Annotated in this window: 85 protein-coding genes and 5 pseudogenes (1 of these 90 running past the window's edge); 40 read left to right on the top strand and 50 right to left on the bottom strand. The window is 71.5% G+C overall.

What is annotated here, in order from left to right:
* Positions 1–92: 92 nt before the first annotated feature.
* A pseudogene (locus AB0J87_RS53050) lies at positions 93–482 on the top strand (transposase); the annotation flags it as partial.
* Between the two features lie 269 nt (positions 483–751).
* Here AB0J87_RS53050 and AB0J87_RS53045 read toward each other — a convergent pair.
* Together AB0J87_RS53045 and AB0J87_RS53040 are read right to left on the bottom strand one after the other, a co-directional pair.
* Positions 752–1771 (bottom strand): MBL fold metallo-hydrolase, encoded by a 1020-nt coding sequence (locus tag AB0J87_RS53045; RefSeq protein WP_363981070.1) that lies wholly within the window; start codon positions 1769–1771, stop codon positions 752–754.
* 87 nt (positions 1772–1858) lie between these two features.
* Positions 1859–2422: an MFS transporter gene (locus AB0J87_RS53040; protein ID WP_363981067.1), complete on the bottom strand. Its 564-nt coding sequence runs from the start codon at positions 2420–2422 to the stop codon at positions 1859–1861.
* Positions 2423–2561: 139 nt separating this feature from the next.
* Here AB0J87_RS53040 and AB0J87_RS53035 point away from each other — a divergent pair, with 139 nt between their 5' ends.
* Positions 2562–4799: an Orn/Lys/Arg decarboxylase N-terminal domain-containing protein gene (locus AB0J87_RS53035; protein ID WP_363981064.1), complete on the top strand. Its 2238-nt coding sequence runs from the start codon at positions 2562–2564 to the stop codon at positions 4797–4799.
* Positions 4800–5001: 202 nt separating this feature from the next.
* Here AB0J87_RS53035 and AB0J87_RS53030 read toward each other — a convergent pair whose 3' ends face one another.
* A complete protein-coding gene (locus AB0J87_RS53030) occupies positions 5002–5466 on the bottom strand; it encodes a cupin domain-containing protein (protein ID WP_363981061.1) in 465 nt (154 codons plus the stop codon).
* 81 nt (positions 5467–5547) lie between these two features.
* On the opposite strand from AB0J87_RS53030, the gene AB0J87_RS53025 reads away from it, so the two are divergent.
* Both AB0J87_RS53025 and AB0J87_RS53020 read left to right on the top strand, forming a co-directional pair.
* Complete coding sequence (locus tag AB0J87_RS53025) at positions 5548–6111, top strand: helix-turn-helix domain-containing protein (RefSeq protein WP_363981058.1); 564 nt, start codon at positions 5548–5550, stop codon at positions 6109–6111.
* Between the two features lie 51 nt (positions 6112–6162).
* A complete protein-coding gene (locus AB0J87_RS53020; protein ID WP_363981055.1) occupies positions 6163–6597 on the top strand; it encodes a hypothetical protein in 435 nt (144 codons plus the stop codon).
* Positions 6598–6601: 4 nt separating this feature from the next.
* Here AB0J87_RS53020 and AB0J87_RS53015 read toward each other — a convergent pair whose 3' ends face one another.
* The 3 genes and pseudogenes from AB0J87_RS53015 to AB0J87_RS53005 form a co-directional block, all read right to left on the bottom strand.
* On the bottom strand, positions 6602–7639 hold the full coding sequence (locus AB0J87_RS53015; protein ID WP_363981081.1) for a hypothetical protein: 1038 nt from the start codon (positions 7637–7639) through the stop codon (positions 6602–6604).
* A gap of 183 nt (positions 7640–7822) precedes the next feature.
* Positions 7823–8002: pseudogene (locus AB0J87_RS53010) on the bottom strand (three-helix bundle dimerization domain-containing protein); the annotation flags it as partial.
* Positions 8003–8212: 210 nt separating this feature from the next.
* Complete coding sequence (locus tag AB0J87_RS53005) at positions 8213–9682, bottom strand: amidohydrolase family protein (protein WP_363981052.1); 1470 nt, start codon at positions 9680–9682, stop codon at positions 8213–8215.
* A gap of 251 nt (positions 9683–9933) precedes the next feature.
* Between AB0J87_RS53005 and AB0J87_RS53000 the strand changes: the two genes are divergently transcribed.
* Entirely contained in the window at positions 9934–11334 is a 1401-nt protein-coding gene (locus tag AB0J87_RS53000; RefSeq protein WP_363981049.1) for a hypothetical protein, read from the top strand.
* A gap of 35 nt (positions 11335–11369) precedes the next feature.
* Here the strand turns inward: AB0J87_RS53000 and AB0J87_RS52995 are convergent, their stop codons facing one another.
* From AB0J87_RS52995 to AB0J87_RS52970, 6 genes are all read right to left on the bottom strand, one after another.
* Positions 11370–12527, bottom strand: a complete 1158-nt coding sequence (locus tag AB0J87_RS52995) for a CU044_5270 family protein (protein ID WP_363981046.1) — start codon at positions 12525–12527, stop codon at positions 11370–11372.
* A 22-nt stretch (positions 12528–12549) separates the two neighbouring features.
* Entirely contained in the window at positions 12550–13074 is a 525-nt protein-coding gene (locus tag AB0J87_RS52990; RefSeq protein WP_350731760.1) for a sigma-70 family RNA polymerase sigma factor, read from the bottom strand.
* Positions 13075–13134: 60 nt separating this feature from the next.
* Positions 13135–13920 carry a helix-turn-helix domain-containing protein gene (locus AB0J87_RS52985; RefSeq protein ID WP_363981042.1) on the bottom strand — a complete coding sequence of 262 codons (786 nt, stop codon included), beginning with the start codon at positions 13918–13920 and terminating at the stop codon, positions 13135–13137.
* A 115-nt stretch (positions 13921–14035) separates the two neighbouring features.
* Positions 14036–14764, bottom strand: a complete 729-nt coding sequence (locus AB0J87_RS52980) for a hypothetical protein (RefSeq protein WP_363981039.1) — start codon at positions 14762–14764, stop codon at positions 14036–14038.
* A 2-nt stretch (positions 14765–14766) separates the two neighbouring features.
* Positions 14767–15780, bottom strand: a complete 1014-nt coding sequence (locus tag AB0J87_RS52975; RefSeq protein WP_363981037.1) for a hypothetical protein — start codon at positions 15778–15780, stop codon at positions 14767–14769.
* Positions 15781–15927: 147 nt separating this feature from the next.
* A complete protein-coding gene (locus AB0J87_RS52970; RefSeq protein WP_363981034.1) occupies positions 15928–16074 on the bottom strand; it encodes a helix-turn-helix domain-containing protein in 147 nt (48 codons plus the stop codon).
* Positions 16075–16103: 29 nt separating this feature from the next.
* Between AB0J87_RS52970 and AB0J87_RS52965 the strand changes: the two genes are divergently transcribed.
* Positions 16104–16448, top strand: coding sequence for a hypothetical protein (locus tag AB0J87_RS52965; protein ID WP_363981031.1), 345 nt, complete (start codon positions 16104–16106; stop codon positions 16446–16448).
* Between the two features lie 9 nt (positions 16449–16457).
* On the top strand, positions 16458–17207 hold the full coding sequence (locus AB0J87_RS52960) for a tyrosine-protein phosphatase (RefSeq protein ID WP_363981028.1): 750 nt from the start codon (positions 16458–16460) through the stop codon (positions 17205–17207).
* Here the strand turns inward: AB0J87_RS52960 and AB0J87_RS52955 are convergent.
* From AB0J87_RS52955 to AB0J87_RS52940, 4 genes are read right to left on the bottom strand one after another with little or no spacing between them, the layout of a single operon-like run.
* The gene (locus tag AB0J87_RS52955) at positions 17186–18739 is read right to left on the bottom strand and encodes a hypothetical protein (protein WP_363981025.1); all 1554 of its coding nucleotides are present in this window, start codon (positions 18737–18739) and stop codon (positions 17186–17188) included. The two genes, AB0J87_RS52960 and AB0J87_RS52955, sit on opposite strands and share 22 nt — an antisense overlap.
* Positions 18736–20088 (bottom strand): hypothetical protein, encoded by a 1353-nt coding sequence (locus AB0J87_RS52950; protein ID WP_363981022.1) that lies wholly within the window; start codon positions 20086–20088, stop codon positions 18736–18738. The genes AB0J87_RS52955 and AB0J87_RS52950 overlap by 4 nt, the downstream gene beginning before the upstream one ends.
* A gap of 11 nt (positions 20089–20099) precedes the next feature.
* Positions 20100–21119: an aminotransferase class V-fold PLP-dependent enzyme gene (locus tag AB0J87_RS52945; RefSeq protein ID WP_363981019.1), complete on the bottom strand. Its 1020-nt coding sequence runs from the start codon at positions 21117–21119 to the stop codon at positions 20100–20102.
* Positions 21120–21161: 42 nt separating this feature from the next.
* Positions 21162–21875 (bottom strand): PAS domain-containing protein, encoded by a 714-nt coding sequence (locus tag AB0J87_RS52940; RefSeq protein WP_363981016.1) that lies wholly within the window; start codon positions 21873–21875, stop codon positions 21162–21164.
* Between the two features lie 204 nt (positions 21876–22079).
* Between AB0J87_RS52940 and AB0J87_RS52935 the strand changes: the two genes are divergently transcribed.
* On the top strand, positions 22080–23186 hold the full coding sequence (locus AB0J87_RS52935; RefSeq protein WP_363981013.1) for a hypothetical protein: 1107 nt from the start codon (positions 22080–22082) through the stop codon (positions 23184–23186).
* Here the strand turns inward: AB0J87_RS52935 and AB0J87_RS52930 are convergent.
* The gene (locus AB0J87_RS52930; protein ID WP_363981010.1) at positions 23183–23875 is read right to left on the bottom strand and encodes a DUF1579 family protein; all 693 of its coding nucleotides are present in this window, start codon (positions 23873–23875) and stop codon (positions 23183–23185) included. The genes AB0J87_RS52935 and AB0J87_RS52930 overlap by 4 nt on opposite strands.
* Before the next feature lie 151 nt (positions 23876–24026).
* Here AB0J87_RS52930 and AB0J87_RS52925 point away from each other — a divergent pair, with 151 nt between their 5' ends.
* Genes AB0J87_RS52925 through AB0J87_RS52915 form a run of 3 tightly spaced genes read left to right on the top strand, consistent with a single transcriptional unit; the run spans position 24027 to position 28169 of the window.
* The gene (locus AB0J87_RS52925) at positions 24027–25964 is read left to right on the top strand and encodes a histidine kinase (protein ID WP_363981007.1); all 1938 of its coding nucleotides are present in this window, start codon (positions 24027–24029) and stop codon (positions 25962–25964) included.
* 60 nt (positions 25965–26024) lie between these two features.
* Entirely contained in the window at positions 26025–27503 is a 1479-nt protein-coding gene (locus tag AB0J87_RS52920) for a pyridoxal-dependent decarboxylase (RefSeq protein WP_363981005.1), read from the top strand.
* 60 nt (positions 27504–27563) lie between these two features.
* Positions 27564–28169 (top strand): response regulator transcription factor, encoded by a 606-nt coding sequence (locus AB0J87_RS52915; protein ID WP_363981078.1) that lies wholly within the window; start codon positions 27564–27566, stop codon positions 28167–28169.
* Positions 28170–28193: 24 nt separating this feature from the next.
* Here the strand turns inward: AB0J87_RS52915 and AB0J87_RS52910 are convergent, their stop codons facing one another.
* Positions 28194–28976 carry an alpha/beta hydrolase gene (locus AB0J87_RS52910; RefSeq protein WP_363981002.1) on the bottom strand — a complete coding sequence of 261 codons (783 nt, stop codon included), beginning with the start codon at positions 28974–28976 and terminating at the stop codon, positions 28194–28196.
* A 57-nt stretch (positions 28977–29033) separates the two neighbouring features.
* Between AB0J87_RS52910 and AB0J87_RS52905 the strand changes: the two genes are divergently transcribed.
* Positions 29034–29492 (top strand): MarR family transcriptional regulator, encoded by a 459-nt coding sequence (locus AB0J87_RS52905; protein ID WP_363980999.1) that lies wholly within the window; start codon positions 29034–29036, stop codon positions 29490–29492.
* A 9-nt stretch (positions 29493–29501) separates the two neighbouring features.
* Here the strand turns inward: AB0J87_RS52905 and AB0J87_RS52900 are convergent, their stop codons facing one another.
* Positions 29502–30608, bottom strand: coding sequence for an FAD-dependent monooxygenase (locus AB0J87_RS52900; RefSeq protein ID WP_363980996.1), 1107 nt, complete (start codon positions 30606–30608; stop codon positions 29502–29504).
* A gap of 98 nt (positions 30609–30706) precedes the next feature.
* Between AB0J87_RS52900 and AB0J87_RS52895 the strand changes: the two genes are divergently transcribed.
* Positions 30707–31282: a helix-turn-helix domain-containing protein gene (locus tag AB0J87_RS52895; RefSeq protein ID WP_350731735.1), complete on the top strand. Its 576-nt coding sequence runs from the start codon at positions 30707–30709 to the stop codon at positions 31280–31282.
* Between the two features lie 63 nt (positions 31283–31345).
* On the top strand, positions 31346–32449 hold the full coding sequence (locus tag AB0J87_RS52890) for a hypothetical protein (protein ID WP_363980992.1): 1104 nt from the start codon (positions 31346–31348) through the stop codon (positions 32447–32449).
* Here AB0J87_RS52890 and AB0J87_RS52885 read toward each other — a convergent pair.
* On the bottom strand, positions 32446–37173 hold the full coding sequence (locus AB0J87_RS52885) for a GH92 family glycosyl hydrolase (RefSeq protein ID WP_363980989.1): 4728 nt from the start codon (positions 37171–37173) through the stop codon (positions 32446–32448). The two genes, AB0J87_RS52890 and AB0J87_RS52885, sit on opposite strands and share 4 nt — an antisense overlap.
* 152 nt (positions 37174–37325) lie before the next feature.
* The gene (locus AB0J87_RS52880) at positions 37326–37823 is read right to left on the bottom strand and encodes a hypothetical protein (protein WP_350731730.1); all 498 of its coding nucleotides are present in this window, start codon (positions 37821–37823) and stop codon (positions 37326–37328) included.
* Between the two features lie 158 nt (positions 37824–37981).
* Here AB0J87_RS52880 and AB0J87_RS52875 point away from each other — a divergent pair, with 158 nt between their 5' ends.
* Positions 37982–38542, top strand: coding sequence for a GNAT family protein (locus tag AB0J87_RS52875; protein WP_363980984.1), 561 nt, complete (start codon positions 37982–37984; stop codon positions 38540–38542).
* Positions 38543–38597: 55 nt separating this feature from the next.
* On the opposite strand, the gene AB0J87_RS52870 is transcribed toward AB0J87_RS52875, so the two are convergent.
* Positions 38598–39962 (bottom strand): FAD-binding oxidoreductase, encoded by a 1365-nt coding sequence (locus tag AB0J87_RS52870; RefSeq protein ID WP_355200107.1) that lies wholly within the window; start codon positions 39960–39962, stop codon positions 38598–38600.
* A gap of 75 nt (positions 39963–40037) precedes the next feature.
* Between AB0J87_RS52870 and AB0J87_RS52865 the strand changes: the two genes are divergently transcribed.
* Positions 40038–43127 carry a BTAD domain-containing putative transcriptional regulator gene (locus tag AB0J87_RS52865; RefSeq protein ID WP_363980980.1) on the top strand — a complete coding sequence of 1030 codons (3090 nt, stop codon included), beginning with the start codon at positions 40038–40040 and terminating at the stop codon, positions 43125–43127.
* A gap of 94 nt (positions 43128–43221) precedes the next feature.
* Here the strand turns inward: AB0J87_RS52865 and AB0J87_RS52860 are convergent, their stop codons facing one another.
* The 5 genes from AB0J87_RS52860 to AB0J87_RS52840 all read right to left on the bottom strand — a co-directional run bounded on the left by AB0J87_RS52860 (position 43222) and on the right by AB0J87_RS52840 (position 50025).
* Positions 43222–44667 carry an OmpA family protein gene (locus AB0J87_RS52860; RefSeq protein WP_363980978.1) on the bottom strand — a complete coding sequence of 482 codons (1446 nt, stop codon included), beginning with the start codon at positions 44665–44667 and terminating at the stop codon, positions 43222–43224.
* 85 nt (positions 44668–44752) lie between these two features.
* Complete coding sequence (locus tag AB0J87_RS52855) at positions 44753–45919, bottom strand: acyl-CoA dehydrogenase family protein (RefSeq protein WP_363980975.1); 1167 nt, start codon at positions 45917–45919, stop codon at positions 44753–44755.
* An 86-nt stretch (positions 45920–46005) separates the two neighbouring features.
* Positions 46006–46632 carry a substrate-binding domain-containing protein gene (locus AB0J87_RS52850; protein ID WP_363980972.1) on the bottom strand — a complete coding sequence of 209 codons (627 nt, stop codon included), beginning with the start codon at positions 46630–46632 and terminating at the stop codon, positions 46006–46008.
* Between the two features lie 51 nt (positions 46633–46683).
* Positions 46684–48477, bottom strand: a complete 1794-nt coding sequence (locus AB0J87_RS52845; protein ID WP_363980969.1) for a trypsin-like peptidase domain-containing protein — start codon at positions 48475–48477, stop codon at positions 46684–46686.
* Positions 48478–48657: 180 nt separating this feature from the next.
* On the bottom strand, positions 48658–50025 hold the full coding sequence (locus AB0J87_RS52840; protein ID WP_363980966.1) for a HAMP domain-containing sensor histidine kinase: 1368 nt from the start codon (positions 50023–50025) through the stop codon (positions 48658–48660).
* A gap of 139 nt (positions 50026–50164) precedes the next feature.
* Between AB0J87_RS52840 and AB0J87_RS52835 the strand changes: the two genes are divergently transcribed.
* Complete coding sequence (locus tag AB0J87_RS52835) at positions 50165–51034, top strand: hypothetical protein (RefSeq protein ID WP_363980963.1); 870 nt, start codon at positions 50165–50167, stop codon at positions 51032–51034.
* A 28-nt stretch (positions 51035–51062) separates the two neighbouring features.
* Positions 51063–51467: pseudogene (locus tag AB0J87_RS52830) on the top strand (DinB family protein); the annotation flags it as partial.
* 141 nt (positions 51468–51608) lie between these two features.
* On the opposite strand, the gene AB0J87_RS52825 reads toward AB0J87_RS52830, so the two are convergent.
* Positions 51609–52529: a LysR family transcriptional regulator gene (locus AB0J87_RS52825; RefSeq protein WP_363980960.1), complete on the bottom strand. Its 921-nt coding sequence runs from the start codon at positions 52527–52529 to the stop codon at positions 51609–51611.
* Positions 52530–52716: 187 nt separating this feature from the next.
* Here AB0J87_RS52825 and AB0J87_RS52820 point away from each other — a divergent pair, with 187 nt between their 5' ends.
* Together AB0J87_RS52820 and AB0J87_RS52815 are read left to right on the top strand one after the other, a co-directional pair.
* Entirely contained in the window at positions 52717–53424 is a 708-nt protein-coding gene (locus AB0J87_RS52820; RefSeq protein ID WP_363980957.1) for an SDR family oxidoreductase, read from the top strand.
* Positions 53425–53476: 52 nt separating this feature from the next.
* A complete protein-coding gene (locus AB0J87_RS52815) occupies positions 53477–54715 on the top strand; it encodes a YbfB/YjiJ family MFS transporter (RefSeq protein WP_363980954.1) in 1239 nt (412 codons plus the stop codon).
* A gap of 18 nt (positions 54716–54733) precedes the next feature.
* On the opposite strand, the pseudogene AB0J87_RS52810 reads toward AB0J87_RS52815, so the two are convergent.
* Positions 54734–55588, bottom strand: a pseudogene (locus AB0J87_RS52810) (RNA polymerase sigma-70 factor); the annotation flags it as partial.
* A gap of 237 nt (positions 55589–55825) precedes the next feature.
* Here AB0J87_RS52810 and AB0J87_RS52805 point away from each other — a divergent pair.
* From AB0J87_RS52805 to AB0J87_RS52790, 4 genes are all read left to right on the top strand, one after another.
* On the top strand, positions 55826–59791 hold the full coding sequence (locus AB0J87_RS52805; RefSeq protein ID WP_363980951.1) for a metallophosphoesterase: 3966 nt from the start codon (positions 55826–55828) through the stop codon (positions 59789–59791).
* A 53-nt stretch (positions 59792–59844) separates the two neighbouring features.
* Entirely contained in the window at positions 59845–60993 is a 1149-nt protein-coding gene (locus AB0J87_RS52800; RefSeq protein WP_363980948.1) for a HupE/UreJ family protein, read from the top strand.
* Positions 60994–61097: 104 nt separating this feature from the next.
* Positions 61098–61445: a DUF1330 domain-containing protein gene (locus tag AB0J87_RS52795; protein ID WP_363980945.1), complete on the top strand. Its 348-nt coding sequence runs from the start codon at positions 61098–61100 to the stop codon at positions 61443–61445.
* Positions 61446–61520: 75 nt separating this feature from the next.
* Positions 61521–62714: an esterase-like activity of phytase family protein gene (locus tag AB0J87_RS52790; RefSeq protein WP_363980942.1), complete on the top strand. Its 1194-nt coding sequence runs from the start codon at positions 61521–61523 to the stop codon at positions 62712–62714.
* A 38-nt stretch (positions 62715–62752) separates the two neighbouring features.
* Here the strand turns inward: AB0J87_RS52790 and AB0J87_RS52785 are convergent, their stop codons facing one another.
* From AB0J87_RS52785 to AB0J87_RS52755, 7 genes are all read right to left on the bottom strand, one after another.
* Positions 62753–63997 (bottom strand): ROK family transcriptional regulator, encoded by a 1245-nt coding sequence (locus AB0J87_RS52785; RefSeq protein ID WP_363980939.1) that lies wholly within the window; start codon positions 63995–63997, stop codon positions 62753–62755.
* Complete coding sequence (locus AB0J87_RS52780) at positions 63994–64839, bottom strand: PmoA family protein (RefSeq protein ID WP_363980936.1); 846 nt, start codon at positions 64837–64839, stop codon at positions 63994–63996. The genes AB0J87_RS52785 and AB0J87_RS52780 overlap by 4 nt, the downstream gene beginning before the upstream one ends.
* 179 nt (positions 64840–65018) lie before the next feature.
* A complete protein-coding gene (locus AB0J87_RS52775) occupies positions 65019–66428 on the bottom strand; it encodes a Gfo/Idh/MocA family oxidoreductase (RefSeq protein WP_363980933.1) in 1410 nt (469 codons plus the stop codon).
* A 13-nt stretch (positions 66429–66441) separates the two neighbouring features.
* On the bottom strand, positions 66442–67212 hold the full coding sequence (locus tag AB0J87_RS52770; RefSeq protein ID WP_350731893.1) for a carbohydrate ABC transporter permease: 771 nt from the start codon (positions 67210–67212) through the stop codon (positions 66442–66444).
* Positions 67213–67294: 82 nt separating this feature from the next.
* Complete coding sequence (locus AB0J87_RS52765) at positions 67295–68251, bottom strand: sugar ABC transporter permease (protein ID WP_363980930.1); 957 nt, start codon at positions 68249–68251, stop codon at positions 67295–67297.
* Positions 68248–69528 carry an ABC transporter substrate-binding protein gene (locus AB0J87_RS52760; protein WP_363980927.1) on the bottom strand — a complete coding sequence of 427 codons (1281 nt, stop codon included), beginning with the start codon at positions 69526–69528 and terminating at the stop codon, positions 68248–68250. Before AB0J87_RS52760 ends, AB0J87_RS52765 begins: the two co-directional genes overlap by 4 nt.
* 246 nt (positions 69529–69774) lie before the next feature.
* A complete protein-coding gene (locus tag AB0J87_RS52755) occupies positions 69775–71736 on the bottom strand; it encodes a S8 family serine peptidase (protein ID WP_363980924.1) in 1962 nt (653 codons plus the stop codon).
* Positions 71737–72086: 350 nt separating this feature from the next.
* On the opposite strand from AB0J87_RS52755, the gene AB0J87_RS52750 reads away from it, so the two are divergent.
* The 3 genes from AB0J87_RS52750 to AB0J87_RS52740 all read left to right on the top strand — a co-directional run bounded on the left by AB0J87_RS52750 (position 72087) and on the right by AB0J87_RS52740 (position 74436).
* Positions 72087–72968, top strand: coding sequence for an LLM class F420-dependent oxidoreductase (locus tag AB0J87_RS52750; RefSeq protein ID WP_363980921.1), 882 nt, complete (start codon positions 72087–72089; stop codon positions 72966–72968).
* A 71-nt stretch (positions 72969–73039) separates the two neighbouring features.
* On the top strand, positions 73040–73513 hold the full coding sequence (locus tag AB0J87_RS52745; RefSeq protein WP_363980919.1) for a hypothetical protein: 474 nt from the start codon (positions 73040–73042) through the stop codon (positions 73511–73513).
* A 119-nt stretch (positions 73514–73632) separates the two neighbouring features.
* Positions 73633–74436, top strand: a complete 804-nt coding sequence (locus tag AB0J87_RS52740) for an SAM-dependent methyltransferase (protein ID WP_363980917.1) — start codon at positions 73633–73635, stop codon at positions 74434–74436.
* Positions 74437–74442: 6 nt separating this feature from the next.
* Here AB0J87_RS52740 and AB0J87_RS52735 read toward each other — a convergent pair whose 3' ends face one another.
* From AB0J87_RS52735 to AB0J87_RS52725, 3 genes are read right to left on the bottom strand one after another with little or no spacing between them, the layout of a single operon-like run.
* Positions 74443–75567 carry an acyltransferase gene (locus AB0J87_RS52735; protein WP_363980914.1) on the bottom strand — a complete coding sequence of 375 codons (1125 nt, stop codon included), beginning with the start codon at positions 75565–75567 and terminating at the stop codon, positions 74443–74445.
* 43 nt (positions 75568–75610) lie between these two features.
* On the bottom strand, positions 75611–76240 hold the full coding sequence (locus AB0J87_RS52730) for a response regulator transcription factor (protein ID WP_363980911.1): 630 nt from the start codon (positions 76238–76240) through the stop codon (positions 75611–75613).
* On the bottom strand, positions 76237–77340 hold the full coding sequence (locus AB0J87_RS52725) for a sensor histidine kinase (protein ID WP_363980908.1): 1104 nt from the start codon (positions 77338–77340) through the stop codon (positions 76237–76239). The genes AB0J87_RS52730 and AB0J87_RS52725 overlap by 4 nt, the downstream gene beginning before the upstream one ends.
* Positions 77341–77427: 87 nt before the next feature.
* Here AB0J87_RS52725 and AB0J87_RS52720 point away from each other — a divergent pair.
* From AB0J87_RS52720 to AB0J87_RS52710, 3 genes and pseudogenes are all read left to right on the top strand, one after another.
* Positions 77428–78054 (top strand): annotated as a pseudogene (locus tag AB0J87_RS52720) (ATP-binding cassette domain-containing protein); the annotation flags it as partial.
* 74 nt (positions 78055–78128) lie between these two features.
* Complete coding sequence (locus AB0J87_RS52715; protein WP_363980905.1) at positions 78129–78860, top strand: ABC transporter permease; 732 nt, start codon at positions 78129–78131, stop codon at positions 78858–78860.
* Between the two features lie 56 nt (positions 78861–78916).
* A complete protein-coding gene (locus AB0J87_RS52710; RefSeq protein WP_363980902.1) occupies positions 78917–79153 on the top strand; it encodes an antitoxin in 237 nt (78 codons plus the stop codon).
* 8 nt (positions 79154–79161) lie between these two features.
* Here AB0J87_RS52710 and AB0J87_RS52705 read toward each other — a convergent pair whose 3' ends face one another.
* Complete coding sequence (locus tag AB0J87_RS52705; protein ID WP_363980899.1) at positions 79162–79971, bottom strand: MBL fold metallo-hydrolase; 810 nt, start codon at positions 79969–79971, stop codon at positions 79162–79164.
* A gap of 35 nt (positions 79972–80006) precedes the next feature.
* Here AB0J87_RS52705 and AB0J87_RS52700 point away from each other — a divergent pair, with 35 nt between their 5' ends.
* On the top strand, positions 80007–81497 hold the full coding sequence (locus AB0J87_RS52700; RefSeq protein WP_363980896.1) for a cobyric acid synthase: 1491 nt from the start codon (positions 80007–80009) through the stop codon (positions 81495–81497).
* A gap of 22 nt (positions 81498–81519) precedes the next feature.
* On the opposite strand, the gene AB0J87_RS52695 is transcribed toward AB0J87_RS52700, so the two are convergent.
* Together AB0J87_RS52695 and AB0J87_RS52690 are read right to left on the bottom strand one after the other, a co-directional pair.
* A complete protein-coding gene (locus tag AB0J87_RS52695) occupies positions 81520–82542 on the bottom strand; it encodes a 1-acyl-sn-glycerol-3-phosphate acyltransferase (protein WP_363980893.1) in 1023 nt (340 codons plus the stop codon).
* A 28-nt stretch (positions 82543–82570) separates the two neighbouring features.
* Entirely contained in the window at positions 82571–83383 is an 813-nt protein-coding gene (locus AB0J87_RS52690) for a patatin-like phospholipase family protein (protein ID WP_363980890.1), read from the bottom strand.
* Positions 83384–83483: 100 nt separating this feature from the next.
* On the opposite strand from AB0J87_RS52690, the gene AB0J87_RS52685 reads away from it, so the two are divergent.
* The 3 genes from AB0J87_RS52685 to AB0J87_RS52675 are packed head-to-tail and all read left to right on the top strand — an operon-like array spanning position 83484 to position 86207.
* Positions 83484–84383, top strand: coding sequence for an ABC transporter ATP-binding protein (locus AB0J87_RS52685; RefSeq protein ID WP_363980887.1), 900 nt, complete (start codon positions 83484–83486; stop codon positions 84381–84383).
* Positions 84373–85164: an ABC transporter permease subunit gene (locus AB0J87_RS52680; protein ID WP_363980884.1), complete on the top strand. Its 792-nt coding sequence runs from the start codon at positions 84373–84375 to the stop codon at positions 85162–85164. The genes AB0J87_RS52685 and AB0J87_RS52680 overlap by 11 nt, the downstream gene beginning before the upstream one ends.
* Positions 85164–86207, top strand: coding sequence for a helix-turn-helix domain-containing protein (locus AB0J87_RS52675; protein ID WP_363980881.1), 1044 nt, complete (start codon positions 85164–85166; stop codon positions 86205–86207). The genes AB0J87_RS52680 and AB0J87_RS52675 overlap by 1 nt, the downstream gene beginning before the upstream one ends.
* Here AB0J87_RS52675 and AB0J87_RS52670 read toward each other — a convergent pair.
* Positions 86197–86811, bottom strand: a complete 615-nt coding sequence (locus AB0J87_RS52670) for a LysE family translocator (RefSeq protein WP_355373738.1) — start codon at positions 86809–86811, stop codon at positions 86197–86199. The two genes, AB0J87_RS52675 and AB0J87_RS52670, sit on opposite strands and share 11 nt — an antisense overlap.
* Before the next feature lie 4 nt (positions 86812–86815).
* A complete protein-coding gene (locus AB0J87_RS52665; protein WP_363980877.1) occupies positions 86816–87763 on the bottom strand; it encodes a quinone oxidoreductase in 948 nt (315 codons plus the stop codon).
* 121 nt (positions 87764–87884) lie between these two features.
* Between AB0J87_RS52665 and AB0J87_RS52660 the strand changes: the two genes are divergently transcribed.
* Positions 87885–89510, top strand: coding sequence for a serine/threonine-protein kinase (locus AB0J87_RS52660; RefSeq protein WP_363980875.1), 1626 nt, complete (start codon positions 87885–87887; stop codon positions 89508–89510).
* A 145-nt stretch (positions 89511–89655) separates the two neighbouring features.
* On the opposite strand, the gene AB0J87_RS52655 is transcribed toward AB0J87_RS52660, so the two are convergent.
* Positions 89656–90243 (bottom strand): TetR/AcrR family transcriptional regulator, encoded by a 588-nt coding sequence (locus tag AB0J87_RS52655; protein WP_363980872.1) that lies wholly within the window; start codon positions 90241–90243, stop codon positions 89656–89658.
* 136 nt (positions 90244–90379) lie between these two features.
* Here AB0J87_RS52655 and AB0J87_RS52650 point away from each other — a divergent pair, with 136 nt between their 5' ends.
* Together AB0J87_RS52650 and AB0J87_RS52645 are read left to right on the top strand one after the other, a co-directional pair.
* Positions 90380–92392, top strand: a complete 2013-nt coding sequence (locus AB0J87_RS52650) for an ATP-binding cassette domain-containing protein (protein ID WP_363980869.1) — start codon at positions 90380–90382, stop codon at positions 92390–92392.
* A gap of 32 nt (positions 92393–92424) precedes the next feature.
* Positions 92425–93306, top strand: coding sequence for a virginiamycin B lyase (locus AB0J87_RS52645; protein ID WP_363980866.1), 882 nt, complete (start codon positions 92425–92427; stop codon positions 93304–93306).
* 462 nt (positions 93307–93768) lie between these two features.
* On the opposite strand, the gene AB0J87_RS52640 is transcribed toward AB0J87_RS52645, so the two are convergent.
* From AB0J87_RS52640 to AB0J87_RS52620, 5 genes are read right to left on the bottom strand one after another with little or no spacing between them, the layout of a single operon-like run.
* The gene (locus AB0J87_RS52640) at positions 93769–94476 is read right to left on the bottom strand and encodes an HAD family phosphatase (protein WP_363980863.1); all 708 of its coding nucleotides are present in this window, start codon (positions 94474–94476) and stop codon (positions 93769–93771) included.
* A complete protein-coding gene (locus tag AB0J87_RS52635; protein ID WP_350731653.1) occupies positions 94466–95539 on the bottom strand; it encodes an ABC transporter ATP-binding protein in 1074 nt (357 codons plus the stop codon). The genes AB0J87_RS52640 and AB0J87_RS52635 overlap by 11 nt, the downstream gene beginning before the upstream one ends.
* Entirely contained in the window at positions 95536–96378 is an 843-nt protein-coding gene (locus AB0J87_RS52630; RefSeq protein WP_363980860.1) for an ABC transporter permease subunit, read from the bottom strand. Before AB0J87_RS52630 ends, AB0J87_RS52635 begins: the two co-directional genes overlap by 4 nt.
* The gene (locus tag AB0J87_RS52625; RefSeq protein WP_350731649.1) at positions 96366–97190 is read right to left on the bottom strand and encodes an ABC transporter permease subunit; all 825 of its coding nucleotides are present in this window, start codon (positions 97188–97190) and stop codon (positions 96366–96368) included. The genes AB0J87_RS52630 and AB0J87_RS52625 overlap by 13 nt, the downstream gene beginning before the upstream one ends.
* Positions 97187–98341, bottom strand: a complete 1155-nt coding sequence (locus tag AB0J87_RS52620) for an ABC transporter substrate-binding protein (protein WP_363980857.1) — start codon at positions 98339–98341, stop codon at positions 97187–97189. Before AB0J87_RS52620 ends, AB0J87_RS52625 begins: the two co-directional genes overlap by 4 nt.
* 110 nt (positions 98342–98451) lie before the next feature.
* Between AB0J87_RS52620 and AB0J87_RS52615 the strand changes: the two genes are divergently transcribed.
* From AB0J87_RS52615 to dnaE, 3 genes are all read left to right on the top strand, one after another.
* On the top strand, positions 98452–99198 hold the full coding sequence (locus AB0J87_RS52615; RefSeq protein WP_363980855.1) for a GntR family transcriptional regulator: 747 nt from the start codon (positions 98452–98454) through the stop codon (positions 99196–99198).
* Positions 99199–99277: 79 nt separating this feature from the next.
* A complete protein-coding gene (locus AB0J87_RS52610) occupies positions 99278–99544 on the top strand; it encodes a DUF6504 family protein (protein ID WP_185067348.1) in 267 nt (88 codons plus the stop codon).
* On the top strand, positions 99544–99622 hold the start of the coding sequence (gene dnaE / locus AB0J87_RS52605; RefSeq protein WP_363980852.1) for a DNA polymerase III subunit alpha. It continues 3581 nt past the right edge of the window; only the first 79 of its 3660 coding nucleotides appear in the window; its start codon is at positions 99544–99546; its stop codon lies off the right edge, out of view. The genes AB0J87_RS52610 and dnaE overlap by 1 nt, the downstream gene beginning before the upstream one ends.

The raw sequence follows: 99622 nt of genomic DNA, 5'->3' as shown, positions 1-99622 counted from the left end.
ACGTCGCCCGCGAGGTCTACGCCTTGATCAAAGCAGCGACAGCCGACCACGCTCCCGCCCCAGCCTGACGACTTGACGAACATAGGGGCATCCAAGCGATCTACGTGGAGGACCTGGCCGTGAAGGGGCTGGCGCGCACGAGGCTGGCCAAGAGCGTCCATGACGCGGGCTGGTCGGCGTTCGTGAGCATGCTGGAGTACAAGGCGAAGCTGTATGGCAGGCAGTTCGCAAAGGTCGGCCGGTTCTTCCCGTCGTCCAAGCTGTGTTCGGCCTGCGGGGCACTGGCCGAGACGATGCCGTTGAACGTGCGGAAATGGTCCTGCCCGTGTGGCGCCGTCCATGATCGGGACGTGAACGCCGCAATCAACATTCTCGCCGCCGGACGGGCGGAGAGACAAAACGCCTGTGGAGGGCCGATAAGACCACCGCTCGCGGCGGCACGGGCCGGCGAAGCAGGAAGCCGAGGAAGTGCCGCCGCATGAACGGCGTGGCACAGGCCAGAATCTCCGGCCCTTCAGGCCGGAGAGCGCGTCAATTCAGAGCCGTGAGGCCGAGCGAGCGAGACGAGCCGGGCAGAGGTGGATGACGCCTCGTGCATCGAACGGTCCCGGCGCGACCTCGAGGTGTTTGCCGAGGTCTTCCGCCGGCACGCCGCGGACGCCACCCGCTACGTTACGCGCCGGCTGGGCGAGGACGCCGCCGACGACGTGGTGGCCGAGACGTTCCTGACCGCGTTCCGGCGGCGCGACGGCTACGACCTGTCCCGCCCGAGCGCGCGGCTGGCGGCGCTCGCCTCCCGGTCGGAGGCGATCCGGCCGCGCAGCATGGTTTCCATGACCTTCATGAAGCGCTGCGCCCGGGGAGCGCCGATGACGAACGGGTTCGCGGCCCCGGACGACCCGCCACGCAGCTCCTCCATGCGCGCCAGGCCGTTGTCGCAGAGCCCGTGGTTGTTCAGCTCGACGTCCACGCCCGCCTGCCGCATCCGGGCGGCGAAGGCGAGCACGGAGGCGAGGTAGGTCCGCTTGTCCTTGGTGGCGGTGGGCGGGTTGGTGCCACCCCACAACATCGCGGTGTGCCGCTGTCCCTTCCACCGCACCGGGAAGATCGACGAGACGGTGCCCGGCGTGTGCCCGGGCGTGTGGTGGAAGGTGATCGTGGTGTCGCCGAGGGTCAGCCGCTGACCGTCGGCGATGTCCAGGTCCCGTTTCGGAGCGTTGGCGGGACGGTCGGCGGCGACGAGCTTCCAGTCGGCAGGGGCCATCATGACGCGGGCCCCGTACCGGTCGGCGAGGTACTGGGCGCCGCCGAAGTGGTCGCTGTGACCGTGGGCGGCCACCACGTACTTGATCGTCGAGGGGTCCACCCCCAGCGAACGCAGCTCCGGAACGATGATCTTCTTGGCGTCGTCCGGCGACCCCAGCGCGTCGATGAGGATGACGCCCCCGGACGTGAGGAGCGCCGTGGCCGAGACCAGGCCGGTGCTCACCACGGCGACGTTGTCGAAGATCCGCAGCGGTTTGGGGGCCTTCACGTCCGGGATCACGGCGCCGGGGGAGAGCGCCTTGGCGAGTTGCCGCAGGACCGGGTCGTCGCCGGCCAGCCCGGCCGCGCGGTCGTAGTAGTCCTTCGCGCGCCCGGCCGACACGGCGGCCGACGCCTCGGCCGCGCCTCCTGCCAGCGGCAGGACGGCCGAGGCGATCAGCAGGGTACGGCGGGACAGACTGGTCTGCTCGAACGACATGCGCCCCAGCAGACCAGAGTCGATCATGCGGTGTCCAATATTGGCAACGCCCCCGCTGCGATAGGAAAGTCGATATCGAAGCCAGTCAGGAGCGCGCATGGCTGCGCAAGTCGCTCATCGAGGTCGAGGGTGCGCGGGCAGGACCCTGCGGGGCGTGAAGAGCGCGACCAGCACCAAGGCCACGACGGTCAGCGGCACATTGATCAGGAAGACCCACCGGAAGGACAGGAAATCGGTGATGACGCCGCCGAGCACGGGCCCCGCGATCAGTGCCGGGACGGCGAGCGCCACCGGGATCACCAGCGCCGGCCCCCACTCGGTGCCGCGGAAGTGCTCCCGGGCGAGCTCGAAGCCCGCCCGCAGCACGATCGCGGCCGCCAGCCCCTGCCCGGCCCGGCAGCCGATCAGTATGGCGCCGTTCGGGGCGAGCGCGGCCCCCGCCGAGGCCAGGCAGAACGCGCCGAGCCCCAGGAGGAGCATGCCGAGCCGGCCCTTCACGGGGATCAACACCCCTAACAGGGCGGCGGGATAAAGGTAGATCAGCCATACGCCGGCGGCCGAGGTGAGGTGGAGGTCTCTGGAGATCGCCTGCTGAGCCACGTACAGCGCGGTCCAGTTCGCGCAGAAAAGTGCCACGCACAAGCTCAGGGCGACCATCATCTGCCATCGTCCAGTCACAGGCTGCACTTTACTCTCACGTACTTGGCGGTCACTTGCCGCAACCGCTACGTGAAGTTGCCGTACAACTCCGAAGGGTTACTATTGCGTGGGGCCCCGCAGGACCTTCCCGACCCTTCCCCTGACCACGGAGTGCCGCATGGAGCGAACGGTTCTGGCCGCCGTCACCGAACGTCTCGACGCCGACTCGGCACTCGCCGAGCAGCTCCGCCGCGTGTGCGCGGCGATGGACGAGCTCGGGCTCCAGGTGCGCTGGACCCACCGGGCCGAGGACGCCCTGGCGGTGGTCGGGTCCGACGCGTCGCTGTCGGCGGTGCTGGTGGCGTGGGAGGCGCCGGGCGCGGAAGAGCTGCTGGGCGCGGTCTCCAGGCGGTTCCGCGGCCTGCCCGTCTTCCTGATGGCGCAGGAGCAGGAGCTTCCGCTGTGGGTGTACGAGGTCATCCAGGGCTACGTCTTCCCGCTGGAGGACACCCCGCGCTTCATCGCCGGGCGCATCGCCTACGCGGCCGAACAGTACGCCGAGAACATCCTGCCGCCGTTCTTCGGCGCGCTGCGGCGCCTCGAGGACCATCATCGCTACTCCTGGCACACCCCGGCGCACGCCGGCGGCGTGGCATTCCTCAAGTCGCCGGTGGGGCGGGCGTTCTTCGACTTCTACGGGGAGCGGCTGCTGCGCACCGATCTGTCCATCTCCGTCACCGAGCTGGGCTCGCCGCTCGACCACACCGGCCCGATCGGCGAGGCCGAGCGCAACGCCGCCCGCATCTTCGGGGCCGACCGCACGTTCTTCGTGGTCAACGGAAACTCCACCGCCAACCGCATCGTCGGTCACCACGCGATCGCCCGCGACGACACCGTCCTGGTCGACCGCAACTGCCACAAGTCGGTCCAGCACGCGCTGGCCATCAGCGGGGCCCGCCCCGTATATCTCGTGCCCGAGCGCAACGGGCTCGGGCTGGCGGGCCCGATCCCGCCCGCCGCGCTGGAGGCGGACGCCATCCGTGCGCTGGTGGCCGCTCACCCCCTGGCCGCCGGAGCGCCGGCGTACGCGGTGATCACCAACTCCACGTACGACGGGGTGTGCTACGACGCGGTGCGGGTCGGCGAGCTGCTGGGCGCCGGCGTGCCACGGCTGCACTTCGACGAGGCGTGGTTCGCCTACGCCCGGTTCAACCCGCTCTACGCCGGCCGGTACGGCATGGCGATCGACGAGCGCACGCTGCCCGGTCCCGGCCGCCCCACCGTGTTCGCCACCCAGTCGACGCACAAGCTGCTGGCCGCGCTGTCGCAGGCGGCGATGCTGCACGTCCGCCCAGCGGAGCGGGCGCCGGTCGACTACGACGCGTTCAACGAGACGTACCTCATGCACGCCTCCACCTCGCCGCTCTACCCGATGATCGCCTCGCTGGACGTCGCGGCGGCGATGATGGACGGCCCGTCGGGGCCGTTCCTCACCGGGGAGGCGATCGTCGAGGCGGTCCGGTTCCGGCAGGCGATGGTGCGGCTGGCCGCGCGCATCCGTGAGGACGGCCGGCGGCCCGACTGGTTCTTCGGCGTCTGGCAGCCCCGCACGGTCACCGACCCGCGCACCGGGCAGAGCGTCTCGTTCGCCGAGGCCGACCCGGCGCTGCTGTGCGCCGAGCCCCGGTGCTGGACCCTGGAGGCGGGGGCGGCCTGGCACGGGTTCGACGGGATGTCCGAGGGCTACGGCCTGCTCGACCCGGTCAAGGTGACGATCACCTGCCCGGGGGCCGACGCCGTCACCGGCACGCTCGACTGGGGCATCCCGGCCCGCATCGTGGCCGCCTACCTGCAGCGGCGCGGCATCGTGGTGGAGAAGACCGGCGACCACACGCTGCTGGTGCTGTTCTCCATGGGGATCACCAAGGGCAAATGGGGCACGCTGATCGACGCGCTCACCGACTTCAAGAACGCCTACGACGATGACCTGCCCCTGGCGGAGGTGCTGCCCGGCTTCGGGCCGCCGGCGGTCTCGCTGCAGAAGTTCTGCACGCTGGTCCACGAGAAGCTGCGTGACTCCGAGCTCGGGAAGCTGCTCGACCAGGTCTTCACCACCCTGCCCGAGCCGGTGTCCACCCCCGCCGACTGCTACCAGGCCATGATCCGGGCCCGCACCGAACGCGTCCGGCTGGCCGACCTGCCGGGCCGGGTCGCCGCGGCCACGGTGGTGGTCACCCCGCCCGGCATCCCCATGCTGATGCCGGGCGAGGCGACCGGCCCGGCCGACGGTCCGCTGATGGCCTATCTGCGGGCTCTGGAGGACTTCGACCGGGCCTTCCCCGACCTGGCCACCGAGATCCACGGCGCCCACCGCGACGGCGACGGCCGCTACCGGGTGGAGGTCGTCAAGGCCTGAGCCGCCCGGCGCACCTCCTGGCCGCGCGGACGAGGCGGATCCTGCTGCCGGCCGTGCTCGCGAAGACGGCCACGACCCTCGACGTGATCGCCGCGCGGGCCGGTGGGTGGCTTGGTCTCGGAGGGGGCGGGCTGGGCCGGGAAGTGGATGGCCCGGCTCGGGCTGGATGGTCCAGGCTCGGGTCTGGAGGGCCCGGCTCGGGTCACCGCTCTTCGTAGGTGATCTGGTGCTTGGCGGCGATGAGGTTGAGCTTCTTGGCGTCGAACCGTCCGTCAGTGGTGGTGGCGTCCGGTCCGGCCTCGGCGGCGTCCTCGAGGTAGCACTCCCATCCGCCCGGCGTGGAGATCTGGATCACCCGCGGAGGCGGGGTGGATCCCCTGCGCAGGGCGTGCGGGACGCCGTGCGGCAACAGCACGAACCCGCCCGCCGCCACGTGCTCGACCCGGTCGTCGAACTCGACCTCCAGCACGCCGTCCAGCACGTAGACGCATTCGTCGGCCGCGTGATGGACGTGCCGGGGGATGTCGCGGGCCAGAGTCACCTCCAGGAGGGAGAGCCTGCCTTCGGTGTCCTCCGTCCTGGCCTTGAGGCCGAACACGGGCGGCATGGGGACCCGGCTCGGCCGCACCTCGCCGGGGTTGAGCAGGATGAAACGATCCTTCGACATGATGGCGGCCCTTTCGGACGTGGCATAATGGAATGCGGAATCCTGATTCCGTAATTGAGTCTAGACAGAGGATCGCCAGGCATGTCAACTCCGCCGACCCGCCGCAAGCCGCGTACCGACGCCGAGCGCAACCGTGACCGCGTCCTGGAGGCGGCCCGCGCGCTGTTCGCGGAGCACGGCTATGACGTGCAGATGTCGGAGGTCGCCCGCGTGGCCGGGGTCGGCGTCGGCACCCTCTACCGCAAGTTCCCGACCCGTGAGGCCCTGATCGAGGCCGTCGCCGCGCACCGCTCCGCCGAGATGGTCGCCTTCGCGCGGGAGCGATGCCTGGCCGAGGGTGACCCGTCCCAGGCGCTGGCCCGGTTCCTGGGGCACGTCGGCGAGGTGCTGGCGGGCGATCGCGGCATGTCGGAGGTGATCGAGCAGGCCATGGGCTCGACCGAGCCGCAAGGAGAGCCGCGCGCGAAACTCCACGCCGTCGTCGGGGAGCTGATCGACGCGGCGCGAGCCGGCGGCACGGTCCGGGCGGACGTGACGGCGGCGGACGTCAACATGATCGTGTGCGGGCTGGCGGCCGTCATCCGGCACTCCGCCGGTGACTGGCGGCGGTTCGCCGAGATCGCGCTCAACGGCCTCCGGTCGTGAGCGGTGTGCCCACGCGACACCGCATACGGTCTGTTATTGATGGTGGCGGTCATGGTCACTGCCGGACGGCGCGAGCTGCACAAGAGGGCGACGAGGCAGGCCTTGCAGGAGGCCGCGACGCGCATGTTCGAGGAGCGGGGATACGCCGAGACCGCGGTCCGCGGCACCGGGGTGGCCCTGCTGTTCAGCGGCCTGCCCGGCCAGGTGTTCTCCCGCCCGGCCAGGACCGCGCAGCCGGTGCTGCTGGAGCTGGAGGACGGCCTGACGGCCGCCCTGCATGACCGGCTGGGTGACTCGGGCGGCGGGCAGGACGAGCGGGCGCTGTCACTGCGCGCCTCCGTGCTCGCCCGCGCCTGCGTGGCCGCGCTGCGCGCCACCGTCCTGGCCTTCCACGCGCTGCCCGAGGAGGAGCGCACGCTGGAGTCGGCGCGGGGCCTGGCCCGCCAGGCGTTCGACATCCTGAACGACGCCCCGCGCGAGCGCTGAGGCTCTAGCCGTACGACTTGGCGACGCCGTCGAGCAGGTGCTCAAGCGTGTCGTACGAGGGGATGTCGACCACGTCGATGAGGTCCTTCGGGACGGGCACGTTGTGATCGGCGGCGACTTTGGCGAACCGGGTGGCGTCGCCCGAGCGGAGCCCGTGCTCGGCGGCGAGCCCCTGCAGCTCCGGATCGGTGCTCAGCAGGCGTCCGATCCGGTCGCCCGTCGGGGTGAGCGGCACCAGCGTGTGCTGGGACAGCACGGTCGGCGACGGGTACATCAGCACCATCCCGGGCTTGAGCCGGCCCCGCGCGGCGGCGTCCACGTACTGCGCCTCGTAGATCCAGACCATCGGGGTCGGGCCCATGCCCACCGTCAGGTATTCGTTGAACGGGCCCTCGGAGGTGTTGTCGGTGTAGCCCTGGCTGGTGAAGAGCCGGGTCATCAGGGGCAGCACGCTCTTCTCGGCGGTGGTGCCGTGCACGACCGCGTTGCCGTTCGCGACATAGCCGGCCGTCGCCAGGTACATGGCCGCGGAATTCGACGTGCGCGGGTCCGTCGTGGAGACCAGGACGTTCTTGTCGACGGGATAGGCGGAGTTGCGCGAGAGCTGGGCCCACTTCGTGCCCGACGTGACGAGCCCGAGGTAGCGGTCGACGCTGAAGGTCGGGACGGGCCCCTTCTTCACCACGCCCGCCTTGGTCAGCACGTCCACGATCGGCTGGAACGTCGCGATCGCCATCGGCGAGGAGAACGGCGTGTATTTCGTGCTGACGTGACGCGTGCGCTGGATCGACTCGCCCGCGGGCGCGCTCGACGGGAACGCGAAGTCGTACCGATCGAGGTTGATCGAGGTGGCGATCTGGCGCGAGCCCGCCGACTCGACCTCGACCTTCAGGCCCTGGCCGGCGAGTGACTGCTGCACGCGCGGATCCTCGAAGAACGCCTTCTTCTCGGAGCCGATCACACCGCGCACGATCGTGAGCGGGGGAGGTGGCGGGGGGTCGTCCTGGCTGACGTTCACCACCACGACGACGGCGGCGGCCACGACGACCGCCGCCGCGACGAGTGAAAGAAATCCCTTACTGCGAATGAGGGAGGACGGCTGCGGGGATGGCCGATCGTTTTCCGGCGGGTGAATTTCCGGTGAATCGGGGACATCGTCGGCCGTCTCCGGAACTTCAATGTCCACGACCTCGTCGGCCCGCGCCTCCGCCGCCAACTCTCCGTGCGCGATGCGTTCCACCAGAATGGGGACGAAATCCCTGATGGGAAAGCCGTCGAAACGCTTACGGGCGGCCTCCATAACGGCTCTGACGTGCTCTGTTGAGTGAGTGCCCGCGTAAATCTGAACCAGGTGGTCGGTGGCCCGGCTTATCGCCTGTTCTTCACGGAGAGTATCGTCGCCCACCAGTGTCCCCTCGACCTCATATATCGCCGCGGACTGCCGCGTCCGCCCGCGCGCCGGGGCCAACCTTATAGGGGTTTCGGTCGAGAGGATAACCCGAGTCAATCGGTTATTAAAACGATGGCGGGAATCGTCTGTTCACCGTTGGAGCATTTTTTGTTTAATCGGAATTCATTCGCACCTTGCCGTCCTGCATGACGAAGCGCACCCGGCTCAGCGCCTGATGGGACGGCCGGGCAGCGCGTCGAGGAGGAGCTCTCCCGACCGCACCACGAACCGGCCGCCGACCAGCACGTGCGCGTAACCGGCCGAGGGCGTGGTGCTGCGGGCGTAGGTGGCCCGGTCCCCGACCGTCTCCGGGTCGAAGACGACCAGGTCGGCGTCGCAGCCCGGCTGGATCCTGCCCTTGCGCCGCATGGCGGGCACGGCGTCCTCCAGCACCCGGGCGGGCAGCAGGCCGCAACGGGCCACCGCCTCCAGCAGCGTGAGGCGGCCCGTCTCCCTGACGTGGCGGCGCAGCACGCGCGAGAAGGTCCCCGCCGTACGGGGATGCGTGACGGCGGACGGCGGCAGCGGCCAGGCCAGCGGCTCGGGCGGCCCGCCCACCCAGGTCAGCGGCATGGCGTCGGAGCCCACGACGGTGCCGGGGCTGAGCAGCGCCCGGTCGACGAAGGCCAGGTCGGCGGGGTCGTCCTCGTCGAAGAAGTGGATGACCGCGAGCCCGCCCGGGTCGGCGGCACGCAGCCGGCGGAGCATGTCGGCGTCGGCGACCCGCTCGCCCGTGGGGACGTAGACGATGGACTCAGGCCCGATGCCGGAGGCGGGCAGCGCCTCGGGGGCGAGGAAGGCGGCGCCGATGCCGGTCATCCCCGCGCCGTAGGGGTACGCCTCGGTGGTCACCCGCGCGCCTTCGGCCCGCACCCGCTCCACCAGCGCCAGCACCCGGTCGAGCTGGCGCAGCGACGTGCTGTTGACGTGGCAGTAGTGCATGTGGGCGCCCGTTTCGACGGCCGCCATGACGATCTCCTCGGCGCCGTCGATCGGCAGGTCAGGAGTCTGCTCGACCAGGTCGCGGGCGTGGGTGTAGGTGGGCGTGCCCGCCTTGGCGGCGAGCCCGGCGACCGCGACGTACTCCTGGGGGTCCACCCTGGGCGCGTACCCGATCAGCAGGCCGATCCCGAGGGCCCCGTCGGCGAGGTCGGCCTCGATCAGCCCGAGCAGCGCCTGGAGCTGTGCCCGGCTCGCCTCCGCCTGCCAGGCCGGGCTGCCGATGGCGCCGAGCGCGGCCGCCAGCCCTCCGCCGTGCGGCATCCCGCCGACCGCGGCCATCCTGGCCATGCCCCAGGAGGCGGAGAAGCCGTAGTTGAGCGGGCGCCCTTCCGCCGCGGCCGTGTCGTACGCCTCCGCCACGGGGCTGATCCCCGCCTCCAGGTCGAGCACGGTGGTGACGCCGTCGAGCGCCTGCAGCCGGTGCCCGGCGACGGTGTGGGAGTGACTGTGCAGGTCGATCCAGCCGGGCGCGATCGCCAGCCCGGAGACGTCGAGGTGCTCGCGGCCGGACAGCGGCCGCGTCGAGACGGCCGAGATCGCGCCGCCGGTCACGCCTACGTGGGCGACGGCGTCGAGACCGGTCTCCGGGTCGAGGACCCGGGCGCCGCTCAGCACGAGGTCATGGGTGTCCATGGGCGCACCGTACCCGGCCGGGGCGGTGGGGCGGATTGTGCGGGAGCACGAGTTCCGTGCTGGATTTTCGTCCGGTCAGCCCTGCCCGGAGCCGCCTTCGCGTTCGTAGACATCCGCCTCGGGGCCGGATATGCCGGAGATCTGGGGCGTTGTCCTGATTTTCAGCGATTGCTCTCTCGGCGTTGGCCGACAGGTCTGACAATCTCTTTGACCGCGGGTTCGCGGTGCAATCCCCCACGGAGGAAACTCTGATGCGAGTCGTCCCATTGCTCACCGCCGCGGTCGCGGCCTTCGCCACGGCGGCCACGCTCGCCGCTCCCGCCGTGGCGCAGGCCGATCACGACCGTCCGATCCAGGTTCGCCGCGACCACTCCGACGTACGGGTCCCGTTCCTCGCGAAGCGGGCCGGCGAGGCGGTCGTCGACCTGAACGCCGCCGCGCCCGGCACGGACTGGGCCGTGAAGGGCGGCGAGTCGGCCGTCGTGTCGGTCTACGTCGACAACCGCTACGCCACCGACCTCGTCGTCTCCGGGGACCAGCGGCTGCCCCGGCAGCTCGCGCTGGGCTCGGTGCGGCAGGGGCCGCACGTGCTGCGGCTGCGCTTCGCCGGTGACCGATCCGCCGGGGTGAGCACGTCCGTCCTGCTCGACCGGGTGAAGGTGACGACGTACGCGCCGGGCAGCGCCGAGTACCTGGCGCTGCGCTACGCCCCGATCGTCTACGGCCGCAACCTCTCCGAGCTCGGCACCCCGTACCAGAACGCGACGACCGACACGCCGCTCATCGCCTGGCACGAGGTCGGCCCCGGGTCGGCGCCGGGCCGGACGAGGCTCACGTACTCCGTCGTGTGGAGCAACGAGGACGGCGGGACCAACACGCCGGCGCTGATGGCGCGCTGGGGCCGGACCACCGACATCGAGTGGGTCTACGCGGTGGAGGTCGACGAGCGCGGCAACCGGGTCGCCGGCAGCGACACCTACCAGGCCGCCAACCACCAGACGCTGCAGTTCGCCGGCACGTACGAGGGCGACCACGCCCAGCTGGAGACCTGCACGAACAACAACAACATGTGCGACAAGGTCACCGACCCGATGCGGTTCTTCCTGTCGGCGCTGCAGACCCGGCCGGCCGCCGAGGCCCGCGAGTACATGATGGACACCAACTCCTGGACCTACCAGATCATGTCCAAGGAGATGATCCGGGAGGGCAAGATCGAGGCCGCCTCCGGCACGACGCCTGCCACGCCGGAGGTCAGCGACCAGCGCAACTACCTGTACGCGGTGCTCAAGAAGACGACCGACCGGCCCAACACCGGCTCGTCCTGGGTCGGCGTCTCGCTCGGCGTACGCCTCAAGAGCGGCGCCACCGTCTACCTGTCGAACCACGTGGAGCCGACCTGGTCCATCCAGCGTGACGACCCGGCCGCGACCACGGTGGAGCTGCCGCCCGGCACGACGGCCGACGACATCCAGGAGATCACCGCCAACCGCGTCGTGGTCGGCACCGACAACGGCGCCGTCGTGCACGTCACCGGCATCAAGCGCGGCTTCTTCCTGGGGCAGGACTACCTGCCGCAGCCGTCCTTCATCACCTGGAACGGTGACGTCACCGTCGACGCCGGCACCCCCTCCGCGGTGATCTGGCGCCGCTGAGCCCCCGGGGCGGCGGCAGGCGTCCGGCCGGGTCCTCAGCCGGCCGGACGCCTGCCGAGCTCGTCGGACCAGCCCATGTCCTCCAGCGCCACCCGCAGCAGGAGCTTGCCCTTTTCGGCCAGCTCGTACTGCAGCAGCTCCGCCGACTGCTCGTCCACGACCAGCCGCACCGTGAGCTCGCGCGCCGTCGGCGTCGAGAGGGCGACCCCTGTACGCCCCAGCGCGTCCGAGGTCTTTCCCTCCAGCGTCACGGACGGCTGGTCGGCCAGCACGCGGAACAGGGCCGAGCGGGTGCCCGGCTTGAGCGGCGCGGTCATCAGGTCCACGGCGGTCTGCCAGAGGTAGCCGGCCTTGCCGATGTCCGCGCTGTTCGGGCTGCGCTTCCAGAGGTCGTCCAGGCGGCGGCGCAACGCGTCCTCGCCGGTGGGCAGGTCCGCGAGGTTGCGCAGGTTCAGGCTCGGGTTGTCGATCGACAGGATCCGCTCGGTGGCGTCGTCGTAGGTCTTGGGCTTCTTCTCGGCCAGCTCGGGGGAGCCGGCCGCCCGCCAGTCGGCCTCGTCCTGCGGGGAGCCGAAGGTGACCTCGACGTCCTGGTTGCTCACGCTGCGGCCGGTCTCGCCCGCCTTCATCGGCCGCCAGGTCTCACGGGTGTCGGCGGTGAAGGCCGTGTACGGCAGCTCGGCGACCCCGTTGGTCTTCAGCTCCACGACCTTGCGGTCGAACTCCTTCTTCGCGGCGGCCAGCCGCTCCGGGGCGCCCTTGAGCCCCGCCTCCTTGTCCTTCTGCGCCTTGAGCAGGGCATTGAGCTTGGCCTCGTAGTCGCCCGGCACGTTGTGCACCTTCGCGAACGTGCGCTCCCGGAGGTACCAGTAGCGGCCGGACTCGGCCGGCTCCCGCATCGCCGTCGAGGCCGCCGCGAGCAGGAAGGAGCGGGCGGTCAGCGGCTTGGCCGCGACTGCCGGGCTTGGCGTCTTGGGGGTCGGGGTCCCGCCGGAGGCGACGACCACGGTGGCGGCCGCGAGCCCGGCCGCTGTCGCGCTCGCCACCAGCAGGAGCGGCCACCGCGAGCGCCGCCTGACGCGCGGCGTGGCGAAGGCACGGGCCAGGTCGGCCGAGCGGCGCCGCCGGTAGCCGTCCTCGGCCAGCTCGTCCAGCCCGTCGGGCTTGAGCTCGGCGAAGATTCGGTCGGTCATGAGGGGTCCTCCAAGGGTGTGGTCAGGAGTCGAGGCTGCGGGCCGGGCTCGCGCCGCCCAGGCGGAGGGCCAGGGTGAGGCGCTTGCGCGCACGGTGGAGCCGGACGTTGTACGTACGGACCGAGCAGCCCACGACGGAGGCCGCCTGCTCGGGCGGCAGGCCGTACCAGGTGGCGAAGATCATGGCCTCCACGTCGTGCTCCGGCAGGGCCGACAGAGCGGCCAGCGCGGTCTCCCTGTCGATGACGTGCTCGGCCACGTCCCAGGCCACCTGGTCGCGCGGGGTGGTCAGGGCCACGATCCGGTCGACCAGGGCCTGCCGCCGGTGGCGCGAGTCGCGCTGCTTGGCCAGCAGGTTGCGCGCCACCCCGAGCAGCCACGGCAGCGGCGGCTCCGGCAGGTCGTCGAGCCGCCGCCACGCCACCAGGAACGTCTCGCTGGAGACGTCCTCGGCCAGGTCGCGCTCGGCCCGCAGCAGGGCGTAGCCCAGGACGCTGCGGTAGTGCCGGTCGTAGAGGTCTGTGAATCGTTCCTCGGGATCATCCACACCCAGTAGTCCCTCCGGACGCCCCTGGATTACCGCGACGCACCGAATTATTCGTCAGGCTCACCGGCACGAGAGGCGGACCGGGCCGGCCGCCGTGGACTGCGCGCCTGCCGGGTCCGCGATCTCCACCGTGACCAGGCCGTCCGAGGTGTCGACGGGGACCCAGGTGCCCTGGTGGGTGTGCTGGTCGAGGGTGAATTCGGCGACGGTGCGAGCGTCGTCGCCGAAGCCGTCCTTGACCGTGTACCGGACCTGCCGGGTGGGGAGGGGAGGGCTGCCCACGGAGACGTCCACGAAGCATTGGTGCCGGCCGCGCAGTCCGGTGGTGAACCGCCACTGGAAGGTGTTCCCGCAGCCCGTGCCCGGGGTGCCGCGGGTGTCGTCGCGCGGGCAGCTGGGGGCGGCGACCGCCGTGAAGGCGAGGTCGGGCCCGGTCGCCGCCATGAGGTTCTTGGGGAGCGTGCCGGCCGTGACCAGGGCGATCAGCCCGAGCGCCACCAGGGCCAGCCAGAGCAGGGCCGAGCGGCGGCGCGGACGGGTCGGCGGCGGCGACGTCGTGGTGTCCAGCCTCGCTCTGATCGTGTGCCAGGTACGGGTCCATTCGTCCTGATCGCCGCCGCACGCGCCGACGTACGCCTGCGTGACCGCCAGGCTCGGCAGCCGGTCGCCCGCCGCCGCCGCGGACAGCGCGGAGGCCGAGTAACCCGCTTTGCGCTCCATCGCCCGGTAACTCGGATTGCCCGCCGCCCCCCGGAGGTCGCGCAATCCTTGGGCGAAGTCCTGGAGCGGGCCGGGCGGCACCGGCCGCTCCCGCCGCCCACGTGTCGTGGTGCCGTCGTGTGTCATCGTGCCCCCTGCCGTGAAGTGTCGCCCCCTATTCGTGGGCACACGGCCGGCGGACTGCACGTGCGGCGAAGCGCCTGGCGGGGGCGCGTCCGCTCCCCGCCAGGCGTCCGGCTTCCTACCCTCTGCCCTTGCCCCGCAGGCAGGTCAGGACGATGCCTTCGTTCATCGTGTAGGTGTTCTTCGCGTTGCCCGCCTCGGTCCGGTGGCTGGCCATGGCGCCGGTGAGGTGCGCGAGCTCGTGGAGCAGGATCAGCGTGCGCCACTCGTCGGGGTCGAGCGGCCTGCCGCCGTCGTCGTTGTTGTACTGCACCGGCTGCGGCTTCGACTGGTGCCATTCCTGGTAGAGGTAGATCGTTCCGGCCGAGCCGCGGCCCGTCGTCGACTCCGCGTACGGCAGGCGCCCGTCCGGCGCGGGCGTGCCGTGCTTGGAGTACAGGTCGAACAGCCTGGGCGCCTTCCAGATCGCCCGCAGGATCGACAGGGCGCTCTCGCCGCCGGGGCTGTCCAGACCGGTGACGAAGCTGTTGCAGCGGGGACGGTGCTCCAGCAGGTCCAGCGCGGTCTCCACGGCCAGGTGGAACTCCTTGTCGGCCGTCGCGGGGTCGGGCGGCCTCAGGGGGGTCGGTCCGGGGGAGGGCCGCTGGTACTCTTCCTCCTCCTCGGTCACGGGCTCGTCCTCCGTGTCATCGTCATAGAGGTCCTCGTACCAGCTGGGCTCCTCCGGGTCGGACCACAGGTCGATGACGTCGGCGCGGGCCGGGCCGGTCGCCACGGCTCCGCTTCCGGTGATCACCGCGAGCGCGGCGAGGACGGGCAGCAGGCGGCGCAGGTTTATGAGTCTCATCGTCAGCCCACCTTGACCTTGCCGAGGATGTCGACGACCGGCTCGCCGCACGTGTTCACGTACCGGACGATCACGATGTACCGGACGCCCCTGGTCAGGAAGGAGGCGGCGTACCTGGTGCGGTCCTCCAGGACGGTGTTCCTGGCGACCGTGGGCTGCCGGTTGAGGAGCTCGTCGCCCGACTCGGACAGGAAGGCGTACTCGGCCGTGCTGCTCTTCGCGAGCTTGTCGCCGAAGGGCGCCAGATAGGTGTTGCCGCCGAGGACGAGTGTTTTGCCGAGGTTGTCGCCGCCGATGTAGAACCTCGGGGTGAACCTGCCCGTGCGGGCCGTCGTCCCGTACAGGCGGACGTAGGCGGGGACGCGGCAGGTCTGCCGCTGCAGGCTCGGCCGCAACCGCATGACCTGCCGCCCGTACGAGCCCTGCCGTCCGTACGAACCGTCCTGGCCGTAGGAGCCCTGCCGTCCGTAGGAGTCCTGCCGGGCCTGGGGAGCCGGCTGGGCCGGTTGGCCCGGTGTGCCCCGCTGCGCCGGTGCCGGGGAGCCCTGGGAGGGACGCTGCGGCTGGCCGCTTCCCGGGCGGCCGATGATGTACCGGTCGATGGCGGCGTTCGCGCCACGCTCCAGAACCCGTTCGAGCCAGGCGGGAAGCTTGGAACCCCCGCTGGTCTTCGGGAACGTCTTCGGAGTGGCCGGACCCGGCTGGTCGCCCGTACCGGTGGGCGTGTCCCCGCCGCTCTCGGGCTCCTCCAAGGACAAGGAAGGGCTGTCCTCGCCAGAGCTACGGGCGGGCCTGGAGCCGATGTCCCCGATGCCGGGAATGCTCGGGATGCCGGGGAGGCCGGGAATGTTGAGGCCGCCCGAGTCGTCCGACGGCAAGAATCCGGAGCCGGGGTCGAACCCTCCGAACGGGTCGATGTCGGCGCGGGCCGCGCCGGCGGTCAACCCGCTCGTGACGACCGCGCCGCTCACGGCCAGGACGACCGCCGCACGGCGCAGCCTCGAAGGTGATCTCACGTTTGCTCTCCTCTCGCGCTGCTGGACGTCTGCCAGCGATCCCTGACTACGGGGCCCGTCGATGACCAGCCAGACGGTGACGTTGTCCATCGGCCCGAGCCGTTGATCAGGGACGCCGGTCATCCCCGGCCGTCCGCGCGGAGCGCGCTACGTGGGGTTGCCGGCCCGGATGACGGCGGGGCCGTGGCCGTACCAGCGGTGGATGGCCCGCCGCAGCGCCCGCGAGTCGGTGAAGCCGACCCGCGCGGCGATGGACTCCACGCTGAGCGTGGTCTCCCGCAGCAGGCGGTCCACCCGCCGTCGCCGAGCTCGGCCTGGGTTACGTGCTCGACTGGACCAACGACGACCAGCCGTACCGGCTGAACGTCCCGAGGATGCTGAGCGTGCCGTACTCGCTCGAACTCAACGACCTGGGCATCTTCACGATGCACGGCAGGAGCGGCGGCGACTTCGTGCAGCTGGTCAAGGACCAGTTCGACCAGCTCTACGCGGAGTCCGCCGAGAGCGGGCGGGTCATGGCACTGGCGCTGCACCCGTTCGTCATCGGCCAGGCGTTCCGGGCGAAGTACCTGGACCAGGCGCTGGAGTACGTCGCCGGCCACGACGGCGTATGGCTGACGACCAGCGACGAGATCGCCGGGCACTACGCGGGCCTGGGGCGGTCGTAGAGTGACCGCGTGAGAAGACATATCGCGTTCGAGCGGCTGCACAACTTCCGGGATCTCGGCGGCTACCGGGCCGCCGACGGGAGCGTGGTGCGGTGGGGGCGGCTGTTCAGATCCGATTCGCTGGCCAAGCTGCGCGGCGAGGACTGGGACCGCTTCCTGGGCTTGGGCGTCCGTACGGTGATCGACCTGCGCTACCCCTGGGAGATCGAGGCCAGGGGGCGGGTGCCGCACCACGACGGGGTCGCCTATCACAACCTCAGCATTGAGCACCGGCCCTACGACCAGGCGGAGATCGACCCGGACGCCGACCCGTGGCGCTTCCTGGCCGACCGCTACGCCGAGGTCGCCCTCGACGGGGTCGCGGAGCTGCGGCAGGCCCTGGAGGTCATCGCCTCGGCGGACGAGCCGCTGGTGTTCCACTGCGCCTCGGGCAAGGACAGGACCGGGCTGGTGGCCGCGCTGGTGCTGGCCCTGCTGGAGGTGCCGGAAGACGACATCGTGCGGGATTTCGCGCTGACCGAGCTGGCCACCGACCGGCTGATCGCCGACTGGCGGGCGGTGCACCCGGGCCGCGAGCTGAGGTGGCCCGGGTACGGCAGAGCCCCCGCCGAGATCATGCGGCTCTTCCTGGCCGACCTGGCGGCGGCGCACGGCTCCGTTCGGCGTTATGTCACCGACCGGCTCGGCGTGGACGAGGAGCTGATCTCAGAGCTCCGCGGCCGGTACCTCCACGACGGCTACGCCGGCACCCAGCGGTAGGAGGCGACCTCGGCGCCGCGCGGCTCGTACGACACCTCCAACCGTCGCGAGCCGCGCCCGAGCGTGAACGTGACCTCGGCGGGTGAGCCCTTGGCCAGGTCGGAGCCGCTGGGTCCGGCCAGGATGCGGTCACCTTCACGCATGCCCGCCCGGTCGGCGGCCGATCCGGCCACCAGCCCCGCGACGACGCCGGTCTCCATGCTGCCGAGGTCGAACCCGACCTCCGCGACGCGGTCGCGGAGGTCCTCGCGCCGGAAAGGGGGCCCGAGGGCGTCGGAGGCGGGGACCATCCACTCGCCCGCCTCCAGCGCCGCGAAGTCGCGCCTGGCCTGCTCGCCCAGCTCGGCGACCACCAGGTCGACCCACTCGGGCACGCCGACCTTCTCCCCTGCCCGCTTCCGGTCGAGCACGGTGAGCACGAGCTCGTCGAGGGGGCGGCGGCCGGCCGCGCGGAGCTTGGCGTCGAGGCCGAGGAAGTAGAACAGGCCGCGCCCGTACGGGACCCGCTGCGCCCGCTGGTCCTTCCAGAACCGCTCGGCGGCCGCCCGGTTGCTCAGCGTCTGGAGGGGATTGGTGTAGTAGCTCCGGGCGCGGTCGTTGATCAGGCGGAGGAACGCGTCGTCGTCGATGAGCCCGGCGCGGTGGGGCAGCACGATCGAGTAGTACTCGGCGGTGCCCTCGGTGTACCAGCTGACGTCGCCGTGCTCGCCGTCGAGGTGCGGCCAGTTGTGCGCGGTCTCGTGCGCGAGCAGCGAGGTGAGGTCTTCGGCGGCCGGTGACTCGGCCTCGCTCCAGCCGAACATGAACGAGCGGTGCAGCGCGGTGCCGCCGTTGCCCCGGTAGGGGTGCTTGCGGATGAAGACCCGGTGCCCGGGCTCGGGTTCGCGGAAGAAGTCGCACATCGCCCGGTAGATACGCTCGATCTGGGTGGCCACGGCGACGGTGTCGAAGGAGGGCTCGCTCAGCCAGTACATCGCGAACGGCCCCGAGTCCGGATATTTCGTTATTGGTCCGGCGAAGTAGTAGCTGAACGCCAGCTTCTCGGCGGTGCCCGTCAGCTCGACGTCGCCCTCGCCGAAACTGGAGACGCCGTGGCCGGCCCAGCGCAGGGTGATGGCGTAGTCGTGGGTGGTGTCGGGCAGGGCCAGGAACGAGATGCCCGCCCCGTGCACGCCGCCCGCCTCGGCGCGCAGGTCGAACATCGGGCCGTTCCTGGTGGTGGAGTCCACGGCGCGTACCGGTGCGAAGTAGGCCACCTTGACATCGCCGACGCTGTCACGCGTGGCGCACCACCGGCGATACGCCCAGCTCGACGTGGGCGGCTCGGCCTCCTCGCTGATCGGGAGCTCGCCGAGGTCGTCGGTGACGCGCAGGTCGGCGGTGCGCAGGGTGACGCCGGGGATGCCGACGACGACACCCGGCAGGCGGCAGACCGCCTGGCCCGCCGGGACGGACGGCGACTGCAGGACGTATTCGACGTCGATGCCTTCGGGGCGCGGCGACAGGGTGAGGGAGAGCGTGGGGAGGGTCATCGGGCCTGTCCTTGAGGGGCGAGGAGCGCGCGTACGGCGGAGACGGCGGTTTCCAGCGACTCGCCGTCGCCGAGGGAGTGCCCCGCCACGAGCGGCAGCACGTGGACGTTCGACGCCGGCACTCCGGCATGCCGGATCGCGTGCGTGCTCGCGGCCAGGGGCGTGGCCAGGTCGAAATAGCCGCCGGTCACGAGCACGCGGACGCCGGGGCGCTCGCGCAGGAGCCGCGCGACGTGCTTGGTGGGGTTGCGGTAGAAGTCGGCCTTGGGGTGCTCGCCGCGCCAGTCGAAGGCGAAGTTGAGCTCCAGGGAGAGCGAGACGTAGGCGCCCTCGTCGGTCGCCCCGGCCTCGCGCCTGAGATAGTCGGCCAGTTCCTCGGAGAGGATGACGTTGGACCTGCCGATGCCGAACGCCGGGTCGTCGGCCGCGAGCGGCCGGTCGTCCTCGGGCGGGGGCGGCATCGGGCCGGTCACCCTCGTGTCGAGCCGGCCGACCAGCTCGTCCCGGTCGGCGAGCAGCGTACGCAGGAAGTCCTCGCTGCCGACGCGCAGGTCCGCGGCCAGCACCTGCCCGACGGGCAGCCCGATGAGCTCGGCGACCCGCTCGGCGACGGCGGCGCGTTCGTCCTGGGGGAGCGCCGAGCCGAGGTGCAGCGCCGTCAGGAAGCGCGACTGCGCGAACTCCTGGGCCCGGTCGAACACCGTCGCGGCGTCCGGCGCGCCGGCCGACGCGCGGCCGTGCGCCCAGGCGGCGACCGCCATCGTGGGCAGTTCGAGCACGTGCGGCAGGTCGTTGCCGGGCGCGGGGGTGGACGCCGTCGCGTCCAGCAGCGGCGAGACGAAGACGAGCCCCGCCACGTCGATGTCGCCGACCTCCGCGCAGAGCGTGGCCAGCCGGTGGCCGCCGTAGCTCTCGCCGACGAGGTAGACGGGGCAGTCCCGGCGGTCGTGGCGGGCCAGCCAGTCGCGGATGAAGTGCCGCATCGCCGCCACGTCGCCGTGCACGGTCATGTACGGCGCCGCGCCGCCCTCCCGCAGCACCCGGCTGAACCCGGTGCCGACGGGATCGACGAAGACGAGGTCGGCGACGTCGATGATCGACAGGGGGTTGGGCACGACGATCCGCCGCCGCCCGGTCTCCGCCGGGACCGTCTCGAAGCGCTGGGGGCCGAACGCCGACATGTGCAGCGGCGACGACGAAGCGCCGGGACCGCCGTTGAACAGGAACACCACGGGCCGCCGCCCCGAGCCGGGGACGACGTAGCTCGTACCGGAGATGAGCGCGTCGGGAACGCCGTCGGCTCCGGCGAGCACCGACGACTCCCAGCGGGTTGTGTAGCTCTTCGGCATGTGCTCTCCCGTCAGAGGGCTTTCAGCTCGGCGAGCAGCCGGTCGACGTCGGCGTCCGAGGCGTAGAAGTGCGGGGACATGCGCAGGTGGCCGCCGCGGTGGGCCACCGCCAGCCCCCGCGCGGCGAGCCGGTCGACGGCGTCGGCGTGCCCGGCGACGCTGACGATCCCGCCCATGCGCTCGAGGTGGGCGACGGGGACGAGGCCCAGCGCCGCCGCCTCCTCGTGGAGGCGGCGCGCCAGCCGGGCCACGCGGGCGTGGATCTCCTCGTGCCCGACCGTCTCGCGGAAGGCCGCGGCGGCCTCCAGCGCGTAGACGCCGGGCAGGTTCAGATGCCCGTACGTCAGGCGCGGTGTCGGCGGGGGATTGCCGTGCCCGAGCAGCGTGGGCCGCAGCGAGTCGAGCGCGGCGCGCCGGGCGGCGACCACCGCCACGCCGAACCCGGCCAGCAGCCACTTGTAGCCGGTGGCCACGTAGAAGTCCACGTGGTCCAGGCTGACGGGGATCGCCCCCGCGGCCTGCGCGCCGTCCACCACCAGCGTCGCGCCCGCCCGCGCGCACGCCGCGCCCAGCACGTCCAGGTCCACCAGAGTGCCGGTGAAGGAGCTGACGTGGGAGACGGCCACCACCCGCGTGCGCGGGCCGATGGCCGCGAGCAGCGCGCCGAGCCGGTCGTCGCCCGGCAGCGCGTCCACCTCCACCACGCGTACGGCGTCGCCGAGCCCCCGCCATGGGTAGACCACGGTCGGGAACTCGTCGCGCAGCACCAGCACCTCGTCACCCGGCCGCCACGGCACCGCGTGCGCGATCGCGTTGACCGCCTCGCCGGTGCTGGCCATGAAGGCGACCTCGTCCTCGGCCACGCCCAGCTCGGCCGCGTAGCGCCGGTGAGCCCGCTCGACGACCGGCCGCCACTCGCGCGAGCCCCGGGTGCCGCGCCCCATCGCTTCGTAGCAGGCGCCGACCGCGGCACGGACGGCCTCGGGCACCAGCCCGATGGACGCCGTGTCGAAATACCCTCCCGACTCCATGCCCACCTCCAATGTTCAACACACAGTAGAGGAATTCAATATCTAGTCAAGAGGTTCGGCCTGGAGTTCGTTGAGGTAGTTGTAGATCGTGAAGCGGCTGACCTGGAGCCGCTGCGCCGCCAGGTCCACGGCGCCGCGCAGGGTGAAGAAGCCGCGCTTGTTGAGGTCCTCGACCACCGCGATCTTGTGGGACTTCTTCATCAGCTCGACCGGCACCCCCACGCCGCCGACGGCGTCGGCCAGGATGCCGTCGCCCAGGCTCTCCAGCGTCTGCGGGAACGTCTCGGCCGGCCCTCCGGGCGGCCCGCTCAGCAGCGGGCCCGCGCCCGGATCGGTCGAGGTCAGCGCCCGCAGGATCTCCTCCGCCCGCTTCAGGTCGCCGATGTCGGTGTTGATGCACAGGCACGCCACCGACCGGCCGGAAGGGGCGTGGAAGAAGACGCTCGACGAGCGCATCACCAGCCCGTCGGCCGTCTCGGACCGGTAGCCGATCAGGTGCTCGGTCCAGCCCGCCTTGAACGTGCGCAACCCCAGGTCAGTGGCCGGCCCGCCGATGTCCCTGCCGGTCAGCGTGCCGCCGATGGCGGCGATCGTGTTGGGCATCGTGGTCAGGTTGTGCAGGACGACCTCGGTCTTGGGGCCCATGGCCTTGGCGAGCATCGGGACGACCGGCCCCAGGATCTCGACCACCAGCGCGGCGTGCGCCCGCTCTCCCGTGGTGAACGTCGGCTCGTCGTCCTCGGATGTGGATGTCATGACCGGCACCTGTCTCGTGGCTGTCAGAAGATCAACAGCATGTCGAAGGAGCGCTGCCGCGTGTGGCGCTTCATGGAGGCGTTACCTTACGGAAACTTCTCATCATTGTAGAGCACTGCAACAAGTCGTAATCTTGATGTCTTCCCGGAATCTGTCGGACCCGCCTGGCAGTGTCGGCACGGCCGACCGTCGAAGGGGTGACGCATGAGCACGACAGCCCGGGCCGATGTGCACGTGAGCTACCACCAGATCCAGGTGCGGGAAGAAGAGGGGGACGTGCCCGTCGTGGACGGCGTGCCCAACGGCCTGACCGCCTCGGTGCCGGGCGCGGCGGTGATCCGCACCGGCATCCACACCGGCGTCGTGGACGTCACCGTGCAGCTTGCCGACGCCCCGCCCGCCGGCGCCGCCGCCGAGGGGTGGGACGAGGTGGAGGAGGTGGAGCTCATCAGCTTCGAGGGCGGGATGCGGCTGGCGGGCCTCCTGGGCGACCTGCCCGAGGAGCTTCCCGTGCTCACTCCGCACGGCCCCGGCCGCTACGGCATGCGGGTGCACGCCCGCGGGCGCGACATCGACTACGACGGCGTGGCGCGGGTGCCGTTCGAGTTCTACCTGGTGACGGTGTGGCCCATCGACGTCGGGCCCGAGGCCCGGCGCCGGCTCGGGGTGGGGGTCGCCGAGGAGCTGGGGCTGCCCGGCAAGTCCCGCGATCTCCGGGAGAGGGCCCGGCACCTCGGGCTCCCGACGCAGGAGCCCGGGCGCGTCACGCGGGCGGAGCGGGAGCCCGGGCGCGCTGCGCGGGTGGAGGGGGTGTGGGGGAGCGTCACGCGGGTGGAGCGGGAGCCGGGGCGCGTCGCTCGTGCCAGGCCCGTCCCGCCGCCCACCCCCGTGCGCGGCACGGCTCTCGCCTCGGAGCACGGCTTACGCATCGGCAACCCCTACCAGGAGCCGGCCGCCGCGCCTGAGCTGCCCGGCGGCCTGGTGGCGGCCGTGCCCGACCTGCTGGTCATCCGCACGCTCAAGCGTCAGGGGCGGGTGGGCGTGCACGTGCGGTGGGATCCCGTGGCTCCCCGCCTGCCGGTGAGCCGGTGGGAGCAGGTGGAGGAGATCGAGTTCGTCACGACGACGGGGATCATGCAGATCGAGGGGATGCACACCGATGGCGAGCGTCCGCCCAACCTGACGTTCCAGGGCGCGGGTCGCTACGGCCTGCAGGTCCACGGCCGCGCCCGGCGGGGGGAGCGGCTGTCCAACCGCCCCGGCGAGTCATACCTTCTGGTGATCTGGCCCGTCGCGCTGGGATCCTCCTAGCCGGCCTTGCGGGTGTAGACGACGCGGTCCACCAGCCGTTCGGACTGGCCGGGAGGCGTGAAGTACAGGTCGAAGGTGTGCTTGTCGTTCGACCTGATGGTGATCACGGTCCGCATCGGGATGGTCTTCCCGACGTACTCGGGGCCGAGCACGCCGGGGTCGGTGAACGTGCCGGGCAGCGACAGCTTGTTGGTGCGCTTGGTGAGCGCGGGCCCGCGGTAGGTCATCGCGGTGGGGGTGACGCTGTCGAAGGTCGTCCACTCGTAGCGCCGGTCGATGGTGGAGAAGCCGAGGACGCCCAGGCGGTAGTAGGGGTTGCCGCCCAGGGTCCCTTCGGTCCGCTCCTCCAGGAAGCGGCCGCCGGTCTTGGCGATCCACCGCGTCGTGACCGTGATGTCGCGGGAGACGATCGGCTTGCCGCCGCCGAGGAGGTAGTTGGTCTTGACGGCCTTCCAGGTGCCGACCAGCGGGTCGAGCTGCCGGTGGAAGGGGCCGGGCGCGAGGACGTCGGCGGACGCGTTCCGCACCTGGACGGCGGTCCGCGCGGTGATCGGTGCCGCGGCGGGCGCGCTCTGGAGGTGGGCGGCGGCCAGCGCGGTGGTCGGTGTCGCGGCGGACGCGCTCGGCGCGCCGGCCAGGCCCAGTACGGCCACGGCCGAGACCACGGCCGGTGCCAGTCGGTTCAGCATGATGTCTCCACAGTGCTCGGAGGGCTCGGACGAGCCCGGCCGCCGGAGTGATCTCGGCGCAGAGGGATCGTGACATCGGGGGCATAGCCGCTGATAGTGTCGCTGTACTCGGCCGGGTATGCATTTTGCACGGTTCACGAGGAGGGGCCGGGTGGCGCGGACCGCGGACGATCTTCCGCTCCGGCTGGCCCGAGTCATGCTGTGGGCCTCGTTCGGCATCCTGTTCTCCATCCGCGCGCTCGCCGGGCTGGACAGCGGCGCCGGGCCGCTCGGGGTGCTGCTCCCGATGGCGTCGTACCCGCCGCTGGTCGCGCTGGCGGTGCGGCGCTGGAGCCCGGCCGTCCGGTACGCGCTCCTCGCGGCCGTGGTGCTGCTCTACTTCCTGCCGTTCCCGGTCGTCGGCGAGTCCTGGGACTGGGTGCCGTGGACCGTGGCCGCCGCCGTCCTGTGCGCTCTTCCCCGGCGGGCCGCCTGGCCGCTGTTCGTCCTCGTCGTGGCCGCGGCCGGCGCGTCCGTCCTCGTGCTGGGGTACGACGCCTATCCGGGGGAGGAGATCCAAGCCCTCCTCGGGTACATGATCATCACGGCGGACGACGGTCTCATCGTGTTCGGCCTGTCCGCGCTCGTCCGGGCCGTCGAGCAGGTGCACGGCACCCGGGAGGAGCTGGCCCGGGTGGCCCTGGCCAAGGAGCGCCTGCGGCTGGACGGGGAGTTACGCGGCGTCCTCGGCGGAAAGCTGCGGGCGATCGCGTTCCGGATGCGGAAGGCGGCCCAGGAGGAGCCCGGGGACGCTCGGAGCGACCTCCGGGAAGGCGTCGAACCCGCCCGGCGCGACCCCGGGGGAGATGCCGAACTCGCCCGGCGCGACCTCCGGGAAGGGGTCGAGCTCGCGCGGCGCACGCTGGCGGAGGTGCGGGCCACGGCCGGCGCCTACCGTGCCGCCGCTCCCCAGGAGGCCCCACCCCCGATCGAGTCGCCGCGCCTGGCCCGGCACGTGCTGCTCGCGGTCCTGCTCATCCAGTGCGTGCTCGTCCTGAGGGTCATGGCGCCCACGCACCCCTACGACTGGCCGGCCTTCGCTCTCGCGGCGGCCCTGCTGGCCGCCGTCGTCATCCTCCAGGTGCTCCCGCCGTCGCGGGCGGCGCTGATCGCGCAGAGCCTGCTGATCCTGCTGCCGCTGGCCGTCTTCCCCGAGGCCTGGGACCGCTTGCTGAGCGTCTTCACGGGCAAGCTGCTGCTCAACGTACGGCCGCCGCTCTCCTGGGCGATGACCGGGCTCGTCCTGGCCGGGCACCTCACCTGGCTCCTCCACTCCGTGGACAGCGGCGCGCTGTTCGTCGACGACGTCGCCGCGGCGCTCTCCCAGTTCGGCGGCCACATCATGATCATGTGGCTGGTGTACTGCCTCGGACGGCTGAGCGGACTCCTCACCGTGCTTGAACGGATGCGGCACGAGCTCGCCGAGGCGGTGGTCCGCCGCGAACGGGTGCGCGTCGCCGGCGACCTGCACGACGTGCTGGGCTTCAGCCTGTCGGCGGTCGCGCTGAAGGGCGAGGTGGCCGAACGCCTGCTGGACACCGACCCCTCCCGGGCCAGGTCCGAGATCGCCGCGCTCGGGTCGCTGGTCGAACGAGCGGTGGCGGAGCTCGGCTCCATCGCCGGGGACCGGGTCGAGCTGCGGCTCCGTACCGAGGTCGACGCGGCCCGCGAGGTGCTGGCGAACGCCGGCATCGAGGTGGTGACGAGCGTCGGGACGGGCTCGCGCTCGCTGGCGGCGGAGGCCGACACCGCGCTGGCCGCCGTGCTCCGTGAGGGCGTCACCAACGTCCTGCGCCACAGCCGGGCCCGCACCTGCGAGATCACCGTGTCGGAGGCGGCGGGGTCCGTACGGCTGCGGCTGGTCAACGACGGCGCCACCGAACCACCAGGAGAGCGGGGGACCGGGCTCGACAGCATCGCGTCGCGGACCGGCGGGCGGCTGACGGCGGGGCATCGCCCCGGTGGCAGGTTCGAGGTGCTCGCCGAGTTCCGCACGGATCCGGCCGACACCACCCAGGCCGCCCAGGAGGCGAGCCGCCCGTCCCAGTAGCGTTCGAGGAGGAGAAACCGTACGACCGCGGTCCATCTGTCCATCCCGTCCGGAGCCCGCATGTCTTCGCATCCGACCGTCGTGCCCGACCTGTCCGGCGGCGTCTCCGGCGCCGCCGCCCTGGAACCTCTGCTGCGCACGGTGCTGACCGCCCTCTCGGAAGGCGCGGCACGGCGCGGCGGGCCGATCCCCGCCGGTACGCCCGGCGCGCTCTTCGCGGGAGTCGCCCAGGGCTTCGCCGGGCCGGGCGGTGACGCCCTGCGCCGGTTCACCGAGCTGGTGGCCGCCGGCAGCGCCGACCCGGCCGACCCGGCCTGCGCCGCGCACCTGCACTGCCCGCCGCTCGCCGTCGCCGTGGCCGCCGACCTGGCGATCTCCGCGCTCAACCCGTCGCAGGACTCCTGGGACCAGGCCCCCGCGACCACCGCCCTGGAGACCCTCCTGCTGGGTGAGCTGGCCGGATTGGTGGGCTACCCGGACTCGGCCGCGGGTGTGCTCACCTCCGGCGGCACCGAGTCCAACTTCATGGGCCTGATGCTGGCCAGGGACCGGGTGCTGGGTCACGCGACCGGCCACCGGATCGAGCGGAGCGGCCTGCCGGCGAACGCGCCGCAGGCACGGATCTTCGCCTCCGCCGCCGCCCACTTCTCGACACGGCGCGCCGCGGCGCTGCTGGGCCTGGGCGAGGACGCGGTCGTGACCATCCCTGTGGACGGCGAGCTGCGGATGCGGCCGGAGGAGCTGGCCGCCGCGCTGCGGGAGTGCGTCCGGCGGAGCGAGCTGCCGATGGCCGTGGTCGCCACGGCCGGCACCACCGACACGGGCGCGATCGACCCGCTGGGAACCTGCGCGGCGCTGGCCGCCGAGCACGGGGCCTGGCTGCACGTGGACGCCGCCTACGGCGGTGGCGCCCTGCTGTCCGACCGGCTGGCTCCGCTGCTGGCGGGCATCGAGCGGGCCGACTCGGTGTCCCTGGACTGGCACAAGCTGGGCTGGCAGCCCGTCGCCGCGGGCGTCTTCCTGGTACGGCGGGCCGAGACGTACGAGTCGCTGGAGCGGCGTGCGGCCTATCTCAACCCGGCCGACGACGAGGAGGCCGGCTACACCAGCCTGCTGGGGCATTCGCTGCGCACCACCCGCCGCCCCGACGGCTTCAAGATCGCCGTCACGCTGGCGACCTTCGGCAGGGACGGCCTGGGCCGCCTCGTGGACACCTGCCACGATCTGGCTCGGGCGGGAGCGGCGGCCGTCCGCGTCCATCCCCGGCTGGAACTGCACGCCGACCCGGTGCTGACGGCGTTCCTCTTCCGGTATCTCCCGGCGGACTCCGCCCTGGCGGATCGGGTGAACGCCGGGCTGCGCCGCCGCCTGCTCCACGAGGGACGCGCCGTCGTCGGCCGTACCGAGCTCCCGGGAGCGGGGCCGGGCCGCGTGCGGCTCAAGCTCACCCTGCTCAACCCGCACACGACCGCTGCCGAGGTGGAGCGGCTCGTCCACCTGGTCGCCGCCGCGGGCAAGGCCGAGGAGGAGACACTGTGAAACGGGGCCTCTAAGCTGAGTGATCGTGACGACGCGGCGAGCCGAATTGCGCATATGAGCGTGGTCCGCGTTCTCCTCGCGGAGGACATGCTCCTCCTGCGCGAGGCGCTCGTGGAGCTGCTCCACCTCCACGACGGCATCGACGTGGTGGCCCAGGTGTCCAGCGGGGCGGAGATCGTGGCGGTGGCGGAGCGTCACCGGCCGGACGTCGCGGTGATCGACATCGACCTGCCGGGGATGGACGGCATCACGGCCGCCGCCGAGCTGAACGACCGGCTGCCCGACTGCCGGGTGCTCATCCTGACCGCGCTGAGCAGGCCGGGCGAGCTGCGCCGTGCGCTCGATGCGAGGGTCGCCGGGTTCGTCCCCAAGGACATCAGGCCCGGCGACCTCGTCGCCGCCATCCGGACGGTCGCCGCCGGCGGCGAGGTGGTGGACCCCACCCTGGCCATGACCGCGTTGCGGGCGCCGGAGAGCCCGCTCACCCAGCGCGAGACGGAGGTGCTGCGGATGTCGGCGACCGGCGCCCAGCCCTTGGAGATCGCCGAGCGGCTCTTCCTCACCTACGGCACGGTCCGCAACTACCTGACCTCGGCGGTCGCCAAGCTGGGCGCCCGCAACCGGATCGACGCCATCCGCATCGCCTCCGAGGCCGGCTGGCTCTGACCGCGGCCCGCGCTGAACGGCATCTCACGATGCCGCAGCGGACGTGAAGTCCTCGAGGATGTCGTTGAAGAGGTCCGGGCGCTCCATGTTGGGGTAGTGGGCGGCACCGTCGATCGAGATCGCCCGCCCGTCGGCCACGGTACGGGCGAGGCGTTCGGCCATGCCGATGTGGTCGGGCGAGTCGAGGGCGCCGTTGACGGCCAGCACGGGAACGCCGATCCCGGCGACGCGCTCCCAGGTGTCGCGGACCGGGACGAGCAGGTCGGGCTCGCCGGCGGTGTGCTTGGACATGGTGGCCCTGGCCATCCGGCGCAGGCGGCCGGCGACGCCGGGGTCGAGGTCGTCGAGGGCGCGGTGCGGGCCCGCGGCGAACAGCATGAACCCCTCGACGGAGCCCTCCAGATCGCCGGCGGCCATCGCCGCGTGCCAGGTGGCCAGGGCCCGGGTGGTCCAGGGGTCGGTGAAGTACGGCTCGCCGGTGCCGGCGCCGCTGACGACCACGGCGGCGACCAGGTCCGGATGCTCCAGCGCGGTGTCGACCGCGATGCTCGCCCCCATGGACACGCCCGCCAGGACCGCCGGCCCCGTGTCCAGGTGGCGCAGCAGCGCGGCGAGGTCGTCGGTGAGCCGGTACGGCTCGGTGGGGTTGGCGGAGCGGCCGTGGCCGCGGGCGTCGGGCGCGATGACGCGGTAGCGCGAGGCGAGGCGGGGAATCTGGTCGTCCCACATGCCGTGGTCGACGAAGCCGCCGTGCAGCAGGACGAGGGGGCGTCCGGTGCCGGTGTCGAGCCAGAACAGATCCTTCATGACAACCAAGGTGTCATTTTCGCGCGTGAATGACAACCTAGGTGTCATCATGGTGAGGTGAGTGACACGAACCGCAGCCCGGGCGACCGGCTCACCGAGGTGTTCGACCTGGTGGGGCCGCTGTACCGGCGCGCCCAGCGCAAGGTGGAGCAGGACGCGCCCATCGAAGGGCTGTCGGTGGGGGTGCGGGCCGTGCTCAACCTGCTCCGCGAGCACGGGCCCATGACCGTCCCCCAGATGGGGCGGGCGCAGGCGTTGAGCCGCCAGTTCGTCCAGCGGATGATCAACGACGCGGCCGGGCGGGGGCTGGTCGAGTTCGTGGCCAACCCGGCGCACAAGAGGTCGTCGCTCATCCGGCTGACCGAGCAGGGGCGGGCCGTCATCGTCGCCGTGATCGACCGCGAGCGCGCCGAGCTGCGCCGGATCGGCGGCGACCTCACCGACGCCGAGGTCACCGCCTGCCTCCGGGTCCTCTCGCGCCTGCTCGGGCATCTCGACGACATCGACATGGACTGAGCGGGACCTTCATCCCACGGTGTAGTCCTTGAGCGGCACGACGTCCTCGGCCACCTCGACCGGGGGCTCGGTGGGCGGCTGGAGGAACCAGCGGGCCGCGGCCCGGCCGTGCAGCTGGTTGCGCTCGACGTAGTCGCGCAGCCGGCCCTCGTACGCGGCGAAGGCGGTGGCGTGGTCCGGGGCCTCCGCCAGCTCGCCGGCCAGCACGTACGCGCCGATCAACGCCTGCGAGGTGCCGCGGCCGGAGGTGGGCGCCGCGCAGTACGCGGCGTCGCCCACCAGCGCCACCCGGCCGGCCGACCACGAGTCCATCACGACCTGGCCGGAGGAGTCGAAGAAGAACTCCTCGGCCTCGCTCATGGCCTCCAGCAGCCGGGGCACCTCCCAGCCCGCGCCGGCGAAGTGCTCGGCCACCAGCTTCTCCTGCTGCCGGCGGTCGCGCCGGTCGTAGTCCAGGTGGTCGGCCCCGAACGACAGGCCGACGCGGAGCTCGCTGTTGCCGCGGGCGGCGAAGGCCAGCGCGCTGCGGCCGCTGGTGTTGTGCATCAGGCCCGTGCGGTCGAGGCCGAACAGGTTGGGCGTGGTGAACAGCGCGCCGTAGATGCCCAGGTGGCGGACGTAGCGGGACTCGGGGCCGAAGGCGAGCCGGCGCACGGTCGAGTGCATCCCGTCCGCGCCGATCACCAGGTCGAACGTACGGGACCCGGCGCGCTCGAAGGTCACGTGGACGCCGGAGCCGTCCTGGTCGAGCCCCGTGATCGTGTCGTCGAAGAGGTAGTCGGTGGTGTCGCGGGTGGCCTCGTACAGGATGGCCGTCACGTCGGACTTGAGCACCTCCAGGTCGCCGGAGATGGCGGTGGCGGGCAGCTCGGTCAGGGGCGCGCCGGCGTCGTCGACCAGCGTCATCCCGGTCATCCCCGTCTCGTGCCGGCGCATCTCCTCCAGCAGGCCCATCCGTTCCAGCACCTCCAGCGCGCTGCCGCGGAAGTCGATGGCCGCGCCGCCGCCGCGGACGACCGGGGCCCGCTCCACGATCGTGGGCGCGTGGCCGTGCCGGTGCAGCCAGTAGGCCAGGGCGGGGCCGGCGACGCTGCCGCCGGAGATCAGGATCCGCATGGGGACTTCCCTTCTCGGTTGGTGTGGGGCAACCGTACGCCGAGTTTGGGCAAATGCGCAAGACAAATGTCTCATGCGTGCGTGCTAGGCTGCCTGCCATGGGAAACCGGGAGGATTTGCTGGCCGGGGCGCGGCGCTGCCTGGAGGAGAAGGGGTGGGCGCGCACGACCGTCCGCGACATCTCGGCGGCGGCCGGCGTCAGCATGGCCGCGATCGGCTACCACTTCGGCTCGCGCGAGGCGCTGCTCAACGCGGCGCTGGTGGAGGCCATGCGGGAGTGGGGCGAGCAGATCGGCGCCGCGATGGCCGCCGTGGACGAGGCGGCCGCGCCCGGCGAGCGCTTCGAGGCGCTCTGGGAGCGGCTCATCGCGTCGATCGGCGAGCACCGCACGCTGTGGCTGGCCAATCTGGAGGCCATGGTGCAGGCCGAGCACTCGCCGGAGCTGCGCGACGAGCTCGTGGCCGGTCAGCGCGAGGGCCGCCGCGGCATGGCCGCGCACCTGGTGGACGGCGACGAGGCGGACCTCGCCGAGCGCGAGGTGCGCACCGTCGGCTCGGTGCACCTCGCGCTGCTGCTGGGCGTGATGATGCAGTGGCTCAACGACCCGGACCAGGCTCCGACGGGGGCGGAGGTCCTGGCGGGCCTGCGCGCGCTGACCGCCCGGATGGGGTGAAGTTCGTCAATCGTTCAGCTCGGCGCAGCCGGCCGGATCCCGGGCAGGCGCCATCATGCCTCTGTGTACCGCATCCCGGTGGCCGTCGTGCTGGCGGCGCTCACCATGGTCACGCCGGTCGAGGCCGACTCCGGCTGGCAGGTCGGCTTCCGCGGCGGAGCCCGTACGTACATCGCGGATCTCGCCGCCACCGGGCCGGCGGACGCCTGGGCCGCGGGCCGGCGCGAGACCAAGCAGCTCGATCCGCGGACCGGCTCGCCCGTCACCGCGCCGTTGATCAGGCACTGGAACGGCAGGGAGTGGACGGAGTTCGCCGGCCCGGGCGGGTCCCTGCGTGAGATCTCCCTGATCGAGGCGTCCTCCCCGGCCGACGTGTGGATCGCGGGGAACACCGGCGCCGGCTCGGTGCTGTCGCGCTGGGACGGCAGGCGCTGGCGGCTCATGGGGTCGGGCCGGACCACGATCACCGATCTGGACGTCCCGGACGGCGAGCACGCCTGGGTCGTGGGCCGCGACGACCGTACACGGGGAGTGTTCTTCAAGCGCTATCACGGCGGCCGCTGGACGAGCCTGCCCGCGCCGGCGTCCCTGCGGGAGATCAGCGTCCGCACGCCCGGAGAGATCTGGGGCTGGGGTCCCTCCGCCGTCATGCGCTGGGACGGCAAGGCGTGGCACCCGGTGGCGCTGCCCGCCGTCGCGGTGCCCGCGGCGGCCGTGCCCGCGTACGGACCGGTACGGGTCCGCTACGACGCGGTGCTCGCCGCCGCGAACGGGGACGTCTGGATCGCCGCCGGGTTCCAGCAGGGCGACTGGACGCAGCCGGGGGCCGTCCTGCTGCACCGGAGCGGCGGGACGTGGGAGCGGCTCCGGCTGCCCGGCGACCACGTCACCACCCTGTCCGGCGACGGCTCGGGCGGCGTCTACGCGGCGACGACCCGGCAGTCGATCACCGCGACCCCGGACGGCCAGGACCCCTACGCCTACACCACCCTGTCCATCGACGCGCTCCGGTACGCCGGCGGCGTGCTGACCCGGCAGAGCGTCACCCCGCCGGCGACCGGATTCGCATGGACGGACCTCGTCGCCGTGCCGCGTACGGGCTCGGCGCTGGCCGCGGGCTTCGCCTGGAAACCTCCTCAGGGAGACGTGATCTTCCGCAACCCCTAGCGCCGCAGGTCCAGCCGCACCCTGGCCAGCCAGGACCCCCAGCCGTTCTCCGGCCGGCTGTCCCCGATGCGCAGGTAGAACGTACGGGCCTCGCCCCGCAGCTCGTCGAGGTCGAGCGTGCGCGCCGAGCGGTTGGACAGGTCGCGCACGTCGGCGCTCTCCCGCAGCACGGTCCGCCAGCTCCGGTTGTCGGCCGAGACCTGCACCAGGAACTGGTTGCCGATGTCCAGCGTCACCGAACCCCCGCTCACCTGGGCCGGCAGCTCGAACCGGTAGGTGGCGTGGCCGTCGCCGTCGGTGAAACGGGCGCGCCCGTCGAACACCTCGCCGTCGAGCTGGGACCCGTCGGCCTCCAGCAGCCACGGCTCCTCGGCCGCCGTGCCGGGCGTGAACTCCACGGTGTCGCCGACCACCGTGACCGTCACCTGCTCGGAGGCCGGCCCCTGGTCGGAGGTCGCGGCGAGCCGGATCGGATGGCTGCCGGGACCCGCCGTCGCCGGCACCGTCACCTGGAACGTGACGGTCTGGGACGCGCCCGGCGCGACGGGACCGAAGGTGACCCCTCCCGAGGGCTGGACGGTCCAGCCCTCGGGGCCGGTCGCGGTCAGCCGTCCGGTGGCGGGCCGGTCGGCGTGGTCGGACACGGTCACCGGGACTGTCACGGTCTCCCCAGGAGCGGCGAAGACCCCGGCGGCCTCGATGACCAGCGGTGACGTGGCGGGCGGCGCGGGGGCGAGCAGCTCGATCTCCGCGAGCGACGTGCCGCCGGTGAACCTGATCCGGTAGTGGGCGTACGCGCCAGGATGCGCGATCTTGAACGGACGGGTCTGCAGCCGCCACGGGAAGCTCTCACCGGCCCGCTCGTCGAGCACCTTCCACGACGTGCCGTCGGCGGAGCCCTCCAGGACCCATCCGGACGGATCCTCGGAAGGCTGTCCGGCGCCGGAGGTGAGCGTGTAGTAACGCGCCTCCCGGTCGCCGTCGAAGGTGTATCGCACCCATTCGGGCAGCGTCGCCCGGGTGGCCGAGTCGTCGTCGAACAGCGCGCTCACGTCGGCACCGCCGGCCGCCGACGCCGTGCCGCGTCCCGGCCCCGTGAGGTCGTGCAGCGGGGCGGGGATCCCGCCGTCGTCGGTGATCGAGGGCGGGGCGGCGTTCCTGCCCGTGCCCCAGCGCGACGGCTTCGGCCCCATCTCGAACACCAGCTCGCCGCCCTTGGCGATCAGCTCGTGCGGAAGGTACGTCTTGTCGTACGCCCTGCCGTTGACCGTCAGCCCCTGCACGTAGACGTTGCGCGGGCTGTTGCCCGGCGCCTTGATCACCAGCTTCCTGCCGCCCTCCAGGTGCACCGTCGCCTTCTTGAACAGCGGCGAGCCGATCGCGTAGTAGGGGCTGCCCATCTGCAGCGGGTAGAACCCCAGCGCCCCGAAGACCTGCCAGGCCGACATCTCCCCGTTGTCCTCGTCGCCGGGGTAGCCCTGGCCGATCTCGCTGCCCAGGTACAGCCGCGAGAGCGCCTCGCGCACCTTGGCCTGGGTCTTCCACGGTTGTCCCGCGTAGTCGTACATGTAGGCGATGTGGTGCGAGGGTTGGTTGCTGTGCCCGTACTGGCCCATCCGGATGTCCCGGGCCTCGCGCATCTCGTGGATGATCCCCCGGTACGAGCCGGGGAACGCCGCCGTCTCCTGGGTGGCGAAGAACGCGTCCAGCTTGGCGGCCAGCTTGTCCGCGCCGCCGTACAGGTTGGCCAGGCCGCGGCCGTCCTGCGGGACGTGGAAGGCCATGTTCCAGCCGTCGGTCTCGGTGTAGTCGAAGCCCCACGTACGCGGGTCGTAGGCGCTCGGCTTGAGCCGGAAGGAGCCGTCGGCGTTCCGTCCCTGGAAGAAGCGCACCGCCGGGTCGAACAGGTGGACGTAGTTACGCGCCCTGTTCCGGAAATATTCGTACTCCTCCAGGTAGCGGGCACGCTCCGCTCCCGTGGATCGCTCGGCCAGCGCCTTGGCCATGTTCGCGATCCCGAAGTCGTTGATGTAGCCGTCCATCGCCCACGACATCGCCTCGCCGGTCGACTGGACGCTCGTGTACCCGAGGAAGACGGAGGTGTTCAGGCCCTTGCGGCCCACCTGCCGGGTGGGCGGGGCGACGGTGGCGTTCTTGACCGCGGCCTCGTAGGCGGCCACGGCGTCGAAGCCGGTCACCCCCTTCAGGTACGCGTCGGCGAAGGCGACGTCGGAGCTGGTGCCGACCATCAGATCGGCGTACCCGGGCGAGGACCACCGGGAGATCCAGCCGCCGTCCAGGCACTGCCGCACGAACCCGTCGATCATCTCCCCGGCCGCCTTCGGCGTCAGCAGCGCGTACGCGGGCCAGGTGGTGCGGTAGGTGTCCCAGAAGCCGTTGTTGACGTACACCTTCCCGTCCGCCACCTGCGCCCCGGTCTGGGTGGGCGTGCTGGGAGGGGTGCTGGTCGCCGACTGTACGGCGTGCTTGTGGACGGGCGCGGCCGCGGTGCCGGTGTTCTCGAAGCCGGAGTTGGGATAGAGGAACAGCCGGTACAGGTTGGAGTACAGCGTGACCAGCTGGTCCCGGCTCGCCCCTTCGACCTCGATGACGCCCAGCTTGGCGTCCCACGCCCGGCGGGCGCGCTCGCTGACCGTCTCCAGGGTGTCCGAGGCGGCGATCTCCAGCTCCAGGTTGTGCCTGGCCTGGTCGATGCTGATCAGCGAGGACGCGATGCGCATGGTGACCGTCCTCGTCGTGCCCGCGTCGAAGGACAGATAGCCGAGCACGTTGTCCCGGCCCTGGCCGGTCAGCTTGCCGCCGCCGGTGACCGGGCGGTCGAAGACGGCGTAGTAGAACATCCGCGTGGCCCCGGTGGACAGGTCGCTGCGCACGTCGGAGTAGCCGGTCACCACACCGCCGGCCGGGTCCAGGGTCAGGCCGCCGCTGTTGTTCACGTTGTCGAAGATCAGCTTGGCCTCGGTGCCGGGGAAGGTGAAGCGGGCCAGCGCCGCGTGGTCGGCCGGAGCGATCTCGGTCTTGAGCCCGTTGTCGAAGGTGACCGCGTACAGGTGCGGCTGCGCGACCTCCCGCTCGTGGCGGAAGGCCAGCGCGCGGGCGGTACGGGACGGGTTGGGCACCCCCTCGGCCGCCGAGGGCATGAACTGGAACGTCTGCCGGTCACCCATCCACGGGCTGGGCTCGTGACTGGCGCTGAACGCCTGGATCTCGGGCAGGTTGGCGGCGTTGCCGGCCCGGTGGTACTCGTACAGCCAGCTCGTCGAGCCGGCGTTGGTCATCGGCGTCCAGAAGTTGAACCCGTGCGGCACCGCGGTGGCCGGGAAGTTGTTCCCCCGCGAGAAGCCGCCGGTGGAGTGCGTCCCCCGGGTGGTCATCACGTACCGGGCAGGGCTGCGATCGTCGTGTGCCGGGCGGCCCTCGTACGGCTGCCGCCTCCGCTCCGAGACGATCCTGATGTCGTCCACCCACCCGCGGAACCCGGCGGGCCCTGCCGGGCTGTCGTAGGCCACCAGGATGCGGCTGATCCGCTTGCCCTTGGCGACCTCGCCGATCTGGGCGCGCTTGTAGTTCCACTGGTCGGCGTACAGGGTCTTGGACTCGCCCTGCGCGCGCGGCGCCAGCCGGACGCCGTGCTGGTCGACGGCCTTGAGGTCGCTGAGGTACGTACCGTCGCGGAAGGCCAGGTCCACCGAGACATACGTGCTGGGGTAGCGCAGGTCGGCCGCGGTGAACTCGGGGAAGACCACGTAGGACAGCTCCGTCGTGGCCGTGACCGGGATGTCCACCTCGAACACCTTGTTGGTGGAGTGGCCGCCGGTCTCGGCGGTGGTGCTGCCCGCGTACTGGAACGCCCGCAGGCCGGAGAAGCCGGCGCGCGGCTTGGACACGAACCCGCCGTTCGGCCCCGCGCCGATCTGGCTGCGCATGTCGCTGGGCGGCGTGGGGCCGGTCCGGCCGTCCGACAGCTCCCACTCGGCCAGCTGCAGGGTCGAGCCGCCGCCGATCCGGGTGACGTTCAGCCGGTAGTGGGTGTAGGCGGTCGGGTTGGCGAAGCGGTACTCCTTGCGCTGGAAGCGCGCCGTGAACGTCTCGCCGGTCCGGGTGTCCAGGGTGGTCCAGCTCTGCCCGTCCTGGGAGCCCTGCAGCTGCCAGTCGCGCGGGTCGCGTTCGGGCGCGTCGTTGGCGGAGGTAAGCGCGTAGTGCACGACCGCGACCGGGGCGGCCAGGCCGTACTGCGCCCAGCCGGCGCCGGCGAACACCAGCCACTTGGTGTTCGCGTCATCGTCGGCCAGGTTCTCCTTCCCCTCGCCGCCGGAGGCGTTCTCGCCGCTGGCGCTGAACCGGGCGATCTGGTCCGAGATGCTGCCCTCGATGCGTCCGGGCAGGGTGCCGATGACGTTCGCGGCCTTCTTGACGCCGCGGGCGTCGGTCTCTGTCGTGTCGGCCCACGTCGGCTGCGGGTCGCCGGGCTCGAAGGAGGAGGCGAAGGCCGCGCCCTCGGCCCGGGCCAGGGCCTGCCCGTCCCGCGCCGCCCGCTGCGTCTCCGCCGCGGGCGGAGCCGGCTCGGCGGCCTGCGGGCCGGGGGGCGGGCTGTAGGAGGGGTTGGGGGTCGGAGTGCCCGAAGGGCCGGGATTGGGCACGGGCTCAGGGCCGGCCGGGCCGGTCAGCGCGGCGGCGGGTGCGGCGAGGGCGAGGGTGGTCACGGCGCATAAGACCGCCATCATAAGAGATCGTTTACGACGGGACGGGGAAGGCCAGAGGGTGCTCACAGCGGTCTCCCAGGAGGAGTGATGACAACGTTGTCAACCCCGATCTGTTAAGGAAGTTTTCAAATCGGCGGCGCCGTGTCAAGACCTCAGTGGGAGCCGACCAGGGTCTTGAGCGCGATGATGGCCAGCCCCATCGCGAGGTTGGCGGCCCCGGAGAGGGCCACGACCCGCGCGGAGGCCCGGGCCGTGACGGCCGCCGCGACGGCCCAGGCCGTCTGGCTCGCCACGGCGACGACCAGCGCCACCCAGGTCGACGCCTTGTCGGACAGACCCAGCGACGAGGCGAAGGCGGCGCCGATGGCAGGGGGGAACGAGGCCTGCGCCACCGGCCAGTCGTGTCGGCCGGCCGTGCGCAGCCGCTCCCAGGTCAGGGGCTGGGTTCTGCTGGACACCACCCAGGCGTAGACGTGGGCGAGCCAGAACACCACGCCCGTGCAGATCAACACGACCACGAGGTCGCCCGCGGACACCGGCGTGCCGTCCACCGCGCTGCCGGCCACGACCGAGGCCGCCAGCAGCGAGCCGTACACGGCCCCCGCGAACTCGGTCCGCTCCTGGCCGCCCTCGGTGTCATGCGTGTCCATGGCAGCAGTGTCGTCGGGCGCCCGCCGGGCCCGGCCGGTCGGCGTGCGGGACGATGCACAGTTTTGGGCTGTTCGGGAAGATCGCCAACCTGCCCCGCCGCGCCGCGTGAGAGGATCTGCTGGCGATATGGCCTGGTTTTCGATCGTTGGGGGGAACGATGTTCGCAATATCCCTGGGCGAGGACGGCGCGGAGCTGCGGCCGCTGGAGCCGTGGTCGGCCGAGGAGTTCCTGGCCCACATGGACCGGGCGCGGGAGTTCGTCGGGCAGTTCATCTCGTTCGCGGACAGGGCCACGGACCTGGAGTCGAGCCGGTCCCTGCTCCTGAGATACGCGGAGAAGGCCGCCACCGACACCGGGCGGATCTACGGCATCTGGTTGGACGGCACGCTGGTCGGCGGGGTGCTCTTCCGCACGATGGACGTCCTGACGGGCGTCGCGGAGGTGGGCTGCTGGCTGGAGCCGTCGGCGGCGGGCAAGGGCCTGGTGTCCAGGGCCGCACGGGTGATCATCGATTGGGCCGTCGAGGAACGGGACATCCACCGCATCGAGTGGGTGGTCGCGTCGGAGAACGCGGCCAGCATCGCCGTGGCCCGGCGGCTGGGGATGACCAAGGACGGCGTGCTGCGGGAGAGCTACCCGTACCGGGGCAAGCGGCACGACATGGAGGTCTGGTCGGTGCTCGCGCCGGAGTGGCGCGCGGCCAGGCAGCCGTCCTAGCGTGACCGGCACCCGCCCGCCGTCCGGGCGGGTGCCGGGCTCCTCAGGGACTTCCTCAGGGACTGACGTGGGCGCAGTGGCGGAACACGTCGCCGGGGTCCCAGGCCGCCTTCACCTGCTGCAGCCGGCGATACCTGCGCACACCCATCGCCCAGCGCACCCGGTCGTCGTCGGCCTGCTCCAGGTTCAGGTAGGAGCCGGTGACCCCGTGCTTCCTGATCGCCGAGGTCACCTCCTCCACCCAGGCGAGGTTGGCGGGGTCGTCGCCGGGATCCACCCAGACGCCGACGGGGTGCACCAGCCAGCGCCCGCCGTGGCGGCTGGGGAAGGCGGAGTCCGGCGCCGTCCTGACCGCCTCCGGCAGCGGCGAGACGATCAGCTGCGACAGCGGGCTCGGCGCGGCGATCGCGGCGTCCTGCAGGTCGGAGATCAGGCTCGGCTCCAGGCCGGGCACGAACTCCGCCGACCACCTGTTGCGCCGCCCCGGCTGCGAGCCGTCGTCCAGCATCGACTGCAGCGCCAGGTACGGCATCGGCTGGACCGCGTCGAACAGCGGCGTCGCCGCCTCGAACAGCGGCCGGATCACCTCGGCCCCCGCCTCCGGGTCGCCGAGCCAGACGGGTGCGATCGCGAGGATCGGCCGCCCCACCACGTGCCCGGGCACGAACGGCGCCGGTGGCGCCGTCAGGAAGACCGCCGCGGGGGCGAAGTCGTCGTGCCCGGCCGAGTGCAGCCGGTCCAGGGCCTCCAGTACGGCGGGCGCGTCGGACACCCGGTAACCGAGCATGCCGCCGAGCACCAGCGGGCCCAGCGGGTGCAGCCGGAAGGTGAACGACGTGACCACGCCGAAGTTGCCGCCCCCGCCGCGCAGCGCCCACATCAGCTCGGGCTCGCTCTCGTCGTCGGCGACGACCACCCGGCCGTCGGCGGTGACGAGCTCGACGGCGATCAGGTTGTCGCAGCTCAGCCCGTACTTCGCGGACAGCCAGCCCTCGCCGCCCCCGAGGGTGAGCCCGGCGACGCCGGTGTGGCTGATCCGGCCGCCGGGCACGGCCAGGCCGTGCGCCTGCGTGGCCTGGTCGACCTCGCCCCAGATCGCACCCGCCTGAACGACGGCCGTCCGGGCGGCCGCGTCCACGGTGACGCCGCGCAGCGCCGACAGGTCGATCACGAGGTCGCCGCCGAGCGCGTGCCCGGCCACCCCGTGCCCGCCGCCGCGCACGCTGACCTCCAGGGCGTGCTCGCGTGCGTAGGACAGCGTCCTGACGACGTCGGCGGTGCCGCTCACCCGCACGATCGCGGCCGGCCTGCGGCTGATCATGCTGTTGTGCAGGGCCCGGGCGTCCTCGTAGCCGGCGTCCCGCGGGGTGAGGACCTCTCCTTGTACGGTGGCTCGCAGGTCCGTGATGTCGTGTGTCATGAGGCCAGCCTGAGCGGATGACCTTGCACCCCCGTTTCACGGGCGTCTCACGGAATTCGCTGAGATAATTCCGCCATGCCCTCCCTCCCCGGCCTGGACGTCCTCGTGCTCGGACCGGTCACCGTCCGTGCCGGAGACGCGACGATCGTGGTGGATCGCCTCCTTGAGCGCGCGCTGCTGACCCGGCTCGCGCTCGCGGGCGGGTCTCCGGTTCCCGACGCGCGGCTGGCCGCCGACCTGTGGGGGGAGGCGGAGCTGGCCCGTCCCACCGAACGCCTGCGGGTCCTCGTCTCCCGCCTGCGCGCCGCCCTCCCCGCCGGCCCCGGGCAGGGCCCGGGCCGGTCGCGGCAGGCCTCACCCCTGGTCAGGACGCCCGGCGGCTACGCGCTCGACGCCCACGCCGCCGACCTGGTCAAGGCCCGGTCCGCCGCCGAACGTGCGCACGCGGCGGCCAGGTCCGGTGACCACGCGGGCGCCCGGGGCTCGGCGGCGCAGGCGCTCGGGCTCTGGCGCGGCAGCGCGCTGGCGGATCTGCGGGCGATCCCCTATGCCGAGCTGGAGGGGGAGCGGCTGGAGGCGTGGCGGCTGGACCTGATGGTGCAGCGGCTCACCGCCGACCTCGCCCTCGGCGCGGCGGCCGAGGTGAGCGCGGAGCTGGAGCGGCTGGCGGACGAGCATCCGCTGCACGAGCGGGTGTCCTGCCTGCTCGCGCTGGCCCTCTATCGCACCGGCAGGCAGGCCGACGCGCTCGACCGGCTGGCCAGGCTCCGCCGCAGGCTGGCCGATGCGCTCGGCGTCGACCCGGTCCCGGAGACGGCGGCGCTGGAGCTGCGGATCCTCCGCCAGGATCCGTCCCTGCAGCTCACGAACACCGCCCTGGCACAAGGCGTGATCGCACCCGGGCAGGAGCCGTCCCCGCTCTCCGTCGCGGAGCCGTCCCTGCTCTCGGCCGGGTCGCCGGGGCCGCCCCCTGTGGAGTCGCCCGCCCCGGATCAGGTTCGCTCCCGGGTACGCCTGCCGGGCCCCGCGACGAGCTTCGTCGGCCGGGACGGCGAGCTGGCGGCGCTGGTGAGACGGCTCGCGCGGCCGGGGCTCGTCACGCTCACAGGCGGGCCGGGCAGCGGCAAGTCTCGGCTCGCCATCGAGGCGGCCAAGGCCGTGGCCGAGGCCCCGGCGGCGGAGCCCAGGGCGGTGACCCTGGTGGAGCTGGCGCCGTTACACCGGGAGGGGGCGGTGCGCGCGGCGGTGACGGCGGCCGTGGGGCTGGAGTCGGAGTCCGACGATCCCCTGCCGGAGCTGGCCGCGCGCCTGGACGGCGGGCTGCTGGTGCTCGACAACGCCGAGCACCTCGTGGACCAGGTGGCCGAGCTGGTCACGGGGCTGCTGGGCCGTACCGACGGGCTGGCCGTGCTGGTCACCTCGCAGCTCCCGCTGCTGGCGGCGGGGGAGGAGCTCAACCGGGTCGGACCGCTGCCCGCGCACGCGGCGGCGACGCTGTTCACCCAGCGATGCGCCCCCGACCAGGTCGGCGCCGAACCCGCCGCCGTCGCGGCGATCTGCGCCGCCGTGGACCGGCTGCCGCTGGGGATCGAGCTGGCCGCCGGTCTGACCCGTACGCTCACCGTGGCGCAACTGGCCGCACGGGTCGAGGACCGGCTGCGCCTGCTGGTGGGCGGCGGACGCACCGCGGGTGGCCGGCACACGAGCCTGCGCGCCGCCCTCGACTGGAGCCACGACCTGCTGGCCGAGCGGGAACGGCTGGTGCTGCGGCGGGTGTCGGTGTTCAGCGGCGGCTTCGACCTGGAGGCCGCCGAACACGTCGTGCCGGCCGTGCCGGGCGACGCCGTTGGAGAGGGTGTGACCGTCGGGGACGTCGCGCCCGCGCTGGCCGAGCTGGCGGACCGGAGCCTGGTCACCGTGGAGACGTCCGGGGGCGGGCGGCGGTTCGGGCTGCTGGAGACCGTACGCGACTACGCGCGGGCGAAGCTGCTCGCCGCAGGGGAGACGGAGGGCGCGCTGGCCGCCCATCTGGGCTGGTGCGTGGCGTTCGTCCGCCGGCTCGGCGCGCCGACCGACTTCCTCGCGGCGGAGGAGGTGTCGGCCGTGTTCGCGGAGTGGCCCAACCTGCTCGACGCGCTGGAGCGCGCCCCCGGCACCGAGCGAGCGGCCGACGGCCTGCGGCTGGCGCTCGAACTGCACACGCCGTGGCTGATCCGCGGCTGGTACGGCGAGGCCGAGCGGCATTTCTCGGCCCTGGCCGACGCGCCGGGCAGTACGCCGACCGAACAGGCGACCGCGCTGAGTGACCACGCCTTCGTCTCCACCATGGTCGGCAAGTTCGACGCCGCGGCCGAGCTGCTGACCAGGGCCGCCGAGCTGGCCGAGATCGCGTCGGACGACATGGTGACCATGAACGTCCTCTACTACCGCGGCATCGTGGAGATCGAACGCGGCCGCCTGCGCGAGGCGCTCCCGCCGCTGCTCCAGGGCCTGGAGCTGGCCGAGAGCGTCTCCCACACGCAGCGGGTGTCCGCCTTCGCCGACGCGCTCGGCACGCTCCACCTCTACTCGGGCGATGCCGAGCAGGCTCTCCAGCGCTACGTCACCGCCAACGCCTTCGACCTGGAGACCGGCGACGAGCACGGGCTGGCGCGCGGTCTCAGCAACCAGGCGCAGGCGCTGCTGGGCATGGGCCACCTCAAGGAGGCGCTGGCGTGCGCCACCGAGTCCGACCACTACGCCGCGCGGCTGGACGACCGCCAGATCCTCCCGCTCAACGAGCTGATCAGGGGCGCCGTCGCCATGGCCGAGGGGGAGCTGACCCGGGCGGAAGCCCATATGCGCACGGCCGTCGGCTACGCGGTCACCGACGGCTCCGGGGCGAGCATGGCGCACATCGACCTGGCCGACGTGCTCATCCGGCGCGAGGAGCTCGGCGAGGCGGCGGCGCTGCTGGACGAGGTCTACGCCGAGTCGGCCGAACACAGCACGCCCTGGCTCGCGGCCCGGGCCGTGTCGGCGGCGCTGGCGCTCGCGGGCCGGGACCGGCGGCGGGCCGGGGAGCTGGCGGAGGCGACGGCCGCCGCCTACACCGCCTCGGGCTTCGGCTGGCCCCGCTACGCCGCCCGCCTGGAGGAGGTCAGAGCCGCGCTCGCCACCCCATGACCGGCCCGCGAAACACCCGGACTCAGCTCGCCGCGACCTCGGTTTGGGACGCGTGCGGGGTCAGCTCGCCACCTCGGCCAGGAAGCATGCGGAGTCAGCTCGCCACTTCAGCCGGGAGTGCCTGGTCGTAGCCGCCGACCTGGACCTTCACCGACGGGACGTTCGTGCTCGGCGCCGGGAAGAGCCCCCACAGCGTCACCTCGGCGCCCGCGGGCACCGTGTCGAGCTTGCCCGGCGCGAAGGAGGCGCTCATCGTGCCGACGAAGTCGAAGTACGTGGGCTCGGCGAAGCCGCACAGCTCCTGCCGGCCGTTCTGAGCCGCGATCGACAGCTGGCCCGAGGTGAGCTCCTTGGGCGTGAAGTGGTTCTCGTACTCCAGGGACGCGGCCTCCGACCCGGGGTTGGTGACCTTGACGCTCGCCAGGAGGTAGCCCGACAGCCGCCGTACGCTCTCCACCTGCACCTGGAGCCCCGCGTCGGTCAGGTCGGTGCCCGTCTCCGGGGCCCGCACGGTGGTGTCGCTGTCGATCTGCACCTCGACCCGCCGGTTCTGCGCCCGCCCGTCCGGGTCGTCGCTGCCGTCGAGCTTGGTGTTGGGCGCCACGGGCTCGCCCTCGCCGTGCCCCTTCGTCCGGTACGCGAAGCCGTCGCCGAGAGAAGGACGCAGCACCTGGCTGACGGCCGCGGCGCGTTCCTGCGACAGCGTCTGGTTGTCGGAGGTGCCCCCGATCGCGTCGGTGTGCCCGTCCACGGTCACCGATCCGGACGAGGCGGAGACCCGGCCGCGCAGCGCCTCGATGGCGGACTTGGCCGACGGTGACAGCTTGGAGCTGCCGAACTCGAACAGCACGTCGCTGGGCAGCCGGAACGCCTCACGCGTGCCGCCCGTCGTCTTGCACACCAGCGGACCGACCTGGAGCTTGTTGTGCGGGCCGCGCAGGGCGGGGTCGTCGGCCGGTTCGGCGTCCGTGATCGGCACGGTCACCGGGAGCAGGCCGTTGAGCACGACGAGCATCTCGGTGGCCTCCTTGGGCGGCGCCGCGAAGACCGCCGTCACCGGAGCCGACCCGCCCGGCTCGATGTCGACGTCCGCGCTGATCCGCCCGTCCGGGCCCGAGCTGCCGATCAGGCCGTAGGCGGTGCCACGGGGCAGGTCCACCAGGGTGATCAGCTGCTCGCGGCTGTCGAGGCCGAGCGTGCCGAGCGAGATCTCGTCGTCCGTGCCGTTGAAGAGCTCGAACTGCAGCGCCAGCTCGTTCTCGCCGGACCTGACCAGGCGCAGGTTCCGGCCCTCGACCGGCAGGGCGGACGAGGTGGGACCGGCGACCACGCCTTCCGAGGGCGACTCCGGCCGCGCGGGAGAGTCCTCCGGAGAGGGCGTCTCCTCCGGCGGGTCCTCGGGCCGGTCCTGCGCCGGGGCGTCGGGAGCCTTCACCGAGGCCGCGGGCTGAGCCGGCCGTCCCAGCGCACCGCAGGCGGAAAGGGCGAGCACGAGCGCCGCCCCGCAGGCCGCGCTCCTGGTCATGTCAGTCATTGGCATGCGGACCAGCCTGGGAGCACGGCGTTCCACGGACATTTCACCGGAGTCTCACCGCGGGACGGCGCTCATATGGCTCCAGGCCGACTTATGGCTCCAGGCCGAACAGTGCCCAGGACTCGCCCGCGGCCAGGCCGGCCAGTTCGCGGCCGCACTCCCGGAGCAGTTGCGGGCCCGAGGTGATGTGCGCGGCGCCGGCGTGGACGTCCCTGAACAGCCGCTGGATCAGCCCGTCGCGCAGCGCCGAGGTGCCGCCCGACGCGTAGACGAAGTGGGAGACCTCGGTGATCGTCGACGTGATGTGGTTGAGCGCGAGCCGCACCATCGTCTCCTGCCGTACGTCGAGCGTCCGGCCCGAGTCGAGGGTGCGTTCCACGTCGTCCCACGTCTCGCGCATCAGGGCCGCCGCGGCGCGGAACTTCGCCTCGGCACGGGCGAAGTCGGTGTGGAAGGCGTCGCTGCCGGCGATCTGCCCGGTGCGCCCGGCCCGTGCCACGGCGTAGCGGCTCAGCTCGTCCAGCAGCCGGCGGCCGACGCCGAGCGCCCAGGCGGAGTGGCAGATCAGCGCCTGGTCGACCAGGCCGAGCCGGTAGATGGCGCCGCCGCGCAGGGGCTCGTTCGTGTCGAAGACGTGCGACTGCGACTCCGGTACGAAGACGTCGTCCATGGAGTAGTCGATGCTGCCGGTCGCGCGCAGGCCCAGGACGTCCCAGTTGCCGAGCGGCTTGACGTCCTCGATCGGGGTGATGAAGATCCGGACCTCGTCGGTGCCCTCGATGGCGCCCAGGCTGTGGACGTACTGGGAGTGCAGCATGGCGGAGGCGAAGCTCCACTGCCCGCTGAGGCGGAAGCCCCCGTCCTCGGGGACGGCGATGCCCGGCCGGGTGCCCTGGCCCGCGAAGAGCGGCATCCGGGGGCCCTTGAAGATGCGTTCGACGGCCTCGTCGCCCAGGTAGGCGCCGGCCGTGCCGTTCTCCAGGCAGGTGGCCATGACCACCCAGCCCGTCGAGGGGTCGGCGTAGGAGAGCTCTCCGAGGACGGCCATCAGCTCGCTGGGCGACAGCTCGGCGCCGCCGAGCGGCACCGGCACCCATATCCCGAAAAGTCCTGCCTCGTGTAGGGCGTCCACGACGGAGGTGGAGAGTCTGCCCTGCTCCTCGGCCTGGTCCGCGTCGCGCTCGATCAGCGGGCGCAGCGCGCGGGCTCGCTCCAGCAGGGTGTTGCCCGCGGTGTGCAGTCGCGGCGTGTCGCTCATGTCCAGGTACTCCTGTTCGCGATCGTCGGCGCTCTTACTCCGTCAGATCACGTATGCGGTGCATTGTCCAGAGCCGCCGCGCAACCTCATGGGCCGGCCGCCCGGCTCGATCCGCGGACGATCAGCTCGGTGGCGAGCTCGATGTGGCGGGACTCGATCTTCTCGCCGGCGGCCAGGCGCAGGGCCGTGCGCAGGGCGATGCCGCCCATCTCGCGCAGCGGCTGGCGTACGGTGGTCAGCTGCGGCGAGGTCATGACCGCGACCTCGGTGTCGTCGAAGCCGACCACGCTGAGGTCCTCCGGGACGCGCAGGCCCCGCGCCCTGGCGGCCTGCATGGCGCCGAGGGCGCTCCCGTCGCTGGCGGCGAAGATGGCCGTCGGCGGGAGCCGCAGGTCGAGCAGTGCGGCTCCGCCCGTCTCCCCGTCGGGATAGCGGAAGCCCGACGTACGGACGTATTCGGCGGGCACGGGCACGCCCGCGGCTTCCATCGCGGCGCGGTAACCGTGCATGCGCGCCTGGCTGCAGGCCGCGTCGGCGATGCCGCCGAGGTAGGCGATGCGACGGTGCCCGAGGTCCAGCAGATGGCGGGTGGCGGACATGCCGCCGGCGAAGTTGGTGGCGCCGACGCTGGTCACAGAGGTGTCCGGCAGGTTCAGCGGGTCTTCGCGTTCACGGGCACGAGCGGGATCCCGCCCGGCATCGACGGCAGTCATGTCCCCGGGCGTCGCCCCCAGTATGAAAGGGCGGGCAAGGCGAATCCAGGACTAGGAGGGCCGGTCGTTCGGAGGCGGCGTGAACTGGCCGTAGCGGACGGCGCGGGTCCGCTCACCCGAGTGCGGCTGGGCCTGGCCGTGCGGGGGCGCAGGGTACCCGTACGGGCCCGGTCCGTAGTGGGGGTTGCCGTGGTCCGGGGCCGACCCGTACTGGGGGTTGGCGTGGTCCGGGGCCGACCCGTACGGTGCGGCGCCGTAGCCGCCGGCGTTGTACGCGACGGGGCCGTACCCGTCGGCGCCCTGCCCGTACGCCACTTGCCCGTACGCCGCCTGCCCATAGGCGCCCTGCGCCGGGGGCGGCACCTGGCCCGCGGGAAGCTGCCGCCACGACGGAGGCTGCACCGCGCCGGGCGGGGGCTGGACGAAGGACGGCTCGGAGTGGCGGCGCCGGCGCCCGCGGCCGCGGAGGACCTTGGCCAGGACCGCGACGATCACCGCGGCGACCAGCACGCCGGCCCCGATCAGCACCCACAGCAGGATCGGCTTGGGCGACTCGTCCTTGCCTGCGGAGATCGCCTGTTGCGCGTCGCTGATGTACTTGGCCACGTACGGGTGGTTCGGGAACAGCGCCTGGACCTCGCGGAACTTCGGCAGCGAGTCCGAGTAGTGGTGCCGGAAGAAGTCGTTGAGCGCCTCGTTGTAGCGGGCCGTCGTGGTGGTCTGGGCGGGCTTGATGTTCTTCTCGCCGAGCTTCTCCTTGATGATGCCCACCGGCAGGACGAAGCTCTCGCTCTCCGACGCCTCGCCGTTCTCGCTCACCGTGCCGGCGATCAGCATGCCGATGACCTTGCCGTCCTTGCTGAACACCGGGCCGCCGGAGTTGCCGTGGTAGGAGGGCGCCTGGGTCTGGATGTACGGCACGCCGGTCTGGGTGGTGCGCTTGGCGTTGTACGGGCCCTCGGTCAGCGCCGGCTCCAGCTTGGACTCCAGGCTGAAGAACGGCGTATTGGTGACCAGGCCGGGGAAGCCGCTGATGTAGAGCGTGTCACCGGTACGCACGTCGGAGTCGTCGCCGAGCGGCACGGTGGGCAGGTTCTGCTGGCCGTTGACCTTGAGCAGCGCGAAGTCCTTGCCCGGGTAGCTCTCGCCCACCGACACCAGCTCGGCCGGGACCGGCTTGGCCGTCTTGTCCACGCCGCCGCCGGGCAGGCTCTGGACCACCGACAGGCTCTGCTTCAGGTTGCGGAGCTGCATGTGGTTGGTGTTGAACGTGACGTAGATCTGCTGCGCGAGCTTGACGATCTCCTCGTCGGCCTCCAGGCCCCGCAGCCCGCTGATGATCTCCTTGGCGTCCTGCTGGTTGAACTTCGCCAGCGCCTGCCGCGCGAACAGCTGGCTCAGCTCGGTCTCACCGACCTGGACGCAGTGCGCCCCGGTGACCATGTACCCGTCGGGGGTGACCCACCAGCCGGTGCACAGGCCGCCGACCTCGGCTTCGACCGTACGCTCCGGGGTGGTCGAGGCGAGGTAGGTGTCCACGTCGGCCGCGATCTGCTGGAACAGCCACTTGGCGATGCTGCGCTCGTCAGAGGAGATCTTGCCGGACGCCACGGTGGCGGTGGCCTGCTCCACGAGCCGGTTGAACGCGGTCTGGTTGATCGTGCTGGTCGGCACGGCGACCGTGCCGGTGTAGGTGAAGCTCGTCAGCTGGACCGCGGGCTGGGTACGCGCCGCCAGCCAGGTGCCGACGGGCACGTCGGGCCGCTCATCGGGCGTGTCGGCCGCCGCCGGTAACGCGGGCAGCGCGACCGCCATGGCGACCGCCGCACCTGCGGCGATCTTCATCAATCTTGTCCTGAAATTTCCGCTCACATCCGGAAATGGTGAGGTCCGGCTCTTGTGCGTGGCTTGGAGCCGACTTGGGGGGTGTGGGGCAGCCCTCGCGGGCCGGTTTGCGTAGGCCTCGCAGGCCGGTTTGCGCCGTCCTCGCGGACCGGGATGCTCGCTCCTCGCGGACCGCGATGCTCAGTCCTCTAGGGCCGGGATGCGCAGGACGAAGCGGGCGCCGCGCTCGGAGTCCTCGATCGTGAGCGTGCCACCGTGGGCCTGCGCGATCTCGCGGGCGATGGGCAGGCCGAGCCCGGTCCCGCCTGCGTCGCGGTTGCGCGCGGCGTCCAGGCGGGTGAAGCGCTGGAAGACCGTCTCGCGCTTCCCGGGCTCGATGCCGGCGCCGTCGTCGAGCACCTCCAGCACGGCCTGCCGGCCCTGCCGCCGTACGGTGACGAGGACCTGGGACTCGGCGTGCCGCTCGGCGTTGTCCAGCAGGTTCGTCAGGAGGCGGGCCAGCTGCAGCCGGTCGCCCGTGACGGCCGCGCCCGGCTGCAGCGTGGTGACGACGTTCTTGGAACGCGGCCTGCCGGTCTCGGCGGCGACCAGCTCGCACAGGTCGACCGGCTCCCGGGAGCTCGGCGCGCCCGCGTCCAGCTTGGTCAGCGTGAGCAGGTCGGTGACGATGGCCTGGAGCCGGTCCAGGCTGGCCAGCAGCGCCTCGCCCGTCGCCCGCCAGTCGGCGTCCTCGGGGTTGAGCAGCGCGTCCTCGACCTGGGTGCGCATCGCCGTGATCGGGCTGCGCAGGTCGTGCGAGGCGTCCCCGGCGAACCTGCGCTGCTGCTCCACCGCCTCCTGCTGCTTCTTCATCGCGGCTTCCAGCCGCTCCAGCATCTGGTTGCCGGTCCAGGCGAGCGTCCTGATCTCGTCGTCCACGTTCTCCGGTACGGGGAGCCGTATCCCGCCTCCGCCCGCGGTGATCTCGGCCAGCCTCTTCGTGATGTTGTGGACGGGTGCGAGCGTCCGGGCCACCACGCGCGACACCCCGAACCAGGACAGGAGTAGCAGCAGGGCCGCCACGCAGATCTGGAAGAGGACCACTTTCAGGCTGACGTACCAGGGCACGGCCGGGGCGAAGGCATAGATGACCCACGCGCCGTCCGGCTGGTACGCGTGCATGGAGACCACCAGCTCGCACCGTCCGGGAAACGCGCGCAGGTCGCAGAACTCGGCGACGTCGTTGGCCGTGTTGCGGTGGGGGATCGCCGTGGTGATCCGGGGCAGGCCGGCCAGGTTCGACGTCGAGGAGACCACGCGGCCCGCCGAGTCGATCACCTGGATGCCGTCGAGCCCGTCGGTGTTCACCGTCGGGGGCAGCTCGTTCCGCTTGACCATGAGCAGCACGCGCAGGGCCTGGCTGGCCACGTCGTACGCCCGGATGTCGGCGGCCTCGTTCCGGATGGCGTACAGCACGAACGCGCTGACGACGACGTTCAGCAGCAACATGGCCAAGCTGGCGAGCAGCGCCAACCGCATCCGCAGCGACCGGCCCAGCCGTCTGATCACTCCACACCCCGGTAGTCAGAAGACCACATGGAGTGCGTTCGCCCCTAATTCAGGGAGATTCCCCCGCAAATCCGATAAGAGGGGCACTTAGCCGGTGTGTGGGCGGCTACGTTAGGCGACCGGGGGTGATCACGAAGTCGTGCGTAGGACGATCGCGGGCCTGTGCCTGATGCTGCTCCTGGCCTCCTGCAACTGGTCCGATCGGGTCTCACCGGGCCGCTTCGAGGCACGTGCCCGGGAGGTGGTGGCGCGCTGGGACGGCTCGGCCGGCGACCGCGCCTGGCGTTCGGGTTTCGTCCTGCTCGGAGGGCTCCAGGATCGAGGCGGCTGGACCGACCCTCCCGCCTGGGTCACCCGAAGTACGGAAAACAGCGTGTGGAAGCTCGCGGCCGAGTTACCCGCGGGCCCCTTGGCCGACGCGCCTGTGCGGTGGCCGGACGGCTCGGTCTCGGAGGTCCCGCTCGTCACTGCGATCGACGCGTACGCGGAGTTCACCAGGCCCGCCGACTTCATCGAGGAGGAGTGCCCGGCCAAGGGCTGCCGCCCGCTCCGGGTGACCGGGGCCGAGCTGGGCGAGACGACGCTGGAGACCAGCCGCGGCACGATCCGGGTGCCCGCGTGGCAGTTCACCGTCAAGGGGGTCGAGTCGAAGTTCGTGTACGTGGCGGTCGCCCCCTCGGCCATCACCGCCCGGCCGCAGGCCGCGGAGGGGGAGTTCGAAGAGGTGAGCGGGTTCGACCTCGTCGCGGGCAAGCCGCACGACCTGCTCCTGGAGTACGGCTACGGCTCCTGTGACCGCGTTCACGGGGCGCGGGCGTACGAGACCGGCAAGCTCGTGGTGGTGGACGTGGACGAGGAGGGCTCCGGCGGGATCTGCGACTTGGCGCTCCACATGGACACGACCACCGTCACGCTGACGCGTCCGCTCGGCGACCGCCTCGTGCTCGACTCGGGCACGGGACTGCCCGTCGTGCGCGGGGTGACACCGGCGCTGTACGACCACGGGTAGCAGGGGCACAGCGGCGCGCCACGAACGGGTCGACGACGAATGGTCCCTCGTCGAGACGCTGCGCCACCTCGTCTTCGCCACCGACGCCTGGGCGGGCCGGGCGATCCTCGACGCGCCGGACCCGTTCCACCGGCTCGGCCTCACCCACTCCGGCTACCCGGCCGAGGACGCGGCGGCGCTCGGCATCGACCTCGACGCCCGCCCGTCGTACGCGGAGGTGGCGCAGGTGCGCGCCGGGCGGGTGGCGCTGGTGCGCGGCATCCTCGACGGCCTCACCGACGCCGGGCTCGAACGGGCCTGCACCCGCGCACCCGCGCCCGGCTACCCGGAGGAGCCGCGCACGGTCGGCGGTTGCCTGCGGGTGGTGATGGAGGAGGAGTGCGAGCACCGCCGCTACACGCTGCGCGACCTCGCGACCCTCGAAGCCCGCTGACCACGCCGACCACTCACCACGATCACCACGCTGACCACGCCGATCACGCCGATTCACGCCGACCACGCTGACCACTCACCACGATCACCACGCTGACCACGATCACCAGGCCGACCGGGTGTCACGCCGACCGGCGCCGTGTCATCCGGTGGTGTGGAACGGGTCGTCGGCCGGGAGCCAGGCCGTGTCGGCGTCCAGGCCGAGCCCGCCGACGTCCCTGGTCAGCGCCTCGACGGCGGCCCGTACGGCCTTGCGGGTCTCGTCGCGCCGGCACACCAGGGCCCAGGTCCAGTACGGCGCCGGATCGACCACCGGGCGCTGGACGAGGTCCGGCGGCACCGGCGCGGTCTGGCCCTTCGGCGAGTTGACGACGGGGCTGCGGAGCCGCCGTACGTGGTCGAAGAAGGCAGGCCCGGTGATGCCGCCGTCGTCGATGCGCACGACGCGGGCACCGGTGTCGCGGGCGAACTCCTCGGCATAGCGGTTCCAGGAGTCCCAGGTGGCGGTGTCGGAGTCCACCAGCACCGACGTGTCCTTGGCCGGGACCGCGGACGTGCCGGTGCCCGTGGAGATCGCGAAGAGCCGGTCGGCGCCGATCAGCCGGGCCTCCAGGGCGTGGGCGGCCAGGTCGTCGGCCCGCACCCAGCAGATGGCCAGGTCGATGCTGCCGTCGGCGACCCGTCCCGCCTGGGTGTGCGACGGCATGACCCACGCGTCGACGTGCAGCTGGGCGACGCCGGACACGCGGGCGGTCAGGTCGGGCGGGCGCCAGCTGACGTAGCCGAGCCGGACCGGCTCGGTGGCGGCCATGCCGGCCGCGGAGCGGCGCAACTCGTCGGCCTGCTCGAGCAGCGCCCTGACCTGGGGGAGCAGCGCCTGCCCCGAGGGGGTGAGCGCCACCGAACGGCGGTCCCGGTCGAACAGGCGTACGCCCAGGTCCCGCTCCAGGGCCTTGATCTGCTGGGAGAGCGACGGGCCGGCGATGCGCAGCCGGACCGCGGCACGGCCGAAGTGCAGCTCCTCGGCCACCGCGACGAAATATCGCAGCTGGCGTAGCTCCATCCGCCCAGGGTAGTGCGCTGGGAGGCACAGCCTCACAACAGAGAGTGAACCGGTCGTGGCGGGATCGCGCCCGACTGACGCAAGCTTGAACCATGACCGCGCGGTGCCGGTCCGCCCCGTTCGCCGGCCGGCCGCGCTGATCGAGGCCCGGGACGTATGGCCTCGATCCTTATGAGAAGAGAAACCCATGAGCACGCACAAAGTCGCGGTGATCACCGGCGCGTCCCAGGGTATCGGCTCGGGGCTGGTGGCCGCCTACCGCAAGCTCGGCTACGCGGTCGTCGCGAACTCCCGATCGATCGAGCCCTCCGACGACCCCCTGGTGCGGACCATCGCCGGTGACATCGCCGCCCCGTCCGTCGGCCGGCGCGTCATCGAACAGGCGCTGGAGGCGTACGGCCGGGTCGACACGCTGATCAACAACGCCGGTGTCTTCGTGTCCAAGCCGTTCACCGACTACACCGACGAGGACTACGAGCTGGTGACGAGGGTCAACCTGCGCGGGTTCTTCGAGATCTCCCAGCGGGCCGTCGACGTCATGCTCGCCCAGGGCGGCGGGCACGTGGTCAACATCACGACCAGCCTGGCCGACAAGGCCGACAGCCGCGTGCCGTCCGCGCTGGCGGCGCTGACCAAGGGCGGCCTCAACTCGGTCACCAAGTCGCTGGCCATCGAGTACGCCTCCCGGGGCATCCGGGTCAACGCGGTCGCGCCCGGCGTCATCCGTACGCCGATGCACCCGGCCGAGACCTACGACCTCCTCGCCGGCCTGCACCCCGTGGGCCGGATGGGCGAGATAAGCGACATCGTCGACGCGATCGTCTATCTCGAGACGGCCCCGTTCGTCACCGGCGAGATCCTGCACGTCGACGGCGGCCAGAACGCCGGTCACTGAGTCCCCCGCCACCGGGTGCGTCCGCTCCCGCCGGCCGAACGAAAGGCGAAGTTTGACCTCCGTACGAGAGCACGGCACGGACGGCGGCAAGGCGACCCGGGCGGATCGGCCCTGGCGGATCGTCGGGCAGGGCGCGGCGGCGCTCGCGGCGGGCATGGGTGTCGGCCGGTTCGCCTACACCCCGATCCTGCCGATGATGCACGCGCAGGCCGGGCTGTCCCCGCGGCTGGGGGCGGAGCTGGCCACGGCCAACTACGTCGGGTATCTCCTCGGCGCGATTGCCGCGATCGTCGCCCCTCGGATCTTCGCCTCCCGGCGGGCGCTGCGCCCGTCCCTGGCGATCCTGATCGTCACGCCGGCCCTGATGCCGGTCACGCACGCCGGCGCGCTCTGGTCGTCGCTCCGGCTGGTCGCCGGGATCGCGAGCGCGCTGATCTTCGTCATCGCCGCCGACGCCATGCTCACCGGTCTGCGCGGCCACGCGCACCACCTCGTCGGCTGGGCCTTCGGCGGCATCGGCGCGGGGATCGCCCTGTCGGGCGTCGCCGTGCTGGTCCTGCGTACCACGGGCACCTGGCAGCAGGCCTGGTGGACGGCGGCCGCGCTGACCGCCGTGCTCGCGGTCCCGGCCTGGGGCCTGCGCACCGACCCGGCATCCCCGGAGGCGCCGCCGCCCGCCCCGTCCGGTCCCCGAGCCGGGTCCGGGCTGCGCTGGTTCGGGGCGCTGCTGGCCGGCTACACCCTCGAAGGGACCGGTTACATCATCGCCGGCACGTTCCTGGTCGCCGCGATCGACCAGACCGCGCCCGGCTGGGCCGGCAGCGGCGCCTGGATCCTGGTCGGGCTCGCCGCGCTGCCCTCAACGGCCCTGTGGGCATGGCTCAGCCAGATCTGGTCCCGCCCGGCGCTGGTCCTCGCCGCCCTCGTCGTGCAGGCCGTCGGCATCGCGCTGCCCGCCCTGGCCGGCGGGATCGTCCCCGCCCTGGTCTCGGCCGTCCTGTTCGGCGCCACGTTCCTCGGCATCGCCACCCTCACCCTGGCCATCGGCTCCCACCTGCGGATCCCGCGCGCCGTCGCCATCCTCACCACCGGCTACAGCATCGGACAGATCCTCGGCCCCCTGGTCGTGACCCCGCTCCTGCACCGGGGCTACCACCCGGCGCTGCTCGTCGGCGCGGCCCTCGTCGTGCTGGCCGCCGCCGCGACCGGCGTGCTGCGCCACCGCTTCCCCCATCACCTCGGCCCGCTGCCCCGCCGCGTCCTCGCCGTCCGTCACCAGGGAAGCCCGTGAGGGCCAGGGGACGTGGGTGAGCTTGTCGGGGTTGCTGACGGTGTAGACGTCCTGGATCTGGGAGCCGTCGGGCGTCATGTCCACGACCATGACGGCGTACGGGGCGTTCTCCACGAACAGCACCGCGCAGGGATCGCCGTTGACCTGGCGGTACTGGATGTCCAGCCCGTCGAGGGGCTGGGCGGCGCGGGAGACGAGCACGCGGGAGACGTTGTCGCGGCCGCGGATGGGGCGCGCGCCGCCGGCGTTCGACTTGCCGCCGCCGTCGGCCCACAGCGTCACGTCCGGCGCCAGGAGCTCCATCAGCCCTTCCAGGTCGCCGCCGAAGGCCGCGGCCACGAACCGCTCGGTCACCTGCCGCTGGAGGCCCGGGGCGACCTGGGTACGGGGGCGGCGGGCCTGGACATGCTCGCGGGCGCGGTGGGCGAGCTGCCGCACCGCGGCGGGGTTGCGGCCGATCATGGCGGCGATCTCGGTGTGGGCGTAGGCGAAGACCTCGTGCAGGATGAACACCGCCCGCTCCAGCGGGGTGAGCGTCTCCAGCACCACCAGCAGCGCGAGCGAGAGCGTGTCGGTCCGTACGGCCTGGTCGGCGGCGTCGGGGGAGGTGACGAGAGGTTCGGGCAGCCAGGGCCCGACGTAGGTCTCGCGGCGCCGGCGCAGCGCGCTCTGGTGGGCGAGCGCCTGGTTCACCGCGACGCGTACGAGGTAGGCGCGCGGATGGCCGATCTCGTCCGGATCCTTGGACGACCACGCCAGCCAGGTCTCCTGCAGCACGTCCTCGGCGTCGGTGACGCTGCCCAGCATGTTGTAGACGATGGAGAACAGCAGTTCGCGATGGGCGGCGAACACCTGGGTGACATCGGACTTCATGGATCCCCCTCTGCGTGTGACTGCTGCTCTTAGAGCCCCTGAGAGGGCCGGCGTGTGACATCCCAATGTTCCGGTACGAGCCTATTGAGACCTATTTGTGACGGATGACCAGAATCACGCAACCGTTTATCGTCCCTTCAGCCCCTCTATGCACAACGTTCACTCGTGCGCTCCAATGTGTCCGCCCGGGAGCATGCCGCTTTATGGGCTCCTTATGCACATAAGAAGGGACTGCCAATGGCAGCACGTAAGTCACTGGGCGGTTTAGGGGGCCGGGCGCGTTTCGCCCTGGCCGCCTCGATCGCGACGCTGCTGGTGAGCAGCTTCGTCACGGCCGCGTACGCCGACCCGGGGGCGGCGGAACAGGACAAGGGCCGGCCCAGCCCCACGCCGACGACCACCGCCGTCCCGAGCCCTCCGACGCTCACCCCCGCCGGCGGCTCGTACCTGGAGGGGACGGCCAAGGTCGCGGCGGTCCCGACCGCGGCCGGTGACAGCGTCACCAAGCTCGCGGTCGACGACACCGCGCTCAACGCCACCCGTACGGTGGGCGTCTCCAAGCTCCGCTTCGACGTGGGCTCGAACTCGACGGAGGCGCAGTACCACAGCTACGTGCTCGTCAACGGCGAGTACCGCAGCGAAATCGGCAACTTCGTCAACGAGCGCGCGAGCATCGACATCCCGAACGAGCGTCTCGTCAAGGGAGAGAACACCGTCGAGATCGTCGTCGGCGCGATCCCGTCCTCGTGCGGCACGAACTACGACGACTTCGTGCTGTCCGACGTGGGCCTCGAACTCCTCGGCGAGGTCGCGGACGGCGAGGACAACCCGTACACGCTCTCCTTCGGCGACGGCAGCTGCGGCACGAACACCACGCTGCTCAAGCGGGCCACGCTCAAGTTCTTCGTCCAGGGCGACCCGCAGGGCACCACGGGCCTCGCCGCGGACCTGGACACCGCGACGCTGTCCAACGGCGAGCACACCATCACCGCCACGACCGCGGCCGGCGTGACCGTCAAGAACACCGTGACCGTGAACAACGCCCCGGCCGGGGCGCCGCGCCTGCTGCCGACGGACGGCACGCTCGTGGCGGGCACCAAGCCGGTCTTCGCGAACGTCCCGGCGAACAGCGCGGGCGGCGTCAAGTCCCTCACCGTGGACGGCGAGAAGCCCGTCACGAAGCCCACCCTGGGCAACGGCGCCGCGATGCTCAGCTTCGACGTGGGCGCGGACGGGATCGAGGACAAGTACGACAACTTCCTGCTCGTCAACGGCAAGCGCATCGACCTGGGTGGCACCTGGGCGAGCCGGCGCGTGACCATCGCGGTCCCGGCCAAGTTCCTGGTGCCCGGCGACAACACGATCAAGGTCGTCACCGGCGACGCCAAGGAGACCTGCGGCAACAACCGCGACGACTTCACGATCACGAACCTCGAGCTCACCCTCGACGGCGCCACCGTGACCGGCCAGGACCTCAAGCCGTCGTACGAGATGGGCGACGGCACCTGCGGCAGCAGCCAGACCCTCCTGCGCGAGGCCGAGCTGCGCTACAAGATCGACGCTCCGGCGGTGCCGGTCATCGAGACGCTCGGCTCGGGCCAGGCGACCTTCAGCTTCAACGTGGGCAGCAACTCGATCGAGGCGCGCTACCAGAACTTCCTGCTCGTCAACGGCCAGAAGATCGTGCTCGACGGCGACTTCGTCAGCAAGCGCGTCGACTTCACGATCCCGAACGAGTTCCTGGTGCCCGGCTGGAACACGATCGACTTCGTGGCCGGCACCTTCCCGACCTCGTGCGGCAACAACCGCGACGACTTCGCGATCTCGAACATCGCGCTCACCCCGGCGCAGGGCACGGCGACCGGACAGGTGCTGAAGACCTCGTACAGCCTGGGCGACGGCAACTGCGGCGACAACGTGAACCCGCTCACCGAGATCGACCTCGAGTTCCTGGTGGACGCCCCGGCCCGCGGCCTGCGCGCGGACCTCGACACCACCGCCATCAAGGACGGCAAGCACAAGCTCGCCGCCGAGTCGGCCACCGGCGAGGTCGCCACCCGCACCCTGATCACCGACAACTCGGCGCCGAAGGTCGCCAAGAGCGTCCCGGCCGAGGGTGAGAAGATCACCGCCTCGGTCGTGCTGGACGTCAAGCTGGAGGACGCCTCCGGCGTCGTGTCCGGGCCGGACGTCAAGCTCGACGGCCAGCCGATCGAGCTGGGCGCCCAGGTGGGCCCGGGGCTGCGCGCCGGCAAGCACACCCTCGCCGTGACCGGCGCCGACGGGCTCGGCAACACCACGACCCGCGAGGTCGTGTTCGAGTCCGCGGGCATCCCGGACGCGCCGGCCGAGCTGAGCCCGGCGCGGGGGGCCACCGACGTGTCGGACCCCGTCACGCTCTCGGCGAAGGTGGCCGAGCCCGACGGCGGCCAGGTGACGGCCACGTTCAACGAGGCGAAGATCCTCACCCCGGAGCAGGCGTACCAGGGCACGGCCCAGTCTCTCCCGACGACCCTTCGGGTGCCGGGTGAGAAGCGCGTCAAGACCGACGGGCTCGAGCCGGCCGACGGCAAGACGCTGGACGCGCCCTCCGGGCAGGACCTCGTCTACCAGCGCTACGACGTCGAGGTGCAGGGTCACGTGGACTCCCCGGTCCTGCGCTGGGAGGGCGCCATCGACCCCGAGCGCCTGGCGGGGCTGCGGGCGTGGAACACCAAGTCGAAGGCGTGGGACCTGCTGACGAGCGCCCGCGGCGCCGCCGAGGGCAAGACCGTGCTGACGGCCGTCGTCGACGACGACTACATCGACAGGCAGCAGGTCCACGTCATGGTGACGGGCGAGGACCCGTTCGCCGACGACATCGACCCCGGCGACCCGAACGGCTTCGCCGACCCCTCCTCCTACGACTTCTCGATCGTGCACTTCACCGACACCCAGTACATCTCCGAGGGCGCGGTGGAGCAGGAGACCGCCGAGGAGCGCGCGGTGTGGGAGTCGGCCTACGCCGGCATCGTCAACTGGATCAAGGACAACAAGGACCAGCGCAAGATCTCGTACGTCGCGCACACCGGCGACATCATCGAGAACAACATCCGCAAGCCCGCCGACGAGGCCACGCAGCAGCAGATCGTCGGCGAGATGGAGGTGTCCTCGAAGCAGCAGAAGGTGCTGGACGACGCGGGCATCCCGAACGGCGTGATCGCCGGCAACCACGACAACCAGTCCGGTACCGAGAACGGGCCGGAGGCGATCTACAACAAGTACTACGGTCCCGGCCGGTACCAGGGCGCGTCGCAGGGCTGGCAGCACGCCAAGTACGGCGGGCCGTGGAAGGAAGGCGACAACCAGAACCACTACGACCTGTTCTCCGCGGGCGGGCTCGACTTCGTCGTGGTCGGCCTGTCGTACGGCGTGACGAGGGAGGAGGCCGAGTGGGCCGACTCCGTCTTCAAGAAGTTCCCCAACCGCAACGGCATCCTGCTCTCGCACGACTACCTCGTGCCGAGCACCAACCCGGACGGCCGTGGCGCAGGCTTCTCGGCTCCCGACGGCTCGATGCTGTACAAGACGGTGGTCGAGAAGAACGCCAACGTCTTCCTCATCCTCGCCGGTCACGAGCACGGCGTGGGCACCAACGTGAAGCCGAAGGTGGGCCAGGTCGGCAACGGCGTCGTCGAGCTCCTGGCGGACTACCAGTTCTACACGGTCTCGGCCGACCGGCTCGGGCTGACCGCGATCGGCGGCTACAACCCGCAGGACCAGCTCCAGTTCGGCGCGAGCTTCTTCCGCATGCTGCAGTTCAACGTCAAGCGGTCGGAGCTGAGCGTGGACACCTACTCCCCGCTGCTCAACGAGTTCGGCGCCAACGAGTACGACCCGTTGCGCCGCTACAACGGGCTCGAGGACAACATGGTGCTGCCGGTCGACCTCACCTCCCGTACGACGACCTTCCAGACCGACTCGCTGGCGATCTACAAGCCCACGCGGGTCATCGGTAAGAGCACGGTCACCTCGGGCCAGGTCGCCTCGGTGACGTGGAAGCGACTCAAGGACGACACGGCCTACGCCTGGTTCGTCACCGCGCGCTCCACCGGCGGCGGCGTGACCGCCTCCGAGCCGAGCGTCTTCGTCACCAAGGACGAGCACGGCCGCCCCGGCACGTGGGGACCGGACTCGCCCATGTACCACTGGTTCAACCGCTAACCCAATCCCGCCGCCCCCGGACCCCGGTCCGGGGGCGGCCCTTCATCCCCTGCATGGAGAGACGAAACATGCGCCGCATGCGCTGGTTGCCCGCCGTCGTCCTCGCCCTGGTCCTCGGCGGTGTGCTGGCCGACCTGGCGCGTCCCGCCCCGGCGGCGGCGCATGACGCGACCACGACCGCCCACGCCGAGGTGACCGGCTCGGGCCTGAACGTCAAGGCCGTGCTCGACCTCGAGTACGACCTCCTCATGAAGTCGGCCTGGCTCTACGCCGAGGCCTACGACGCGAAGGAGCGGACCGAGCAGCTCCGCCAGCTCAAGATCAACCGCGATGCCGTGACCGACTATGTCACGCGCCGCTTCGCCGTGGCGTACGCCGGCAAGCCCTGCACGCCTGCCCAGGTCGGCGACGCGGACATCCGCGTGCGCGGCAAGGCGGCCTTCGCCGTGCTCACCTATGCCTTCGCCTGCCAGGGCGGGAGCGGGGGGACGCACGAGATCTCCAGCGCGCTGTTCCCCGACGCCGAGAGCTTCGTCCACAGCACGAAGACGATGGTCCGCTACGAGCTCGACGGCGAGACGGGTTCGGCCGTCCTGGAGGCCACGGCGCCGACGGTGAAGGTCGGCGAGCACCAGGCGTCGAGCCAGATAGGGGAGTTCTTCGTGCTCGGCGCCGAGCACCTGCTGTTCGGCCTCGACCACGTCTTCTTCCTGCTGGCCCTGGTCATCGGGGCCCGCCGCCTGCGCGACGTCGTCGTCACGGCCTCCGCCTTCACCGTCGCCCACAGCATCACGTTCCTGCTGGCGGCGATGGGGGTCGTGGACGTTCCGGGAGCGATCGTCGAGCCGGTCATCGCGGTGTCGATCATCGTCGTGGCGGTCGCCAACCTCCTGGGCCGCGACGAGGACAAGCTGGGCAGATGGCGGCTGCCGATCGTCCTCGCCTTCGGCCTGATCCACGGGCTGGGCTTCGCGGGCGCGCTCGACATCAAGGAGAGCGGGTCCTGGGGGTTGCTCCTGTCGCTCCTGAGCTTCAACCTCGGCATCGAGGTGACGCAGCTCGTGCTCATCGCCGTGCTCTTCCCCCTGCTGGTGCTGCTGCGCCGCACGTCCGCGGCCCGCTGGGCGGTGGCCGCGATCTCGGTCCCCATCGTGGCAGTCAGCCTGTACTGGTTCTTCGACCGCATCCCGCTGCCGCTCTGACGGTTCCGCCTACCTATGAGGTAATCGACGCCCTTACGTGCACCCCGGCAGGATGGTTCCCATGAGGCCGCCGGGGCGGCGGCCCGCTGACGAAGGAGCAAGCCATGAGCGCGTACGCCCTCGCCCACCTGCGTCCTGTTGCGGAGCCGCACGAGGAGGTGTTCCAGTACATGGAGCGCATCCAGGCCACCCTGGATCCGTTCGGCGGCAGGTTCGTGGTGCACGGGGCGCCGGTGGAGGTGCGTGAGGGAGAGTGGCCCGGCGGGCTGGTGATCATCGAGTTCCCGTCGATCGAGCAGGCCCGCGAGTGGTACGACTCGCCTGCCTACCAGGAGATCCTGCACCTGCGTGCCGACCACATCCCCGGTGACCTGGTGCTGGTGGACGGCGCGGAGCCGGACCACGACTCGGCGGCGATGGCGGCCGCGATGCGGGCCGCGGCGAACCGCTGAGGTCCCGCCAAAGGTGAACGCGGCATGCACGTTTTGTTAGGAAACGCGTCATTTGCACCCTCTACCGTGCCGGGCATGAAACGCATCTCCCTGGCGGTAGGCGCCGCCGCGCTGGCCGTGGGCATCGCCGCGACCGGCCCCGCGTCCTACGCCACCGCTGCCGCCACGCCGGACGGCGCGGCCCGGGCCACGCTGACCGGGTTCGCCTCGCTCCCCGCGCAGACCTTCGTGCCCGGCAGCGAGCCGTCCGGCTCCCAAATCGGTACGGCTCCGATCAACGGGGTGACCCCGCCCTTCTCCGGCCAGCCGGTCCAGGGGTTCAGCGGCATCGTCCGGCGCGGCGACGGCACGTTCGACGTGCTGTCCGACAACGGGTACGGGAACAAGGCCAACAGCGCCGACTTCCTCCTGCGCGTCCACCGCATCAAGCCGGACTTCCGCGCGGGCACCGTGAACGTGCTCGGCGGGTTCAACCTGTCCGACCCGCAGGGCCGGGTGTCCTGGCCGCTGACCAGGGCCGACCGCAAGCTCACCGGCGCCGACTTCGACGTGGAGTCGATCGTGCGGGCCGATGACGGCACGTACTGGATCGGCGACGAGTTCGGCCCGTTCCTGCTGCACTTCTCCGCGCGGGGCACCCTGCTGGAGGCGCCGATCGAGCTGCCGGGCGTCAAGGCGCCCGAGAACCCCACGCTGAACGGCGCGACCCCCAGCCTGGCCGGCAGCAAGGGCTTCGAGGGCATGGCCCGCTCCGCGGACGGGCGGTGGCTGTATCCGCTGCTGGAGGGCACGGTCAACGGTGACCCGGCGGGCACGCTGCGGATGAACGAGTTCGACGTGCGCAAGCGCGCCTACACCGGCAAGCGGTGGACGTACCGGCTGGACAGCCCCGCCAACGCGATCGGCGACGCCATCGCGGTGGACCAGCACCGCTTCCTGATCATCGAGCGGGACAACAACCAGGGCGACGCGGCCGCGCTCAAGCGCGTCTACCTGGCCGACAGCCGCGACCGCGACCACGACGGCGCCATGGACAAGACCCTGGCCGCCGACCTGCTGGACCTGGCCAACCCCAAGGGGCTCGGCGGGTTCGGCGAGACGTTCCGCTTCCCGTTCCAGACCATCGAGGACGTCGTCATCCTGGACGACCGTACGCTCGGCATCCTCAACGACAACAACTTCCCGTTCTCGTCGGGACGCACGCCGGGCCAGCCGGACAACGACGAGTTCATCACCGTGCGCCTGCCCTGGCGCCTGCACGCCCGCTGACGGGCGAGGGTCTTCCCGGCGGCCCGCCGGGAAGGCCCTCAGGCCGAGGTCATGTGGTTCGACTGGCGGGCGAGCCAGGTGGTCGGATGCCGGCGGATCTGGTCGATGGAGGTCAGCGCGGCGCCGATGACGGCGGCGTCCGGGCCCAGCAGGGCGGGCCGGAGCGTGATGGGCGCCCAGGCGGCGGTCAGGACGCGCCGGTCGATCTCGGCTCTGGCGTTCGCGGTGAGCCAGGACGCCAGCAGCGAGAAGCTGCCGCCCAGCAGCACGGTGTCGATGTCGAGGATGTTGAGCATGTCGGCCAGCGCGATGCCCAGCGCGGTGCCGGCCGCGTCGAGGGCGGCGATGGTGGCGGGGTGGCCCGCCTCGGCCCGGCCGGTGGCGGCGGCGTCGGGGGTGGTGCCGGCCGGCGCGGGCTCGTCGCCGAGGACGGCGGACAGGCTGGCGTACGTCTGCAGGCAGCCGCGCGAGCCGCACGGGCAGGCGTTGCCGTCGGGATAGACCGTCACGTGCCCAAGCTCGCCGCTCCAGCCCCGGGCGCCGCGCATGAGCTGCCCGTCCAGGACGATGCCGGCGCCGATGCCGAGCCCGCCGGAGACGTACACGAAGCTGTCGAGAGTGTTGTCGCTGGCGTAGAGCTCGCCGAGGGCGGCCAGGTTGGCCTCGTTGTCCACAGTGATCGGCAGGTCGAGGGGACCGAGGGCGTCGCGCAGCAACGCCTGGGCGTCGACGTCGCGCCAGCCGAGCTCGGGCGCGGACTGCACGATGCCCGCCTGCACGGGGCCGGGGACGGCGAGGGTGGTGGTCAGGACGGTGAGGTCTTCGGCGGCGGTCGCGTCGATGGCGGCCCGGGCCATGTGGGCCAGCCGCGCCAGCACGTCGGGAGCGCTCCAGCCGGAGTACGTCGCGGGGGTGAAGGCCAGATGGCGGACGGTGCCGGTGAGGTCGACCACGCAGGCCGCCAGGCCGTCCGCGCGGATGTCGAGCCCGAGCCCGGCCGGCCCCTTCTCGGACAGCGTCAGGCCGACGCGGGGCCGCCCCGCGCGTCCGTTGTGCGACAGGCCGGCCTCGGTGATGAGCTTGCCGGCCAGGAGCTCCTCGGCGATGCGGGTGATGGTGGGGCGGGTCAGCCCGGTGACCGAGGCGAGCTCGGTGCGGGAGATGGGGCCGTCGGCGGCGAGGATGTGGCGGAAGACCAGCTCCAGGTTGAGGGTGCGCAGGTTCTCCTGCCGTACGGGTTCCTCGGACTGGCGGGGCCTGCTCGGCCGGACGCGCGCGGTCATGCGGCCGACCGGGCGGTGCCGGCGAGCTCGGCGGCCGTGGCGGCGGTGACGGCACCGTCGATCACCACGGTGACGACGTGCCGGTCGATGCTCTCGCCGGGCGCCAGCACGAGCGGCTCGTCCCAGGCCGGCGACGAGCACACCCCGAGGTAGTCGCGGGCGCGGACGAACCACCTGTCCCGCGCGCCGGCCTCGTCGGCGTGGGTGAAGAGCGTCGTCCAGGGGCGGCCGTCGCGGTCGCGGCCGGTGACGGCGACCCAGTCGGCGGCCTGCCCGTGGACGCGCTGGACGTCGGCGCCGTCCGGGCTGAGCACCTGCGCGGCGCCGTCGAAGGCGGGGCCGCGCCAGAAGACGCCGCCGTAGCCGGCGCCGACCCGGCCCAGCGCCGCCGGGGTGCGCCACGGCAGCGGCCGGTCGGTGGCGTTGGTGAGCCGGGTGTGCACGCTCAGGGACCAGGCGGTCTCGTCCACCGGACGGCAGGTGATCGAACGCTGCTCCCGCAGCAGCGTCGCCTGGCGCGGGTCGGCCCATTCGACGGCGTGGTGCAGCTCGGTGTTCGTGCGGCGCAGCCAGCGCTGGTGGCGCTGGGTGCCGTGGTTGTCCAGCCAGGCCGGGCCGTGGCCGGCGACGAAGGTGCGCCCGCCCCAGAAGTTGCAGCCGTTGAGGTCGGGGGCGGCCACGCTGATGCCGAACTGGTGGGGGTGCGAGTCGGGCGCCGCGTCGGTGACGGTGACGCCGGCGAGCGTGCGCACGGGATGGAGGTAGGGGCGCGGGGACGCCGACAGCGGCAGGTCGGGCTCCCAGACGTACTCGGCGACGTCCTGCCCGCGCAGCCTCAGCACGGCGACTCCGCGCGGCCGGTCGGTGCGCGCGGGAGGTACGCCGGGAGCGTGCATGGTCGTATCGCCGCCTCTCTGGGCCTCGACGAGGCCGAGGGTCTTTCCCCAGGGTTGAGCGTACGACACTTCCCGGTTCCCCCAGTTTCGAGATCGGCGGGTGTTCAGGGCGTGCCTCGGTGGGGTCACGCGGGACGGGACGCGGAGGTCAGCGGCAGCCCGAGGTCGTCGAGGCGGACGGCCTTCCCGGTGCGTAACGACTCGTTGCCCGCGACCCCGGTCAGGACGCTCGCGGCGCCGTCGAGGAACCCGGCCTGCCGGCGCAGCGGGTCGCCGGAGGCGCCGCGGAACACCTCGTCGAGCAGCATCGTGTCGCCGCCACCATGCCCGCCACCATGCCCGCCACTGGGCCCGCCACTGGGCCCGCCGCCGCCCTCGGGGATCGGCACCTGACGGGCGGGCTCCCAGTGCCGCTGCAGGAGGAGCCGCGCGCCCCGGCGGCGCGGCTGCTCCGGCTCGCCGTCCTGGCCGCCGTCCGCGGCGCGGGCGTCCACGGCGGTGGCGGCGGCGATGGCCGCGCTGGTGGCGACGGGCTCGACGTGGGTGCGCTCGACGACGTCGAGCTCGATGCGCCCGCCGGTGCCGTTGATCGCCACGCGATATCCCTCCCAGGGGCAGTGCGCGTGCAGCGTGTACGACATCGACGCGCCGCGGCGGTAGCCGACGACGACGTTGAGGTTGTCCTCGATCGTGATGCCGTCGGAGAACACGTCGCGGTCGCGGATGTAGCCGTCCAGATGCTCGCCGTCCTGGTAGAGCAGCCGCAGCCGGTCGTCGGCGGCGATGTCGAGCGCGAAGGGGTCGCCCGGCCCGGCGGCGTCCCTGCTGCGCTCCGGGCGCGGCCCGAGCCCCCGCCTGCGGGCGTTGTCCGAGCCGTAGAAGCGCAGGCCGCCGCGGGCGTACACGGTCTCCGGCAGGTCGGCGAGCCACCAGTTGACCAGGTCGAAGTGGTGGCTCGCCTTGTGCACCAGCAGGCCGCCGGAGACGGCCTTGTCGCGGTGCCAGCGGCGGAAGTAGTCGGCGCCGTGCACGGTGTCCAGGCACCACTCGAACGTCAGGGAGGTGATCTCGCCGATGGAGCCCTCGGCGATGAGCCGGCGCACCAGCGCGTTCCGGGGCGAGTACCGGTAGTTGTGCGTGAGGATGAGGCCCGCGGTGCCGGCGGCGAGCGCGTCGCGGATCTGCCGCAGACCGGCGACGTCCACGGTCAGCGGCTTCTCCGACACCACGTCCACGCCCTCGCGCAGCGCCTGGCCGATGTAGGCGGCGTGGGTGGCGTCGGGCGAGGTGACGACCACGACGTCCGGCCGCTCCCGGTCGAGCAGGCGGCCGAAGTCGCCGGGGTCGTAGTGCGCCATCCGCAGGTCGGGCCGGGTCTCGCCGACGAGACGGTCGTAGTACGCCATGCGCACCTCATTGGTGTCGCAGAACGCCACCGGGTGACCGACGTCGGCGTACGGGCCGAGCAGCGCTCCCAGGTACATGCGGGCACGTGAACCGGTGCCGACGAAGGCGTAGCGGCGAGGTCGGGCCATGCGTTTCGATCCCCTATTTCAGGCCGGTGGTGGCGATGCCCTTGACCAGGTACTTCTGGCCTGCGATGAAGAACCCGATCACGGGCGCGAGCGACAGGAACGACATGGCGAACATCTGCCCCCACTGCGACTGCCCCTCGGAGTCGATGAACTGCCGCAGGGCCAGCGGCACGGTGTACAGCTCGGAGTCGGTCAGGTAGATCAGCGGGCCGAAGAACTCGTTCCACACCGAGATGAACGTGAAGATCGCCGTGGTGGCGAACGCCGGCATGCACAGCGGCATGATCACCTTCCAGAAGGTGCGGAACGGCCCGCAGCCGTCGATGCGGGCGGCGTCGTCGAGTTCCTTGGGCAGCGCGCGCATGAACTGCACCATCAGGAAGATGTAGAACGCGTTGGTGGCCAGGAAGTTGGGCACGAGCAGCGGGTAGTAGGTGTTGAGCCAGCCCAGCTTGGCGAAGACGATGTACTGCGGCACCAGGAGCACGTGGCCGGGCAGCATCATGGTGCCGAGCATCAGCGTGAAGAACAGCTTGCGGCCGGTGAACTTCAGCCGGGCGAAGCCGTACGCCGCCAGCGAGCAGGACACCAGGTTGCCGACGATGCTCAGCACGACGATCACGAACGAGTTGGCGAGGTAGACGCTGAACGGCTGCTCCAGGGCGGTCCACCCGTCCAGGTAGTTGGCCGGGTTCCACTCGGAGGGCCACAGCGACAGGTCGGTGAAGATCAGCCGGTCCGGTTTGAGCGAGCTGGAGATCAGCCACGCCAGCGGGTACATCATGACCGCGCCCGCCACGCAGAGCAGCACGTGCTTGGCGTACCGGGAACGGCGGGTCCGGCCCACGCGCTCGACGAAACTTTCCTCAGTTGTCATAGAAGACCCAATACTTCGCGGCCAGGAAGTTGACCGCGGTGAACGCGGCGATGATCACCAGCAGCATCCAGGCCATGGCCGAGGCGTAGCCCATGTTGAACTGCGAGAAGCCCTGCTGGTACAGGTACAGGTTGTAGAAGAGCGTGGAGTTGGCCGGCCCGCCGGTGCCGCCGCTCATGACGAATCCCTGGGTGAAGGTCTGGAACGACGAGATCAGGGACTGGATCAGGTTGAAGAAGATGATCGGGCTCAGCAGCGGCAGCGTGATCGAGCGGAACTGCCGCCACCGCGAGGCCCCGTCGATGGCGGCGGCCTCGTAGTACATGCCCGGGATCTGCCGCAGCCCGGCCAGGAAGATCACCATGGGGGAGCCGAACGTCCAGATGTGCAGGACGATGAGCGTGGTGAGGGCGTAGTCGGGGTCGGTCGTCCAGCCCGGCCCGTCGATGCCGAACCAGCCGAGGAACGCGTTCACGATGCCGTCGAGGCCGAAGATGTAGCGCCACAGCAGGACGATCGCGACGCTCCCGCCGAGCAGGGAGGGCAGGTAGAAGACCGCCCGGTAGACGGACAGGCCCCGGACGCCGCGGTTGAGCAGCATGGCCACGCCCAGCGCCGCCGCCAGCGACAGCGGCACCGACACGAACGTGTAGACGAAGGTGACCTTCAGCGACTGGTGCAGCACCGGGTCGCTGAGCATCTCCGCGAAGTTGTCCAGCCCGATCCACTTCGGCGCGTTGAGCAGGTTGTAGTCGGTGAACGCCAGATACAGCGAGGCGAAGAACGGGATGACCGTGAAGAGCATCCCGATGAACCACGGCAGCAGGAAGAGGTACCCGGCCCGGTCCTGGGGCGGCTTGGCGGGGCGCCTGCGCCGCGGTCCGGCGGACGCCTCCGCTCCGGTGACGGGCCGGTCCAGCACCGGCGCGGCCTTCGACCTGCTCACCCGCCGAGCGCCTTCCTGCCCGCGTCGAGGAACGCCGCGGCGCCCTGCTGCGGCGTCTGCCGCTTGAACTCCACTTCGGCGGCGATCGACTGCAGGCTGGAGGCGATGCTGCTCGACCCCGGCGGGTACGTGTAGGAGCGCGGCAGCTCCTCCTTCTGGAGCCCGATCAGGTAGTCGGTGGCGACCTGGTCGTCGGCCGCGAGGCTCGGCCTGACCTCGGTGGCCACCTTGGTGTTGGCGGGCACGCCGCGGGTCGTGCCGGTGGCCCTGGAGGCGTCCGGGTCGTTGATGAGGAAGTTGAGCAGCTTCAGCGTCTCGGCCGGGTGCTTGGACTTCGCGGCGACCGACCACAGGGCCGGGGTGTCGATCGACTGGCCGCGCCGCTTCTCGGTGGTCTCGCCGGGCATGCGGAGCAGGACGAGGTTGCCCCCGGCGGCGGCGTTGTAGCCCAGGAAGTTGTTGGTGGGGATGATCTGCGACGCGATCGCGCCCTTGGCCAGGTAGGACTGCTCGGCGCCGCCTCCCACGTTCTCGAAGAACCCGGCCGGCGGGAACCCGCCGTCGGCCCGCATGGACCGGAACATCTCGAACCAGGCGACGAGGGTGGCCTCGCTGATGCCGAGCTTGCCGTCGGCGGTGTAGAAGTCCTCGCCGCGCTGGCGGGTGAACACGATGAGGTTGGCCAGCGTGTACGCCTCGAAGCCGGTGCCGTACACCTTCTTGCCGCTGGCCTTGCTGATCTCGCGGGCGAAGGTGGCCAGGTCCTGCCAGCTCCAGGTGTTCCCGTCCGGGATCTTCACGCCGTACTTCTCGGTCAGCGTCCTGTTGACGACGAAACCGATGCTGTTCAGGCCGGAGGCGACGCCGAAGTTCTTGTCGCCGACGGCCGCGAGCGCCCGTACGCTCTCGCTCAGCCCGGACAGGTCGACCGCGCCGGCGTGCTGGTTGAGGTCGAGCAGCGCGCCCCGGTCGGCGTACTCGCGCAGGCTGTCCATGCGCATCATCATCAGGTCCGGCGGGTTTCCGGCGGCGAAGCGCGTGGCCAGCTTGTCCTTGTACGGGCCGCTGTCCTGATACTCGGTCTTCACCGTGACGCCGGGGTTCTTCTTCTTGAACACCTCCAGCGCGGCCTGCGTCTTCTGCGCCCGGGAGGCGTCGCCCCACCAGACCATGTTCAGCTGGACGCCGCCGCCACCGGATCCGTCGCCGCCTCCGCCGAAGCCCCGGCCGCACGCCGCCAGGCCGAGACCGAGGCCGGACAGACCGGCCAACTTCACCAGATTCCTTCGGCTTAACGACATCGGGGCCATTCGAGCGGATCGAGGGGTCATCTGGGCGCGGTCCCTTCGAGAGGGCGCCGGCGAGCCGGCGACGAGACGTCCTGGGGGGTAGGGGGAAGGTCACGTTACGTCGGCATTTCGGGTTACGTCAACCCATGAAACAAATAGCGGCAACCGTTTGCACCGTCCTGAAACGACAACGGGGCGGCGGGTTCACCCCGCCGCCCCGTTGCTCGCAGGCCGTTACTTGTTGACGTGTCCGTACAGGAACACGGCGGCCTTCTTCAGCTGGGCGGCGCTCGCCCGGCCGGTGCGGTGCCGCTCCGCGGCGGCGATCGCCTGCTTCAGCGTCGTCTTCCCGGACACCTTGGCCGAGCCGTTGTAGACGCCGTGCGCGTAGTTCAGCCATGCGGCCAGCAGCTCACGGTCCAGCAGCGCCTTGGCGGCCTTGCTCTTGGTGGCCAGGGCCTTGTACGCGGTGGACAGCGTGGTGGCGTCGGTCAGCTCGGGGAAGACCTTGCTGCCGTTCTGCGCGATCGCGAGGTAGCACGACAGCGTCTGGTCGCTCAGCGAGCCCTTCCCGCGCAGCATCTCCTTGGCCCACGCCTTGGCGCTCAGCGGCTTGGTGCCCTTGCCCCGCGTGCAGTCGTCGGGGGTGGGCACCGGCACCGGCTCGGCGTCCGTGCCGGGGTCGGTCGGGCGGTTCGACGGGGTCGGCGCCGCGGTCGGGCTCGGGGACTTCGTCGCGGTGGGCGTCCCCGTGGGGGTCACCGTGGGCGTCACGGTGGGCGTCACGGTGGGCGTCGCGGTCGGGGTCGGCGTGGGGGTCGGGGTGGCGTCCGGGGTCCACGGCATCGCCCTGGCGACGTCGATCCGCTTGGTGGTGACCGAGGTGCCGCCGCTGGTGTAGGTGATGTTCTTGCCGGTGGCCTTCAGCTTGTCGAGGAGCTGGTCCATGGACAGGTTCGGGTACGCCTGGCGCATCACGGCCAGCGCCCCGGCGACGTGCGGGGCCGCCATCGAGGTGCCGTTCATGGAGCCGTAGCCGTTGCCGGGCACCGAGGAGTTGATGCCCATGCCGGGCGCGAAGAAGTCCAGCAGCGGGCCGCGGTTGCCGAACGAGGCCACCGCGTCGTTGTCGTCGGTGGCGCCGACCGCGACCGCCCGGGAGATGCAGGCCGGGCTGGAGACGCCGTCGGTGAAGCCGTTGTTGCCGGAGGCGACGACCGTGGCCACGCCGAACTGCTGCAGCCAGACGATCTCGTCCCGCAGGCTGCCGTAGTCGGGGTCGTCGTCGCAGGGCTTGGTCTGCTTCGGGCCGCCGCCCAGGCTCAGGTTGGCCGCCACGACCTTGTAGGCGGCGTGGACGCTGTCGACGTACTGCAGGGCCAGCTTCTGGTCGGAGGTGTAGCTGAGGAAGCACGGGGCGCTGGTGCCCAGCTCACCGCAGATGGGGCCGTTGAAGCGGGTGAAGACCTGCACGGGCAGGATGCCCGCTTCGGGGGCGACGCCGTCGGATGGAGCGTTCCCGGCCTTCTTGCCCGCCGCGATGCCGGCGACGTGGGTGCCGTGGGCGCACTTGTTCGCCCCCTGGACCAGGCACTTGGGGGTCTTGGCGTCGGCGGAGCCGGGGCCGGTCTGGACCGGCAGGCCGTTCGGGCACAGCGACTCGGCCTGGATGGCGGGGTCGTTGTCGACGGTGGAGAAGCAGGCCTCGTTCACGATCCGCCCGGCGAAGAACGGGTGGTCGCGGTCGATGCCGGTGTCGACGATGGCGACGGTGGAGCCCTTGCCGGTCCAGCCCGTCTTGTTGGCCCAGTCGGAGCCGATCAGCTTGGTGCTGACGTCGAGCGAGGGCGCGCTCAGCTCGTCCTCGTAGATGGACTTGATCCGGTCGTCGGTCTTGAGTTCGTTGAGCGTGGCCTGGTCCAGGGAGGCGACCAGGAACTCCTTGGAGCTCGTCCGGTCGATGACCTTGGTCTCTTTCGAGGCCTTCTCGGTGGTGTCGGCCACGGCCGCCAGGCTCTCGCCGCCCTTGATCTCGATGATCGCGCGGACCTTGTGGCCGCTCTTCACCTCGGCGGCGAGGCTCTTCGCGACGGCGGGATCGTCCGCGGCCGCCTGCGCGGGCGACGCGGCGGCCAGGGCGCCCGTCATCGTGGTGGCGAGCAGGGAAACGCTCGCCAGCAGAGACCGTAGTCTCACTGATCCTCCGGGGGAACGGGCCCGTCTCGTCCGGACGGGGCTGCGTAAGGGGAGCGGGACAGCATCGAGTGCTCAGCCGGCTGCCGGTGTCGAACAAGATCCCCTTTGAGTGCGAGGAACAGGCTAGGAGGTTATGCGGAGGATAAGCAGGAATGAGGTGATTCCGTTATCTGGAAATCTCCGCAGGTCGCATGGGTCGGAAGCCGGACGTGTGCCGCATCCGTGAGATAATGCTCTTATCGGAGCCCTCCCGCCCGGGCGCAGCCCGGGCGGGAGGGTTTTTTCATGCCCGCCTTCACCACGTGACCCGCGGCGGGCGTCTCCCCTTCACCCCATCAAGGAGTGCCCCTATGGACCTCGGTCTGACCTGCCCGCGTTTCCTCTGGTCCGGTGGCGACGCCGCGATCGCCGACAAGTTCGCCGCCGTCGCCCGCGGCGCCGACCAGGCGGGGCTGCGCAGCCTCTGGGTGATGGACCACTTCTTCCAGATCCCCAACTTCGGCTCCGCGGAGGATCCGATGCTGGAGGCGTACGGCGCGCTGTCGTACGCCGCCGCCCTCACCGGCCGGGTGAGCCTGGGCGCGCTCGTGACCGGCGCCGTCTACCGCGCGCCCGGCCTGCTGATCAAGCAGGTCAGCACCCTGGACGCGCTCTCCGGCGGTCGTGCCGTCCTCGGCATCGGCGCCGGCTGGTACGAGCCCGAGGCCCGGGGTCTCGGGCTGCCCTTCCCGCCGCTGGCCGAACGGTTCGAGCGGCTCGAGGAGACCCTCCAGATCGCCAGGCAGATGTGGAGCGACCAGGACGGGCCGTACCGGGGCCGGCACTACAGCCTGGAACGTACGCTCAACGCGCCGCAGGCCGACCCGCCCATCCTCATCGGCGGCAGCGGGGAGAAGAAGACCCTCCGCCTCGTCGCCCAGTACGCCGACGCCTGCAACTTCCTGTACGGCGCCGACGTCCGGCACAAGCTCGGCGTCCTGCGCGCCCACTGCGAACGCCTGGGCCGGCCCTACGAGGACATCGAGAAGACCCTCCACATGCGCATCCCCGAGGGCGAGAGCGTCGAGCAGAGCGTCCGGCGCTGCGCCGAACTCGCCGCCCTGGGCATCGACCACGTCATCGTCGCCGTGCCCGACCCCGCCGCCGATTCGTGGCTGACCCACTTGACCGAACTCGCCACGCGGATATCCACCATCACGCCATTCGGTCGTAATAGGAGCAATTCCGGCTGAATAACTTTGCGCGACGCGATGAATATCGGGTCCGCGTATTATGGAATGGTGGTCTTCCGGATACTCGTCTCATGAATGCGCAGGGCGTGGCCTTGCTGACCGCGGCGATGAACCTCGTCACGCTGCTCTTCGTCGGGCTCCAGACGAGGGCGCTGACGAGGCAGACCAGGTTGGTGGCCGCCAATCTCGAGTACGGCACCCATCAGCGGCTCATCGATTATCTCAACGAGATCAACACCATGATCATCGATAATGACCGCGTTCGCGAGATATTCGCGGACATCGATTTCATCGGGGACAGCGTCCGACGAAATCCGGAAATTTCCGTGCAGAACATCGCCCTCGCCTGGTCCATATTCAATCGCTACGAGGCCGCCCACGCCGGCTACCGGCTGGGCGTCATCAAGGACGACGACTGGGAGATCTGGCTGCGCAGGATCAGGAAGGACCTCAAGATCCCCTTCATCCGCACGGTGTGGCTGCAGGACATGCAGAACTTCGACTATCGCAAGGACTTCCGGGACCTGATCAACGACCTCCTGTAGGCGGCCCCGGCCGGCTCGACGATGGGAGCAGAACGCCACGTTTGACACCAAAACCTGACAGTCTCCTTCGCGGATTGCGATAGCTTGTGTACGGAATGATCACGAATGGAGGCCGTGACATGCCGGAGCAAGGCGGTGGCGGAGCTATGGGGATCGACGTCACCAGGCCAAGCGTCGCCCGTATGTACGACTACTACCTCGGAGGCAAGGACAACTTCGAGGTCGACCGCGACGCCGTACGGCGGGTCGAGAAGGCGATGCCCGAGATCCGCCAGCTGGCCCAGGAAAACCGGGCGTTCCTGCGCCGCGCGGTGCGGCACATGGCCCGGCAGGGGATCCGGCAGTTCATCGACATCGGCTCCGGCCTGCCCACCGTGGGCAACACGCACGAGATCGCCCAGCAGATCATCCCGGACGCCCGGGTGGTGTACGTCGACAACGACCCCGTCGTGCTGCAACACGGCCGCGCGCTCCTGGCGACCGACCACAACACCACCGTGGCCGCCGCCGACATGCGCCGCCCGGCCGACGTGCTCGGGCACCCGGAGACCGTCAAGCTCATCGACTTCAACGAGCCGGTCGGCGTCCTGATGATCGCCATGGTGCACTTCCTCACCCTGGAGGAGCGCGCCTCGGTCATGGGCCAGCTCCGCCACGCCCTGGTGTCCGGCAGTCACCTGACGGCCACCCACGTCACCGTCGACGGCCACCCGGCGGACGCGGTCGCCCAGATCGAGACGGTGTACGCGGCCACGCCGACGCCGATCTACTTCCGCGAGCACGCCGACGTGGCGAGCTTCTTCGATGGGTTCGACCTGGTGGATCCCGGTGTGGTCACCATCGACGCCTGGCACCCCGACCCGGCCGACCCGGCTCCCGCCGCCACGCGATGGCTGTACGGAGGAGTCGGCCGCAAGCCGTGAGCCGCCTCATCGAGGCTCCGCGCCGCCGGCGATCAGGCGTTTGCCGAGGCGCTGGGCCGGGGCCTCGATCAGCCGGTAGGTCATGGCGCTGAGCGGGATCAGGGCCAGGAAGTAGAGCACCGGGTTCGGGATCACGTGCAGCAGGATCGGGTGCAGCAGGTAGAGGGAGAAGCTGATCACGCCGAGCCGCGCCAGCCAGCGCGGGAACGCCCGCCGGCGCAGCGCGAACGCCAGCCCGAAGGCGCCGTACGCGAGCGCGATCGCGGGCGCCCAGCTGGGCTCGTCCTTGGCGAAGAGCCCGCAGCCCAGCACCACCGCCACCGCGACGGCCGCCGTACGCCAGCGGACGGCTCCCTGCTCGGCCCGGTACACCGCCGTCCCCGCGAACATCGTCGCCAAAATGATCACGCCCTGCCAGGTGCCGGCCCGGCTGCCCAGGATCACCAGCCCGAGCCCGAGGAGACCGCCCGCGACGGCGGCGGCCGTACGTACCCTGCCGTGCCCGAGGGCGGTCACCGCGATGGCCGCCACGACCGCGACGGGGAGCAGCACGGCGGCCACGTCGTCCCGGCCGCCGATCATCGTCTGCGGCACCAGCAGGCCCAGGCCCACGGCCACCGGCGCCAGGACGACGGCGATCTCCGCCGACCTGCCGGCCTGCCGCACCTGGAACAGCGCGACGCTGATCAGGTAGAACGCCATCTCGTACGAGAGCGTCCACGTCACGGTGATGACGGCCGGCAGGTTGAGCAGCTCCTGCAACATGGTCAGATTGCCGAGCGCGACCACGGGGAGAGGGCGCTCGGCGAGCTGAGGGTCGAGGGGGAGCACGCCTGCCAGGGCCAGGAGCAGCACCAGGCCGCAGGCGCTGATCAGCAGGGGGAGGAGGCGGAAGGCCCGCCCGGTCCAGAAGGCGCGCACGTCGCCGCGCCGTTCCAGGGAGGCGGGGATGATGTACCCGCTGACCAGGAAGAACACGAACACGCCCCAGCTGCCGAGGTCGATCCGCCGGTCCACCTCCACCCAGAGGTCCGGGACGAAGGTCCAGCCGGCGTGGTGCATGGTGACGGCCAGCGCGGCCGGCCCACGCAGGGCGTCCAGCCAGGCCAGCCGGGCGGGGGCCCTGAACATCTGCCGGATTCTAGGCCATACGAGACCGCCGGGAGTCCACGTCTCAGACCAGCCGGGCCTCGTAGGCGGCGATGACCAGGTGGACGCGGCTGCGCGCACCGAGCTTGGTCAGCAGGCTGCTGACGTGCGTCTTGACCGTGCTGAGGCTGACGTACAGGCTCTGCGCGATCTCCGCGTTGGACAGGCCCCGGGCCACCAGGACGAGGACCTCGCGCTCGCGTTCGGTGACGTCCAGGCCGCGGATCGGTGGCGCCGGGCTCACGTACCGCTGGATCAACCGCCGGGTGGCGGTCGGGGCCAGCAGGGACTCGCCCGACGCGATGACCTCGACGCTCCTGAGCAGGTCGGCGGGCGGGGTGTCCTTGAGCAGGAATCCCGCGGCGCCCGCCTGGAGGGCTCCGTAGACGTACTCGTCCAGGTCGAAGGTGGTCACGATGAGCACGCGCGTGCGCGGGCGGTCGGCGCAGATGCGGCGCGTGGCCTCGATGCCGTCCATCTCGGGCATGCGCACGTCCATGAGCACGAGGTCGGGACGGTCCCGGGCGGCCGCCGCCACGGCCTGCGCGCCCGTGGCGGCCTCGCCGACCGTGTGGAACCCCGGCGCGCTGTCGATCAACCGGCGGAAGCCGGCCCTGATGAGCGGCTGGTCGTCGGCCACCATCACTCTGATCACAGCGGCAGCCTCGCCATGACGCGGAAGCCGCGCAGGGGACGCGCGCCCGCCTCGAACTCGCCGCCGAAGACGCGCACGCGCTCGCGCAGCCCCGTCAGGCCGTGCCCGTACGGCCGTGCCTGGCCGCGCGGGCCGTCGTCGACGACCTCGACGACCAGCCCGTCTCCCTGCCGTTCGACCCGGACCCGGACGTGGCGGGCCCCGGCGTGCTTGAGCACGTTGGTCAGCGCCTCCTGGACGATCCGGTAGACCGTCAGCTCCATCTCTCCATCCACCTCGCCGTCGATCGTCAGCTCCACCTCCAGGCCCGCCGCCCTGGTCCGTTCGGCGAGCGCGCCGAGGTCGGCCAGGCCGGGAGCGGGGGCGAGCTCGGCCTCGCCGTCCTCGCGCAGCACGCCGAGCAGCCGCCTGGTCTCGCGCAGCGCCGACCGGCTGGTCTCCTCGATGGAGGTCAGCGCGCCGCGCATCTCCTCCGTTCCGCCCAGGAGACCCGCCACGCCCGCCTGCACGGCGATCGTGCCGAGCCCGTGGCCGATGACGTCGTGCAGCTCCCTGGCGATCCGCAGCCGCTCCGCCATGGCCTCCGCCCGTGCCCACTCCTCCGCCTGTGCGGCGAGCTGCTCGGTGTAGCGCCTGCGCTGGCGTACGGCGGTGCCGGCGGCCCAGGCGGCGACCATGATCGCCAGCACCAGCCCGAGCCGGTCGCGTACGACGGCCGTCAGCGGCGGAGCCAGCACGCCCTGCGCCGCGACCGCGGCCGCCACGAGCAGCGCGACGACGGCCCTGCCCCGCGTCGCCAGCGTGTACAGCACGAGAGGCAGGCAGAGCAGGTCGGCGTGCGGCATGAAGAACTCGCGCATGCCGAGCCCGCCCACCAGGACGATCAAGAACACCGCCCGCGGCCACAACCGCCTGACCGCGACGGGCAGGCCGGTGGCCAGGGCGGCCGCGTAGTCGAGCGCGTCGGGCGCCGACGGGTTCCTCGACGCGGTCAGGCCGACGAAGGCGGCGGCGAAGAAGAGGGCGACCCCGGCGTCGATCGTCACCCAGATCCAGGCCGGCACCCGGCTCAGCAGCGGGAGACGGATCTGTTCGCGCACGCCACGAACCTAACCGCGAGATCCGGCCGCGCGCATCGGTCCCAAGACCGATGCGCGGCGCGCGGGTCCCGGCGGATCGTGAAGGGCATGATCGAAGTCAGCGGGCTCACCAGACGTTTCAAACAGACCCTCGCCGTGGACGACCTCTCCTTCACGGTGCCGCCCGGCAGGATCACCGGCTTCCTCGGCCCGAACGGCGCCGGCAAGACCACCACCATGCGGCTGATCCTCGGCCTCGACCGGCCCACGGCCGGCCGCGCCACGGTGAACGGCCTGCCCTACCACGCGCTCGACAGGCCGCTTACCCAGGTCGGCGCGCTGCTGGACGCCACGGCGGTGCAGGCAGGCCGCCGCGCGGACCAGCACCTGTGGTGGCTGGCGCGCTCCAACGGGATCTCGCGGCAGCGCGTCGGCCCGCTGCTGGAGTTCGTCGGGCTCGGCGGCGCGGGACGCAGACGCGTCGGCGGCTTCTCGCTGGGCATGAAACAGCGGCTCGGGCTGGCCGCGGCGCTGCTCGGCGACCCCGAGGTGCTCCTGCTCGACGAGCCGGTCAACGGGCTCGACCCGGAAGGCATCCGCTGGATGCGCGACCTGCTCAAGTCGCTCGCCGCCGAGGGCCGGACCGTCCTCGTGTCAAGCCATCTCATGAACGAGATGGCGGTGACGGCCGACCACCTGATCGTCATCGGCCGGGGCAGGCTGCTGGCCGACGCGAAGATCGGCGAGTTCGTCCGGCCCGGCACGTCGCTGGAGGACGTGTTCATAGAGGTCATCGGGAGGTACGAGCCGTGAGCGCGATCGCCGCCGAGTGGATCAAGCTGCGCACGCTGCGGTCGACCTGGTGGGCGCTGGGCGTCGGTGTGTTCGTGGCGCTCGCGCTGACCGTGCTCGGCGCCTCGACGGTCATCGCGCGCTGGGATCCCGGCCGTACGGGCGACCAGGCCGCCATGGGGGTCGTGGTGGCCGTGTACGTGGGGGTGGTCCTGGCCCAGCTGCCGTTCGGGATGATGGGCGCGATGACGATCAGCGGCGAGTACACGTCCGGCATGATCGACGCGACCCTCGTCGCCACGCCGTCCAGAGGGCGGGTGCTGGTGGCCAAGGCGGTCGTCCTGAGCGGGGCCGCGGTCGCCGGCTCGCTGCTCATCGCGATTCCCGGCTATGTCTACGGACGGTTCCTGGCCGCGGAGTTCCACCCGTCGCTCCTGCCCGCCGGGGCCTGGACGGTGATCGCGGGCGGCACGCTCATGATCGTGGTGGCCACGCTGCTCGGGCTGTCGCTCGGCGTGATCCTGCGCAACGGGGCCGTGGCGACCGCGGCGCTGGTGACGATCGTCCTCGTGCTGCCCTTCTCCGGCCTCGTGCTGCCCGGCGGGGAGTGGGTCAACCGGTTCCTGCCCGGCTACCCGGCGCTCCAGCTGATCGAGCAGCTGCCGGCCATCATGCCGACCTGGGCGGCTTTCACGGTGCTCGCCGGGTGGGCGGTGGTTCCGCTGCTCGCCGCCTGGCGGCGGGAGTGAATGTGCAGGATGCGGGGGTAGGGGGCGCCCGTAGTCCGAAGAAATGGGGAACGTGTATGAGCCGCATCGGGGAATGGCTGAAGAAGGCGGAGAACCTGGCCAGAGGGCATTCCAAGCAGGCCGACCAGTTGCTGGACCGGGCCGAGCGCTACGCGAAGGAGCGGACCGGCCACAAGTACGACGACCAGATCTCGAAGGGCGCTGACGCGGTGCAGGAGCGCTACGGCGGCGGTGGTCAGAAGCAGCCGCCCGTTCGGGGCGAGGAGACCAGGGACCAGAGGCGCGAGGGCTGAACGGCCGGCTACCTGTCCTCGACGTCCTCGACGAAGGTGAGGTAGCGGTCGGCTGAGCGGCGGACGGCCTCCGCGCCGTCCCCGTGCACGATGCGCTTCCACCAACCCCCGTAAACCCTCTCGAACGCGTACGGCTCCAGCAGGTCCAGGGCGCGGCGCACGACGTGCGGACGTTCCGGGATGTAGTTGGGGTAGCTGTACATGAAGCTCACCCAGCGCCGGTCCTGGACGACCTGGAGGATGTCACCCGAGAACAGGGCACGCTCGGACGACCAGTGCAGCACCTGGCCGCCCTCGAAGTGCACGCCCGCGTTGATCAGGGTGAGGTCCTCCGACAGCCGGTGGGTGTCGCCTTCCCAGAAGATGACCGAGTCGTCCGGTCTGGCCACCCACCGCCTGTCGGCGGCGTGGATGTACACCGGGGCGTCGAAGGCCCGGGACCATTCGATCATGGAGCCGTAGAAGTGGGGATGGCTGATGGCGATGGCCGACACCCCGCCCAGCTCCTCGACCTCGGCGATCAGGTCGTCGTCGACGTAGGAGACCATGTCCCAGAGCACGTTGCCCTCCGGCGTGCGCAGCAGGAGCGCGCGCTGCCCGATCGCCGTGGGCGGGGCGGTGCCGATGCCCACCACGCGCGGGCCCTCCTCCTCCACCCGGCCGCGATGGCCCTCTGCCGCCAGGCCCGCCAGCGTGGTCCACCGCTGGCCGTCCCAGCCGACGTACTGGCGCTCGTCCTCGCAGATCGGGCAGTCGGGGCGCGGCTCGGCGTACTGGACGCCGCAGGTGCGGCAAATGGGCAGGTCGGCCGGTGGCATGCGGCCAGCCTAGCGCGGGCCTGTACGGTGATCGCATGGTCAGAGGGGGGTTGCTGGTCGCGGGGACCACGTCCGACGCGGGCAAGAGCGTGCTGACGGCGGGGATCTGCCGATGGCTGGCCCGCAGGGGCGTGCGCGTCGCGCCCTTCAAGGCGCAGAACATGTCGCTCAACTCGTACGTCACCGCTCAAGGCGCCGAGATCGGCCGGGCCCAGGCGACGCAGGCGCAGGCCGCCTACCTGGAGCCGACGGTGGACATGAACCCCATCCTCCTCAAACCGGGCAGCGACCGCCGCAGCCAGGTCGTCCTCATGGGCAACCCGGTGGCGGACGTGGACGCGATGGAGTACGGCGCGCTCAAGGACCTCCTGCGCGCCACCGCGCTGGAGGCGCTCGAAAGGCTCAGGGGTCAGTACGACGTGGTCGTGTGCGAGGGCGCGGGCAGCCCCGCCGAGATCAACCTGCGCCGCGGCGACATCGCCAACATGGGCCTGGCCAGGGCCGCGAACCTGCCCGTGATCGTGGTCGGCGACATCGACAGGGGAGGGGTGTTCGCCGCGTTCTACGGCACGGTGGGCCTCTTAGACGCCGACGACCAATCGCATATTTCCGGATTTGTCGTGAACAAGTTCCGCGGCGCGCGGGAGCTCCTGGAGCCCGGCCTCGACATGCTCAGGCGGCTGACCGGGCGCGAGGTGTACGGCGTCCTGCCCTGGCTCGACGGACTCTGGCTGGACGTCGAGGACTCGTTGGCCCTGGACAGCCGGAAGGTCGCGGTGGGCGCCCCGTACGGCAGGCAGACCCTCCGGGTGGCCGTCGTGCGGCTGCCGAGGATCTCGAACTTCACCGATCTGGACGCCCTGGCCGCCGAGCCGGGGGTCGTGGTGCGTTTCGTGACCGATCCGGTCGAACTGGACGACGCCGACCTGGTGGTGCTGCCGGGCTCCAGAGCCACGGTGAGCGACCTGGCGTGGCTGCGGGAGCGCGGGCTGGCGGCGGCGATCGTCGACCGCGCGGGGCCCGTGCTGGGGATCTGCGGCGGGTTCCAGATGCTCGGGCGGGAGATCGTGGACGAGGTGGAGTCGGGGGCGGGCAAGGTCGAAGGGCTAGGGCGGCTGCCGGTACGCGTCGAGTTCGCGAAGGAGAAGCGGCTTGGGCGGCCCGAGGGCACGGCGTACGGGCAGCCGGTCCGCGCGTACGAGATCCACCACGGGGTGGCTTCGGTCGACGGAGGCGAGCCGTTCCTCGACGGCTGCCGGACCGGTAACGTCTGGGGCACCACCTGGCACGGCGCCCTGGAGAACGACGGCTTCCGCCGGGCCTTCCTGGCCGACGTGGCCGCGCGGGCGGGACGCGACTTCGCGCCGGCTCCCGGCACGGACTTCGCCGCGCTCCGGGAGGAGCGGCTCGACGCGCTCGGCGACCTGGTGGAACGGCACCTCGACACGGACGCGCTGCTCCGCCTCATCGAGCACGGCCCGCCGGACGTCCCGGTCCTGCCCCCGGGCGCGCCACCGCTCGGCTAGCGGGCGCTCATCTCGTCTGGGCTCATTTTGTCTGGGCTCCGTTTGCCCGGGCCACGCGCTGGGCGTCGATCCAGGCGTCGATCTGCTCCCAATGGTCGTACAGCCACCGGATCCGGTCCTCCCGCTCCGCCGGGATCTCGGCCGCGGGCACCCGCCACCACTTCGCGGTGATCTGAGCGTTGAAGGGCAGCTTGCGCCAGACGTCCCCCAGCGTGATGAGGTCGTCGAGCCCGGTGTGCGCGACGAAGATGACGTCCGCCGACGGGCACGCCTCGATGGCCGTGATGGCGCCGTTCGGGCGGGGCGGGAGCAGGTGGTCCATGCCGCGCGCCCGCTCCGCCTCCTCGGTCAGGCCCTTCTCCTCCAGTCGCCGGATGGCGAGCCGGCGGCGGCGCGGGGTGAAGTTGCCGCCCTCGGGGAAGATCACGAGAGCGTCCTGGTCGCCCATCGTGGCGGCGAGGCGGTGGATCTCCTCGATGACCCGCTTCTGCCCGGACTCGCGGGGCACGAACGCGTTCGGCAGCCGGTTGATCACGACGTCCAGCGAGGGGTCGTACTGGAGTGCGGCCTTCATGACGATGCGCGGCCGCCGGTGGTAGATCGCCAAAAGGTAATAAATCAGCAAAAAGGAGTCGCCGGGGCCCGCGTGCCGGGACAGCACGATGACCGGTCGCGTCAGCCTGGCGGACTGCTCCTCGGTCGTCAGGTCGGGCTCCTGGATCTCCATCGTCAGCCGGAAGATCCGCACGGCGGCCGCGTGCACCTTGGCCAGGAACCACCTGATCAGGGCGTAATGCCGCTCCTGGCGCCGGGCCCCGCCCGCCACCCACAGCCACAGGCACGTGACCAGCACGCCCGACTCCAGCGTCAGCCACACCGTGGCGAACCAGACGAACCTCGCCCCTCTGCGCCGCGGCGGCGGCAGGCGCAGCGAGGCCGCGGCCGTGACCAGGAGCCAGAACGGCAGCGTCACCACCATGAACACGGTCACCACGATGACCAGCGGAGCCAGCACCAGCCGGCGGAGAATACGCGGTGGAAGCAACGGCGGCCTCCCTGCAACGGTCTAACCCTCATCCTCCTCTGTTCTGCAAATAGCGGGAAGAAGCGCTGTACGCCCGCTCGATGCAGGCGGAGATCTGCGAGATGTCGCGGTAGCGCAGCGGGGAGAGCGCCTCGGTCATCCCGGCGGGCAGCACGTGCACCTCCACGCCGGGCGGCAGGCTGGCCATGTCCTCGGCGAACCGGTGCCTGCGCGCGATCTCGAACGCCACCATGCCCACCTCCCAGAACCTCCTGGGCGGCGCCAGCGGCCGTTCGATCCGCCCGACGTGCAGGACGTAGACGCGCTTGGCTCCGAGCTGCACGGCCCGCCCCACGGGGATGCTGTGCACCAGCCCCCCGTCGTAGAAGTGCTCGCCGCCGATCACGACGGGCGGCAGCAGCCCGGGCACCGCGCACGACGCCAGCACCGCATCGACCAGCGGCCCGCCGGTGAACCAGTGCGCCGCCGCCCGCTCGACCGAGGCCGCCACGCACTGGAAGGGGACATCCAGCTCCTCGATCCGCGAAACCCCCACGGTCCCGCTCAGAACCTCGCGCAACGGCCCGATCGGGTGCAGATGGGTGCCGGTCCTGGCCAGCGTGGACAACCGGGCTACCCACGAGCCGGCGAAGGCCGTACGTACGACGTCGGAGCGCCACAGAGTGGTCAGCCGCTCCACCGCCTCGGACGGGGCGGCGGCGATGACCACCCCGTTCAGGGCGCCCACGGACGTGCCCACGACGAGGTCGGGGCTGATGCCCGCCTCGTCGAGCGCCTGCAGCATGCCCACCTCGTGCGCGCCGAGCACGCCTCCGCCACCGAGCACGAACGCCGTTTCCACGCCACCCACCTTCTCGTTGCCGCGTCCCGGAAGCAAAGCCATCCGCACGCTGCCGGACCCGTCCGGTGACGGAGGTCCCGCGCGGCGGGACGATTCGGCCATGACAGCAGTGGTGCAGGCCGAAGGGCTGACCAAGTATTACGGCAGGCGCCGCGGCCTGGAAGATCTCACGCTGGAGATCCAGCCGGGGGAGATCTTCGGGTATCTCGGGCCGAACGGCGCAGGCAAGACGACCACGCTCCGGTTGCTGCTCGACGTGATCAGGCCCACCCGGGGCACGGTACGCGTCCTCGGCGCCGACCCGCGCGAGGCCGCGACCCGCTCCAGGATCGGCTACCTGCCGGGCGAGCTGGCGCTGGAGGGCCGCGAACGGGCCAGGGACTACCTGCGCTTCCTCGGCAGGATGCGCGGCGGTGTGCCGGACACGCGCATCGACGCCCTGGCCGAGCGCCTCGAGGCCGACCTGTCGGTGCAGATGCGCAAGCTCTCCAAGGGCAACAAGCAGAAGGTCGGGCTGATCCAGGCGTTCATGCACGAGCCGGAGTTCCTCATCCTGGACGAGCCGACGGGCGGGCTGGATCCGCTGGTGCAGCACGAGTTCCTGGCCATGGTCAGGGAGGTGCGCCAGTCCGGGCGAACCGTGCTGATGTCCTCGCACGTGCTCGCCGAGGTCGAGAACGTCTCGGACCGGGTCGGAATCGTACGGGACGGGCGCCTGGTGGCCGTGGAGGACGTGGCGGCGCTGCGCGAGAAGGCGGTGCGCCGGGTCGAGCTGCACTTCGACGCGCCCGTGCCGCGAGCGGCTTTCGAGAACCTGCCCGGCGTGCGCGACCTGCGCGTGGAGGGTGCCGGCGTGCGCTGCACGATCGACGGCCGGCCGGACGCGCTGATCAAGGCGGCGGCCGCCTTCACTGTGGTGCACATGGTGAGCGCGGAACCGGACCTGGAGGAGATCTTCCTGACCTACTACAGCGACGAGGAGCGGCACCATGATCGCTAAGAGCCTGCGCGACAACCGGCGGTCGCTCATCTGGTGGTGCCTGGGCATCAGCGCTTTCATGGGCGTCTATCTGGGCGCGTACGCCAACGTCAAGCTGAACCCCGAGACCTACGACTCCATGGCCATGGCCAAGTTCCCCGGGCCGCTCAAGGACCTGATGGGCGGGCTCGGGGACTTCGCCTCCGGCGCCGGCTACCTGCAGACGGTCGTCTACCAGCTCTTCGTCCCCATGCTGTTCATCGTGTTCGCGATGCTCCTGGCCAACCGGGCGATCGCGCAGCCGGAGGAGTCGGGCACGCTGGAGCTGGTCGTCACGCTGCCGGTGGACCGGCGGCGGCTGGTGCTGGACAGGTTCGCCGCGCTGGCGGTCGCGATGCTCGTGCTGGCCGTCGTGACGCTGCTCGCCATGTGGGCGATGAGCGAGGTCGTGGAGATGGGGGTGCCGTTCGACCGGATCCTGGCCGCGCACCTCGGGGTGCTCCTGGTCGGGCTGCTGTTCGGGACGATGGGGCTGGCGGTGGGCGCGGCCGCCGGGCGCAGGTCGATCGCCTCCGCCGTGGTCGGGGTGTGGGTGGTGGCCGGCTACGTCGTGGTCACGATCGGCCGGAACATCGACGCCATCTCCTGGCTGAAGTGGGTCTCGCCGTTCCACTACTACGCCGAGGGTCGGCCGCTCTATGAGGGGCTGCCGGTCGGGGACTACCTTGTGCTGGCGGGGGCGACGGCCGTGCTCGCGCTCACCGCGGTGCTCTCCTTCGACAGGCGTGACGTAGGAGTGTGATGGCGATCTCCGACCTGCCCGCCGACCTGCTCGCCGACCTGCTCGGCGGGCATCGGCGGGTGCTGGCCGAGCACGCCGCGACCGGCCGCTTACCCTCTCGCGAGGCGCTCGACGCCTACCGCGCCGCGGGCAGGCGCGCCGCCACGCTGGGGGTGCCGCTGCGGGTGCTGGTGGACGGCGCGCTCGCCGCCGGCGAGGGGCTGCCGGAAGCGCTGCCCGCGCTGCGCAAGGCGGTCTCCGCGCTGATGGAGGGGTACGAGAGGGCGCAACTCGCCGCCATCCGCGAGGAGGAGCAGGCCTGGCGGGAGTTCGTGGACGACCTGCTCCAAGGGCGGGCCGAGCGGCTGGCGGAGCGGGCCGAGCACTTCGGGCTGCGGCTGGCCGGATCGTACGTGGTGGCCGTGGCCCGCGGCATGCGCGACGGCGACCAGGACCGCATCGAACGGGACCTGATCGCCCGGTTCGGCTCGCACAACGTGCTCGTGGCCGTGCGCGACGGGCTGCTGGTGTGCGTGGCCCCGGCGACGCTGCCGGCCGCGGTGGGAGAGTTCACCCATCACGTACGCGCCCGCTTCCCGGCCGGGTGGCGGGTCGCGGTGGGACGGCCGCAGCGCGGCCCCGGCGGCGTGGTGGCCTCCTACCGGGAGGCGGCGCAGGCCCTGGAGCTGGCCGACGGGCTGGGGCTCAGGGCCGACGTGGTCAAGGCGGCCGACCTGCTCGTCTTCCCCGTTCTGCTGCGCGACAGGGGCGCGATCGAGGACCTCGTGACCAGCGTGCTGAGCCCGCTGCTGGGGGCGCGGGGCGGGCACGAGCCGCTGCTGGAGACGCTGGAGGCCGTCTTCGCCTCGCACGGCAACCAGACGGCCGCGGCCCGGCGGCTGGGGCTGAGCCCGCGGGCGGTCACGTACCGGCTGGAGCGCATCCGCCGTCTGACCGGCTTCTCGCCGGACGACCCGACGCAGCGCTTCACCCTGGAGACCGCCGTGCTGGGGGCCCGTCTGCTGGGCTGGCCCACGAGCCCCGGCTTCGGCCTCAGTCGGTGACGGCGAGGCGGATGCCGAAGCCGACGATGACCACGCCGGTCAGGCGGTCGAGGAAGCGGCGTACGGCGGGCGTCCGCAGGAAGCCGCCCACCAGCGAAGCGAACCCGATCAGCGCCGCGCTCCACAGCAGCCCCTCGGCCACGTGCACGCCGGCCAGCACCAACCCCATGACCGCGTGCGGCGCCCCGTCCGGGATGAAATGCGGCAGCATGGCCACGTAGAACGCCCCGACCTTGGGGTTGAGCAGGTTCGTGACCAGCCCGCGCCGGAACCCGCCCCCGAACCGCACCGCCTGCTCTGGCTCGTCGTGGGGCGCGGCCTTGGCCAGGAGCATGCGCAGGCCCATCCACACCAGGTACGCCACGCCGGCCCAGCGCAGGATCTCGTAGCCGAGCCGCGAGGCGGCCAGCAGCGCCGACAGCCCGGCCGCGGTGAGCACGCCCCACGTGAGCGTGCCGAGCTGGATGCCGAGCGTCACGCCCCAGGCCGCCCGCCTGCTCGCCAGCAAGGACGTACGCAGGATCAGGGCCGTGTCGAGGCCGGGGGTGAGCGTGAGCAGCGCCACTACGGCGGCGAACGACCAGATCGATCCTGCGATGTCCATGGCGTCAGGGTATGAGGAGCAGTTTTCCTGTCGTCCGGCGGGCCGCCAGGTCCTCGTGCGCCTGGTGCGCCTCGGCCAGCGGGTAGCGGTGGGAGATGTTGATGGCGAGCTGTCCCGACTTGATCCAGCCGAACAGGTCGGAGGCGCGCCGCAGCAGCTCCTCGCGCTCGGCTATGTAGTGGACGAGTGTGGGCCTGGTCAGGAAGAGCGAGCCCTTGCGGTTGAGGATCTGGGGGTCGATCGGCGGGACCGGGCCGCTGGCGGCGCCGTACAGGGCCATGAGGCCGCGTGGCCGCAGCGCATCGAGCCCGCCGTCGAACGTGGCCTTGCCGACGCCGTCGTACACCACGTCGATCCTGTCCCGCAGCGCCTCGGCGAAGTCGTCGTACCGCAGCACCTCGTCGGCGCCGGCCTCCCTGGCCAGCTTCTCCTTCTCGCTGGTGGAGACGGTGGTGTGGACCTTGGCGCCCTTGAGCTTGGCCAGCTGGATGAGCAGCTGCCCCATGCCGCCGGCTCCGGCGTGGACGAGCACCTCGTCGCCTTCCCGCACCTCGTGGGTGGAGTGGGTGAGGTAGTGGGCGGTCATCCCCTGCAGCATCGCCGCCGCGGCCACGTCGGCCGGGACGCCGTCGGGCACCGGCACGGCCCGGTCCGCCGGGATCACCGCCTTCTCGGCGTAGCTGCCCAGGACGTTGGCCCAGGCCACGGTGTCGCCCACGGCCACCCCTTGCACCCCGGGCCCGACGGCCGAGACCGTGCCCGCGCCCTCGGAGCCGATGGGAGTGGGCAGGTCGAGCGGGTACGCGCCGGAGCGGTGGTAGATGTCGATGAAGTTGACGCCGCTGGCCGCGACATCGACCACGATCTCCCCCTCGCCGGGGACGGGATCGGGCCGCTCCACGTATTCGAGAACCTCAGGACCGCCAGGGGCGGAGACGATGATGGCATGCATGACGCCTAGTCAACTCCGTACGTGCGGGGGAATGCCACCCGGGGTCCGGGTTCCCCAGGTGGTGTCTACGTGGTGTGCTCGGCCCTGCGCGGTGTGCGGTGTGTCGGTAAGCTAGCGCGCCGTGAGCGGTGAAACCTCCCACATCGGGCGCTACAGGTTGCTTAGCGTGCTGGGTCGGGGCGGCATGGGCACGGTCCATCTCGCCGAGGATCCGGCTGGGCAGCGGGTCGCCGTCAAAGTGATCAACCCGGAGCTGACCCAGCACGAGCAGTTCCGCATGCGGTTCCGCAGGGAGGCGGACGCCGCCCAGAGGGTGCGCAGGTTCTGCACGGCCGCGGTGATCGAGGCCGCGCTTGACGGCGACCAGCTCTATGTCGTCACCGAATACGTGCCCGGCCCGAACCTCGAGGCCGCCGTACGCCAGTCGGGCCCCCTGCGCGGCTCCAGCCTCGACGCGCTGGCCGTCGGCGTGGCCACCGCGCTGACCGCCATCCACGGCGCCGGTGTGGTGCACAGGGACCTCAAGCCGTCGAACGTGCTGCTGTCGCCCGTCGGCCCGCGCGTGATCGACTTCGGCATCGCGCGGGCGCTCGACACGCTTGGAGGCGTCACGGGCACCGGCGAGCTGGTGGGCACGCCCCGCTACATGGCTCCCGAGGTGCTGCGGGGCGAACCCGTGTCCCCGGCCTGTGACGTGTTCTCGTGGGGATGCCTGGTCGCGTTCGCCGCCAGCGGGAGGGCGCCCTTCGGCGGCGACACGCTGCCCTCGATCGTCTACCAGGTGCTCAACACCGAGCCGGATCTCAGCGAGGTCGAGCCCGGCCTGCGCGAGCTGGTCGGGGCCGCGCTGCGGAAGGACCCGGCCGCGCGGCCCACCGCGCAGCAGCTGCTCGACCAGCTCGTCGGGCGGTCGGCCGGGCCCGAACAGGCGGCGCATACCGTACAGGTGGCCTGGCAGCAGGCCACGGCGCCGTACACGTCCGTCCAGCAGAAGTCCAAGGGCAACCGCGCCAAGCTGATCGCGGGCGTCGCGGCGGCGGCCGCGGCGGTGCTCGTGGCGGGCTCGGTGGCCGCGTGGGCGGTGTTCAGCCCCAGCGGGCCGCCCGACATGAGCGTTCTCTACCGTGAGGACTTCACGCAGACCTCCGGCGGCTGGAACGGCGTCTACGACCCGGACGAGACGGCCAGCTACGGCTACCGGACGGACGGGACGTACGGGCTGGACGTGGAGAAGGGGTCCGAGGAGCGGTGGGCGAAGGCGCCCATACCCTTCCTCATCGCCACGCCGACCAACACGCCCGACCCGTCGGCCACGCCCACTCCGATGTTGCCCTCGTCCGTCGTCGTCGCCGTCACCGCCGAGGTCAAGAAGTCGGTCGGGAGCGGTGAGTACGGCGTGTACTGCCACAACATGGACGATGACGACACGTACTACGAGTTCGCGCTCGACACGACCGGGAAGGCCAGGATCCGGCGGATCGTGGACGGATCGGGCGGGACGCTGGCCCAGCCGGTGCAGGTGGACAGTCTGCCCGGCAAGGCCCGGCTGGTGGCGGCGTGCGAGCAGACCGGGTCGGCGGTGCGGCTGACGATGTGGGTGAACGATCAGCGGGTGCACCAGGTGGAGGATCCGAACGGGCTCGGGAACGGGTATGTGGGGTTGTTCGCGCGTACGCCCAAGGACGAGACGTCGCTGCTGAAGACGACGTTCGACGACTTCGAACTACGCGGCCAGAAGACCCCCTGACCCTCCCGGGCCACCGGCGCGGGCTGCTCTTGCCGGCGCGGGCGGCGGTTCACAGCGCACCGGCACGGGCGGCGGCATGGGTGACGGCGAGTGCCGCGTCGGCAGCACGGGCGGCGGTTCACAGAGCACCGGCACGGGTGGCAGTTCACAGAACACCGGCGCGGGCGGCGGCGAGCGCCGCGTCGGCGGCACGATCGGCGTCCCGCTCGGTGACCGGCTCATGCGCCACGAACAACCGGTAGTAAACAGGCGCGACGGCCACCCTGATCACTTCCCTGACATCCACGACGTCAGGCAGCTCACCGCGTGCGACCGCCCGCCGCACCACCTCGGCCGACTGCTCGTGCCGGGCCATGAAGAACTCGTGCAGCGCCCGCGCCGCGTCGGGATCCTGTACGGCCGCCGCCACGAACGCCGACGACACCGGCCCCAGCTCCGGGTCGTCGAAGCCGCTGCGCACCAGCTGGACGATGCCCCTCAGATCGCCCTCGATCGAGCCCGTGTCGGGAATGGGCCACGGCTCGTCCCTGGCCAGCTCCAGGGCGTCGGAGATCAGCCCCGCGACGTTGCCCCAGCGCCGGTAGACGGTTGTCTTGTGCACTCCTGACCGCTCGGCCACGTTCTCCACCGTCAGGCCCCGGTATCCGTGCTCGGCCAGCTCGGCGAGGGTGGCCTCCCGTACGGCGTCCCGAATCCGGGCGCTTCGCCCGCCCGGCCGCTTGTTCGACTCCAAAAACTACTCCAGTTGCATTAGCTTCTCCCGCATGGCACACTAACGCTACAACGGTTGCGATTGGAGTTCCATCCTGATCAGTCTTCGAGGGGTTTCCAAGTCATACGGCGAGCGGGCCGTCCTCGCTGAGGCGTCCATGTCCGTGAAGCCCGGCGAGCGCGTGGGCATCGTCGGGGAGAACGGCTCGGGCAAGTCCACGCTGCTGCGGCTGCTGGCCGGGGTCGAGCGGCCCGACGACGGCGAGGTGACGCTGGCCGACGACACCGGCTACCTCCGGCAGACGCTCGACCTGCCGCCCGGCCACACGGTCCAGCAGGCCGTCGACGCCGCGCTGGCCGGTCTGCGCGCCATGGAGCGCCGGATCCGCGAGCTGGAGTCGGCGCTCACCGATGACGTCATGGCGGAGTACGGGGAGCTGCTGACGGCGTACGAGCTGCGCGGCGGCTACGAGGCCGACGCGCGGGTCGACAAGGCGTTCCACGGGCTGGGGCTGTTCCACGTGGGCCGCGACCGGCCGCTGTCCAGCCTGTCGGGCGGGGAGCGCGCCCGCCTCGGCCTGGCCTGCGTCCTGGCCGCCGCCCCCAGGGTCCTGCTGCTCGACGAGCCGACCAACCACCTCGACGAGTCGGCCCTGACCTGGCTCGAAGCCCGGCTGCGCGAGCACCGGGGCACGGTCGTCGTGGTCTCCCACGACCGCGTCTTCCTCGACCGGGTGGCCACGGCCGTGCTCGAGGTCGAGCACGGGGCGATCACCCGCTTCGGCGACGGCTACACCGGCTTCCTGGCCGCCAAGGCCGCCGCCAGGGCCCGTTGGGAGCAGTCGTACGCGGCGTGGTGCGAGGAGGTGCGGCAGGTGCGCGACTACGCGGCCACGACCGCCCACCGGGTGGCCACAGGGCGGCAGATGCGCGACAACAACAAGATGGCCTACGACCGCAACGCCGGGCGGGTGCAGAGCTCGGTGGCCAGCCGGGTCCGCAACGCACACGAGCGCCTGCGCCGACTGGAGGCCGACCCGGTCCCTCGGCCACCCGCCCCCCTCCGCTTCCACGGCACCTTCACCCCCACTCCGACCCTCCCCGACCTCCTGAACACCACCACCCCGACCTTCCCCGACCCGCTGGAAATCGACGAAACGACTCCCAGCACCCCAACCCCAGGCCCTGCACCCAACGCAGCACCGGAGCCCACCCGGGGACGCCGGCCCGGCCCACGACACGCCTGCGACGCAGCACCGGAGCCCACCCCGAAACGCCAGCCCGGCACACAACGCACCCCTGAGACGACCCACGAGCCCACCCCAAGCCATGCGCCTGCTCCAGGACATGCGCCCACCCCGAGCCGTGCGTCCGCTCCGGGACATGAGCCCGCTCCGAGCCGTGCGTCCGCTTGGGGACACGCACCCGCTCCAATCCATGAGCCCGCTACGGGACGCGTGGCCGGCGAGCGATGCGCCCCTGATACAGGACGTGAGCTCGGCCTCCGACACCAGCGTGCCGGAGACGAGCATGCGGCCGGAGATGAGCATGTGGCCGGAGACGAGCATGCCGTCGGACACGGGTATGCGGCCGGGCACGGGGATGCGGTCGGGCACGACCGGGCCCAAGCTCGCGTGCTTGTGGAGCTGCGCGATGTCCGGGTCGGCGATCGGTTGCACGTCCCCTCCCTGACCGTCGAAGCCGGTGACCGGCTGCTGGTCCGCGGGGCCAACGGCGCGGGCAAGTCGACGCTGCTCCAGACCCTGGCCGAGCACGCCCGGGTAAGGGTCGGCCACCTGCCGCAGGAGGTGACGTTCGACCCCGACCTGACCGTCCTGGACGCCTACGGCCACAACCACAGCTATGCGGACGAACGGCGTGCGGCTCTGCTGAGCACCGGCCTCTTCAAGCCCCAAGCCCTCGACCAGAAGGTGGGCACGCTGTCGGTCGGGCAGCAGCGCAGACTGGCGCTGGCCCGGTTGCTGGCGCAGGAGTACGACCTCCTCCTGCTCGACGAGCCGACCAACCACCTCTCGCCGGTCCTGGCCGAGGAGATCGAGCAGGCGCTCGACGACTACCGCGGCGGGCTCGTCGTGGTGTCGCACGACCGCGCCCTCATCCGGCGCTTCCGGGGGACCGAGATCACGCTGGCAGGAGGACGCATATGTTGAGCAGTGCAGGATCGATCAGTGAAGGACCGCAGATGTTGACCAGGATTGATGAGGGCGCGCCGTACGGCATCGCGACCGGACCGGATGGGGCGCTATGGTTCACGCTTGTCCACGAAGGGCGTGTCGGCAGGATGGTGCCGGGCCAGAAGCCGGTGATTCATCAGCTCGATCCGGCCGACGGGCAGCCGATGGTTATCACCCCGGGGCCGGACGGGGCGATGTGGTTCGCGGAGGGCAAGGGCGGCCGGGTCTCCCGGATCGCCGCCGACGGGCAGGTGACCTCCCATGAGGCGGACTCGCCGTACGGGCTCGTCGCCGGGCCCGATGGGGCCATGTGGTTCACCCAGATGCAGACCGGCCGGATCGGGCGCATCGGGCCCGGCGGGGAGCGGACGGAGTTCGAGGTGCCGGTGGAGGGCGGTATGCCCGCCTTCATCACGGTGGGGCCGGATGACGCGCTCTGGTTCACGATCAACCAGGGCAACGCCATCGGGCGGATCTCGCTGGCAGGCGAGGTGACCGTTCACCCGCTCCCCACGGAGGGTGCCGCCCCGGTGGGCATCACGTTGGGGCCGGATGACGCGCTCTGGTTCGTGGAGATCGGCGCTGGTCAGGTCGGGCGGATCGACACCGCCGGCAAGATCACCGAGTACCCATTGCCCGACCGGGTCGCACGGCCGCACGCGATCGTCACCGGCCCCGACGGTGCCCTCTGGTTCACCGAATGGGCCGCCGACCGCCTCGGCCGCATTACCACCGACGGGACCATCGACTCGTACCCGCTCCCAACCGGACCGCAGGCGGGGGACGAAGGCGCGCGAAAGGCCGAGCCGCACGGGCTGACGGTCGGGCCGGACGGGGCGATCTGGGTAGCCCTGGAGGCGGGCGCTTTGGCCCGCTTCAGCATCGACTAACGAACCACGACCACCTCAGCGACCTCACCTACCAACCAGCCACCCCTCACCCCGACCCAGCGCCCCGGCTCGGCGTCCAGGGTCCGCGTCCAGGGCTCGCGCCCAACGCCCCGACCCAGCGCCCCGACCCAGCGTCCCGGCTCGGCGTCCAGGGTCTGCGTCCAGGGTCCGTGCCTGGGGTTCGCGCCCAGCGCCCCGGCTCGGTGTCCACGCCGAGCCCGTCACCACCCGGGGTCCGTCACCGGCCGGGGTCCGTCACAACCCAGCCCGTCACCATTCAGCACCTCGCGACTCAGCGCCTCACAACCCGGCCCGTTACAACCCGGCCCGTTACAACCCGGCCCGTTACAACCCGGCCCGTTACAACCCGGCCCGTCACCCCAAGCCCTCGGCTCCCACGACCCGCCCCTCAGCGCCCGCCCTCAGCGCTCACCCCTCATCGGCAACCCTCAGGCCCAGCCCTCAGCCCTCTGGTGGGTGGGCGTTGGTCATGAGGTGGGTGAGCGACGGCAGGCCCTTCTCCGGGGACGTCACCAGGACGCGGCACCCCGCGGCCGTGGCGGCGGCGACGCCCGTGGGGCTGTCCTCGACGGCGATGCAGCGGGAGGGGATCGTGCCGAGCCGGCGGGCCGCCTCCAGGTACGGGTCCGGGTACGGCTTGCCGCGGGCTGTGTCCTCGTTCGCGATCACCAGGTCGAACGTGTGCCCGAGCCATGGCAGCACCAGCTCCACGATGGTCCGGGGAGAGGCGCTGACCAGGGCCGTCGGGATGGCGGTGGCGGCCAGCTCGGCCAGGAGCTCCGACGCCCCCGGCGTGACCTTCACGCCCTGCCCGATGAGGTCGGCGAAGGCGTCCGTGAGCTGCCTGGCCACCTCGGGCATGGGTGAGGCGTCCGTGGGCTGTCTGGCCACTTCGGGCATGGGTGAGGTGTCCGTGGGCTGTCTGGCCGCCTCGGGCATGAGGGGCGTGTCCGAAGCGGGGGTGAGGAGGTGGGCGGCCACGTCCTCGACCGTGCGGCCGAGTACGTACGGCACGTCCTCCGGTCCCAACGGCCGGCCGAGGGAGGCGGCGATGGAGACGGTGGCCTGCCACCACAGCCCTTCGGTGTCGACCAGGGTGCCGTCCATGTCGAACAGGACGGCATCCGGGCCGGCGTGCTCAGATCGCATCGGCCGCCACGACCGGGGCCGGGACGGTCACCGTGCGGGGCGCCACCAGGACGGGCCGGTCCACCAGGCGGACGGTGACGCGCGTTCCGGGTGCGAGGCGGGCCGCCTCGTGGCCGGGGACGTCGGCCAGGACTTCCCCGCCCTCCACCGCCACCCGGAGGCGGACCGAGGCGCCGCGGAAGGAGGCGGCGAGCACGTGGGCGGGACCGTCCTCGACCGGGACGACCTTGACGGCCTCCGGACGGATCAGGACGTCCACGGACGGATCCGCGGGCACCTGGCCGTCGACCGGCAGGAGCTGGCCGAGCACCGTGACCTGGTCACCGGAGACCTGGCCGGCGAGGTGGTTCATGGTGCCGACGAACTCCGCCACGAAGGCGGTGGCCGGGCGGTCGTAGATCTCGGCGGGCGAGCCGACCTGTTCGAGCCGCCCGTCGCGCAGCACCGCCACCTGGTCCGCGATCGACAGCGCCTCCTCCTGGTCATGGGTCACGAAGATGGTCGTGATGCCCAGGTCGAGCTGGAGGCGGCGGATCTCCTCGCGCAGCGACACGCGTACTTTCGCGTCCAGCGCCGACAGCGGCTCGTCCAGCAGCAGGACGCGCGGTTCCAGGGCGAGCGCGCGGGCCAGGGCGACGCGTTGCTGCTGGCCGCCGGAGAGCTGGTGCGGGTAGCGGTCGGCGTGCGAGGGGAGGCCGACCAGTTCGAGTAGTTCGTCCGCCTTCTTCCGCCTGGTGGCCACGGGCACCTTGCGGACGCGCAGGCCGAAGGCCACGTTGTCGCGGGCGTTCAGGTTGGGGAAGAGGGAGTAGGACTGGAAGACCATGCCCGCGTCCCGCTTGTTGGCCGGTACGTCCGTGATGTCCCGGCCGTCGACGAGCACCGCGCCCGAGTCCGGCCGCTCGAACCCGGCCACGCACCGCAGCGCGGTCGTCTTCCCGCAGCCCGAGGGCCCGAGCAGCGCGACGAACTCGCCGGGCGCGACGATGAGGTCGAAGCCGTCCAGCGCGACCGTCTTGCCGAACACCCGCCGCAGCGCGCGGAACTCCACCGATGCGGTCATTTGTTTCTCTCCTTACCGAACGCCGAGGACACGGCGAGCAGCAGCAGCCAGATGAGCAGGAGGCTGAGGATGGACACCGCGACCGAGAGCTGCCCCTTGGAGCCGGCGACGGTCACGATCCACACCGCGAACGGCTCGTACCCCAGCAGGCTGGCCACGGTGTACTCGCCCAGCACGAGGGCCAGCGTCAGGAACGACGCGCTGGCCAGGGCCGAGCGCAGGTTCGGCACGACCACCCTGACCAGCACGTACGGCCAAGAGGCGCCCAGGTTGCGGGCCGCCTCCACCAGCGTCCGCACGTCCATCGCGCGCAGCCCCGCGTCCAGCGACCGGTACACGAACGGCAGCACCAGCACCACGTACGCCAGCACCAGCACCACGGGGAACGCCGGGTCCTGGACCGCGATCAGCGTGGCCCAGAACGGCGTCGGAGCCAGCACGTCCGTCCCGGTGCGCAGCGACGTGCCGATCCCGGCCACGAAGGTGATGGGCGGCACCACCAGGGGCAGCGTGCACAGCACCTCCATCAGCGGGCGCAGCCGCGGCGCGAAGAGCCGTACGGCCAGCATCGCGGGCAACGCCAGCAGCAGCACCAGCACGATCGTGGCGACGGCCAGGGACAGCGACAGCAGCAGCGAGCGCACGAACCCGTCGGCCGTCAGCAGCTCGCCGTAGGCCGAGAACGACACGCCGGTGGTCGGGGTGTAGATCGTGTACCAGAGCGAGGCCCCGAGCGGGATCAGGAAGTAGGCCGCCGCCAGCAGGAACACCGCGCCGCGCCACACGCGAGGGCGCGAGGAGCCACCCGAGATGCGCTCCAGGCCGGTCAGTGCAGCCATCGGGAGCTCCTCTTCTGCAGCGGCAGGTAGATCGCCATCACGAGCCCGGCCACCACGACCATGTCGAGGCTGAGGGCCAGCGCGATGTTCTCGTAGCCGATCAGCACGTCGCCGGTGAGCGCGCTGGCGATCTTCAACGTGACGAGCGGGACGACGGTCCCGACCATGGCGTTGGCGGTGGCGTACGCGGAGAAGGCCGACCCGAAGAGCAGCACCACCCCGCCCAGCATCGACGGCGCCAGCACCGGCAGCGCGACGAAGCGCCAGTAGTGCCAGGCGGTGGCCCCGTTGTTGGCCGCCGCCTCGCGCCACTGCGGCCGCAGCCCGTCCAGCGCCGGCGCCATGACCAGCACCATCAGCGGGATCGAGAAGTACAGGTAGGTCACCACCAGGCCCCAGAACGTGTAGAGCGAGCCGGACGGCAGCCCGACCAGGCCGCTGACCACGCCGGAGTTGCCGAGCGTGGCGATCCAGAAGAACGCCAGCGGCACCCCGCCGAAGTTGGCCAGCACGCCGGAGGCCGTCAGCACGGCCTCGCGCAGGAACGTGAGGCGTGAGGTCACGACGGCGTACGCGAGGAACGTCCCCAGCACGGCCCCCAGCAGGGCGACCACGGCGGACAGCTTCACGCTGCCGAGCATCGCGACGAGGTAGCCGCCCTGCAGGCTCTGCGACAGGTTCGCCAGGCTGGGCCGCCCCTGCGCCGTGAACGCCCCCGCCACCAGCGCGATGGCGGGGACGCCGAAGACGAGCGCGAAGAAGGCCAGCAGCGGCAGCGCCCCCAGCCAGCCCTTCGAACCGGAGCGGTTCATCCCGAGATCGCGGCGTCCCAGCCGCCGGCCAGCTTGGCCTTGGCCGCGTCCACCTGCTGGCTCGTCGGGAAGGTGGGGTTGCCCTCCACCGACGGCAGCTTCTCCGCCAGGGCCTTGTCCACGGTGCCGTCGGTGGTCATCGAGGGCAGCAGGACGGGGCGGGCGAAGCCCTTGAGGAAGAGGTTCTGGCCCTCGGCGCTGTAGAGGTACTCCTGCCACAGCCGAGCGGCCGCCGGGTGCGGGGCGTCCTTGTTGATGGCCTGGGCGTACATCTGGAAGTACTTGCCGTCGGAGGGGATGTTCACCTTCCAGTCGAGGCCCTTGGCGGCCATCTGGGGCGCGTAGGCGGAGTTGTTGTAGTCCCAGTCGATGCTGATCTGGGTCTCGCCCTTCTCGATGGTCGCGGGCGTGGTCTCCACCGGGTTGTAGTTGCCCGCGTCCTTCAGCTTCTTGAAGAAGTCGATGCCGGGCTGGATGTCGTCGAACGAGCCGCCGTTGGCGAGGGCGGCGGCGTACACGCCGGCGAAGGCCGAGCCCGCCTTGGTCGGGTTGCCGTTCATCGCGACCTTGCCCTTGTACTCGGGCTTGAGCAGGTCGGCGAAGCTCGTCGGGCACGCGGCGATCTTCTTGGCGTCGCAGCCGATGGACACGTAGCCGCCGTAGTCGTTGACCCAGAGCCCGGTGCTCTCCTTCTGCCCCTCGGGGATCTTGTCGAAGGACTGCACCTTGTACGGAGCGAACAGGCCCTCGCCGGCTCCGCTGATCGCGAACGACTGGCCGAGGTCGAGCACGTCGGGGGCGCGGTCCTGGCCCTTGCGCGTCTTGACTGCGTTGATCTCGTCGGCGCTGGCCGCGTCGGGCGTCTCGCTCTCGATCTTGATGCCGTACTTGGCCTGGAACTTCTGGATGATCTCCCCGTAGTTCGCCCAGTTGGGCGGAAGGGCGATGACGTGGAGATTTCCCTCCTTCTTGGCCGCCTCGACGAGCTTGTCGAGGCCGCCGAAGTCCGCCGCCGAGGTGGCGGTGGCCGCGTTCGGAGCGGAGGAGGAGGACGCGGTGGACTGCTGGGTGCCGGGCGCGGCGCCGCACGCCGCGGTGACTACGGTAAGGGCTGCGGCAACGCCGGCCGCACGGGCGCGAGGTGTGAACACAACGCCTCCACTTCAGGGGATGTGGAAGGAACCTAAGGGAACTTGTACAAACAAGCGAGCACCAGTAAGTCGCATGAATGTTGCTCTTTCATGAATGGGAAGGGTCGTTGATGGTTGCGCGCTATGAACTGATCGCCGATGATCTTCGGAACGAGATCGTCTCCGGTGCGCTCCCGGTCGGTTCGCAGCTCCCGAGCGAGGCTGAGCTGGCCGAACGCTACCGCGCGGCCCGCGGCACCGTGCGCCAGGCGGTGGCCGTGCTCGCCGCCGAGGGCCTGCTCGGCTCCCGGCAGGGGGCCAGGCGCATCGTGCTCGGCAGGGCGCGCAGCCAGAGCTTCGCCGAGCTGCACAGCTTCGCGCAGTGGGCGCGCGCGAACGGCTACCGCTTCGGCGGCCAGGTGATCACCCAGCGCCGCAGGGCCGCGAGCGCCGCCGAGTCCGCCAGGCTCGGCCCCGGCGAGGTCCTGGAGGTGCTGCGGCTGCGCTCGCTGGAGGGTGAGCCCGTCCTGCTCGAACGCACCGTGTACGCCGAGTGGGTGGCCGCCGCCGTCGAGCGGATCCCGGCCGACTGCGAGTCCGTCACCGAGGCCCTGTACGACTCGATCGGCCTCGTGTTCGCCTACGGCGAGCATCTCATCGACGCGGTGTCCGCCGGCGCCGAGGACGCCCGCCTGCTGGGGGTGCGCCGGGGGAGCCCGCTCCTGCGCCAGCGCCGGGTCACGACCACGCACGAGGGCCGTCCGGTGGAGTCCTCGGACGACCGCTACCGGCCGGGTAGCGTGACCTTCAGCATCCGCAACTCGATCGGCGCCAACCCTCTCGTGAGACAGGCCGGCGACTTGCGTTCGGGGCTCTGAGAACATATGTTCGACATATAAGCGCCCGCCTTCCCCCGGGTGGCTCAGCATAACGACCAGAGCCGCGGGGAGAAGCGTCTTGAGCAGACTCTATGGCGATCCGATAGAGGTGTGGACCAGGGACGGGGAGCCGACCCAGTTCGTCTGGCGAGACCGGCTCTATCTCGTCCGCCGGGTCCTCGACCACTGGGTGGTCGCGCGCGAGTGGTGGAAGACCAGCGAGGGTGATCCCGGTGAACGCAAGTTCTGGCGGGTGGAGGCCAGCCCGGGGCGTGAGGTGGGCTCGTACGAGTTGCGTTACGACACCGCCGGCAACGCCTGGCTGCTGCTGAGGGCGTGGGACTGATGGCGGCGCCGTTCCCGCACCTCAGCGTGTGCTCCGCGTACTCCATGCGCTTCGGCACGGCCTTCCCGCGGGCGCTGG

The organism is Nonomuraea sp. NPDC049625, assembly GCF_040675285.1.
Classification (GTDB): domain Bacteria; phylum Actinomycetota; class Actinomycetes; order Streptosporangiales; family Streptosporangiaceae; genus Nonomuraea; species Nonomuraea angiospora_A.
This window is presented reverse-complemented; position numbering and strand designations above follow the sequence as displayed.

Bases quoted from the DNA above. Each gene is read 5' to 3' on its own strand.
- AB0J87_RS53045 (WP_363981070.1), bottom strand. From the start codon at position 1,771: ATGATCGACTCTGGTCTGCTGGGGCGCATGTCGTTCGAGCAGACCAGT.
- AB0J87_RS53035 (WP_363981064.1), top strand. From the start codon at position 2,562: ATGGAGCGAACGGTTCTGGCCGCCGTCACCGAACGTCTCGACGCCGAC.
- AB0J87_RS53030 (WP_363981061.1), bottom strand. From the start codon at position 5,466: ATGTCGAAGGATCGTTTCATCCTGCTCAACCCCGGCGAGGTGCGGCCG.
- AB0J87_RS53025 (WP_363981058.1), top strand. From the start codon at position 5,548: ATGTCAACTCCGCCGACCCGCCGCAAGCCGCGTACCGACGCCGAGCGC.
- AB0J87_RS53020 (WP_363981055.1), top strand. From the start codon at position 6,163: ATGGTCACTGCCGGACGGCGCGAGCTGCACAAGAGGGCGACGAGGCAG.
- AB0J87_RS53005 (WP_363981052.1), bottom strand. From the start codon at position 9,682: ATGGACACCCATGACCTCGTGCTGAGCGGCGCCCGGGTCCTCGACCCG.
- AB0J87_RS53000 (WP_363981049.1), top strand. From the start codon at position 9,934: ATGCGAGTCGTCCCATTGCTCACCGCCGCGGTCGCGGCCTTCGCCACG.
- AB0J87_RS52995 (WP_363981046.1), bottom strand. From the start codon at position 12,527: ATGACCGACCGAATCTTCGCCGAGCTCAAGCCCGACGGGCTGGACGAG.
- AB0J87_RS52985 (WP_363981042.1), bottom strand. From the start codon at position 13,920: ATGACACACGACGGCACCACGACACGTGGGCGGCGGGAGCGGCCGGTG.
- AB0J87_RS52980 (WP_363981039.1), bottom strand. From the start codon at position 14,764: ATGAGACTCATAAACCTGCGCCGCCTGCTGCCCGTCCTCGCCGCGCTC.
- AB0J87_RS52955 (WP_363981025.1), bottom strand. From the start codon at position 18,739: ATGACCCTCCCCACGCTCTCCCTCACCCTGTCGCCGCGCCCCGAAGGC.
- AB0J87_RS52950 (WP_363981022.1), bottom strand. From the start codon at position 20,088: ATGCCGAAGAGCTACACAACCCGCTGGGAGTCGTCGGTGCTCGCCGGA.
- AB0J87_RS52945 (WP_363981019.1), bottom strand. From the start codon at position 21,119: ATGGAGTCGGGAGGGTATTTCGACACGGCGTCCATCGGGCTGGTGCCC.
- AB0J87_RS52940 (WP_363981016.1), bottom strand. From the start codon at position 21,875: ATGACATCCACATCCGAGGACGACGAGCCGACGTTCACCACGGGAGAG.
- AB0J87_RS52935 (WP_363981013.1), top strand. From the start codon at position 22,080: ATGAGCACGACAGCCCGGGCCGATGTGCACGTGAGCTACCACCAGATC.
- AB0J87_RS52930 (WP_363981010.1), bottom strand. From the start codon at position 23,875: ATGCTGAACCGACTGGCACCGGCCGTGGTCTCGGCCGTGGCCGTACTG.
- AB0J87_RS52920 (WP_363981005.1), top strand. From the start codon at position 26,025: ATGTCTTCGCATCCGACCGTCGTGCCCGACCTGTCCGGCGGCGTCTCC.
- AB0J87_RS52910 (WP_363981002.1), bottom strand. From the start codon at position 28,976: ATGAAGGATCTGTTCTGGCTCGACACCGGCACCGGACGCCCCCTCGTC.
- AB0J87_RS52900 (WP_363980996.1), bottom strand. From the start codon at position 30,608: ATGCGGATCCTGATCTCCGGCGGCAGCGTCGCCGGCCCCGCCCTGGCC.
- AB0J87_RS52895 (WP_350731735.1), top strand. From the start codon at position 30,707: ATGGGAAACCGGGAGGATTTGCTGGCCGGGGCGCGGCGCTGCCTGGAG.
- AB0J87_RS52880 (WP_350731730.1), bottom strand. From the start codon at position 37,823: ATGGACACGCATGACACCGAGGGCGGCCAGGAGCGGACCGAGTTCGCG.
- AB0J87_RS52875 (WP_363980984.1), top strand. From the start codon at position 37,982: ATGTTCGCAATATCCCTGGGCGAGGACGGCGCGGAGCTGCGGCCGCTG.
- AB0J87_RS52870 (WP_355200107.1), bottom strand. From the start codon at position 39,962: ATGACACACGACATCACGGACCTGCGAGCCACCGTACAAGGAGAGGTC.
- AB0J87_RS52865 (WP_363980980.1), top strand. From the start codon at position 40,038: ATGCCCTCCCTCCCCGGCCTGGACGTCCTCGTGCTCGGACCGGTCACC.
- AB0J87_RS52860 (WP_363980978.1), bottom strand. From the start codon at position 44,667: ATGCCAATGACTGACATGACCAGGAGCGCGGCCTGCGGGGCGGCGCTC.
- AB0J87_RS52855 (WP_363980975.1), bottom strand. From the start codon at position 45,919: ATGAGCGACACGCCGCGACTGCACACCGCGGGCAACACCCTGCTGGAG.
- AB0J87_RS52850 (WP_363980972.1), bottom strand. From the start codon at position 46,632: ATGACTGCCGTCGATGCCGGGCGGGATCCCGCTCGTGCCCGTGAACGC.
- AB0J87_RS52845 (WP_363980969.1), bottom strand. From the start codon at position 48,477: ATGAAGATCGCCGCAGGTGCGGCGGTCGCCATGGCGGTCGCGCTGCCC.
- AB0J87_RS52825 (WP_363980960.1), bottom strand. From the start codon at position 52,529: ATGGAGCTACGCCAGCTGCGATATTTCGTCGCGGTGGCCGAGGAGCTG.
- AB0J87_RS52820 (WP_363980957.1), top strand. From the start codon at position 52,717: ATGAGCACGCACAAAGTCGCGGTGATCACCGGCGCGTCCCAGGGTATC.
- AB0J87_RS52805 (WP_363980951.1), top strand. From the start codon at position 55,826: ATGGCAGCACGTAAGTCACTGGGCGGTTTAGGGGGCCGGGCGCGTTTC.
- AB0J87_RS52800 (WP_363980948.1), top strand. From the start codon at position 59,845: ATGGAGAGACGAAACATGCGCCGCATGCGCTGGTTGCCCGCCGTCGTC.
- AB0J87_RS52795 (WP_363980945.1), top strand. From the start codon at position 61,098: ATGAGCGCGTACGCCCTCGCCCACCTGCGTCCTGTTGCGGAGCCGCAC.
- AB0J87_RS52790 (WP_363980942.1), top strand. From the start codon at position 61,521: ATGAAACGCATCTCCCTGGCGGTAGGCGCCGCCGCGCTGGCCGTGGGC.
- AB0J87_RS52785 (WP_363980939.1), bottom strand. From the start codon at position 63,997: ATGACCGCGCGCGTCCGGCCGAGCAGGCCCCGCCAGTCCGAGGAACCC.
- AB0J87_RS52775 (WP_363980933.1), bottom strand. From the start codon at position 66,428: ATGGCCCGACCTCGCCGCTACGCCTTCGTCGGCACCGGTTCACGTGCC.
- AB0J87_RS52770 (WP_350731893.1), bottom strand. From the start codon at position 67,212: ATGATGTACCCGCTGGCGTGGCTGATCTCCAGCTCGCTCAAACCGGAC.
- AB0J87_RS52750 (WP_363980921.1), top strand. From the start codon at position 72,087: ATGGACCTCGGTCTGACCTGCCCGCGTTTCCTCTGGTCCGGTGGCGAC.
- AB0J87_RS52745 (WP_363980919.1), top strand. From the start codon at position 73,040: ATGAATGCGCAGGGCGTGGCCTTGCTGACCGCGGCGATGAACCTCGTC.
- AB0J87_RS52740 (WP_363980917.1), top strand. From the start codon at position 73,633: ATGCCGGAGCAAGGCGGTGGCGGAGCTATGGGGATCGACGTCACCAGG.
- AB0J87_RS52735 (WP_363980914.1), bottom strand. From the start codon at position 75,567: ATGTTCAGGGCCCCCGCCCGGCTGGCCTGGCTGGACGCCCTGCGTGGG.
- AB0J87_RS52710 (WP_363980902.1), top strand. From the start codon at position 78,917: ATGAGCCGCATCGGGGAATGGCTGAAGAAGGCGGAGAACCTGGCCAGA.
- AB0J87_RS52705 (WP_363980899.1), bottom strand. From the start codon at position 79,971: ATGCCACCGGCCGACCTGCCCATTTGCCGCACCTGCGGCGTCCAGTAC.
- AB0J87_RS52700 (WP_363980896.1), top strand. From the start codon at position 80,007: ATGGTCAGAGGGGGGTTGCTGGTCGCGGGGACCACGTCCGACGCGGGC.
- AB0J87_RS52685 (WP_363980887.1), top strand. From the start codon at position 83,484: ATGACAGCAGTGGTGCAGGCCGAAGGGCTGACCAAGTATTACGGCAGG.
- AB0J87_RS52680 (WP_363980884.1), top strand. From the start codon at position 84,373: ATGATCGCTAAGAGCCTGCGCGACAACCGGCGGTCGCTCATCTGGTGG.
- AB0J87_RS52675 (WP_363980881.1), top strand. From the start codon at position 85,164: ATGGCGATCTCCGACCTGCCCGCCGACCTGCTCGCCGACCTGCTCGGC.
- AB0J87_RS52670 (WP_355373738.1), bottom strand. From the start codon at position 86,811: ATGGACATCGCAGGATCGATCTGGTCGTTCGCCGCCGTAGTGGCGCTG.
- AB0J87_RS52665 (WP_363980877.1), bottom strand. From the start codon at position 87,763: ATGCATGCCATCATCGTCTCCGCCCCTGGCGGTCCTGAGGTTCTCGAA.
- AB0J87_RS52650 (WP_363980869.1), top strand. From the start codon at position 90,380: ATGTCCGTGAAGCCCGGCGAGCGCGTGGGCATCGTCGGGGAGAACGGC.
- AB0J87_RS52645 (WP_363980866.1), top strand. From the start codon at position 92,425: ATGTTGACCAGGATTGATGAGGGCGCGCCGTACGGCATCGCGACCGGA.
- AB0J87_RS52640 (WP_363980863.1), bottom strand. From the start codon at position 94,476: ATGCGATCTGAGCACGCCGGCCCGGATGCCGTCCTGTTCGACATGGAC.
- AB0J87_RS52635 (WP_350731653.1), bottom strand. From the start codon at position 95,539: ATGACCGCATCGGTGGAGTTCCGCGCGCTGCGGCGGGTGTTCGGCAAG.
- AB0J87_RS52630 (WP_363980860.1), bottom strand. From the start codon at position 96,378: ATGGCTGCACTGACCGGCCTGGAGCGCATCTCGGGTGGCTCCTCGCGC.
- AB0J87_RS52625 (WP_350731649.1), bottom strand. From the start codon at position 97,190: ATGAACCGCTCCGGTTCGAAGGGCTGGCTGGGGGCGCTGCCGCTGCTG.
- AB0J87_RS52615 (WP_363980855.1), top strand. From the start codon at position 98,452: ATGGTTGCGCGCTATGAACTGATCGCCGATGATCTTCGGAACGAGATC.